81 protein-coding genes, 1 pseudogene and 2 other annotated features are annotated in these 88,856 nt (G+C 42.3%); of the genes and pseudogenes, 70 read left to right on the plus strand and 12 right to left on the minus strand.

What is annotated here, in order from left to right:
- From AX677_RS07615 to AX677_RS09355, 6 genes are all read left to right on the plus strand, one after another.
- Positions 1-5,352 (plus strand): SIALI-17 repeat-containing surface protein (locus tag AX677_RS07615; protein WP_060976706.1); only part of this gene is annotated, 5,352 nt, incomplete at its 5' end.
- 130 nt (positions 5,353-5,482) lie between these two features.
- Positions 5,483-6,064 carry a TetR/AcrR family transcriptional regulator gene (locus AX677_RS07620; RefSeq protein ID WP_060976707.1) on the plus strand — a complete coding sequence of 194 codons (582 nt, stop codon included), beginning with the start codon at positions 5,483-5,485 and terminating at the stop codon, positions 6,062-6,064.
- The gene (locus AX677_RS07625) at positions 6,057-6,737 is read left to right on the plus strand and encodes an ABC transporter ATP-binding protein (protein ID WP_060976708.1); all 681 of its coding nucleotides are present in this window, start codon (positions 6,057-6,059) and stop codon (positions 6,735-6,737) included. The genes AX677_RS07620 and AX677_RS07625 overlap by 8 nt, the downstream gene beginning before the upstream one ends.
- 3 nt (positions 6,738-6,740) lie before the next feature.
- Positions 6,741-7,886 carry an FtsX-like permease family protein gene (locus AX677_RS07630; RefSeq protein ID WP_060976709.1) on the plus strand — a complete coding sequence of 382 codons (1,146 nt, stop codon included), beginning with the start codon at positions 6,741-6,743 and terminating at the stop codon, positions 7,884-7,886.
- A gap of 87 nt (positions 7,887-7,973) precedes the next feature.
- Positions 7,974-9,011: a M42 family metallopeptidase gene (locus AX677_RS07635; protein ID WP_060976710.1), complete on the plus strand. Its 1,038-nt coding sequence runs from the start codon at positions 7,974-7,976 to the stop codon at positions 9,009-9,011.
- A 9-nt stretch (positions 9,012-9,020) separates the two neighbouring features.
- Positions 9,021-9,950, plus strand: coding sequence for a hypothetical protein (locus AX677_RS09355; protein ID WP_156446000.1), 930 nt, complete (start codon positions 9,021-9,023; stop codon positions 9,948-9,950).
- 86 nt (positions 9,951-10,036) lie between these two features.
- Here the strand turns inward: AX677_RS09355 and AX677_RS07645 are convergent, their stop codons facing one another.
- Positions 10,037-11,503: an alpha-amylase gene (locus AX677_RS07645; protein WP_082730271.1), complete on the minus strand. Its 1,467-nt coding sequence runs from the start codon at positions 11,501-11,503 to the stop codon at positions 10,037-10,039.
- A gap of 195 nt (positions 11,504-11,698) precedes the next feature.
- On the opposite strand from AX677_RS07645, the gene AX677_RS07650 reads away from it, so the two are divergent.
- The gene (locus tag AX677_RS07650) at positions 11,699-12,442 is read left to right on the plus strand and encodes an ABC transporter ATP-binding protein (RefSeq protein WP_060976712.1); all 744 of its coding nucleotides are present in this window, start codon (positions 11,699-11,701) and stop codon (positions 12,440-12,442) included.
- Positions 12,432-14,069: a hypothetical protein gene (locus AX677_RS07655; RefSeq protein ID WP_060976713.1), complete on the plus strand. Its 1,638-nt coding sequence runs from the start codon at positions 12,432-12,434 to the stop codon at positions 14,067-14,069. The genes AX677_RS07650 and AX677_RS07655 overlap by 11 nt, the downstream gene beginning before the upstream one ends.
- Positions 14,070-14,144: 75 nt before the next feature.
- On the opposite strand, the gene AX677_RS07660 is transcribed toward AX677_RS07655, so the two are convergent.
- Both AX677_RS07660 and AX677_RS07665 read right to left on the minus strand, forming a co-directional pair.
- Positions 14,145-14,918, minus strand: a complete 774-nt coding sequence (locus AX677_RS07660) for an XRE family transcriptional regulator (RefSeq protein WP_002900492.1) — start codon at positions 14,916-14,918, stop codon at positions 14,145-14,147.
- Positions 14,919-15,021: 103 nt separating this feature from the next.
- The gene (locus AX677_RS07665; RefSeq protein ID WP_060976714.1) at positions 15,022-15,864 is read right to left on the minus strand and encodes a DegV family protein; all 843 of its coding nucleotides are present in this window, start codon (positions 15,862-15,864) and stop codon (positions 15,022-15,024) included.
- 134 nt (positions 15,865-15,998) lie between these two features.
- Between AX677_RS07665 and AX677_RS07670 the strand changes: the two genes are divergently transcribed.
- Complete coding sequence (locus AX677_RS07670; protein WP_060976715.1) at positions 15,999-16,574, plus strand: TetR/AcrR family transcriptional regulator; 576 nt, start codon at positions 15,999-16,001, stop codon at positions 16,572-16,574.
- A gap of 14 nt (positions 16,575-16,588) precedes the next feature.
- Here the strand turns inward: AX677_RS07670 and AX677_RS07675 are convergent, their stop codons facing one another.
- The 3 genes from AX677_RS07675 to coaA form a co-directional block, all read right to left on the minus strand.
- Positions 16,589-17,110, minus strand: coding sequence for a DNA topology modulation protein (locus AX677_RS07675; protein ID WP_060976716.1), 522 nt, complete (start codon positions 17,108-17,110; stop codon positions 16,589-16,591).
- A gap of 57 nt (positions 17,111-17,167) precedes the next feature.
- On the minus strand, positions 17,168-17,404 hold the full coding sequence (rpsT, locus tag AX677_RS07680; RefSeq protein ID WP_002895661.1) for a 30S ribosomal protein S20: 237 nt from the start codon (positions 17,402-17,404) through the stop codon (positions 17,168-17,170).
- 70 nt (positions 17,405-17,474) lie between these two features.
- On the minus strand, positions 17,475-18,395 hold the full coding sequence (gene coaA / locus AX677_RS07685; RefSeq protein WP_060976717.1) for a type I pantothenate kinase: 921 nt from the start codon (positions 18,393-18,395) through the stop codon (positions 17,475-17,477).
- 94 nt (positions 18,396-18,489) lie between these two features.
- Between coaA and AX677_RS07690 the strand changes: the two genes are divergently transcribed.
- From AX677_RS07690 to AX677_RS07725, 8 genes are all read left to right on the plus strand, one after another.
- Complete coding sequence (locus AX677_RS07690; protein WP_060976718.1) at positions 18,490-19,077, plus strand: class I SAM-dependent methyltransferase; 588 nt, start codon at positions 18,490-18,492, stop codon at positions 19,075-19,077.
- 1 nt (position 19,078) lies between these two features.
- A complete protein-coding gene (locus AX677_RS07695) occupies positions 19,079-20,356 on the plus strand; it encodes a pyrimidine-nucleoside phosphorylase (protein WP_060976719.1) in 1,278 nt (425 codons plus the stop codon).
- A 17-nt stretch (positions 20,357-20,373) separates the two neighbouring features.
- A complete protein-coding gene (gene deoC / locus AX677_RS07700; protein WP_060976720.1) occupies positions 20,374-21,036 on the plus strand; it encodes a deoxyribose-phosphate aldolase in 663 nt (220 codons plus the stop codon).
- Positions 21,023-21,412 (plus strand): cytidine deaminase, encoded by a 390-nt coding sequence (locus AX677_RS07705; protein ID WP_060976721.1) that lies wholly within the window; start codon positions 21,023-21,025, stop codon positions 21,410-21,412. Before deoC ends, AX677_RS07705 begins: the two co-directional genes overlap by 14 nt.
- A 71-nt stretch (positions 21,413-21,483) precedes the next feature.
- The gene (locus AX677_RS07710; RefSeq protein WP_060976722.1) at positions 21,484-22,539 is read left to right on the plus strand and encodes a BMP family protein; all 1,056 of its coding nucleotides are present in this window, start codon (positions 21,484-21,486) and stop codon (positions 22,537-22,539) included.
- Between the two features lie 136 nt (positions 22,540-22,675).
- Positions 22,676-24,208: an ABC transporter ATP-binding protein gene (locus AX677_RS07715; RefSeq protein ID WP_002900481.1), complete on the plus strand. Its 1,533-nt coding sequence runs from the start codon at positions 22,676-22,678 to the stop codon at positions 24,206-24,208.
- Positions 24,201-25,256, plus strand: a complete 1,056-nt coding sequence (locus AX677_RS07720; RefSeq protein WP_060976723.1) for an ABC transporter permease — start codon at positions 24,201-24,203, stop codon at positions 25,254-25,256. The genes AX677_RS07715 and AX677_RS07720 overlap by 8 nt, the downstream gene beginning before the upstream one ends.
- A gap of 2 nt (positions 25,257-25,258) precedes the next feature.
- On the plus strand, positions 25,259-26,215 hold the full coding sequence (locus AX677_RS07725) for an ABC transporter permease (protein WP_060976724.1): 957 nt from the start codon (positions 25,259-25,261) through the stop codon (positions 26,213-26,215).
- Positions 26,216-26,317: 102 nt separating this feature from the next.
- Here AX677_RS07725 and AX677_RS07730 read toward each other — a convergent pair whose 3' ends face one another.
- Positions 26,318-27,283, minus strand: coding sequence for a polysaccharide deacetylase family protein (locus tag AX677_RS07730; RefSeq protein WP_060976725.1), 966 nt, complete (start codon positions 27,281-27,283; stop codon positions 26,318-26,320).
- 139 nt (positions 27,284-27,422) lie between these two features.
- Here AX677_RS07730 and AX677_RS07735 point away from each other — a divergent pair, with 139 nt between their 5' ends.
- The 7 genes from AX677_RS07735 to AX677_RS07765 all read left to right on the plus strand — a co-directional run bounded on the left by AX677_RS07735 (position 27,423) and on the right by AX677_RS07765 (position 34,779).
- The gene (locus AX677_RS07735) at positions 27,423-28,709 is read left to right on the plus strand and encodes a homoserine dehydrogenase (protein ID WP_060976726.1); all 1,287 of its coding nucleotides are present in this window, start codon (positions 27,423-27,425) and stop codon (positions 28,707-28,709) included.
- 1 nt (position 28,710) lies between these two features.
- Positions 28,711-29,577, plus strand: coding sequence for a homoserine kinase (thrB, locus tag AX677_RS07740; protein ID WP_060976727.1), 867 nt, complete (start codon positions 28,711-28,713; stop codon positions 29,575-29,577).
- A gap of 334 nt (positions 29,578-29,911) precedes the next feature.
- Positions 29,912-30,817: a UDP-N-acetylmuramate dehydrogenase gene (gene murB / locus AX677_RS07745; RefSeq protein WP_060976728.1), complete on the plus strand. Its 906-nt coding sequence runs from the start codon at positions 29,912-29,914 to the stop codon at positions 30,815-30,817.
- A 180-nt stretch (positions 30,818-30,997) separates the two neighbouring features.
- Positions 30,998-32,155: an ABC transporter ATP-binding protein gene (locus AX677_RS07750; protein ID WP_060976729.1), complete on the plus strand. Its 1,158-nt coding sequence runs from the start codon at positions 30,998-31,000 to the stop codon at positions 32,153-32,155.
- Positions 32,136-32,942 (plus strand): ABC transporter permease, encoded by an 807-nt coding sequence (locus AX677_RS07755; protein WP_002895634.1) that lies wholly within the window; start codon positions 32,136-32,138, stop codon positions 32,940-32,942. Before AX677_RS07750 ends, AX677_RS07755 begins: the two co-directional genes overlap by 20 nt.
- On the plus strand, positions 32,939-33,712 hold the full coding sequence (locus tag AX677_RS07760) for an ABC transporter permease (RefSeq protein WP_060976730.1): 774 nt from the start codon (positions 32,939-32,941) through the stop codon (positions 33,710-33,712). The genes AX677_RS07755 and AX677_RS07760 overlap by 4 nt, the downstream gene beginning before the upstream one ends.
- Positions 33,709-34,779 carry an ABC transporter substrate-binding protein gene (locus AX677_RS07765; protein WP_060976731.1) on the plus strand — a complete coding sequence of 357 codons (1,071 nt, stop codon included), beginning with the start codon at positions 33,709-33,711 and terminating at the stop codon, positions 34,777-34,779. Before AX677_RS07760 ends, AX677_RS07765 begins: the two co-directional genes overlap by 4 nt.
- A 69-nt stretch (positions 34,780-34,848) precedes the next feature.
- On the opposite strand, the gene AX677_RS07770 is transcribed toward AX677_RS07765, so the two are convergent.
- Together AX677_RS07770 and ppdK are read right to left on the minus strand one after the other, a co-directional pair.
- Positions 34,849-35,265 carry a DUF6556 family protein gene (locus AX677_RS07770; protein WP_060976732.1) on the minus strand — a complete coding sequence of 139 codons (417 nt, stop codon included), beginning with the start codon at positions 35,263-35,265 and terminating at the stop codon, positions 34,849-34,851.
- A gap of 185 nt (positions 35,266-35,450) precedes the next feature.
- Entirely contained in the window at positions 35,451-38,072 is a 2,622-nt protein-coding gene (gene ppdK / locus AX677_RS07775; RefSeq protein ID WP_060976733.1) for a pyruvate, phosphate dikinase, read from the minus strand.
- Between the two features lie 243 nt (positions 38,073-38,315).
- Here ppdK and AX677_RS07780 point away from each other — a divergent pair, with 243 nt between their 5' ends.
- The 9 genes from AX677_RS07780 to rpmA all read left to right on the plus strand — a co-directional run bounded on the left by AX677_RS07780 (position 38,316) and on the right by rpmA (position 46,096).
- Positions 38,316-38,945, plus strand: coding sequence for a CBS domain-containing protein (locus tag AX677_RS07780; RefSeq protein ID WP_060976734.1), 630 nt, complete (start codon positions 38,316-38,318; stop codon positions 38,943-38,945).
- 5 nt (positions 38,946-38,950) lie between these two features.
- Positions 38,951-39,769 (plus strand): pyruvate, water dikinase regulatory protein, encoded by an 819-nt coding sequence (locus AX677_RS07785; protein WP_082730273.1) that lies wholly within the window; start codon positions 38,951-38,953, stop codon positions 39,767-39,769.
- Positions 39,770-39,811: 42 nt separating this feature from the next.
- A complete protein-coding gene (locus AX677_RS07790) occupies positions 39,812-41,722 on the plus strand; it encodes a fructose-bisphosphatase class III (RefSeq protein WP_060976736.1) in 1,911 nt (636 codons plus the stop codon).
- Between the two features lie 100 nt (positions 41,723-41,822).
- The gene (locus tag AX677_RS07795; RefSeq protein WP_060976737.1) at positions 41,823-42,965 is read left to right on the plus strand and encodes a cysteine desulfurase family protein; all 1,143 of its coding nucleotides are present in this window, start codon (positions 41,823-41,825) and stop codon (positions 42,963-42,965) included.
- A gap of 3 nt (positions 42,966-42,968) precedes the next feature.
- Positions 42,969-44,183: a tRNA uracil 4-sulfurtransferase ThiI gene (thiI, locus tag AX677_RS07800; protein ID WP_060976738.1), complete on the plus strand. Its 1,215-nt coding sequence runs from the start codon at positions 42,969-42,971 to the stop codon at positions 44,181-44,183.
- Between the two features lie 21 nt (positions 44,184-44,204).
- Positions 44,205-44,726, plus strand: coding sequence for an isoprenylcysteine carboxylmethyltransferase family protein (locus AX677_RS07805; protein WP_060976739.1), 522 nt, complete (start codon positions 44,205-44,207; stop codon positions 44,724-44,726).
- Between the two features lie 170 nt (positions 44,727-44,896).
- Positions 44,897-45,076, plus strand: a sequence feature (ribosomal protein L21 leader region).
- A 34-nt stretch (positions 45,077-45,110) separates the two neighbouring features.
- Positions 45,111-45,425 (plus strand): 50S ribosomal protein L21, encoded by a 315-nt coding sequence (gene rplU, locus AX677_RS07810; RefSeq protein WP_002895621.1) that lies wholly within the window; start codon positions 45,111-45,113, stop codon positions 45,423-45,425.
- Between the two features lie 15 nt (positions 45,426-45,440).
- Positions 45,441-45,785: a ribosomal-processing cysteine protease Prp gene (locus AX677_RS07815; protein WP_002900460.1), complete on the plus strand. Its 345-nt coding sequence runs from the start codon at positions 45,441-45,443 to the stop codon at positions 45,783-45,785.
- Positions 45,786-45,802: 17 nt separating this feature from the next.
- Positions 45,803-46,096 carry a 50S ribosomal protein L27 gene (rpmA, locus tag AX677_RS07820; RefSeq protein WP_002895619.1) on the plus strand — a complete coding sequence of 98 codons (294 nt, stop codon included), beginning with the start codon at positions 45,803-45,805 and terminating at the stop codon, positions 46,094-46,096.
- A gap of 61 nt (positions 46,097-46,157) precedes the next feature.
- Here the strand turns inward: rpmA and AX677_RS07825 are convergent, their stop codons facing one another.
- On the minus strand, positions 46,158-46,898 hold the full coding sequence (locus AX677_RS07825) for a hypothetical protein (protein WP_060976740.1): 741 nt from the start codon (positions 46,896-46,898) through the stop codon (positions 46,158-46,160).
- Between the two features lie 236 nt (positions 46,899-47,134).
- On the opposite strand from AX677_RS07825, the gene AX677_RS07830 reads away from it, so the two are divergent.
- The 36 genes from AX677_RS07830 to rplL all read left to right on the plus strand — a co-directional run bounded on the left by AX677_RS07830 (position 47,135) and on the right by rplL (position 83,476).
- On the plus strand, positions 47,135-49,933 hold the full coding sequence (locus tag AX677_RS07830; RefSeq protein WP_060976741.1) for a glycoside hydrolase family 3 N-terminal domain-containing protein: 2,799 nt from the start codon (positions 47,135-47,137) through the stop codon (positions 49,931-49,933).
- 285 nt (positions 49,934-50,218) lie between these two features.
- The gene (locus AX677_RS07835) at positions 50,219-52,180 is read left to right on the plus strand and encodes a peptide ABC transporter substrate-binding protein (protein WP_060976742.1); all 1,962 of its coding nucleotides are present in this window, start codon (positions 50,219-50,221) and stop codon (positions 52,178-52,180) included.
- A gap of 112 nt (positions 52,181-52,292) precedes the next feature.
- On the plus strand, positions 52,293-53,150 hold the full coding sequence (locus tag AX677_RS07840) for a GNAT family N-acetyltransferase (protein ID WP_060976743.1): 858 nt from the start codon (positions 52,293-52,295) through the stop codon (positions 53,148-53,150).
- Between the two features lie 119 nt (positions 53,151-53,269).
- Complete coding sequence (locus AX677_RS07845) at positions 53,270-54,172, plus strand: LysR family transcriptional regulator (protein WP_060976744.1); 903 nt, start codon at positions 53,270-53,272, stop codon at positions 54,170-54,172.
- Positions 54,173-54,175: 3 nt separating this feature from the next.
- On the plus strand, positions 54,176-54,643 hold the full coding sequence (gene lspA / locus AX677_RS07850) for a signal peptidase II (RefSeq protein WP_060976745.1): 468 nt from the start codon (positions 54,176-54,178) through the stop codon (positions 54,641-54,643).
- The gene (locus AX677_RS07855; RefSeq protein WP_060976746.1) at positions 54,627-55,523 is read left to right on the plus strand and encodes an RluA family pseudouridine synthase; all 897 of its coding nucleotides are present in this window, start codon (positions 54,627-54,629) and stop codon (positions 55,521-55,523) included. Before lspA ends, AX677_RS07855 begins: the two co-directional genes overlap by 17 nt.
- 114 nt (positions 55,524-55,637) lie before the next feature.
- Entirely contained in the window at positions 55,638-56,747 is a 1,110-nt protein-coding gene (proB, locus tag AX677_RS07860; protein ID WP_060976747.1) for a glutamate 5-kinase, read from the plus strand.
- A 21-nt stretch (positions 56,748-56,768) separates the two neighbouring features.
- Complete coding sequence (locus AX677_RS07865; RefSeq protein WP_060976748.1) at positions 56,769-58,031, plus strand: glutamate-5-semialdehyde dehydrogenase; 1,263 nt, start codon at positions 56,769-56,771, stop codon at positions 58,029-58,031.
- A 2-nt stretch (positions 58,032-58,033) separates the two neighbouring features.
- Positions 58,034-58,837 carry a pyrroline-5-carboxylate reductase gene (gene proC, locus AX677_RS07870; RefSeq protein WP_060976749.1) on the plus strand — a complete coding sequence of 268 codons (804 nt, stop codon included), beginning with the start codon at positions 58,034-58,036 and terminating at the stop codon, positions 58,835-58,837.
- Positions 58,838-58,975: 138 nt separating this feature from the next.
- Positions 58,976-60,106: a radical SAM family heme chaperone HemW gene (gene hemW / locus AX677_RS07875; RefSeq protein WP_060976750.1), complete on the plus strand. Its 1,131-nt coding sequence runs from the start codon at positions 58,976-58,978 to the stop codon at positions 60,104-60,106.
- A gap of 3 nt (positions 60,107-60,109) precedes the next feature.
- Entirely contained in the window at positions 60,110-60,850 is a 741-nt protein-coding gene (locus AX677_RS07880; protein ID WP_004191406.1) for an acyl-[acyl-carrier-protein] thioesterase, read from the plus strand.
- Positions 60,851-60,861: 11 nt separating this feature from the next.
- The gene (locus tag AX677_RS07885) at positions 60,862-61,632 is read left to right on the plus strand and encodes a TIGR01457 family HAD-type hydrolase (RefSeq protein ID WP_004191405.1); all 771 of its coding nucleotides are present in this window, start codon (positions 60,862-60,864) and stop codon (positions 61,630-61,632) included.
- The gene (locus AX677_RS07890) at positions 61,625-62,254 is read left to right on the plus strand and encodes a TIGR01906 family membrane protein (RefSeq protein WP_004191402.1); all 630 of its coding nucleotides are present in this window, start codon (positions 61,625-61,627) and stop codon (positions 62,252-62,254) included. Before AX677_RS07885 ends, AX677_RS07890 begins: the two co-directional genes overlap by 8 nt.
- A 13-nt stretch (positions 62,255-62,267) precedes the next feature.
- A complete protein-coding gene (locus tag AX677_RS07895) occupies positions 62,268-63,251 on the plus strand; it encodes a CPBP family intramembrane glutamic endopeptidase (RefSeq protein WP_004191400.1) in 984 nt (327 codons plus the stop codon).
- A 172-nt stretch (positions 63,252-63,423) separates the two neighbouring features.
- Positions 63,424-64,167 (plus strand): DeoR/GlpR family DNA-binding transcription regulator, encoded by a 744-nt coding sequence (locus AX677_RS07900; RefSeq protein ID WP_060976751.1) that lies wholly within the window; start codon positions 63,424-63,426, stop codon positions 64,165-64,167.
- The gene (gene pfkB, locus AX677_RS07905) at positions 64,164-65,075 is read left to right on the plus strand and encodes a 1-phosphofructokinase (protein WP_060976752.1); all 912 of its coding nucleotides are present in this window, start codon (positions 64,164-64,166) and stop codon (positions 65,073-65,075) included. Before AX677_RS07900 ends, pfkB begins: the two co-directional genes overlap by 4 nt.
- On the plus strand, positions 65,072-67,033 hold the full coding sequence (locus AX677_RS07910) for a fructose-specific PTS transporter subunit EIIC (protein WP_060976753.1): 1,962 nt from the start codon (positions 65,072-65,074) through the stop codon (positions 67,031-67,033). Before pfkB ends, AX677_RS07910 begins: the two co-directional genes overlap by 4 nt.
- 126 nt (positions 67,034-67,159) lie before the next feature.
- Positions 67,160-67,534: a DUF1149 family protein gene (locus tag AX677_RS07915; RefSeq protein ID WP_002915309.1), complete on the plus strand. Its 375-nt coding sequence runs from the start codon at positions 67,160-67,162 to the stop codon at positions 67,532-67,534.
- Positions 67,535-67,536: 2 nt separating this feature from the next.
- Positions 67,537-68,385, plus strand: coding sequence for a DegV family protein (locus tag AX677_RS07920; protein ID WP_004191392.1), 849 nt, complete (start codon positions 67,537-67,539; stop codon positions 68,383-68,385).
- A gap of 40 nt (positions 68,386-68,425) precedes the next feature.
- Positions 68,426-69,193, plus strand: coding sequence for a 4-hydroxy-tetrahydrodipicolinate reductase (gene dapB / locus AX677_RS07925; RefSeq protein WP_004191388.1), 768 nt, complete (start codon positions 68,426-68,428; stop codon positions 69,191-69,193).
- A complete protein-coding gene (locus tag AX677_RS07930; protein ID WP_060976754.1) occupies positions 69,190-70,389 on the plus strand; it encodes a CCA tRNA nucleotidyltransferase in 1,200 nt (399 codons plus the stop codon). Before dapB ends, AX677_RS07930 begins: the two co-directional genes overlap by 4 nt.
- A complete protein-coding gene (locus AX677_RS07935; RefSeq protein WP_004191381.1) occupies positions 70,386-72,254 on the plus strand; it encodes an ABC-F family ATP-binding cassette domain-containing protein in 1,869 nt (622 codons plus the stop codon). The genes AX677_RS07930 and AX677_RS07935 overlap by 4 nt, the downstream gene beginning before the upstream one ends.
- The gene (locus AX677_RS07940; protein WP_004191379.1) at positions 72,251-72,838 is read left to right on the plus strand and encodes a hypothetical protein; all 588 of its coding nucleotides are present in this window, start codon (positions 72,251-72,253) and stop codon (positions 72,836-72,838) included. The genes AX677_RS07935 and AX677_RS07940 overlap by 4 nt, the downstream gene beginning before the upstream one ends.
- A gap of 71 nt (positions 72,839-72,909) precedes the next feature.
- Positions 72,910-73,320: a GNAT family N-acetyltransferase gene (locus AX677_RS07945; protein ID WP_060976755.1), complete on the plus strand. Its 411-nt coding sequence runs from the start codon at positions 72,910-72,912 to the stop codon at positions 73,318-73,320.
- A gap of 112 nt (positions 73,321-73,432) precedes the next feature.
- Entirely contained in the window at positions 73,433-74,392 is a 960-nt protein-coding gene (locus AX677_RS07950) for an ROK family glucokinase (protein ID WP_002895587.1), read from the plus strand.
- Positions 74,393-74,496: 104 nt separating this feature from the next.
- Positions 74,497-75,336, plus strand: coding sequence for a thymidylate synthase (locus AX677_RS07955; protein WP_004191373.1), 840 nt, complete (start codon positions 74,497-74,499; stop codon positions 75,334-75,336).
- A 124-nt stretch (positions 75,337-75,460) separates the two neighbouring features.
- Positions 75,461-75,973 (plus strand): dihydrofolate reductase, encoded by a 513-nt coding sequence (locus tag AX677_RS07960; RefSeq protein WP_060976756.1) that lies wholly within the window; start codon positions 75,461-75,463, stop codon positions 75,971-75,973.
- Positions 75,974-75,975: 2 nt separating this feature from the next.
- The gene (locus AX677_RS09550; protein ID WP_002895584.1) at positions 75,976-76,146 is read left to right on the plus strand and encodes a hypothetical protein; all 171 of its coding nucleotides are present in this window, start codon (positions 75,976-75,978) and stop codon (positions 76,144-76,146) included.
- Positions 76,147-76,197: 51 nt separating this feature from the next.
- Positions 76,198-77,427 (plus strand): ATP-dependent Clp protease ATP-binding subunit ClpX, encoded by a 1,230-nt coding sequence (clpX, locus tag AX677_RS07965; protein WP_060976757.1) that lies wholly within the window; start codon positions 76,198-76,200, stop codon positions 77,425-77,427.
- 10 nt (positions 77,428-77,437) lie between these two features.
- Positions 77,438-78,025: a ribosome biogenesis GTP-binding protein YihA/YsxC gene (gene yihA / locus AX677_RS07970; protein WP_060976758.1), complete on the plus strand. Its 588-nt coding sequence runs from the start codon at positions 77,438-77,440 to the stop codon at positions 78,023-78,025.
- Positions 78,026-78,175: 150 nt separating this feature from the next.
- Positions 78,176-78,877 (plus strand): glucosaminidase domain-containing protein, encoded by a 702-nt coding sequence (locus AX677_RS07975; protein ID WP_060976759.1) that lies wholly within the window; start codon positions 78,176-78,178, stop codon positions 78,875-78,877.
- Positions 78,878-79,010: 133 nt separating this feature from the next.
- Complete coding sequence (locus AX677_RS07980) at positions 79,011-80,417, plus strand: amino acid permease (protein ID WP_060976760.1); 1,407 nt, start codon at positions 79,011-79,013, stop codon at positions 80,415-80,417.
- A gap of 9 nt (positions 80,418-80,426) precedes the next feature.
- Complete coding sequence (mmuM, locus tag AX677_RS07985) at positions 80,427-81,374, plus strand: homocysteine S-methyltransferase (RefSeq protein ID WP_060976761.1); 948 nt, start codon at positions 80,427-80,429, stop codon at positions 81,372-81,374.
- A 113-nt stretch (positions 81,375-81,487) separates the two neighbouring features.
- Positions 81,488-82,285, plus strand: coding sequence for a formate/nitrite transporter family protein (locus AX677_RS07990; RefSeq protein WP_060976762.1), 798 nt, complete (start codon positions 81,488-81,490; stop codon positions 82,283-82,285).
- Between the two features lie 76 nt (positions 82,286-82,361).
- Positions 82,362-82,497 (plus strand) — a sequence feature (ribosomal protein L10 leader region).
- Between the two features lie 36 nt (positions 82,498-82,533).
- Positions 82,534-83,034 carry a 50S ribosomal protein L10 gene (rplJ, locus tag AX677_RS07995; protein WP_002897628.1) on the plus strand — a complete coding sequence of 167 codons (501 nt, stop codon included), beginning with the start codon at positions 82,534-82,536 and terminating at the stop codon, positions 83,032-83,034.
- Positions 83,035-83,107: 73 nt separating this feature from the next.
- A complete protein-coding gene (rplL, locus tag AX677_RS08000; RefSeq protein ID WP_002900419.1) occupies positions 83,108-83,476 on the plus strand; it encodes a 50S ribosomal protein L7/L12 in 369 nt (122 codons plus the stop codon).
- Positions 83,477-83,680: 204 nt separating this feature from the next.
- On the opposite strand, the gene AX677_RS08005 is transcribed toward rplL, so the two are convergent.
- A complete protein-coding gene (locus tag AX677_RS08005; protein WP_060976763.1) occupies positions 83,681-83,980 on the minus strand; it encodes a hypothetical protein in 300 nt (99 codons plus the stop codon).
- 481 nt (positions 83,981-84,461) lie between these two features.
- Positions 84,462-84,656, minus strand: a pseudogene (locus AX677_RS09230) (IS30 family transposase); the annotation flags it as partial.
- A gap of 141 nt (positions 84,657-84,797) precedes the next feature.
- Here AX677_RS09230 and AX677_RS08010 point away from each other — a divergent pair.
- Positions 84,798-88,856: YSIRK-type signal peptide-containing protein (locus AX677_RS08010; protein ID WP_060976764.1), on the plus strand; the 4,059-nt coding region annotated here is incomplete at its 3' end.

Raw genomic sequence — 88,856 nt, forward strand, 5'->3', positions numbered from 1 at the left:
ACGGCACCGGTACATGAAGTACTAGAAGCAACTAACTACGGCACTACTCCAGACACGGCACCGGTGCATGAAGTACCAGAATCAACTAACTACGGTACTACTCCAGACACAGCACCAGTGCATGAAGTACCAGAATCAACTAACTACGGCACTACTCCAGACACAGCACCAGTGCATGAAGTACCAGAATCAACTAATTACGGCACTACTCCAGACACGGCACCAGTGCATGAAGTACCAGAATTAGAACTGACTACGGCGAATGAAATAAGAAGGGAAAAAATAGATTTTTCCACCGAAGAACAGTATACAGACGAAATTCCAGAAGGCAACCGTCAAATCGCAACTCCAGGAGTCCAGGGTGAGCGAACAATCAAGACTCGTGTCTATAGTTCCAATGGTCAAGAAATTGACCGCCAAGAGTTGTCCAATGAGGAAACTCTAGCTCCAGTAACGCAAGTCGTCAAAGTTGGTACATCTAAGCCGAACATAGTACCGAACGATGCACCGAAAGCAGACACTTTGCCAGAGTACCCACTGACTTACACCGACGAAACTCGAGTGGAGAAAATCAACTTCACAATTCGAGAAGAAGAAACGGACGAACTTGTTCGAGATGCTCGCCAAATCGCAACACCGGGAGTTCAAGGCGAGCGGACCATCAAGAATCGTGTTTACAGCTCCAATGGTCAAGAAGTTGACCGCCAGGAGTTATCGAATGAGGAGACTCTCGCTCCAGTGACGCAAGTTGTCAAAGTCGGAACAGCTAAGCCGCATATGGTACCGAACGATGCGCCAAAAGCAGAAGCTTTAGAAGAATTCGATTTAATTCCACTGCACAATCTATTAGCAGAAGCAGATCAGATTAAAGCTCAGGCACGTTATTTCAACGATAGTCAGAGCCATCAATCTAGTTATGATACTGCTTTGACGGCGGGGCAAGCGATTCTAAGTCAATCACATGCTAGCCAAGCAGAAGTTAACCAACTGGTGGGACAAATCAATCAAGCCAAGGCTCAGTTAAGTGGTCTTGAGGTTGTCAAAACGGCTCTTCAAAACGAGTACGATTTAAATCCAATTGTTAAAACAAGTGCTAAATATAAAAATGCAGATTCAGATAAGCAGACAGCTTATACTGACGAATTGACCAAGGCAGAAGGAGTTCTGAATAATCAAACTGCAACACAAGTGCAGGTCAACCAAGCATTTGCTAGCCTGACAGCAGCCAAAGAAGCTCTAAATGGAGTGCCTAAAGTCAAGCCGGCAGTTTCTATTCTAAGTTTGACAGAAAATGCGGACGATAAGTCGGTTACAGTCCAATATAGATTAGAAGACCAGACCCAGTCCTTCCGTTCAGCGACTGCTGAATTGTACCAGGGTGATCAGCTTGTCCGCACTCTTCCGATTACCAATTTCGCAGGAAGTCTGAAGATTGGCGACTTAGACTACTATACAGGCTATACCCTGAAAACCAAGCTGACTTATGAACTGGATAATGGCAGCTTCACAGACCTTGAAACAGACAGCCGCAATTTTGAATTAGAATACAAGAAGATTGCCTTCCGAGATATTGATTCGGCCGAGTTTTACAGAAAAGAAAACGACCAGTTTAAGCGCGTCGTGTCCATGAACTCTATGCCTACGGATCTGTCTACCTACTTCGTCAAAGTCAAATCAAGTGAATCTAAGGAAATGCTCCTGCCGGTTCACAGCATAGCGGAAAGTCATAAGGATGGCAGGGATGTCTATAAGGTGACGGTCTCTCTGCCTGAGCTGGTCCAAGAAGGTGAGACAGGCTATAAGTCTGGCTATGATTTCTATATCAGTAAGGCAGTTCCTAGCCAGCAAAATGTCTACACTAGCTTTGCTGGTTTGGTAGACGCTATGAAGCAAAATATGGCTGGCAACTATGTTCTGGGAGCAGATTTGGATGCTAGCGAAGTTAGTCTGGCACCTGCGGACTATGTCTACCTCAAAGGGAACTTCACAGGCAGTCTGACAGGTAACCATAATGGCAAGCAGTACGCTATTTATAATCTAGCCAAGCCTTTATTTGAAAACCTCAAGAGTGGTTCCTCTATTTCTAATCTGGATTTGAAAGAGGTCAATATTGTCGGTACTTACGACTCAGCTGCCCTAGCTCGCAATGCAGAAAATGCTCGAATCACAGATGTTTCAGTCCAAGGTAGAGTAGAAGTAAAAGAAAATGCTTCACAGGTAGCAGGTTTGGTAGTTATTGCTAACAATACCCAAATTACCAATAGCTCCTTTACTGGAACTATCGTGTCAAATGATAAGCAGGGCAAGGAATACAATGTCGGTGGTTTGGTTGCTAATCTTAAGGGAGGAAACTCCTTGATTAGCCAGAGCAGGGCAGATGTGACCATTCTAGCAGGTGCTAGAGCCAACAACCAACGCTTTGGCGGTTTAGTCGGCCGTTTAGAAAACAATGCCCGCATCAGCCGCTCTTATGTAGCTGGAAAGATTCAAAACTCTACTAAGAACGGTCAGATTGGCGGCGTAGTAGGTTCCAATTACTTCAATGGCTTGATTGATAATGTCATCAGCAACGTCAGCGGTACAAATGTTTACAGTATTTCTGGCGATCAGGGATATGAGAACAACCGTATCACAGAAGCTTATGCCGTTGAAGGAAATAAAACACTGGAAAATGACAAGTTTGTCACTTCAACACTGACTCTGAACGAGGCAGAAGAGAAGCTAGCTAGTTTAGACATTACGACCACGCTAGAAGACACGAATCTCAATATTTATTCTGTCAACTATGCTCAGGAAAAGAATGCCCGAGAAGATCGTCTGATAGCTTATGCTAACATGGAAAAACTCCTTCCATTCTACAATAAGGAGACCATCGTTGCTTATGGAAATAAACTTCCAGATAATCACAAGCTCAATACAGAGTACTTGCTGGATGTTGTTCCGATGAAGGGCGACCAGATTATCACTGATATCAATAGCAATAAGACCGGAATTAACCGTCTGATGCTGCACTTTGAGGATAATACGGTTGACTATCTGGATCTGACCTATAAAGGAGATTTCAAATATAAGGCAATTGCAGAGTATAGTGTAAATGGCTTAGACCTTCTTTATACTCCGGAAGCTTTCCTGTCAGACTATAGCAGAGTTCTCAATCAAGTGCTGCCAGAGTTGAACAAGGTTGTCCTTGACTCACCGGCTATGCGAACTGTTTTAGGCGTAAATGCTGACACATCTCTGGATGATCTCTATCTGGACACTGCCTTTGACCAAGTCAAGACCAAGCTGTCAGAAGAGTTACGCAAGGTTCTGGCTATGGACAAGTCCATCAATACTGAAGGCGATGTCGTGGCTGACTATGTAGCTCAGAAGATTACAGCCAATAAGGAAGCCTTCCTGCTTGGTCTGACCTATCTCAACCGCTGGTATAATATCAACTATGACAATATCAATGTCAAGGATTTGTCTGCCTATAAGTTTGATTTCTTTGGAAATCATAATGCTTCAACGCTGGATACCATCATTTCACTTGGTAAGTCAGGCTTTAATAATCTTAAAGCCAAGAATAACTATATGGCTTATGATACCTCGCTCTCTGAAGCGACTGGTAAGCGAGGGCTCTTTAACTACCTGGAAGGCTATCGTCAGCTCTTCCTGCCGGACAAGAGCAATAATGAATGGCTCAAGACCAATACAAAAGCCTACATCGTTGAGGCTAAGTCGGATGTAGCAGAAGCGAGACAGCTTCAGGATGCAGCTGAGGGCAAGAGTAAGTATTCTGTCGGCGTTTATGATAAGATTACTGCCGATAATTGGGAACATAAGGGCATGCTCCTGCCGCTCTTGACCATGACTGAGAAGGGCGTCTATGCTATCTCCAATATGTCTACCATCTCTATGGGGGCTTATGATCGCTATCGCCTTGATGCCAATGGCAGGGTTCGGACAGATGCAGAGCTAGCTGAATATGTCGAAGACCGAGTGAGAAAAACAGCTGAATACCAGCGCGATCACTATGACTTCTGGTATAAGATTCTAAGCGATGAAAGCAAGGACAAGCTCTTCCGTTCTGTTCTGGTTTACGATGGATTCTCATTGGTTGACAAGGATGGTAAAAGATATTGGGCTCCAGCTAATGATAAAAAATCATTGGCTATGCAGGAGTTCTTCGGACCAGCTGGTAAGTGGTATCCAAGTAAGGGCTACAATGCCTATGCTACTGGAAGCGTAACCCATTTTGATGCTGCTCGCTTGTTAGAAGACTATGGTAACTCTGTCTACACGCATGAGATGACCCATAACTCTGACGGTGGCATCTACTTTGAGGGCAATGGCCGCCGCGAAGGTCTGGGAGCTGAGCTCTATGCTCGCGGACTCTTGCAGTCCACTCCAAGTGCAGATGAGGCAACCATTACACTCAATACCCTCTTCAAGGTGGACAAGGACTCTAAGACGCGCCTACACACATATAACTTCAAGGAACGCGTTCAAAATGCAGAAGACCTGCAGCACTATGTCCATGGTATGTTTGACATGATCTACACCCTAGATTACCTAGAAGGTACCTCTATGCTTAAGCAGAGCGATGACGCTAAGCTCCAGTGGTTCAGGAAGATGGAGAATTACTATGTTACAGATAAGTATGGTAAGGAGACTCATGCTGGTAACCAGACGCGAAGCTTTACTGCTGAGGAAATCAAGCAGCTGAAGACCTTTAACTCCCTGATTGAAAATGATGTTATCACTCGTCGGGAGAACAAGGATAGTGGGAAATATGGCCGAAATGGCTACCTCAGTCTCAGCCTCTTCTCACCAATCTACTCAGCCTTGAGCAATCCAAATGGAGCGCCGGGTGATGTCATGTTCCGCCGCACGGCCTACGAGTTACTGGCAGCCAAGGGTTACCATGAAGGATTTATCCCTTATGTTTCTGGTAAGTACTCTAAGGAAGCCTTTGATGAAGGTAAGAAAACGTGGGATGGATGGTCCGGAAGAGATGTTGGTCTCGTAACTGACCAGAAAGTCTTGGAAAATGTATTCAAGGGTGAATATGACTCCTGGGTAGCCTTCAAGAAAGCTATGTATAAGGAGCGGATTGATCAGCTGACCAAGCTTAAACCAATCACCATTGAGTACGAGCTCAGAAACCCAAGCAGTACCAAGAAAGTAACCATTCGCTCTTATGAAGAGATGCAGAAGCTAATGGACGAAGCAGTGGCAGAGGATGTACGCAACATTACTAATGCTACCAGCCGTGTTGATGCTAGCTGGGTCAACCTGCTCAAGAAGAAGATTTACAATGCTTATATTCGTGAGACAGATGACTTCAGACAGTCAATCTTTAATAAGTAAGCATTTTAATACTAGCTAAGGAAACTTAGCTAGTATTTTTTTACTTTTTCCTTGATTTTTGAATTAGGATATGGTTAAATATTTTAAAGAAACAGATGTTGCGCAACAAATGTATCGGAAAGGGATATCAATGCCTCCAAAAAATAAATTCACCAAAGAAGAAATTATTGAAGCTTGTATAGATCTTGTTCGAGAAGAGGGGAAGTCGGCTGTTACAGCTCGAGCAGTTGCTGCTAGATTGAAGTCTTCACCTAAGGTTATTTTTGGTCTCTTTGATAGCATGGAAGAGCTTAACAAGGCCATTGTTATTGCTGCTGAGGAAACCTTTGTCAGACAAGTTGAAATCGCCTTGCAGGAAGAAAAAGCCTTTCGGGCTGTTGGGATCGCTTATATCCGATTTGCTGCTGAGGAGCCACAGCTTTTCCAACTGATTTTTATGAATGAGTCCGAACGTGCTATTCATCAGTTTTCTGAGTTCTTACCAATCAAAGATTATAGTTATGAAAAAATGATTTTGTCCATTCAAGAGGAATATGGACTTTCAAGACAGCTATCTGAGCAACTTTATCAGCATCTATTTATTTATTCGCATGGAATTGCCAGTATGACTGCTGCAGGAATCTATCGCTTTTCACCCGCAGAACTAACTGCCATGCTGACACAAGTATTCACAGCACTTATAAAGGAACTATTAGGAGGAAATCATGATTGAACTAAAGGGAGTAAGAAAGTCCTACGGAGCCAATGAGGTTTTAAAAGGTATCGACTTAGGGATTGAAGAGCAAGATTATTTGGTGATTTTGGGAGCTTCTGGATCGGGTAAGTCAACCTTACTAAACATTCTTTCTGGCCTTGAAAAACCAGATCAGGGTGAAGTTTTATATGATGGGGCAAATATTGCGTCTTTGAGTGAAAATCAACTGACAAAATTTCGCAAAGATAACATCGCTTTTATTTTCCAGCAATATTATTTATTGCAAGAGTTGACGGTAGAGCAGAACGTTAAAATGGGAGCCCATCTTGCAAAGAATCAGGATTACCTTCCAATCATCGAGGCCATGGGTTTAAAAGAAAAACTCCATCAATACCCTAGTGAACTATCGGGTGGAGAGCAACAACGCGTAGCGATTGCCAGAGCCTTGGCTAAGAAGCCAAAGGTACTTTTCCTTGATGAGCCTACAGGAGCTCTTGATGAGGCGACAGGTCGCCAGATTCTCTCCTACATTGCACAAATGAAAAAAGAGCTTGGATTTACCCTAGTGATGGTTACTCATAATGAGCATATTGCCAAGCTGGCAAATACTGTGGTGAGGGTGAATAGTGGACAAATTCAGGACATCGTGGTTAATGAAGAGCCAAAGAGCGTGGAAGAGATTGGGTGGTAGATTATGGTAATCAGTATCAAAGATTTACGGAAATTATCTGTTGTCTCCATTATCAGCTTTTGTGCAGTTTTGGTCTCGACTTTATTTATCAATTTTTACTTTGATCTTCAATCCATTGAGGTTGAGACATTATCTCTACCAGCCAAGGCTTATTACGATGCTCAAGTTCTCATTGCTAAATTTGTCTCCTTGGTTAGTGGAGGAGTGCTTTCTCTCTTAGCTGTTCTTCTCTTATTCTTTTATATCAAGCAGTTTATTGATGATCATAAGGAAGAGTTAGGGATTCTCAAAGCCTTAGGCTATCAAAATTTTGAATTAGCCAAGCATTTCTGGATTTTTAGTTGCTCTGTTTTTATAGGATCTTTGCTCGGGTTTGCTTCTTCATTCTTCTTTATGAAGGACTTTTATGATTTGCGCAATCAAAAAGGTTTCTTGCCCACTATTGAAATTCATTTTCATTGGCAATTGTTCCTCGCTATGGTCATCTTGCCGACTTTTCTATTTGCCTTATTAGGAATTGGCTATGCTTTGATAAAATTGAAGCAGCCAAGCCTTTATTTGCTGAAGAGATTAGAGTTGGCACAAGTAAAGCAAAAACATCGCAAAACTAAAGCAAATAAACTTTTTTTGAAAGAGTTGGGGGCTGTTCATTTTTATAAAAGGAAATTATTGATTTTCTTTGTCGTCTTTGCAGCATTTTCTTTTGCAGCCATGATGCAGCTTTCCCTAGGAATGAAAGACTTTATAGATGGGACGATTCAAGTTATGATGATAGGAATAGGCGTTCTTTTGTCAATTTCTATTTTGCTCCTTTGTCTAGGAACTGTCGTCCAAGAAAACAAAGCTAGTTTGGCTTTTATGAAGGCTTTTGGCTATAGCAAAAAAGAATGTTGTCGCGTTATTTTTGCTCGTTATCGAGTGGTTGCTTACCTTGGTTTTGTCTTAGGGACGGTATATCAGTATGCCCTGATGAAGATACTACTCAAAGTCATTGTAAAGAATGTTCAGGGTGTGCCCGATTATTCATTTGATGTTCAGCTTTGCTTAATCGCCTTCTTAGTCTTTGTAATCTTATATGAATTGCTCCTTGCCTACTATGTCAAAACTATTGAAGGCTTGACCTTAAAAGAAGTCATGCTAGCTGAATAATATAAATAATCTAGCTTTTACACTGATAAACCCATCTGTAAAAGCTATTTTTGTGCTATAATGATAAAAAAATATGAGGAGATTAAAATGAATCAAACTGTTCAATATTTACAAGAATTAACGGCGATTCCTTCCCCAACAGGCTTCACAGCCGAGGTGGCTGACTATCTGGTAAAAACTTTGGAAGGATTAGGATATGAGCCTGTCCGGACAAATAAAGGTGGCGTCCATGTTGTGGTTAAGGGTGAAAATGATTCCCAGCATCGGGTAGTGACTGCTCATGTGGATACACTGGGGGCTATTGTTCGGGCTATTAAGTCTGATGGTCGTCTTAAGCTGGATCGGATTGGCGGTTTCCCTTGGAACATGATTGAAGGAGAAAACTGTCTGGTTCATGTGGCAAGTAGCGGTAAGACTATCAGTGGGACTATTTTGGTTCACCAGACTTCTTGTCATGTCTACAAGGATGCTGGGACGGTTGAGCGTACTCAGGACAATATGGAAGTTCGTTTGGATGAACAGGTGACAAGTGAGAAAGAAACACGTGATTTAGGAATTGAAGTTGGCGATTTTATTTCTTTTGATCCTCGTACCACAGTTACCGAGTCAGGCTTTATCAAGTCTCGCTTTCTAGATGACAAGGTCAGCGCAGCTATTTTGCTCAATCTTTTGCGCATTTATAAAGAGGAAAATGTTCAGCTACCAGTGACGACTCATTTTGCTTTCAGTGTCTTTGAAGAGGTTGGTCATGGGGCCAACTCCAGCCTTCCTGAGCAAGCGGTAGAGTATTTGGCGGTTGATATGGGGGCTATGGGTGACGACCAGCAGACAGATGAGTATACGGTTTCTATCTGTGTCAAGGATGCATCAGGACCTTATCATTATGGCTTCCGCCAGCATTTGGTAAATTTGGCCAAGGAGCAGGACATTCCTTACAAGCTGGACATCTATCCATTTTACGGGTCAGACGCCTCTGCAGCCATGAGTGCAGGAGCAGAAGTCAAGCATGCCCTGCTAGGTGCAGGTATCGAATCCAGCCACTCTTATGAGCGGACTCATATTGACTCGGTTGAAGCGACAGAGCGCATGGTGGATGCATATCTAAGGAGTGGCTTGGTAAAATAGGAGAAAGATATGAATGATTTATTGGAACAGCTAATTACCCCAATTATAATAACAGCTATAGTATCAGGATTATATAGATATTTTCAAAAGAAAAAAGAAGAATATCAAAAGTATGTTTACGAAAATAAACAAAATGATTTTCAAAAGTTAGAAAATTTTTCAAATGAGCTTATAGAAGGTGGGGAAGCTAATCCAGAGTTAAAAACAATACTATTTAAAATCTCTCAGAGAATAAATCCGTACGGGCGTGAAATTAAAACGTTTGGGAAATATCAGTGGATAAAAGATGACGGGCATATATGGAACCAATTAAATCAAATAGAGGGGAAAATTAATTCTCAAGAAATAACAATTGATGATTTAAAAGAACTAGCTTATCGTATCCAAATTTCAAAGCGAATATTAGATGTAAGATTGGAACAAGCTGTCTCACCGATTAGCCCATCAAAGATATGGTTTTATTTTTTACAGTATCTAACATTGGTATTTCAATTGTTTTTGCTATTCTCTTTATATACTATTGGATTTAAGTCCTCTGAGATAAATGAGTCTTCTATTCATTTAGCATTTGCATTGTGGTTAAGTCTAATGATTTTTTTAATATTTCTAATTCCAGAATTAATTATTAATGAAAGTGATGATAGCAAATTTGAAATCTTTATAATAGTCTATACTATGGTGTTTGCCTTAGTAGATGCTTTTACTACATATTATCTGTGGAATAACTTATCTAGTGCGATAATTGTATTTGTAATTATACTCTTTTTTATGATTACACTTACTTTTTTAAAATCTATAATTTTTGGTGATAGTGAGATAGGTAAAATTTCTACGATCTATATTGAAGAGTATAGGGAACTACAAGAATCTAAATCAAATAAAAAACGTTTTAAAGACTACTTCAGAAAATACAAATTCTTTTTCAACAAAGAGAAGTAAAAAAAGAAAATAATGATACATAAAAAATCAAAGTAATCCAAAAACGAGAGGGAAATATTTTTCCTTCTCGCTTTTGAATGTATTGATTACCTGACACTCCAGACACTAACTGATTTTTCCTCCACAGGAAATTCTCCCGAGCCTTGATCGTCAATGGTTACGATTTGGGAGCTATTGCCTAGATAGTCACTGAATTCTCTGCCTGCCCATTCTGGACCGACAAACATAGATTTACTGGCTGCTTGGTCATTACTGATAAGGACAGCGATTGGCTGACCATCGTCCTTTCCTTGGCGGGTCCAGCCGATACAGTTGGCATCGTCGAAGTAGTCGGTTTGCTCACCATAAGCCAGATTGAGACGGATGTCTAGGAGTTTATCCAGTATCTCTTGAAAGCTCTCTTGTGCAAATTCTCCGCTAATGCCATAGTAGTCTCCATAAAAGACGCAGGGCAATCCGGCTTCTCTTAGAAGTATAAGAGCATATGCTGCAGGTTTGAACCATTCTTCGACGGTAGACTCCAAAGCCTGACCTCTCTGAGTATCGTGATTGTCTACAAAGGTCACAGCTGATTCAGGATGATTCTTTGCAAGTGTCTGGTCAAAAATAGTTCGCAGGTCATAGTCTGCTCCTGATTTGCTGGCATCAAATAAATTCTGATGGAGCTTGACATCAACTAGGTCAAAGCGGTAGTCAATGCTTTCTAGATAATCGTTATTGGCTGTCTCGTCACTATTCCAAAATTCCCCAAAGACATAGAAATCATCGCCGTATTTCTCAGTAATATCGCGGATGAAATTTTTCATAAAGAAAGAATCAATGTGCTTGACAGCATCTAATCGAAAGCCATGTACGCCAGTGCTTTCAATGAACCAATGAGCCCAGTCGTAGAGATTTTGGATGACTTCAGGGTGCTTGAAATCAATATCCGCATACATAAGATAGTCGTAGTTGCCGTTCTCATTGTCTACTAGCTCATCATCTGCCCAACCTTTATTGTCCCCTTGAATGAGGAAAATGCCTGACTTGTTGTTTTTTGCATCATAGTCAGTGCCGGTGAAGTGATACCAGTGCCATTCGAAGTCATTGTATGTTTTATTGCGGCCTGGGAAGACAAACTTAGTCCATCCTTTGATCTCGAAAGGTTCTGACAAGACCTTTGTGCGGTCGTTAGGATCAACTTCAACAACAGTAAAACGCTCTTTGTAATCTGCTGCGGCCTTGTGATTGAGGACTACATCTGCAATAGCTTCGATACCGTTCTGGCTAAGTACTTCAATCGCTCGGAGGTATTCTTCTTTCAATCCATATTTAGTACGAACAGTTCCTTTTTGGTCGAATTCTCCTAAATCAAAAAGGTCATAAACGCCATAGCCGACGTCATTAGAGCCTGTTCCTTTGAAGGCTGGCGGCATCCAGACCTTGCGAATTCCTTTCGCTGCTAAGTTTGGTGCATCTTCCGCTAAGCGATTCCAATGCTGACCATCATCTGGCAGATACCATTCAAAATACTGCATTAAGGTTTGGTTTTCCATATAAATTTTCCTCTTCATTCTCACTGATTGGCTTTATTGTACCAAAAGAAGCAGAAAGTCGCAATCGTTTGCGTTTTTCACTATCATAAACACTTAGCTCTTTTATAACTTGAAAAATCTTTTTAAAATTGAACATGAAACATTTTTAGATGAGACAAAAAGCCGCAAAAAGAGTATACTAATCTGTATAGAAATCGGTAAAGGAGCTCTCTTATGATTGAATTTAAAGATGTCACTAAAGTTTATGAAGGAACGGTAGCTCTCAATCAGCTGAATCTGACCTTGCAAAGCGGAGAAATCGTCGGTCTGATTGGTCACAATGGCGCCGGAAAATCTACTACCATTAAGTCATTGGTCAGTGTTATCAATCCTAGCAGTGGTCAGATTTTTGTGGATGGGAAAGAATTATCCGCTAATCGCTTGGAAATCAAGAAAAAAATTGGCTATGTAGCTGATTCACCAGATCTATTTTTGCGTCTAACTGCCAATGAGTTTTGGGAACTGGTAGCGACTTCTTACGATATGACAAATGCTGAAGTAGAAGAGCGATTGGGAAATCTGCTCCATCTTTTCGACTTTGGCTCTCATCGGTATGAGGTCATTGATTCATTCTCTCATGGGATGCGGCAAAAAGTTTTTGTCATAGCTGCGCTTTTGTCTGACCCGGATATTTGGGTGCTGGATGAGCCGCTGACGGGTCTTGATCCGCAGGCAGCTTTTGACCTCAAGCAGATGATGCGCCAGCATGCAGATAAAGGAAATACAGTTCTCTTTTCAACCCACGTCTTGGAAGTTGCAGAGCAGCTCTGTGATAAGGTGGCCATTCTCAAAAAAGGGAAATTGATTTTCTACGGAACGATTGAAGAACTAAAAGGCCAACATCCAGAACAGTCTCTTGAAACCATTTATCTTGGTCTAGCAGGCCGTAGAGAAGAGGTGAGTCCTGATGCGCATTAAAGCTATAAAAAAACTCGTTGATATCAACATCCTCTACGCCATTCAGCCGTCTCAGCTGCAGCAGTACCGCAAGATGCAAGCTAAGAATCCTGAGCGCAAGGTCAATGTATCGCTGAAGGCCATCCGCATGTATCTGATTTTAGGACTGGTCTATCTCTTTCTTTTCGGTTTGATGGGCTCCCTGAACCAACTGGTTGGCAATCCTGGTCTCTTTGCCAATTTGGTTTCCGCTTTTGCTCTCTTTTCTATGTCTCAAGGCTTTCTGGTTTTTTACAATGTCTTTTATGAAAGCAAGGACTTGCAATCTTACCGTCCCTACGCTTTTAGCGAAGCAGAAATCATCGTCGGCAAAAGCATTTCAGTTATTCTGACCTTGCTGATTGCCATTCTGCCTATGTTCAGTTATTTCTTGGTTCTGGCTTTTCAAGGTGGCAATCCTTTCTTGGCCCTGCCCTTGGCTCTGCTTGCTATTCTGATTTTAAGTTCGGTCATCACCTTTCTGATTTTGATTGCCGTCCACTTTATTACCAAGACAGCCTTTTTCAGAAAGTACAAGACCATCCTGTCCAATGTCATTCTGGCTCTTGTTTCCGTCGGCTCCTTTTTCCTCTATTTTATGATTAATCAAATGAATAGCAGAAGCGTTGTAAATCGTACAGAGGTTAAAGCTTTCTTCCCGCCAGTTCAAGCTTTTTATGATTTTATTCTTCATCCTTTTCATACAGCTTCCTTGCTGGGATTTTTGGGATGGGTGGCAGTCGCGGCTCTTCTATTTTTCATCGTAAAGACCAAGGTGATTCCAGAGTTTTATGAGGCAGCCCTGATGACGGGCTCTTCAGTAGGAAAGCGGGAGCGCGTGCATGACATCAATATTGCGGAAGCAAAAAATCTCAAAAAGTTTGTCTGGCATTACAATATCAGGCTCTTGAGTGAGGGCTCTGTCATTATGCAGGCCATCTTTATGTCGGCCTTTCTCCCTTACATTGTCATTTTCAGTATGGGAATGGGTATGATACAAGGCGGCCTGTCTTTGACTTCTTATCTGGGACCGCGCTTTCTCTTGCCAATGATGGCTCTGGCTGTTTTGATTGCAACACTAAACTCAGGCGGCAGCAACCTCACGGCTATTGGGATTTCTCTGGAAAGGGAAAATTTTGATTATCTCAAGGTTCTCCCCTTTGATTTGAAGCAATATATTCATCTGAAGTTTTGGCAACTCTTTGCCGTCCAGTCTATCCTGCCTCTGACCTTGCTTTTCATAACCAGCCTTGTTTCCGGTATGCATCCAGTCACTTTCTTGGGCATGGTGATTGTTTGGGCCTTGATTAGTCTAATGTGGAGTTCTTGGGGTTACTACCGAGACTATAAGCATCTGGTGACCAATTGGTCCAATGTCACAGAATTGATGAGCCGAGATAATAGTATGGTGAAAACTCTCCTAGCTATCGCTCTGATTTTAGGAATGATGATTGTCATTACTCTTCTCTTCTTTATATCCAATGTTCTTGCGCCTTTGGTAATTTATGTGATAGTCGCTCTAGTTTTAGCAGGTTTAGCTGTGTTGTCTTACATAGTCCACAAACACTACATGAAGAAGCTGAATGAAGAATTAGCAGTATTTTATTAAAAGAGCATCAGGAAGTCGAAAGGCTTTCTGATTTTTTGACTGTAAAAATAACAGCTCCGCACATTTGCAGAACTGTTATTTGTTTTTCTTTATTTTTTCTACATCCAGTGGCATGAAAGTCGCCATAACTCGACCGATAAGTTTAGGTTCTTCCTCATGCGGGATAAACTTATCACTGTATTTTTTATTAAGGGAAATTAGACGAATACCGGATGGATCGTTGAAGACTCTTTTTATAATGGTTTGACCGTCATAGTCAATAGCATAGATAGCGCCGGCAAGTTCGAAATGAGTCTGCTTGATTAGGGCTACAGAATCTCTCGGATACTTGGGCTCTAACGAGTCAGTTCGTACCCAAAGGGCAATATCGTAGTCAATTTCTCTGTCCAGCCAGACTAAATCAGCTTGTTCAGGCTTATGCTGAGAGAGATAGTAATTTTCATAGACCAAGTAGGGGAAGTAGTCGTCCTTTAAGCTAGCTTGTGTTTCTTGCTCAGTCAGGCTGGCTTCTAGTAGCTTTAATCCTTTCTCCTGTCTGTCTTGGTCAAGTTGCTGATAAATACGATTTAAATCGGGAAATTGTTGAGGGATATCTGCAATTAGTCGGTAACGAGGGTCGATTTCTTCAACCTCTACGTCGAAAAATCTTGCAATCTTTTCTAGATTGGCTGCGATAGGCAGAGATGTCCCTTTGATATAGCCAGTCAGTGTACTAGCGGGAATGCCTGTTTCACGAGATAGCTCAACTTGTTTTTTACCTGTTTCCTTGAGAAGTTCTTTGAGTTTTTTAGAAATGAGAAGACTTGCTTCCTTATCTTGGGGGCTTGCGGCGCCTCTTCCTCTGGCCATAATATCAACTCCTTTACTTGGTTTTATTATAGCGAATTAAATCGAAAAAGTAAAGGATTAGGTTAATTATTTGAGCCTAATCCTTTACTTTTTAGATACTGTATTAAATTTCGTAGCCCATTAAGATTCCGCCTTCCTCAGCATAGAAGCTGCAGAGACCTGAAGTCGGCACCGTTTCGATTTGAGCTTGGGGATACTTTTCTTGTACCAGTTGGCTAAATTGCTGGCAGAATTTTTCGTTATTGCGGTGAGCGATGATGAGTCGGCCACCCTTGTAACCAGCTTTGAGTAGCTCTTCGATTGCAGAAGCAAGAGCCTTTTTTGGACCGCGTGCCTTTTGCAGAAGCTCTAGCGTGCCAGTCAGGCTAGCTTCACCGACCATACGGATATTGAGCAAGCCTACCACTGTTCCCAGAAGTTTACTCAGTCTACCGTTTTTAACCAAGTTATCCACCTTTGCCAGAACGAAGAGAAGCTTGGTTTTCTCTTGATAGCGACTAATGACTTCAACAACTTCATCAAAGCTGAGATCTTGCTGGATGAGTTCATTGAGTTTTGTCACAAGCAAGTCCACCTCTCCACCAGCAGAAAGACTATCAATGACATGAATCTGGGCATCAGGATGTTCTTCCAAAAAGATTTTCTTAGCAACCTGTGCACTATTATTGCTGCCAGAGAGAGTTCCAGTGATAGTCACCACAAAAATCTTGTCGGCTCCCTCAAAGCTTTTGAGATAGTCATCTGGACTAGGGCAGGCAGACTTTGAAGCAGCAGAAGAAGCATACATCTTCTCCATCATAAGATTGATATCAAGCTGGTTATCATCTACAAAAATCTCATTTTCCACTTGAATGGTCAAGGGAACACTTTCAAACTGGGTGTCTTTGGCCAAGTTTGCCATTTCACGAAAGTCACAGCCAGAGTCAGCTATAATTTTCCAAGTCATATTTTTCTCCTTTTTTGTCAAGTATGTACAATAAAAAAATTGACAAAAAACCTGTCTTTTTTTACAATTATAACATGAAGAATGCTTACTAGAAAGCGGAAACTGTCAGCTGAGACAAGAGGGAAGAAATTGTTATGTCGGAAAAGAAAATATCGGAAAAATCACTCGCGAATTTAAAGAAATACAATCAGGAATCCAATCAAATCACGAGAGAGTCTCTGGAAATTTCTCTCATGCAGTTGCTTGAGAAGAAAGAGCTCAAAAAAATCACGATTTCAGAGCTGGTTGAGCGAGCAGGGGTTTCCCGCGCTGCATTTTACCGCAATTATAGCTCTAAAGAGCAGATTCTGGAAGAGATTTTAAAAAACACTGTTCAAGGTATTACGGATAAATTGGAAGAGTTTAACTTTAAAACGGAGATGTACCAGATTTGGCTTTTTCTTTTTAAGGAAGCTAAGAAAGAGGCTCGGGTTATCAGTCTAGCCATTGACTATAATTTTGAAAAGCTGCTGACCCAGGCTGTATTCGACTTTTTGGAAAAGCGCAATCGCAATGCTAAGAAAATGACTAACTCTTACATGAATTCCTTCTGGAGTTCGGCAGTTGTTTCCGTTCTTTCCAAGTGGATTAAGGACGGCATGAAGGTTCCAGCTGAAAAAATAGCTTCTTTAGGCCTACCTCTTTTCCCACAGAAAAAGAAAATCAAATAAAAACAAGTGAGTCATTAGGGCTCGCTTGTTTTTAGGTTCTGTAAGAAGTCGGTTAGTTCTTTTTGATTTCTTAATTCGTAGAATTTCTGAGGAAAGGTTTGACGGATTCTCTTATATCTTTCCAGTGCTGTCTGACGCCGTCCATTCCAAAGAACCCAGCACATAAACGCCCAATCAAACTTTTCGGGGCAGCCTGGAGCCATGCTTTCTCTAGTCCGATTGTGATATTTTAAATAGCGTTTGAAAGCTCGATAAAGGCAGTTCCAGCGAGAGAAGTTCAGAAAGATGATTTGGTCGGCTTCTGCCATCCGACGTTCATAAAAACACCAAGAGTAGTTGCCATCAATAATCCAGTCGGTATTTTTTGACAAAAAATTATCCATCTGTTCACTCATCCAATCACGGTCGCTATCCTTCCAGCCAGGTTGGAACTGCAATCTATCCATGTGAAGTTTGGGAATGGAGTAGTGGTTGGACAGTTGTCTTGCTAAAGTGGATTTGCCAGAGCCGGAATAACCGATAATTGCTATTTTCATCCCTACCTCCTTTGTGTGAGAAACAAAAAAAGCTCCTGAGAGCTCCCTTTGTATGCATTATTTAGCAAGTTTAGCTGAAAGACGTGCTTTATCGCGGCTTGCTTTGTTTTTGTGGATCAAACCTTTTGTTTCTGCTTTATCGATAGCTGAGCTAGCAGCACGGAAAAGTTCTTCAGATGGGTTTGCTTCAAATGCTTTGATTGCAGTACGCATAGCTGACTTTTGAGCTGAGTTTTTTTCGTTATGTTTCACGTTCAATTCAGCGCGTTTGATAGCTGATTTAATGTTTGCCAAGTTGTTTCACCTCCATTGAAAATACTAACTATCTAATTATATATGAAAAGTTAAGATTTGACAAGCTTTTTTATTTTTTTAAGTAAATTTCATCAATTTCGTGATTTCCAGCTTTATGCAGGATAATTTCTGCCCGATTGCGGGTTGGTTCAATGTAGTCTAGCAGGTTGACAAGGTTAATGCTTTTCCAGACATTATGGGCGAAAGCTACCACTTCCTCTTCTGCTTGAGTGGTGAAGCGGTGGTAGTAGTTTTTGGGGTCGTTTTCAGCCAGCGTCAGCATTTTTTTAAAGCGATCTAGATACCAGTTTTCGATATTTTCGATTTCTGCATCAACATAGATAGAAAAGTCAAAAAAGTCTGTCATATAGAGGCGCTCGTTCTGTGGATTCTGGAAAACATTGATCCCTTCGACGATAACAAAGTCAGCAGCTTTTACCTCTTGCATTTCTTGAGGAACGATATCGTATGTCTCATGCGAGTAGACAGGAATTTGGAAATTCTGCCCGTTTTTTATGCTATCCAGAAAGGAAAGAAGCAGCTCCATATTATAGCTTTCTGGAAAACCCTTGCGGTTTAAAATGCCATGATCTTCCAAGGTTTTGTTCGGAAATAAAAAACCATCTGTGGTAACTAGCTCGACTGTCGCATTTGAAAAAGTTCTAGAAAGCAGAATCTGCAGCAACCGGCTGGTGGTGGATTTCCCAACGGCCACACTGCCAGAAACTCCGATGATAAAGGGCTGTTTCCGGCTCTCTTTTTGTAGAAAAATCCCCTTGGAAAAAGCCAAGTCTTCCTTAGAACGTTTATAAATCTGAATGAGATTGGTCAAGGGGAGGTAAATGTCCGTCACGTCCTGCAGGCTGATCTTATCATTGAAACTCTTGATAGAGTTAAGCTCGGCCTGGGTCAGTGGCGGAGTTGTTTTACGGTGCAGGTTTTGCCAAGTATGGCGGCTGATTTTTTCAAAGTGAAGAAATTCGTTAGTCATAGGTTACTCCTGTATGATGGACTTTAGTATAACATACTTTTTGGAGAAATGAAAACGATTTACAAATCTAGGAAAATTATGATAAAATGGTTGTATGACTAAAATGTATTTTGCAGAAAATCCTGATGCCAAACATGATATTCATGAATTAAATGTAGAACTGTTAGGACAGCGGCTGACTTTTTTGACTGATGCTGGTGTTTTCAGTAAAAAAATGATTGATTATGGCAGTCGGGTTCTTTTGTCTGTCTTGGACTTTGAAGCTGGAGAACGGGTGCTGGATGTTGGCTGTGGCTATGGGCCTCTAGGTTTGACCTTAGCCAAAGCGCAAGGAGTGACTGCGACTATGGTGGATATCAACCAGCGAGCCTTGGACTTGGCTCAGAAGAATGCTGAGAGAAATCAGATTTCAGCTGAGATCTTCCAGTCAAATGTTTATGAAAAGGTCAGTGGCATTTTCGATCATATTATCAGTAATCCACCTATCCGTGCTGGTAAGCAGGTTGTACATGAGGTTATCAGCGGAAGCTATGAGCATTTGACAGAAGGCGGTGATTTGACCCTTGTGATTCAGAAGAAGCAAGGAGCGTCTAGTGCCAAGTCGAAGATGGAAGCTGTCTTCGGTAATTGTGAGATTGTTAAGAAGGACAAAGGCTACTATATACTAAGGAGCGAAAAATAGGATGCGTGCTGTAGATATTATTCAAAAGAAAAGAGATGGTCTTGAGCTGACCAGTCAGGAAATCCAGTGGCTGATTGAGGGGTATGTGGACGGGACTGTGCCAGACTATCAGATGGCAGCCTTTGCGATGGCTGTCTATTTTAAAGGCATGACGACTCGGGAAATTTCTGATTTAACCATGACAATGGTTGGAACCGGTGAACAGTTTGACTTGTCAGAAATCTCGGGAATAAAAGTAGATAAACATTCTACTGGCGGTGTTGGTGATAAGGTAACTCTGGTCTTGGTTCCTTTGGTGGCTAGCTTTGGTGTGCCTGTTGCTAAAATGAGCGGCCGCGGTCTGGGTCATACTGGTGGAACCATTGATAAATTGGAATCCATTAAAGGATTTCAGGTAGAGCGCAGTCAGGAAGACTTTATCAAGCAGGTGCAGAAAATCGGCTTGTCCGTTATCGGTCAGTCTGATCAGTTGGTGCTAGCGGATAAGTTGCTCTATGCCTTGCGAGATGTAACCGCAACTGTTGATACAATTCCGCTGATAGCGAGCTCTGTTATGAGTAAGAAGATTGCGGCTGGTGCCGATAGCATCCTTCTGGATGTGACGGTCGGTGAAGGCGCCTTTATGAAAAATATTGATGACGCTCGTGTACTAGCACGTACTATGGTAGATTTGGGTAAGGCTGTCAGCAGAAAAACAGTAGCTGTTTTGACAGATATGAGTCAGCCTTTGGGAACCAGCATTGGCAATCGTCTTGAAATCATAGAAGCCTTGGAAATCTTGCAGGGCAAGGGACGTGAAGACATCACAACTTTCATTTGTGAGTTGGCTCAGATTATGCTCGGATTGGCAGATGTCGAGAAAACGGTGGAAGAAGTGAGAGAACAGCTGACCAACGGTGCTGCTTTGAAGAAATTTGAAGCTATGGTTGTAGCTCAAGGTGGTGACTTGGAAGATCTCTATCGTCCCTCCAGTGCAGCTCATATTGTAGATGTGAAAGCAGAACAGGCAGGTTATATCACTGAACTGCCTGCTATGGAGTTCGGACTCTTTGCCATGAGACTTGGAGCAGGACGGGCAGTTAAATCTGACGACTTAAATTATGAGACAGGAATTGTTTTCGAAAAGAAAGTCGGAGACAAGGTCGAAATTGGAGAAGTTTTCGCAAAAATTTATTCAAATGAAAAAATTTCTCAAGAACTAGTTACAGATTTTCAAAAAAATGTTAAAATAGGTGATGAAAGCGTTGCAGTAAGCGAGATTATCGAGGTTATTGCTTAATACTAGGAGAAGCCAATATGAAATTAAACAAATACATAGACCATACGCTTTTAAAACCAGAAGCGTCAGAAGAGCAGATTCTGAACTTAATTGAAGAAGCAAAAGTTTATGATTTTGCCAGTATCTGTGTTAATCCAACCTGGATAGAGTTTGCTGCGGAGCAGCTGAAAGGTTCAGATGTCAAGGTTTGTGTACCAATTGGTTTTCCTTTAGGAGCCAACACTTCCGATGTGAAAGCTTTTGAAACAAAGGACGCCATCCAAAAGGGTGCGGGCGAAGTGGATATGGTCATCAATGTCGGTGCTCTGAAATCTAAAAATTATGATTTGGTAGAGCGAGACATCCGTGCGGTTGTAGAAGCTGCTAACGGTACCTTGGTCAAGGTAATTCTGGAAACTTGCCTGCTGACAGATGCGGAAAAGGTTAAGGCCTGCCAATTGGCTCAGAAAGCTGGAGCTGATTTTGTTAAGACTTCTACGGGATTTTCAACTAGCGGTGCGACAGTCGAAGATGTTGCCCTTATGAGAAAAACAGTTGGTCCTGACATGGGCGTCAAGGCTTCTGGCGGTGCTCGTTCTTATGAAGATGCGCTGGCCTTTATTGAAGCAGGTGCGACTCGTATCGGAACTTCGGCTGGAGTGGCGATTATGAAGGGAGAAGAAGCTAGTGGCGACTACTGAGTTGATTGACTTGGCTGTCCAAGCCAGCAAAAATGCTTATGTTCCCTATTCTCATTTCCCTATCGGAGCGGTTTTGGTCGCTAAAGATGGACGGGTTTTTACTGGCGTTAACGTTGAAAATGCCAGTTTTGGCTTGACCAACTGCGGAGAGCGAACAGCTATATTTAAGGCGGTTTCAGAAGGAGTTTTAGACTTCGAAGAACTGATTGTCTATGGTGAGACGGAAAAACCTATATCACCCTGTGGTGCCTGCCGCCAAGTAATGGCAGAATTTTTTGCTGAGGATCTAAAAGTGACCTTGGTCGCTAAAGATAAATCGACGGTCGTGATGACGGTCAAGGAATTACTTCCATATTCTTTTACAGATTTAACATAAGTCTGTTATCGGTCATCTGACCAAACTCAAACTTGCAACTGTGTTGCACATCTTAATTAGGAGGTTCAGAAATGAACAAAAAACAATGGCTAGGTCTTGGTCTAGTAACTGTCGCAGCATTCGGACTTGCTGCATGTGGAAACCGTGCTTCTCGCTCAGATTCTTCAAACGCGAAAACTGATTTGAAGGCTGCTATCGTAACTGATACTGGCGGTGTTGATGATAAGTCATTTAACCAGTCTGCATGGGAAGGCTTGCAAGCTTGGGGTAAAGAAAACGGTCTTTCTAAAGATAACGGCTTTACTTACTACCAGTCTACAAGTGAAGCGGATTTTGCGAATAACTTCAGTCAAGCAGCTACAAATGGCTATAAATTAGTTTATGGCGTTGGTTATAAATTAGCACCTGCTGTTACAGCTGCTGCTGATGAAAATGCTGATATTAATTATGTTATTATTGATTCTGTTATAAAAGACAAGAAGAATGTAGCATCTGCTGTTTTTGCTGATAATGAAGCTGCTTATCTTGCAGGTGTTGCTGCTGCAAAAACTACTAAGACTAACAAAGTTGGTTTTATTGGAGGGGCACGTGGCGAAGTTATCACTCGTTTTGAAAAAGGCTTTGAAGCAGGAGTGAAGTCTGTTAACAAAGATATTTCAGTTGATATTCAATATGCCGAAGACTTTAATAATCCTGAAAAAGGAAGAACTATTGCTGCCACCCAATATGCCGCAGGAGCTGATGTAGTTTATCAAGCTGCAGGTGGGACTGGAGCAGGTGTCTTTAAAGAAGCAAAAGACTTGAATGAGAAGAAAAATGAAGACGAAAAAGTTTGGGTCATCGGTGTCGATCGTGATCAAGCTGAAGAAGGTAAATACAAGTCTAAAGATGGCAAGGAATCTAACTTTGTACTTGCTTCCAGCTTAAAACAAGTTGGCAAAACTGTTCAAGAGATTGCTACTCAAACAGCTGATGGTAAATTCCCGGGTGGGAAAGTAATTACATTTGGTTTGAAAGATGGTGGAGTTGAATTGACAACTTCTAACCTATCTGAAGATGCTAAAAAAGCTGTAGAAGATGCTAAGAAACAGATTATTGATGGTAGTATAAAAGCACCTGAAAAATAATAAAGATCCAGAAGCGACCCAACCTTCTTGGGTTGCTTTTTTAGGGTATTGAGACATTTTGTCTCAATAGAACCTACTAACTTGATTAGCAGGCTCTACTGAAATAAAATATAATTTTCTAGAAAGGAATACTCTAATGGCACATGAAAATGTCATTGAGATGCGTGAGATAACCAAAGTTTTTGGTGAATTTGTCGCAAATGACAAAATCAACCTACAACTGCGTAAAGGTGAGATTCATGCACTTCTTGGTGAAAATGGAGCTGGGAAATCTACCTTGATGAATATGTTGGCTGGTCTTTTAGAGCCAACTAGTGGAGAAATTTTTGTCAACGGAAAATCGGAAAAATTGGATTCTCCTTCTAGGGCTGCAGCTCTCGGAATAGGAATGGTTCATCAGCACTTTATGTTGGTTGAAGCATTTACTGTTGCTGAAAACATTATTCTTGGTAGCGAAATAACGAATAAAGGTGTATTAGATTTGAAAAAAGCTAATGCAGATATCCTTGAATTATCAGAACGCTATGGCTTAGCTGTTGACCCAACAGCTAAGGTTGAAGATATTTCTGTTGGTGCCCAACAACGTGTAGAAATCCTGAAGACCCTCTATCGTGGTGCCGAAATTTTAATCTTTGATGAGCCGACGGCAGTATTGACCCCTGCTGAAATTTTGGAATTAATGGATATTATGAAAACTCTTGTTAAAGAAGGGAAATCTATTATCCTGATTACTCATAAACTAGATGAAATTCGAGCAGTAGCGGATCGTGTCACAGTTATTCGCCGTGGAAAATCAATTGAAACTGTTAGCATTGAGGGAGTTTCAAATAAAGATTTGGCTGAAATGATGGTTGGACGTTCGGTTTCTTTTGTTACTGAAAAGGAAGAAGCTAAACCGAAAGACGTTGTACTTCAAATTTCTGATTTGATAGTGAATGAGAATCGTGGTGTACCAGCTGTTAAAGAGCTTTCTCTTGATGTTCATGCAGGTGAAATCGTAGGAGTTGCAGGGATTGACGGTAACGGTCAGAGTGAGTTGATTCAGGCTATTACAGGACTTCGAAAAGTAAAATCAGGAAGTATTAAAATCAAAGGAAGGGAAGTTGTAGGACTTTCTCCACGAAAGATTACAGAAATGCAAGTAAGTCATGTACCTGAGGATCGTCATCGTGATGGTTTGGTACTTGAAATGATGCTTTCTGAAAATATTGCTCTCCAGACTTACTATAAAGAACCGCTCAGTAACAAAGGTGTTTTGAATTATAATCAAATTAATTCATATGCCCGTAAATTGATGGAAGAATTTGACGTTAGAGCAGCTAGTGAACTTGTTCCAGCAGGTGCTTTGTCAGGGGGAAATCAACAAAAAGCTATTATTGCTCGAGAAGTTGATCGTAATCCAGATCTATTAATTGTCAGTCAACCTACTCGCGGATTGGATGTTGGTGCGATTGAGTATATTCATAAGCGCTTAATTTCTGAACGTGATAAAGGGAAAGCCGTTCTTGTTGTCAGCTTTGAATTAGATGAAATTCTTAATTTATCAGACCGTATTGCTGTTATTCACGATGGAAAGATTCAAGGAATTGTAAAGCCATCTGAAACTAATAAGCAAGAACTTGGTATTCTCATGGCTGGTGGAAAAATCAAGGAGGGTTCTAATGGATAAAAAAACACAGCAAATTGCTATTCCTTTTATTTCAGTTCTTTTAGGAATCTTACTTGGCGCCATCATCATGTGGATTTTTGGTTATGATGCCTTGTGGGGTTATGAAGAGTTGTTCAAAACAGCTTTTGGTTCCATTAAAAATATTGGAGAAATTTTCCGAACCATGGGGCCTCTAATTTTGATCGCTCTTGGGTTTGCAGTGGCTAGCCGTGCTGGTTTTTTCAATGTTGGTTTACCTGGTCAAGCTTTGGCAGGTTGGATTGCAGCTGTTTGGTTTGCCCTATCTTTTCCAACCATTCCTCGTTTTGCAATGTTACCGCTGACTGTCCTTGTAGCAGCAGTTGCTGGTGGTTTAATTGGTTTAATTCCCGGCTTGTTAAGAGCATTTTTAGGTACAAGCGAAGTTATTGTTACCATTATGATGAACTATATTGTTCTTTTTGCTGGAAATGAAATTATTCGGAATTTCCCTAAAAAACTAATGGTTGATTCCGAATCAAGTATTCCTGTTTCGGCAAACGCTAGCTATCGTCTAGACTTTCTTACAGAGCTTACTAAGTCACGCATGAATATTGGAATTTTCATTGCTTTGATTGCTGTCGCTGTAATTTGGTTTATCATAAAGAAAACCACACTTGGATTCGAAATTCGCTCAGTAGGTCTCAATCCAAACGCTTCAGATTATGCAGGGATGTCGGCGAAACGTACTATTATTCTTTCAATGGTGATTTCTGGAGCTATTTGTGGTATTGGAGGAGCAGTTGAGGGTATAGGTACTTTCCAGAACGTTTATGTTCAAGCAGGATCTCTGGCTGTTGGATTTAATGGTATGGCAGTTGCTCTTCTTGCTAGCAACTCTCCTATCGGAATCATTTTTGCTGCGTTTCTACTTGGAACATTGCAAACTGGTGCGCCTGGTATGACAACGGCTACTATTCCTCCTGAACTTGTCAATATTGTAACAGCTTCCATTATCTTCTTTGTAAGTGCTCACTACATTATTGAAAAATATATCAAACCTAAAAAACGAATGAAAGGAGTAGAGTAAAGATGAATATTGTTGCTATTCTAACAATACTTGTATCAAATATGCTGGTCTATGCCGCTCCTCTCATTTTCACCAGTATTGGAGGTGCTTACTCTGAGCATGCTGGTGTTGTTAACGTTGGCTTGGAAGGCATCATGGTCATGGGAGCTTTTACAGGAGTTGTTTTTAACCTGACTTTCGCTGAAAGCTTAGGAGGAATGACTATTTGGCTTTCTCTTCTTGCAGGTGGTTTAGTTGGTCTTATTTTTTCTGCGATTCATGCACTAGCAACCATTAATTTTCGTGCTGATCATGTTGTCAGCGGTACTGTACTGAACTTGCTGGCGCCAGCTTTAGCTGTCTTTCTTGTGAAGGCTATTTATGGAAAAGGACAAACTAATAATATTGATTTGTCCTTTGGTAAATTTGATTTTCCAATTTTGTCCAATATTCCTGTTATTGGAGATATTTTCTTTAAAAATACTAGCTTGATGGGTTACATAGCTGTTGGATTCTCATTTTTAGCTTGGTTCATCATGTTTAAGACGAAATTTGGTCTTCGCTTACGCTCAGTAGGTGAACATCCTCAAGCTGCTGATACATTAGGGATTAACGTTTATCTCATGCGTTACTATGGAGTGTTGATTTCAGGATTTTTGGGAGGAGTAGGTGGAGCTTTGTATGCTCAATCTGCTTCGGTAAATTTCTCTGCTACGACGATTGTCGGTCCTGGATTTATCGCTTTAGCTGCCATGATTTTTGGCAAATGGAATCCAATAGGTGCTATGCTTTCAAGTCTTTTCTTTGGACTTTCCCAGGCTCTAGCTGTTGTTTCTACTCAGATTCCTTTCCTTGCTCATATACCTGCGGTTTATCTTCGTATCGCGCCTTATGCGTTGACAATCATTGTCTTAGCCGCTTTCTTTGGTAAATCAGTTGCTCCGAAAGCGGATGGTATCAACTATATCAAGTCTAAATAAACCTTTACACCAGTTCTTTGGAGCTGGTGTTTTTTGTGATTGGAAGAAGTACAATCATAGGAATAGAAAAAGCCTACTTCAAGTGAAGCGGGCTTTTTAAGATTAGTTGGTTGCAATTTCATTTAGCAGGTCTTCTGCAGTAGTGGTCGGGTTAACGCGAACTCGGTTGAGCGTGAGCAAGCCATTGGATAGGGAAGCTAGTCCGTTATTGGTTGTCAGACCCATCTTGTAGCCAAGGTTTTCAGCAATCTGCAAGGTTGCATCACTGTATCGTCCAGATGGATAGGCAACGGTTGTAGTTGTTTGAGACAGTTCTTTGTCTAAGTAAGACTTAGAATCTTTTAACTCAATTTTTTGTTGGTCTTCTGCAGTTGCTGAGAGGTCAGGATGGTTGACAGTGTGGTCTTCAAAGGACATGCCTTTGTCCTTCATTTCCTTTATCTCATCTAGCGTCAGCATATCTTCACGACCCGCTTGAACAAATCCAGTAATGACATTATTGGTTGCTTTCATGTCATATTTCTGGAGAAGTGGAAAGGCATTAGTATAGAAATCCCTTAAACTATCATCGAAGGTCAGCCAGACGACTTTTTTATTTTCTGGCAAGACATTCTCCGTCAGTACCTTGTATGCTTCTGCCGGTGTTAGTGGATAGTAGCCTGCGTCTTTCAAGGCTTTCAGATGACTTTCAAATGTAGCTGGATCTACAATCAAACCAGCATTAGCTGCTTCTGATGGATCCATGACGTGAATGGCATGATACATCAAGATAGGAACTTGAACTGGCTGGTCTTGCTTAACCCATTTAATCTTCTCCTTACTGTTGTCATCCGAAGTCGTCTTTTTATCCCGAGTCGGTGCTGACGAAGTTTTAGAAGAAGTATTAACCTGGTTTGTTGACACGTTATTAGCTTCTTTTTGGTTGTGCGAGTTTTGCAGCTTGGCTAGTAAAGAAAAGCCACCTACAATCAAGACAAGAAAAAGTAATAAACTCGTTAAAGAAAGCAAAATAGCTCTTTTCCTAGCTTTGCGTTGCTGCATGCGATTTCCTCGGTGTTTTGCTGTCATAATATCTCCTTTTTTAAAAAAATACAATTCCTTGCGGAAATTTACATCTATTATAACAAATAAAGAAGTAGTTTTGTAGGCATTTTTTTATAATTTTGTTATAATATTTTTTATACAAGAAATTTTCAAGGAGTGCTTCATGTCTATTAAAATTGCTTTACTTGGTTTTGGAACAGTGGCCAGCGGTGTGCCTTTTTTGCTGAAAGAAAATAGAGAAAAAATCGTTCAAGCGGCTCATTCAGAGATTGAGGTTGCTAAAGTCTTGGTCAAAGATGATACCGAAAAAGATCGTCTTTTAGCAGCTGGAAATGACTTTAATTTTGTTACAAATGTTGAAGAAATTCTGAACGATTCTGAGATTACTATCGTTGTAGAATTGATGGGACGAATCGAGCCAGCGAAAACGTTCATCACTCGTGCTCTTGAAGCTGGCAAACATGTGGTTACAGCTAATAAGGACTTACTGGCTGTTCACGGAGCAGAGTTGCTGGAAATAGCTCAAAAGCAAAATGTGGCTCTCTACTATGAAGCAGCTGTTGCCGGCGGAATTCCAATCCTCCGTACCTTGGTTAATTCATTGGCTTCTGACAAAATCACTCGTATCTTGGGTGTGGTTAATGGGACCTCTAACTTTATGATGACCAAGATGGTGGAAGAGGGTTGGTCTTATGAAGACGCTCTTGCTGAAGCACAACGCCTTGGCTTTGCTGAAAGCGACCCAACCAATGACGTAGATGGCATTGATGCGGCTTACAAGATGGTGATTCTCAGTCAGTTCGCTTTTGGTATGAATGTTAAATTTGAAGATGTGGGCCATCAGGGAATTCGAAATATCACACCAGAGGATGTGGCTGTTGCTCAAGATCTGGGCTATGTAGTCAAGCTGGTTGGTTCTATCGAAGAAACGGCATCAGGTATTGCAGCAGAAGTAGCTCCAACATTTCTGCCTAAAGCGCATCCTTTGGCTAGTGTCAATGGGGTAATGAACGCCGTCTTTGTCGAATCCATAGGTATCGGAGAATCCATGTACTACGGACCGGGAGCTGGGCAAAAACCAACCGCAACTAGTGTTGTGGCAGATATTGTCCGTATCAGCCGCCGTTTGAATGAAGGAACAGTTGGCAAGGCCTTTAATGAATTCAGCCGTGAGCTTGTGTTGGCTAAGCCAGAAGATGTGAAGAGCAGCTATTACTTCTCTATCTTGGCACCTGATTCTAAAGGTCAAGTTCTGCATTTGGCTGAGATTTTCAATGCTGAGGATATTTCCTTTAAGCAGATTCTGCAGGAAGGTACTGATGGCGAGAAAGCTCGCGTGGTGATTATTACCCATGCTGTCAGCAAGACACAGCTGGAAAATGTCACTGCTAAGCTCAAAGAAGTTGCTGAGTTTGACTTGCTCAATACTTTCAAAGTATTAGGAGATTAAGATGAAAATTATTGTACCAGCGACCAGCGCCAATATCGGTCCTGGCTTTGACTCTGTTGGAGTAGCCCTGTCAAAATATCTGGAAATTGAAGTCTTGGAAGAAAGTCAGGAGTGGGTGATTGAGCACGACCTCAATCTAAGAATTCCTAAGGACCGACGCAATTTACTGGTTAAGATTGCCCTGCAGTTGGCTCCAGATATTCAGCCGCGCCGTTTGAAAATGACCAGTGATATTCCATTGGCTCGCGGACTTGGATCTTCTAGTTCGGTCATTGTGGCTGGGATTGAATTGGCCAACCAGCTAGCTCATCTTAATTTGTCGGATTATCAGAAGCTGAAAATCGCTACAAAGATTGAAGGTCATCCTGACAATGTTGCGCCAGCGATTTATGGTAATTTGGTCGTATCTAGCTCATCTAGAAATCAGGTATCTGCTGTGGTAGCGGACTTTCCGGACGCAGACTTCATCGCCTATATCCCAGACTATGAGCTTCGGACGGTTGAGAGTCGCCAAGTCTTACCAAATCGGCTTTCTTACAAGGAAGCTGTTGCGGCTAGCTCCATTGCCAATGTTGCGATTGCAGCTCTTTTAAAAGGTGATATGAAAATCGCTGGTCGGGCTATTGAGTCAGATTTGTTCCACGAAAAATACCGTCAACCTTTAATCAAGGAATTTTCAGATATTAAGTTCTTAGCCAGAAAAAATGGCTCTTATGCAACCTATATCTCAGGAGCGGGTCCGACCGTTATGGTCTTATCACCTAAGAACAAGACAGAAAAGATTTACCAGCTTTTGCAAAAACAGAATTTCAAGGGGCAAATCTTCCGACTTCAGGTAGACACAGAGGGCGTCCGAGTAGAAAAATAAATCATCAAGAGGTTTTCTATGAGCCTCTTTTTTCTTTTCGTAAGATAAGGATTTGATATCCCTATCTTTTTATACCTAACTGTGCTATAATGGGTCTAGCTTAAAGGAGGATAATTCACTTTATGGAACATTTAGAATTACAGGCTCTAGCGAGTGAGTTAGCTTTCGGTGCCATCAGGAATGCTCTTTCTAGTCAAACACAGCGTTTTACTACTAGACAATTATAAGCGTTAAAAAGCTGACCTTTCTCAGCTTTTTCTTTGTAATCTATCGTAAATGCCATAGATTTTTGATATAATAGAGTGTATTTTGTTTACATAAAAGAGAGAAAATCATGCAAAAACTAGAGAAATTAAAATCTGAATTAGAGGGAATCGACATTCGCTTCAATGAGCCTTTGAGTCAATACACCTACACAAAGGTCGGGGGTGCAGCCGATTTCTTAGTTTTTCCCCGCAATCGTTATGAGCTGGCTCGTATTGTCAATTTTGCTAATCAAGAAGACATCCCTTGGATGGTGCTGGGAAATGCCAGTAATATCATTGTGCGAGATGGCGGTATCCGAGGTTTCGTGATTATGTTTGACAAGCTCAACAATGTAGCGGTGGATGGCTATATGATTGAGGCAGAGGCTGGAGCTAATCTGATTCAGACAACCCATATCGCCCTGCAGAATAGTCTGACTGGCTTTGAGTTTGCCTGTGGTATTCCAGGCAGCGTCGGCGGAGCTGTCTTTATGAACGCTGGGGCTTATGGCGGAGAAATTGCTCATGTTTTGGTATCTTGCAAGGTACTGACTCCTCAGGGGCAAGTCAAAACGCTGGATATTCGGGATATGAAGTTCGGCTATCGTCACTCACTTGTTCAGGAAACAGGAGACATAGTTATTTCTGCTAAGTTTGCTCTTTCTCCTGGTGTTCACAGAACGATTCGTCAGGAAATGGAGCGCTTAACCCATCTGCGGGAGCTCAAGCAGCCTTTGGAATATCCGTCCTGTGGCTCTGTTTTCAAGCGTCCTTTGGGTCACTTTGCTGGTCAACTCATTAGTGAGGCAGGTCTCAAGGGGCATCGTATCGGCGGTGTAGAAGTATCCGAGAAGCATGCTGGCTTTATGATTAACGTCGATAAAGGAACGGCTCAAGATTATGAAAATCTTATTGCCCATGTGATTGAAAGGGTGCGGGAAAATTCAGGTATTACTCTGGAGCGCGAAGTCCGCATCATTGGTGAATCTCTGTAAGACAGATTGATTTCCAGTAGAAGTATGCTGGATCAGGAACTGCAGCTGGCTGCAACTTAGTAAGGGGGTGAAAGCCTATCGACACGGAATTTATAAAGGGCCTTTACAGCCCTCACGAGGTAGCAGCGGTCTGACAGAACCCTTAATCTGTTAATACGAGAAAGAAGGAATTTATGACAATTGAAAAAACCAATCATCGAATTTAAAAACGTTTCAAAAGTTTTTGAAGATAATAATACTGTCGTTCTGAAAGATATTAATTTCGAGCTGGAAGAAGGAAAGTTCTATACTTTGCTGGGCTCTTCCGGCTCTGGAAAATCAACGATTCTGAACATTATTGCCGGTCTTTTGGACGCGACAGACGGGGATATTTTTCTTGATGGCGTCCGCATCAATGATATTCCCACCAATAAAAGAGATGTTCACACGGTTTTTCAGTCCTATGCACTGTTTCCGCATATGAATGTTTTTGAAAATGTTGCCTTTCCGCTGCGTCTGCGCAAGGTTGACAAAAAAGAAATTCAAGAGCGAGTTGCAAAAGTGCTGAAAATGGTTCAGCTGGAAGGTTTTGAGCGCCGTTCTATTCGCAAACTGTCGGGCGGTCAGCGCCAGCGTGTAGCTATCGCGCGAGCAATCATTAATCAGCCGCGGGTCGTTTTGCTGGATGAGCCCCTCTCCGCTCTGGATTTGAAGCTGCGTACAGACATGCAGTATGAGTTGCGCGAATTGCAGCAGCGTCTAGGTATTACCTTTGTATTTGTCACGCACGACCAAGAGGAAGCCCTGGCTATGAGTGACTGGATTTTCGTTATGAATGACGGTGAAATTGTTCAGTCGGGGACGCCTGTCGATATTTATGACGAGCCCATTAACCACTTTGTTGCAACCTTTATTGGCGAGTCCAATATTCTGCCAGGTAAGATGATTGAAGACTATCTGGTTGAGTTTAACGGCAAGCGCTTTGAAGCAGTGGATGGCGGAATGCGACCAAATGAAGCTGTCGAGGTGGTGATTCGGCCAGAGGATTTACGGATTACTCTGCCAGAAGAAGGCAAGTTGCAGGTTAAAGTTGATACCCAGCTTTTCCGTGGTGTTCACTATGAGATTATCGCTTATGATGAGCTGGGCAATGAATGGATGATTCACTCGACTCGTAAGGCCATTGTTGGTGAAGAGATTGGTCTGCATTTCGAGCCTGAAGATATCCACATCATGCGTCTCAATGAAACTGAAGAAGAATTCGATGCCCGTATCGAAGAATATGTAGAAGTAGAAGAGCAAGAAGCGGGTCTGATCAATGCTATTGAGGAGGAACGCGATGAAGAAAACAACCTCTAATCTTTTTCTCTTGCCCTACCTGCTCTGGATTTTCCTCTTTGTCTTGGCACCTGTTGTCATGATTATCTGGAAGTCCTTCTTCAACATTGAAGGCCAGTTTACGCTGGAAAATTACCAGACCTACTTCACATCGCAGAACTGGACCTATCTCAAGATGAGTCTGAATTCGGTTCTTTATGCAGGGATTATTACTGTCGTAACCCTGCTGATTTCCTATCCGACCGCATTCTTTTTGACTCAGCTCAAGCACAAGCAGCTCTGGCTCATGCTGATTGTCCTGCCGACCTGGATCAACCTCCTGCTTAAAGCTTATGCTTTCATTGGTATCTTTGGTCAGAATGGTTCAATCAATCAATTTTTGACTTTTATCGGAGTAGGACCGCAGCAGATTCTCTTTACGGACTTTTCATTTATCTTTGTAGCTAGCTACATTGAGCTACCCTTTATGATTCTGCCCATTTTCAACGTTCTGGATGATTTGGATCCTAATCTTATCAATGCCAGCTACGACTTGGGAGCTAATCGCTGGGAGACTTTCCGTCGGGTAGTTTTCCCTTTGTCCTTGAATGGTGTCAGAAGTGGAGTGCAGTCAGTCTTTATCCCTAGTCTCAGCCTCTTCATGCTGACCCGCTTAATCGGGGGTAATCGGGTAATTACTCTGGGAACTGCCATTGAGCAGCACTTCCTGACCACTCAGAACTGGGGCATGGGCTCTACTATCGGAGTGGTACTGATTGTTGCCATGCTCTTTACCATGTGGGCAACCAAGGAAAGGAGAGGGCGATGAAAAAAATTGCAAATCTCTATTTAGCCTTTGTCTTTTTGGTGCTCTATATCCCCATCTTTTACCTGATTGCTTATGCCTTTAATGCTGGGGAAGACATGAATCGTTTTACAGGATTCAGTCTCAGTCATTTTCAAAATCTCTTTGAGGATTCACGTCTGATTCTGATTTTGGTCCAGACTTTCTTTCTGGCTTTCCTGTCTTCGTTGATTGCGACTTTGATTGGAACTTTTGGAGCCATCTATATCTATCAAGCCCGCAAGAAATATCAGGATGCCTTTCTGTCTATCAACAATATTCTTATGGTGGCACCGGATGTCATGATTGGGGCCAGTTTTCTGATTCTCTTTACTACTGCAAAATTCCAGCTGGGCTTCCTGTCTGTACTGGCTAGCCATGTGGCCTTTTCCATTCCGATTGTGGTGCTGATGATTCTTCCGCGTCTGAAGGAAATGAATGATGATATGATTAAGGCTGCTTATGACCTAGGAGCCAGCCAATTGCAAATGCTCAGGGAAATTATGTTGCCTTATCTGACTCCAGCCATCATCGCTGGCTACTTCATGGCTTTTACCTATTCACTAGATGATTTTGCTGTGACCTTCTTCGTTACTGGCAATGGCTTTTCTACTCTGTCTGTTGAGATTTACTCCCGCGCTCGGCAGGGGATTTCTCTAGAAATTAATGCCCTATCAGCCTTGGTCTTTCTCTTCAGCATTGCTTTGGTAATTGGGTATTACTTTATCACCCATGAGAAGGAGGAGACTGTATGAGAAAGCTCTATTCATTTTTAGCGGGGATTCTGCTGATTATCTTTGTTTTGTGGGGTGTCAGTTACCAGATTGAAAGTCGGACGCAGAGCAAGGAGAGCGATAAGTTAGTCATTTACAACTGGGGTGACTATATTGATCCTGAGCTGCTGACTGAGTTTACTAAGGAAACTGGTGTCCAAATCCAGTACGATACCTTTGACTCCAATGAAGCCATGTATACGAAAGTGAAGCAGGGCGGCACAACCTACGACATTGCTATTCCTAGTGAATATATGATTGCCAAGATGATGAAGGAAGGCTTGGTAGAAAAGCTAGATCATAGCCAGATTAAAGGCTTGGAAAATATCGGCTCTGACTTTTTAGACCAGCCTTTCGATCCAGGAAATCAGTACTCGATTCCTTATTTTTGGGGAACACTGGGCATTGTCTACAATGAAAAAATGGTTGATAAAGCCCCAGAGCATTGGAATGACCTTTGGCGTCCTGAATACAAAAACTCCATCATGATGATTGACGGAGCTCGCGAAGTCATGGGACTTGGTCTGAACTCGGATGGCCATAGTCTAAACTCCAAAGATGCAGATCAGCTGCAGGAGGCTGTTGATAAGCTCTACACTCTGACGCCAAATATCAAGGCCATTGTGGCTGATGAGATGAAGGGATACATGATTCAGAACAATGCTGCTATTGGTGTGACCTTTTCTGGCGAGGCTCGTCAGATGCTGGAGGCTAATGAAGACCTACGCTATGTCGTGCCTACAGAAGCCAGCAACCTTTGGTTTGACAATATTGTCATTCCTAAAACGGTCAAAAATAAAAAAGCAGCCTATCAGTTTATTAACTTTATGCTGAGACCGGAAAATGCTTATAAAAATGCCCTTTATGTTGGTTATGCGACACCAAATCTTCCTGCCAAGGCCATGTTGCCTAAGGAAACTCAGGAAGATGAGGCTTTTTATCCGACTGAGGAAACGATGAAACATCTGGAAGTTTATGAGCAGTTGGGCCCTAAATGGTTGGGAACCTACAATGACCTCTATCTTCAAGTCAAGATGTATCGGAAATGATAGTCAAATAATTACTTGATGAATACAAGAAAAACGCCCGGCTCATTGAGCCGGGCGTTTTCTGCTTTCTTAGTTTGAAGCTTCTGTCTGAGTGTTGGTTGCTGTATCTGCAGCAGAGCTAGAGGCAGTAGTATCGCCTGCTGCTGTATCTGCAGCAGAGCTAGATGCACTAGTCTCAACGGCTGCTGTATCACTGCTGGAAGCTGCTGTATCAGTTGCAGTTGTTGAAGCAGGGTTGCTAGTTTCTTTTTCGATTTCCTTGATGATGGTAGTCGTTGCAGTAGAGCTGCTGGTATCAGTTTTTGATTTTTCATCCTTTTGGCCGGTTAGATTCATGATCGTGATGCTGGCAATGATGATAGACAAGATACTGGCAACAGTTGCAATAGTCTTTTGGAAGGCTGAAAGACCAGTTTTGATATGCTGTTTAGTGGGTTTTTTAGTTGATTTTGTCTTGTTTTTATTGCTGCGAGAATAGTTTTCCATGCTTGCAAGAATCTCCTTTTAAAATTTCAATTGATGTTTCATCTCTCATTATACGTTTTTTATATGAAAATGTCTTAAAAAAATCAAATTTTTCTCTATGAAAACGCACACAGAAGATTGCTGTCAAGAAAAGAGGCTGCTCAAGTTTTGGTTGAGCAGCTTCTTGAGCTAGAATAGCAAAGTAATCACGCTTTCTTATCTTTGAGCGCAGCTTGAGCAACAGCCAGCCTAGCTGCTGGAACCCGATAAGGAGAGCAGGAGACATAGGTGATACCAATTTCTTGGAAGAAGGGGATGGAAGTAGGATCACCACCGACCTCGCCACAGATGCCGATAGGAAGTTCAGGCTTGACTTGACGACCCTTACTGATGGCTATCCGCATCAATTCACCAACACCCGCTTGGTCGACAGTTTGGAAAGGATCAAAAGGAAGGATTTCTTTCTCCTTATAATGGCCGATGAATTTTCCAATATCGTCTCGTGAGAAACCGTAGGTCATCTGGGTCAGGTCATTAGTACCAAAGCTGAAGAAGTCTGCTTCCTGAGCCAGCTGGTCTGCAACCAGACAGGCACGCGGAAGTTCAATCATAGTGCCGATTTCATAAGGGAAAGGCTCTAGACCTTGATGCCTAAAGAGCTTGTTGATATGTTGGATGAGAAAGGCTTTGACAGAGTCCAGCTCAGCCTTGTCCGCAATCAGCGGAATCATGATTTCTGGCTTGACAGTCAATCCTTCTTGACTCAGCTTGATAGCACTCTTGAAGACGGCTTCGACCTGCATCTTGTAAATCTCTGGTTGCGTAATCCCCAGACGGCAGCCGCGGTGGCCCAGCATAGGATTGCTTTCTTGCAGCTGTTCAATGCGGCGAGTCAGCTTTTCTGGTGACTTGTGCAGCTTGTCAGCCAAAGCCTTGATTTCCTGTGAATCTTTAGGTAGAAATTCATGCATCGGCGGATCCAAAAGACGGATAATCATAGGTTTGTCCTGAACTGCTTGGAACATTTGATAGAAGTCATTTTCTTGGAACTCTAGCAGTTTTTTGAGGGCGGACCTGGTTTCCAATTCGTTGTCGGCCAGAATCAGGCGCCGCATTTCCAGAATCCGCTCTTGGCCAAAGAACATGTGTTCGGTACGAGCCAGACCGATGCCCTTTGCCCCAAACTTAATAGCTGTTTTTAGATCTTGAACGGTCTCTGCGTTGGCACGGACTTTGAGCTGTGCGACTTCGTCTGCCCATGAAAGCAGTCGTTGGAGTTCTTGGTCATTTTCGACAAGGACGGTCGGAATCTCACCGCTATAAATGCGCCCAGAGCTGCCATCAACTGAAATGACGTCACCTTCGGTCAAGACAAGATTTCCGCAGGAAACAGTCTTGCTTTCCTCGCTGATGGTCAGCTCACCGCAGCCAACCACACAGCAAGTTCCCATTCCCCGAGCTACGACAGCTGCGTGAGAGGTCATACCGCCCTGACTAGTTACGATGGCCTGGCTGACAACCATGCCCTCAATGTCTTCAGGTGAAGTTTCCTGCCGTACTAAGATGACATTTTTACCCAAGGAGTGGTAGTCTTTGGCGCGCTCAGCTGTAAAGACAATCTCACCAGTTGCAGCACCAGGGCTTGCTGGCAGTCCTTGAGCAAAGAAAGGAGCATCTTGCAGAGCTTTTTCTTCAAATACAGGATGGATGAGCTGGCTAATCGTAGCAGGAGATACGCGCTGGAGAGCTTCTTTTTTGCTGATAATGCCCTCGTCTACCAGATCTAAGGCGATTTTCAAAGATGCCTTGGCGGTCCGTTTACCGTTTCTAGTTTGGAGAATATAGAGTTTACCTTTCTCAATAGTAAATTCTATATCTTGCATGTCTTTATAGTGGTTTTCGAGAATCTTAGCATAGTCTTGGAAGGCTGCATAGGCCTGAGGGAGAGCTGTCTCAAGTGCAGCAATAGGCTCAGGTGTCCGAATGCCGGCTACGACATCCTCTCCTTGTGCATTGAGCAAGAACTCGCCAAATAGCTGCTGCTCACCGCTGGCAGGGTTTCTCGTAAAGACAACTCCTGTACCGCTGGCTTGGTCGCTATTTCCGAAAACCATGGCTTGGACATTTACCGCTGTTCCCAAATCATGAGGAATATCATTCAAGTTGCGGTAAACCTCAGCTCGGGGATTATTCCAAGACTTGAAGACTGCCTTGATAGCAGCATAGAGCTGCTCTTTCGAGCTTTGGGGGAAGGTTTGATGATGCTCACGATAAAGCTGCCTATACTGCTCAATCAAAGCTTGGTGCTCTTCCAGTGTGAAATCCTTGGCCTGTTTGCCAGCATTCTTTTCAAAATATCCCAAGAGGTCATCGAACTCGTCTTTGGAAATGCCATAAACCACATCAGCAAACATTTGCAACAGACGTCGGTAGCAGTTGTAGGCAAAGTCAGCATTGGTCTGCTCAGCCAGAGTCTGGGTTCTTAAATCGTTCAGACCTAGATTGAGAATAGTGTCCATCATGCCCGGCATGGAAAACTTGGCTCCGCTTCGAACAGACACTAAGAGCAAGGCTGAGTCGTTGCCGCTGAAATATTTACCTGTTTTTTCTTCTAATCCAGTAACCGCTTTCAAAACATCTTCTTTTAAAGAAGATTCAAAGAAATAAGGATTTTCTAAATATTCGATACAGCTTTCTGTGGTAATAGTAAAACCTGGAGGGACAGGCAGTCCCAAATTGGTCATTTCAGCTAGGTTGGCTCCTTTTCCGCCAAGCAGGGCTTTGTCTTCTGCACATCCTTCCTCGAAGGAGTAAATCCATTTCGCCATATTTACCTCCAAAATTATGAAATATATGTCATATTGCAGACAAATACATTGTAATATACATCACATATATTTGTCAACAGAAAAAAGCATCCTATTTTATTGACAATTTTTCTTTTTTTGTTATAATGTGTTACAAAATGATGATTATTTAAACGTCTGAAAATGAAATATGAGTAATAATTCCTAAATTTTAAGCGAAATCAGGCCAATCATCTACATAAAGAAAGAAGGAGTCAGACCTATTTGAAATTAAGTGAACGGCAAAAGAAAATTGTAGAAATTGTTAAAGAACACCAGCCACTCAGTGGCGAGAAAATTTCAGAATTACTCGATATTTCTCGAGCGACTCTGCGTTCGGATCTGTCTTTTCTGACCTTGGTTGGGATTTTGAAGGCTACGCCTAAAGTTGGTTACACATACTCGGGCTCGGATTTAGAGACGCTTTTCTTTTTCGATACCTTTCGAAAGGAAGTGGCAGAGATTATGACTTCGCCTGTTTTGGTATCTCATGATTCCTTTATTCAAGATGCCATTATTACCTTATTTATGTATGATGCGGATGTTCTCTATGTCATTGATGAGCATAAGCTGCTCTTGGGGATTTTGTCGCGTAAAGACTTGCTGCGGGCTTCGCTCAATACTAACATTGACGGCACTCCTGTAGCGGTCTGCATGACCCGAATGCCCCATATCAAAACTTGCTACAAGGATATGAACATTTTGGAAGCGGCAGCAGTTTTGCAGGATTTTGCGATTGATTCACTGCCGGTAGTGGATAAGGATAATGAGCGTAAAATTTTAGGAACTGTGACCAAGTCAGCCCTGCTGGATTACATTATTCAAGAGGCTAGAAGCGCTGAGGTTAATAGGTAAGAGGAATGAACATGAAGAAAGAAATTATTGTTTACAGCATTTCAGATTCTTTGGGGGGGACTTCGCAGAAGCTATTGTCTGCGGTGACAGCCCAGTACCCAGATATTATTTTTAATAACAACTATCGTTTTCCATTTATCAACAAAGAAGAAGAATTGCTGGATATTCTGCGCGATGCCATCAAGGACGATGCCCTTGTTATTAGTACTCTGGTTGATGGCAAGCTAGCAGCTGCAGCTAGAGAGTTCAGTCAGGCCAATGGCCTTGCTTATCTGGATTTGATGCATCCATTTTTTGAGATTATCAGAGAAAAGACGGGCACCAGTCCCATAGAGGTGCCGGGTACCTTGCACCGGCTGGACACTGAGTATTTTAATAAAATCTCCGCTATTGAGTTTGCAGTCAAATACGACGATGGCAAGGCACCACAAGGATTTTTAGATTCGGATTTGGTGCTCTTGGGCGTCTCCCGTACATCCAAAACGCCACTCAGTATTTATCTGGCTAATAAAGGCTACAAGGTTTCCAACCTGCCTTTGATTCCAGAAGTCCCTCTGCCTCAGGTCTTGGAGAAGGTTGATCCGGAGCGGATTATCGGCCTCTTATGTGAGCCAGAAAAACTGTCTAAGATACGCAGTAATCGCTTGAATTCTCTGGGATTGACCCAGTCGACCAGCTACACAGATCTGGAAAAGATATACGAAGAACTAGACTACTCAAAAGAAGTCTTTAAAAAGTATCGGGCTCATGTCATCAATATCACGGATAAATCAATTGAGGAGACGGCTTTCTTGATTGAAGACCATTTGAAGAAATTGAGATAAGAGAGAAGATTGCAAAAAGCGGTTATAGAGTGAGGGCATAAGATGGAGCAATATAAGCGTATTTTATTGAAAGAATTTGATAGTCGGCAGAAGGTCATTACAGAGCTGACCAACCTAGAGGCAATTTTGAACCTGCCCAAAGGAACGGAGCTGTATATCAGTGACATTCACGGGGAGTTTGCTGCATTTGACTATATTTTGAGAAGCTGTGCAGGTATCCTCAATGAGAAGATTAAGGACTGTTTTGGGGACAGCTTGTCAGAAGCTCATATGGACCGCCTGTCAGCGCTGGTTTCCTATCCTGAGCTTGTGCTGGGGGAAGAAACTAAAGGCCAAGACTGGTATCAGGAAACCATTCCTCAGCTCTTGAACTTGCTGGCTTTTGCAGGTGCAAAATACAGTCGGTCCAAGGTCAGAAAGGCTTTGCCGCCACAGTATGCCTATATTATCGAGGAGTTGCTCTATAGTGACACGGCTCTAGCTGATAAAAAATCCTATTTTGAGAATATCCTGACTTATGTGATTGAATTGAGGGAAGCTGTGCCTTTTATCCTAGGCTTGTCTCGAAGTATCCGGCGGTTGTTGATTGACCATCTGCATGTAGTTGGAGACATTTTTGACAGAGGAGCTGGTAGTGCTCAGGTCATGGATGAACTGCAGCATTTTCACTCGCTCGATATTCAGTGGGGCAATCACGACATTATCTGGATGGGAGCCTTTTTTGGCTCTAAGGCCTGCTTGCTCAATGTGTTGCGCATCGCAGCTCGCTATGGCTATCTCTGGGATATCGAGAAAGATTATGGTTTAAACCTGCGCTCTTTGACCCTTTTTGCGGACAAGACTTACCAGTCTAATCCTAAGTTTAGGCCTATTCTTGGTGGTAGAGAGCAGGAGTTTTCAGATGAGGAAATTCTGCAGCTGGAAAAGGTTCACCAAGCCTTAGCGATTATCCAGTTCAAGCTGGAAAATCAGCTCATCAAACGACGACCTGAATTCCAGATGCAGGATCATGTTATGCTGGACAAGATTGACTATTGGGAAGAAAGTGTTACGATTGACGATACCAAGCATGCCCTAGTTAATACCTGCTTCCAAACCATCAATCCTGAAAATCCGTCAGCCTTGACACCTGAAGAAAATCAAGCTGTAGACAGTATGCTGGCCTCATTCCAAAGTTCTCTTAAGATGGCTGAGCATATGAGTCTTCTGATGAACAAGGGCTCTATGTATAAGATTTACAACCAGCACTTGCTTTTTCACGGCTGCATTCCTCTGGAGCCGTCAGGAGAATTCCAGCCTTTCATTCTCAATCAAGCCCATTATGCAGGCAAGGAATTGCTGGATTTCTTTGAGTATCATATTCGGCAGGCGGCCAAGGACAAGGAAGTGGGCGATGATTTGTCGACTGATTTGATTTGGTATTGCTGGAAAGGCAAGTTGTCTCCTCTGTTTGGCAAAGAAAAGATGACTACCTTGGAGCGCTATTTCATTGAAGATAAGGATACCCACAAGGAAGTAGAAAATTCATATTTTTCTTATCGTAATTCTGAGAAAGTCTGCCAGCTGATTTTGGAAGAATTTGGCCTCTTTTCTCAAGAGTCTAGGATGGTCAATGGCCATACTCCGGTTAAGACGGGCAAGGGAGAGTCGCCTATCCGTGGGGGCGGTCTGCTCTTTGTCATTGATGGTGGTCTCTGCAAGGCCTATCAGAAGAAGACTGGAACAGCCGGATATTCACTGCTCAATAATTCCTATGGCTTCCAGCTGGTGACCCATCAGCCTTTCCAAAACGCTCAAAAAGTCGTAGAATCGCCGTTTGCTCAGACCTCCCTGAAAAAGGTGATTGAAAATGTAGAGGAACGAACCCTCATCAAATCTACTACCATCGGTCAGAGCTTGTTCGCTCAACAACAGGAACTCTTTGGCTTGCTGCATGAGTTTTATGACCGGTGAAGTTTAGCCCTAAGTTTTAACAGAATTTAGGGCTTTTTCTTTCTTGTTCCAGTTTCTCTTTCGTGTTACAATAGGAGTATTGAAATTTAGAGGAAAGAACATGATTTATTTAGATAATTCAGCGACAACCAAGCCTTATCCTGAGGCTTTGGCCGCTTACACAGAGGTCGCTTCTAAAATCTGGGGAAATCCATCCAGTCTGCACAGTTTAGGCAGTCAGGCAACCCGTCTCTTAGAAGCTTCACGCAGGCAAATAGCAGAGCTTTTAGGAAAGTCTTTGTCGGAGATTTTTTTTACGTCCGGAGGGACAGAAGGGGACAACTGGGTGCTAAAGGGAGTTGCTTTTGAAAAGGCTCCCTTTGGCAAACACATCATCGTATCCAACATTGAGCATCCTGCAGTTAAAGAATCAGCCCTCTGGTTGCAGAGTCAAGGCTTTGAAATAGATTTTGCCCCAGTGGACAAGGCAGGTTTTGTTGATGTAGACAAGCTGGCTGAGTTGATTCGACCAGACACCACTCTAATCTCCATCATGGCTGTCAATAATGAAATCGGCAGTATTCAGCCCATTCAGAAGATATCTGAACTGCTAGCAGACAAGCCGACTATTTCATTTCACGTGGATGCTGTCCAGGCTGTTACGAAGATTCCGACAGCTTCTTATCTGACGGATCGCGTGGATTTTGCGACATTTTCCAGTCATAAATTTCACGGTGTCCGGGGCGTAGGATTTGTCTATATCAAGTCTGGTAAGAAAATCAGCCCCCTCTTGACTGGCGGTGGTCAGGAGTCAGACAAGCGCTCAACGACGGAGAATTTAGCTGGCATTGCAGCGACGGCCAAGGCACTGCGTTTGTCCATGGAAAAGCAAGAAGTATTTGCCCAGCGGACGGCTCAGATGAAGAAGATTCTCCTTGAAGAGCTGCAGAAGTATCCAGATGTGGTGATTTTCTCAGACATGGAAAATTTTGCGCCTCATATACTAACCTTTGGTATCAAGGGAGTGCGGGGTGAAGTTGTCGTCCATGCATTTGAAGACTACGAGATCTATATCTCGACTACTAGTGCTTGCTCTTCTAAGGCCGGTAAGCCAGCAGGAACCCTAATCGCTATGGGCGTCGAAAAGTCTCTCGCTCAAACTGCTGTTCGCATCAGTTTGGATCTTGACAACGATATGAGCCAGATGGAGCAGTTTTTGACGACTTTTAAAATTATTTACGAAAAAACCAGAAAAGTAAGGTAAACAATGCAATATTCAGAAATTATGGTGCGCTACGGCGAGCTCTCAACCAAAGGGAAGAACCGCATGCGCTTTATCAACAAACTCAAACGCAATATCCAAGCTGTCTTGTCAGTCTATCCACAGGTCCATGTCAAGGCTGACCGTGACCGCACTCATATCTATCTGCAAGGGACCGATTATCAGCTGGTCGCTGAATCACTCAAGCAGATTTTTGGGATTCAGAATTTCTCACCATCTTATAGGGTTAAAAAGTCTGTACCAGCCTTGATTGAAGCTGTTCAAACCATCATGAAGCAAGTCTATCAGGAAGGCATGACCTTTAAAATTACCAGCAAGCGCAGTGACCACAGCTTTGAATTGGATAGCCGCGAGCTTAACCAGACGCTTGGTGATGCTGTTTTTGAGGCTATTCCCAATGTTCAGGTCAAGATGAAAGCACCAGATATTGAGCTTCGGGTCGAAATTCGTGAAGAAGCGGCCTATATCTCGTATGAAACGATTCGTGGTGCTGGAGGACTGCCGGTTGGCACTTCAGGAAAAGGTATGCTCATGCTTTCTGGTGGGATTGACTCACCGGTGGCGGGCTATCTGGCTCTTAAGCGTGGTGTGGATATTGAGGCGGTTCACTTTGCCAGTCCGCCTTACACCAGTCCAGGTGCTTTGAAAAAAGCTCAGGATTTGACTCGAAAACTGACCAAGTTTGGCGGCAACATCCAGTTTATCGAAGTGCCTTTTACAGAGATTCAGGAGGAAATCAAGGCCAAGGCTCCAGAAGCCTATCTCATGACACTGACCCGTCGCTTTATGATGCGTATTACGGACCGGATTCGAGAGGAGCGGAGCGCTCAAGTCATTATCAACGGAGAAAGTCTTGGTCAGGTGGCAAGTCAAACGATTGAGAGTATGCAGGCTATCAACGCTGTAACCAATACACCGGTTATACGTCCTGTCGTGACCATGGACAAGCTGGAAATCATTGATATTGCAGAGAAAATTGATACTTTCCAAATCTCTATCCAACCATTTGAAGACTGCTGTACCATTTTTGCTCCAGACCGACCTAAAACTAATCCGAAAATCAAGAATGCTGAGAAGTATGAAACTTACCTAGATGTTGAAGGCTTGGTGGAGCGCGCTGTTGCAGGAATCATGATTACAGAAATCAGACCGCAAGCAGAGGCTGATGAAGTTGATGAGCTGATTGAGGGGCTGTTGTAAAAGCGAGAGAAGGTGACGTTTATGCTTGCTGTTTTTCTCTTAATTCCTTTTCTGCTGATTCGTTTTCCTTTATTAAGTCATTTTGGCAAAAATGCTTTGTCACGCGCAGCTTATTTTGCACCAGTCCAAGGAAAGGAAAAGATAGCTTATATGATTTATCAATTGAGCAATCTAGCTTTGTTCATAACGCCTTTTTTGCTTGAAATTAAGTTTGATTTTTCTGTTTTCTTTTATGCTGGTATAGCTATTTACCTGCTTGGTTTGGCTTTGTGTGCTATCAGTATGAGGGATTTCGCTAGACCAGATGCAAACGGCATGAATACAAAGGGTCTTTATCGCTATTCCCGTAATCCCATGTATGTAGCTTACTTTGTTTGTTTTTTGGGAATAGCTTTTTTGACTAAGTCAATGATTTTCTTTCTGATTTTAGTGATTTTTCAGACTGCGGCCCACTGGATTATCCTATCTGAAGAGCGCTGGTGTCTTGAAAAATTCGGAAAGTCTTATCAAGACTATCAAGATAAGGTTCGGCGTTATATTTAGAAATTTTTTATCTAATCATTATTTAACAAGGCGGTTAGCGGATAACAGAAATAGTCTTTGTTCATTAGTAGACAAAATCTAAAGATAATCCTTGAAAATCCGTTTTCATGAGATAAAAAAACTTGCTAAAGAGCGGCAGAAGTGATATACTTATAGAGTTGACTATGCACATTCCTGTGCAACCGCACGAACATCGTTGCTCGTCGTATAACAAATTTAAACTTCGTCATTATCGCCTTGCCTAACACAAGTTATGCCTTCGGCTCAATTCCTAGTTTATTCTTTGTTATACTTAGAGCTCTTCTCTTAAGTGGTTCGTCCCACGATGCTAGGCGAGTCTTCACAAAATTCGGGGAAACCCTAAAAAATCATAGGAGGTGCATAATGAGCACATACGCAATCATTAAAACTGGCGGAAAACAAGTTAAAGTTGAAGTTGGTCAAGCAATCTACGTTGAAAAGTTGAACGCTGAAGCTGGTCAAGACGTTACTTTTGACGAAGTTGTTCTTGTTGGTGGTGAAAACACTGTTGTAGGAACTCCGCTTGTTGCTGGAGCTACTGTTGTCGGAACTGTTGAAAAACAAGGCAAGCAAAAGAAAGTTGTTACTTACAAGTACAAACCTAAAAAAGGCAGCCATCGTAAACAAGGTCACCGTCAACCATATACAAAAGTTGTCATCAACGCTATCAACGCTTAATTTTAAGGAGATTAAATGATACAAGCAGTCTTTGAAAGAGCCGAAGATGGCGAACTGAGGCGTGCAGAAATCACAGGTCACGCCGCGAGTGGTGAATACGGCTTTGATGTCGTGTGTGCGTCCGTTTCGACGCTCGCCATTAATTTTGTCAATTCAGTTGAGAAATTCGCAGGCTACGAACCAAACTTAGAATTAAACGAAATAGAAGGCGGCTATCTGAAGGTTGAAATTCCTCAGGATATACCGTCACACCAAAGAGAAATGACTCAGCTTTTCTTTGAATCATTTTTCCTAGGAATGGCAAACTTATCGGAGGACTCTTCTGAGTTCGTCCAAACCAGAGTTATCACAGAAAACTAACACGGAGGAAAAACATTATGTTAAAAATGAATCTTGCTAACTTGCAACTATTCGCCCACAAAAAAGGTGGAGGTTCCACATCTAACGGACGTGATTCACAAGCGAAACGTCTGGGAGCTAAAGCAGCTGACGGTCAAACTGTAACAGGTGGCTCTATCCTTTACCGTCAACGCGGCACTCATATCCATGCAGGTGTCAACGTTGGACGCGGCGGAGATGATACTTTGTTTGCAAAAGTTGAAGGCGTAGTACGCTTTGAACGCAAAGGTCGCGATAAGAAACAAGTTTCTGTTTACCCAATCGCTAAATAATTCAGAAATGGATAAAATCCCCTGCTATTAAGCGGGGGATTTTTTATATCGGAACTTTTTACTATGGCGCAACTTCTTCGTCTTTTATATTAACAACGCCATGCCAATTAGTATAATAGGTCTTTCCTTTGTAGTCGAAAGAACCTTGCCTCAAAAGATCGCCATACTCGGTAAAGTAATAATAGTACTTGCCAATCTTATAAAGTCCGTTTTTATAAGGTGTTCCATCTTCTCCAAAGTAATAAGTGTATTCAGAGTAACTAATAAATCTGTTTTTAGCCATTTCTCCGTAAGAATCAAAGAAGTATTGTTTGCCATCTACACTGTAAAGATTGATGACCCTTCGTCCTTTTTCGTCAAAATAATAGACCTTACCTGTTGGGCTGGTATAGAAGGAGTTTTTTAGATTTGTCGGAATTTGTTCTGCTGGGTCATCTTGAATTTTGTATGTATCTCCATATTGGTTTGCGAGATAGTATTTACCCTCGTGAAGTACGATTCTATTTTTAATTATTTCCCCAGACTCATCATAAAAAGCAGCAGGGAACTCACGTTTAGGAGCCTCCGGAACCTTGATAGGTCCTGGATCATCAAAGATAGTAGGGTCGTCCTCAATATCTGGTACACTAGGATCGTAAATACCAACTTCACGTCTAGAAGCCCAGTCAGGGATTGACTTGTTCTCCGCTTGAACTGTTCCGGTGGAAATCAAAGCAGAGGCCAAAGTCGCAGCAGAAGCGAGAGAGAGGCCCAGCCAATAGCGGCGGTTGAACATTGCTTTGGTGTTCTTTTCTTGTCTCATAGCAAATCCTTTCTATGCAACTGTTACTATAAGATTAAAGAATCTCATTTTTAACAGTTAGGTTATGTTATTTCTATAAAATTATACCTCTGTAACATTTCTATAATATTGTAATACTATTTCATTTTTATAGAGATTGTATTACTAATTGGTGATAAAAACAAACAATCATTAGATGATATGTAAACGTTTACAAACATCGTTTTTTGTGCTATTATTATAGGGATGAAAGGAGAATGCCTATGATGAAAAGGTATAAATTGCTATTGGCGCTTGCCTTATCATTACTAGTTTTTTGGCCATTGGGAGCCATAAAAGCAGATTCGGTTAATCAGCCGCCAGAATCTGCTAACCAGTCTGAACAAGCAAGTGCAGCAGTTGTAACGGACTCTTCTGATAGTGTTGCAGGGGCTAGTGGCACGACAAGTCAGGATAGTCAAATTGCCGCAAAAGCCTTGCCAGTCTCTGATGCTTCGGAAGTTGCAGCTACTGAAACGGCTGCTTCAACCCAAGAAGCTAATACTGGTAATTTGGTAGAAGATTCTGCCAAACCAGCGACCGCTCAGTCTGCAGAAGTTTCCTCAGATGCCAATCAGGCGCAAGGTCAAGCGGCGACTGATGCGCCACCAGCTTCTAAGAGAGTACAGGAGCTTGTGGCAGATATGACGCTTCGTCAGAAAATTACCCAGATGCTGATGCCAGACTTCAGAAAATGGCAGCAAGAGGGCCAAGCTGCCCAGTCCGATATGACGGAGCTTAATAAAGAGGTTGCAGAAGCGGTTGATAAATACGATTTTGGCGGAGTTATTCTTTTTGCTGAGAATGTGAAGGGAACTGCTCAAACCTTAGCCTTGACACAGGCCCTGCAACAAGCAGCTATCAGCAACCAAGCTAATAATGGTAAGCTGCCGCTTTTGCTCGCGATTGACCAAGAAGGTGGTATCGTCTATCGTTTGGGCAGCGGGACAGCTCTTCCTGGGAACATGGCAGTTGGCGCGACGCGTGATCCGGAATTGGCTAATCAAGCAGGTCAAATTATCGGACGGGAATTATCGGCTTTAGGTTTGAATGTCAACTTTGCCCCAGTATTTGATACAAATAATAATCCGCAGAATCCCGTTATTGGTTTGCGTTCCTTCTCTTCAGATCCTAAGGTGGTTGCCCGTTTGGGAACGGCTATGATGGAGGGGATTCAGAAATACAATGTCGCAGTAGCGGCTAAGCATTTCCCTGGGCATGGTGATACAGCGGTGGATTCTCACACTGGTCTGCCTCTGGTAGATAAGTCCTATGCGGAGTTAGAAGCACTGGAGTTCTTGCCTTTCAAAGCTGCCATTGACAAAAACGCTGATATGCTGATGACAGCTCATATCCAATATCCTCAGATCGAAAAAGACACGGTTATATCTAAACAAACTGGGGAAACCATCTATATCCCTGCCACCTTGTCTGATGACATTATTACCGGCATTGTTCGCAAGAAGTTTGGCTACAAGGGTGTAGTGGTATCTGATGCCATGGGCATGGATGCGATTGCCAAAAACTTCGGAGAATCTGAAGCGGCTATCATGGCAATCAAATCAGGTGTAGACGTGGTGCTGATGCCAACCGTCTTACGTAGCAAGAGTGATTTAGCTAAAATCGATAAGATTATCAATGATATTGAGCAGGCGGTTCAGAGGGGCGATATTCCAGCCAGCAGATTGGATGAGTCAGTGACCCGTATCTTGAATCTAAAAGAAAAACGAGGTATTTTAGACTTTGACCCATCTGAGCGCACACAAGCTAAGGCTGAAGCAACTGTTGGCTCAGAGTTAAACAGAGATACTGAACGAAAAATCGCTGCTAGCGCAGTGACTGTAGTTAAAAACGATGATACTGTTCTGCCTTTTAAAGTCAAATCTGGCGACAGGATTTTGCTGTTAGCGGCTTATGACGATGAAGTGCCTGGACTAGAGCTGGGTGTCAAGCGTCTGATAGCGGACGGAGTGATTCCAGCAGGTGTCACATATGAAGCGATGAACTACAGCAAGACAACCAAGTTAGAAGATTTGAAAGGGAAGATTGACCAAGCAACTCACCTAGTCTTGATTTCTGAAATTGGACGGCAATCTCAACTAGCCAGCGATTTCTGGCTGACAAGAGTTCCGACAGAAGTTGTGGACTATGCAAATGCAACTGGAAAACAGGCAGCTGTCATGAGCATTTCCAAACCTTATGATGTAGCGAATTATCCTAATGCCAAGGCTATTGTAGCAGTTTATGGAAACAAGGGCATGGATCCAACAGAGTCTCTGAAGCCTGACAATGCCTTCGGCCCTAATATCCCAGCTGGTGTGGAAGTCGTTTTTAATGGTCAAAATCATATTGGGAAGTTACCAGTAAATGTGCCGCTCATCAAGGATGGTATCATGTCCGAGACAGAGGTAGCCTATCCTATCGGGCAAGGTCTCTTTTATACCGATCCAGTTAAGGATATCAAACTCAATATCCCTGCATCTGCTCAGCTAGCTCAGCCTTTTACAGCTACTGTTACCCTGAGTGAATTAAACGGTCTAGAGAAAAATGACTACCGTCTTGCCCTTAAGATTGATAGTCAGCATTTCAACATCCTGCCAAGTCCTGACTATACCATCTCTGGCGATACTGTTCTGATTTCTAAAAAAGCCAATGATTCCAATCCGGTTGAGATCAGCTTGAAAGGTTTAGTAGAGGGTCAGTTCAGTCCGGTACTTTCTCTGACCTTGATTGACAGTCAAGATAGAGAATTCAGCATGGGAGAAGGTTATTATAAGGAGCTTATTCAGATTACTGCAGCTAGGCAGAGCATGGTTCCAGGTCAACAAAATCCTCCGCAGCTGAGTTTGCGTTCTGTTGAACCTGTAAGTTCTCGTCGGCAGCTAAGTCAGCAGGCTGCACAGTTTAGCCAGCTTCCAAAAACAGGAGACAGCAGCAGTTTGTTCTTAGTCTTGCTGGGTGCCTTGTTCTTGTTTGGGGCTGTCTATCTGTATGACTTGTCCTCTCGCAGACTATAAGCAATAAAAGAATGAGCGAGCAGTGTTGAAAAGCTTACAGTTTTACTTATTCTTGATAAAATAACAAAAAGGAAGAATCCAAAGCAAGTTTGCAGTAAAAACGGATTCTTCTTTTTTTATTTGGAAATTAGTAGGAATGCGGTAGCTGAGAGCTTTATGTGTTTCCTAAAAGCATACTGACTTGAATATTTTACTCATCTGTCATCGGTTTACTATTTACTTTTTATACGCTTTTTGGTATAATAGTTCATGTTATAAAATGTAACATCAAAGGAGGTTCTATCCATGAAAGCATCAAAGTGGCTGATTGCGACTGGAGTTGCACTGAGTGCCGGGCTATTGCTGACGGCTTGTAGCCAGTCTTCATCTAGCACAAATAATTATACTTACGTTTATAGTTCAGACCCTGACAGCTTGAACTATCTTACTACAAACCGTGCAACGACAGGTGATGTCATTTCCAACCTGGTCGATGGACTTTTTGAAAATGACAAGTACGGGAATCTGGTTCCCTCAATCGCCAAGTCATGGACAGTTTCTAAGGACGGCCTGACCTATACTTATAAGCTACGCGATGATGCTAAATGGTACACATCCGATGGTGAAGAATATGCAGAAGTAAAGGCCCAGGACTTTGTGACTGGTTTGAAATATGCAGCGGATGAAAATTCTGAAGCTATTTATCTCGTTCAGGACTCTGTGAAGGGCTTGGATGCTTATATCAAGGGTGAAGATAAGAATTTTGACAATGTTGGTGTCAAAGCTATTGATGACCATACCCTGCAATACACTTTGGCCCGTCCGGAGCCTTACTGGAACTCTAAAACGACCAGCACGATTCTTTTCCCAGTCAATGAAGAGTTTCTGAAAGCAGAAGGAAGCAATTTTGGCTCTGTCAAGCCATCTAGCATCCTCTATAATGGTCCTTACTTGCTCAAGTCTCTGACTTCCAAGTCTGTGATGGAATTTGTCAAGAACCAAAACTACTATGACAAAGACAATGTCACTCTGGATAGTATTAAACTGACCTACTACGATGGAAATGATCAGGAAGCGCTGATTCGTAACTTCAGCGATGGCGTTTACAGCACAGCTCGTCTCTATCCGAATAGCTCTGGCTTTGCTTCAGTCAAGAAGAAATATGCGGACAATATCGTATACAGCCCGCAAGATTCTACTTCTTATTACTATAATTTCAACTACAACCGTCAGTCTTACAATCATACTTCTAAAACAACAGATGCTCAAAAATCTGCTACTAACGAAGCAATCATGAACAAAGACTTCCGTCAGGCTATTAACTTTGCATTTGACCGTACATCTTATGGTGCGCAAGGAAATGGTGAAGACGGAGCGACTAAGGTCTTGAGAAATACCTTGGTACCGCCTAGCTTTGTCCAAATTGGCGACAAGGATTTTGGAACTGTTGTTGGAGAAAAATTAGTCAACTATGGCAGCCAATGGCAAGGAATTGACCTCTCTGACGCTCAAGATCCTTACTACAATCCTGAAAAAGCTAAGGCGAAATTTGCAGAAGCGAAGCAAGCCTTGCAGGCTAAGGGTGTTGAATTCCCAATTCACTTAGATATGCCAGTTGATCAGTCTAGCACGATTGGCGTTCAATGGGCTAGCTCAACCAAACAGTCTATCGAATCAGCTCTTGGAGCGGAAAATGTCGTCATTGACCTGCAAAAGATGAGCACAGACGATCTTAATAATATCACTTATTTTGCTAACTCTGCTGCTCAGAAAGACTATGATATGTCTACTGGTGGCTGGACTGGTGACTACCAAGACCCATCTACCTACCTTGATACTCTCAATATCAAGAATGGCGGAAGCTTGCAAAACTTTGGATTTGAACCAGGTCAAGACAATGATAAGATTAAAGAGCTAGGCTTGGATACTTATACCAAGATGCTGGAAGAAGCTAATGCTGAAACCAACGATGTGCAGCTGCGTTACGAAAAGTATGCAGAAGCGGAAGCTTGGTTGCTAGATAGCGGCTTGATTATTCCGACTGTTTCACAAGGAGCAACACCGTCTGTTACTAAATCAGTGCCATTTACAAAAGCCTACTCACCAGTTGGTGTCAAAGGTTCAGGCTACAACTTCAAGCTGACTCAGCTTCAGAAGGATGTTGTAACGACCAAAGAATACGAAGCGGCTAAGAAAAAATGGAAAGAAGAAGCTACTGCGGCAAATAAAAAAGCCCAGGAAGAACTTGCTGACCACGTTGAAAAATAAAAAAAGATTCACTTAGCGACATTGGGGCTGGATTTTTCCAGCCCCTTTTTGAATGGCTTGACTAAGGTTTTTGTAGTAAAATAGAAAGAAATACTTGAAGGAAGTGAGACGGATGCAGATAAGAACTTATAGTGCATTACCTGAGAAAGAAAAGCAGGCATTGTTTGAATTAGTTCAAGAGTGTAATAAGGTAGACGGAGGCTATCGACTGCCCTATCTGGATAATAATTATAATGCAGTTCCTGAAATGCCAGCCTTTTTCTTGGCTGAGATGGATGGCCGAACCATCGGATTTTTATCAGTCTATGCGGATGAACCCGGCCAAGCAGAGGTTTCTCTCTATGTTCTGCCGGCGTATCGCCGTCAGGGTGTAGCTAATCAGCTTCTAGCTGCTTTTGCAAAAGTAGCTGATAAGTATGATTTGACCAAGATTGAATATATAGTGGAGCTGGTCTTTTTGAGCGCTCAACCTGATTTTGCTAGAAGATTTGATTACCAAGCAGATGAAGCGGAAATCTGGCTGGCACAGCCTGCTCAAACTTTTCCTCTGGAAGAAAGAGAAGGGATAGAGGTCATGCAGGGAAGTTTGGACTTGGCAGAAGAGATTGCAGCCTTTCAGTCCCAAGTCTTTGAGACACCGCTAGATGTTGCTTTGAAATATGCCAGAGAAGCCGTCAGCAGCACATCCAGTCTGCTTTATATCTTGAAGAAAGATGGTAGAGGTGTAGCTTCTGTGTCAGTTGATACGGATTTTGGTACCAATTATTTCTTTGGCTTGGCGGTTGATCAAGACTTTCAGGGGCAAGGGTTAGGAAGCTATCTCTTGCTTGCAAGTATGCAGGATTTGAACGAGCGCAATGGACAGGAGTTTCAGATTGTCGTAGAAAAGCAGAATACTCAAGCTTTGAAACTCTATAAAAAGCTAGGCTTCAAAGAGATGACAGAGGTTGTTTATCTAAAAGAAAAATAGCAAATTTGCCTCAGATTGCTCATTAACTTAAAAGGAGAAACCGGCTTCTTACAGCTGGTTTCTTTTGTTCTGCCTTGGTTTATGGTATAATGAGACGATATGTAAAGAAGGAAAATGTTATGAATATTCAACAATTGCGTTATGTGGTCGCCATTGCTAACAGTGGAACCTTTCGAGAAGCCGCGGAAAAAATGTATGTCAGCCAGCCTAGTCTGTCTATCTCTGTCCGTGATCTGGAAAAAGAACTGGGCTTCAAGATTTTTCGTCGGACCAGCAGCGGGACTTTTCTGACTCGCCGAGGAATGGAGTTTTATGAGAAGGCTCAAGATTTGGTCAAGGGTTTTGATGTCTTCCAAAACCAATATGCAAATCCCGAGGAAGAGCGGGATGAGTTCTCAATTGCCAGTCAGCACTATGATTTTTTGCCGCCTTTGATTACTCAATTTTCTCAGACCTATCCAGAATATAAGAACTTCCGGATTTTTGAGTCAACAACTGTGCAGATTCTGGATGAAGTAGCGCAAGGCCACAGTGAAATCGGCATTATCTACCTTAATAATCAAAATACCAAAGGCATTATGCAGCGGGTGGAAAAGTTAGGCTTGGAAGTAATTGAGTTGATTCCTTTTCAGACCCATATTTACCTGCGGGAAGATCACCCTCTGACTCAGAAAAATGAGCTTGTCATGGAAGATTTGGCTGCTTTGCCGACTGTTCGCTTCACTCAGGAAAAGGACGAGTATCTCTATTATTCAGAGAATTTTGTCGATACCAGTGCCAGCTCACAGATGTTTAATGTGACGGACCGTGCGACTTTGAATGGAATTTTGGAGCGTACTGATGCTTATGCGACGGGGTCTGGCTTTTTGGACAGCAATAGTGTAAATGGTATTACTGTCATCAAGCTTTGCGACAACTTGGACAACCATATGGTCTATGTCAAGCGTGAAGATGTGGAGCTGACTCAGGTCGGAGAAGACTTTGTATCGGTTATGAAAGAGTATTTTGCACAGAAAAAATAAAGTATGAAAAGAAAAATTATTATTCCTTTTGCAGTCTTGATTCTTATTGTTGTGGACCAGCTGGTTAAGTTGTATATTGTCAGCGATTTTAAGCTAGGGCAGGTCAAGAGTTTTATTCCGCATCTGGTGAGTCTGACCTATCTCCAGAATACCGGCGCAGCCTTCTCCATGCTGGAAAACCAGCAATGGCTCTTTACTTTGGTGACATTTTTGGTCATCGGCGGAGCTGTTTACTACCTCATCAAGCACCTAAATGCCTCAAAGTGGATGCTGGCCGGGTTGACCTTGGTGATTGCTGGCGGTTTGGGGAACTTTATTGACCGGATACGCCAAGGTTTTGTAGTGGATATGTTTCAGTTAGATTTTATCAATTTTGCTATTTTCAATGTGGCTGATATGTATCTGACCTTTGGTGTAGCTATTTTACTATTGATGATTTTGAAGGAAGAAAAAGATGGAAGTAAAAATTGAGGCCTCAGCAGCTGGTCAGCGATTGGACAAGGCGGTGGCAGAGCTGACGGACCTATCGCGGAGTTTGGCTAATGAGCAGATTAAGGACGGCCAGATTTTGGTCAATGGCCAAACCAAAAAAGCTAAATATGCGGTCAAAGAAGGTGACGTCATCTCCTATGAATTGCCTGAGCCAGAAGTGGTTGAGTATGTGCCTGAGGATATTCCGCTAGAAATCGTCTTTCAAGATGAGGACGTGGCAGTCGTCAATAAACCGCAGGGAATGGTGGTCCATCCTTCTGTAGGCCATAGCAGCGGTACGCTAGTCAACGCCCTTATGTACCACATCAAGGACCTCTCTGGCATCAACGGTGTCCTCCGGCCGGGGATTGTCCATCGGATTGATAAGGACACTTCTGGGCTTCTCATGATTGCTAAAAATGACCAAGCCCATGTGGCTCTGGCTGATGAGCTCAAGGATAAGAAATCCCTACGCAAGTATTGGGCTATTGTTCATGGAAATCTGCCTAACGACCGTGGAGTGATTGAAGCACCGATTGGCCGCAGCGAAAAAGACCGCAAGAAGCAGGCCGTGACGGCCAAAGGCAAGCCAGCTCTGACGCGTTTCCAGGTCTTGGAACGTTTTGGTGACTATAGCTTGGTTGAGCTTCAGCTAGAAACAGGTCGGACTCATCAAATCCGCGTTCACATGGCCTACATTGGACATCCTGTGGCTGGTGATGAGGTCTATGGACCGCGTAAGACCTTAAAAGGACATGGCCAATTTCTGCACGCACGAACACTGGGCTTTACTCATCCTCGAACTGGTGAAGTGCTGGAATTTACAGCTGAAGTGCCAGCTATTTTCCAAGAAACCTTGGAAAAGCTACGACAAGATTAGTCAGGTCCATTCATTATTAAAATACAATTTTTCTCAGACCGCCTCAATCGCGGTCATTTTTATTTTACGTAAATCGTGGTATAATAAGACAATCTAGCAGTGAAGGAAAAGGAAATGAAAGCAAAGCGAATCGTATTTAAGGTGGGGACTTCATCGTTGACAAACGCAGATGGCAGTCTGTCACGCGCCAAGGTAAAGGAAATTACTCGGCAGTTGGCTCTCTTGCACGAGGCGGGGCATGAGTTGATCCTGGTCTCATCAGGAGCTATTGCGGCAGGTTTTTCTTCTCTGGGCTTTAAAAAACGACCAACCAAGGTGGCGGATAAACAGGCATCAGCTGCTGTTGGACAGGGTTTGCTTTTGGAGGAATATACAACCAATCTTCTTTTGAAGCAAATTATTTCTGCTCAGATTCTTTTGACTCAGGATGATTTTACAGATAAGCGGCGTTACAAGAATGCCCATCAAGCCTTATCTGTCTTGCTGAATCGCGGCGCTATTCCTATCATCAATGAAAATGACTCAGTGGCTATCGAGGAGCTCAAGGTTGGGGATAATGATACATTAAGTGCGCAGGTGGCAGCCATGGTTCAGGCGGACCTCTTGGTGCTTTTGACAGATGTAGATGGACTCTACACGGCCAATCCCTCTACTAATCCAGATGCCCGCCGACTTGAAAAAATTGAGAAGATCAGCTCTGAGCTGATTGATATGGCAGGCGGTGCAGGAACGAGCAACGGAACTGGCGGCATGCTGACAAAGATTAAGGCAGCAACGCTTGCGACCATGTCAGGTGTGCCGGTCTATATCTGCTCCTCACTCAAGACTGATGCTCTGCTGGAAGCAGCGGAGGAAACCAAGGATGGCAGTCTCTTTTTGGCTCAGAAAAAAGGTCTAAAAACGCAGAAGCAATGGCTGGCTTTCTATGCTAAAAGTCAAGGTGAAATCTATGTAGACCAAGGAGCAGCCAACGCTCTCAGAAATAAGGGAAAAAGTTTGTTGGTATCCGGTCTTGTATCTGTATCGGGGAACTTTGCCTATCAGGATACGGTGACCGTTTATGAAGAAGGCAGCGGAGCTATTCTTGGTAAAGGGCGCGTGCGTTTTGGCAAGTCAGCTCTTAAAGATATGCTCAAGACTAATAAACCTAAAGGTGTCGTCATTCATCGGGATGACTGGATTTCTCTGACACCGGAGTTAAATAATTTATTTGCAGAATTTTAGAAGACGAGGAAAGGAGAAGAGATGACCTCAACACAAGCGATTTTTAAAAAGGTTCAGAAAGTTAAGAAGACGATCAATACGGCCACAACTGCTGAGAAAAACCATGCTTTGGAAGAAATGGCAAAGCAGCTCTGGCTTTCTCGTGCGGATATTTTAGCAGCCAATGAATTGGATATGAACACGTCTAAAGGTAAGATTTCAGATGTGATGCTGGACCGCCTCTATCTGGACGAGGATCGCATTGCTGCCATGGCTGAGGGCATTCGCCAGCTGATTGACTTGGAGGATCCTGTAGGGCAAGTCTTGGAAAAAACCGAGCTTGAGAACGGTCTTGTCATCAGTAAAAAGCGGGTGGCTATGGGTGTGATTGGTATTATTTACGAGAGCCGGCCTAACGTCACCTCTGACGCTGCAGCTCTTGCCCTAAAGAGTGGCAGTGCAGTCGTCCTCAGAAGCGGCAAGGATGCTTATCAGACAGCGCTAGCTATTGTTACAGCTTTGAAAGAAGGCTTGGCTCAGACGAAGATTTCGCCGGATTGTATCCAGTTGGTTTCTGATACCAGCCGGGCTTCAGCCCAGGCTATGATGAAGGCCAAGGGATATCTGGATTTGCTCATTCCTCGTGGAGGTGCCGGACTGATTCAGGCGGTTGTGGAAAATGCAACTGTGCCGGTTATTGAGACAGGTACTGGAATTGTCCATGTCTATGTAGATAAGGATGCTGATCAAGACAAGGCTTTGGCGATTATTGAGAATGCCAAGACCAGTCGCCCTTCTGTCTGCAATGCCATGGAGGTACTCCTGGTTCATGAAGAGATTGCTGCAGCATTTTTACCACGTTTACAAAAGATTTTGGTAACAGATCGTGATGCTGCGCAAGAAAACCCTGTTGAATTGCGTTTGGATGAGAAAGCAGCTCAGTATATCTCGGGCTCGCAAGCTAGTCCGGAAGATTTTGATATCGAATTTTTGGACTACATCTTAGCGGTCAAGCTGGTTTCTTCGCTGGAAGAAGCGGTGGAGCATATTGAAGCTCACAGCACCCATCATTCGGATGCCATTGTGACGGAGAACGATTCAGCGGCAGCTTACTTCACAGAGCAGGTGGATAGTGCGGCAGTTTATGTCAATGCCTCAACCCGCTTTACAGATGGCGGTCAATTTGGCCTCGGCTGCGAAATGGGGATTTCTACTCAGAAACTGCATGCCAGAGGTCCTATGGGGCTGAAAGAGTTGACCAGCTATAAATACGTCATCCAAGGGACTGGTCAGGTGAGGAAATAATGATGAAAATTGGATTTATCGGTTTGGGAAATATGGGTGGCAGTTTGGCTCGCCTAGTTGCCCAAGAGGAAAGATTTAGAAGTGAATTATTATTAGCCAACCGAAGTAGAAACAAGGCTGAAAAGATTGCTGCGGAAGTTGGTGGACAACCGGTCAGTAATGAAGAAGTTTTTTCTCAGGCAGAGGTGATTTTCCTTGGCATCAAACCAGCTCAATTTGCTGACATGCTGGCTGAGTATCAGGAAATTCTAGAAAAACGGGAGTCTATTTTGTTGGTTTCAATGGCTGCTGGTCTGAGTTTGGAAATATTAGAAAAATTGACACCTAGCCACCATCGTTGGATTCGGATCATGCCTAATACACCAGTAGCTGTTGGCGAGGGTGTTATTAGCTATGCCTTATCCCAGCAGGCGAATCAAGCAGACGAAGATTTGTTGCGTGAGCTACTGTCTTCTGCTGGCCTTTTGGTCAAACTAGAGGAGAAGCAATTGGATGCAGCGACAGCTCTTGCTGGCTGTGGACCAGCCTTCGTCTATCTCTTTATAGAGGCTTTAGCGGATGCTGGTGTCCGAGCAGGACTCAGTCGCGATATATCGCTTGAACTGGCCAATCAAACCCTTTTAGGCGCTGCCAAGCTAAGTCAGGTCAGTGGGCAACATCCGGCTCAACTCAAAGACCAGGTCTGCAGTCCGTCCGGTTCGACCATCGCCGGGGTAGTCAGTTTGGAAGAAAATGCCTTTCGAGGAACGGTCATGGATGCCGTTCAAGCTGCTTACAAGAGGACGCAGGAGTTGGGGAATAATTGATTTAGATCTTCAATTTTTTTAGATTATAGAAAGGGTGTGACATGCGAGGACAATTTTTGTCTTTACAGGATCACTCTTTTTTTCTTTGTTTGATAATCAAATAAGTCCTCTCTTTAAAACTGTGGTATAATAAGTACTATGCAAACCAAACCGACTTCTGCTTATGTGCACATTCCTTTTTGTACTCAGATTTGTTATTACTGCGATTTTTCCAAGGTTTTTATCAAAAATCAGCCAGTAGATAGTTATCTGGAGCATTTGATTGAGGAGTATGATTCTTACGACATCAAAAAGCTCCGTACCCTCTATATCGGTGGCGGAACTCCGACCGCTCTATCGGCGCGTCAGTTGGCTTTTTTGTTGGAAAAACTGACGGACAAGCTGGACTTGTCTTATCTAGAAGAGTTGACCATCGAAGCCAATCCCGGGGACTTGGACCAGGAAAAGATTGCTGTTCTTAAAGACTCGCCTGTCAATCGAGTTTCGCTGGGTGTACAGACTTTCAATGATCGCATGCTCAAGCAGATTGGTCGCAGTCACTCAGAAAAGGACATCTATGAGAATATTGCCAATCTCAAAAAAGCGGGTTTTGATAATATCTCGATTGACCTGATTTATGCCCTGCCCAAGCAGACTATGGAAGATGTGAAAATCAATGTAGCCAAGGCTATTGCCCTAGACATTCCCCACATGAGTCTGTACAGCTTGATTTTGGAAAATCATACGGTCTTCATGAATCGGATGCGGCGAGGGAAGCTGCCTCTGCCCAAGGAAGATTTGGAAGCGGAGATGTTTGAATACATTATAGCTGAGCTGGAAAAGGCCGGCTTCGAGCATTATGAGATTTCAAACTTTTCCAAGCCAGGCTTTGAGAGCCGCCACAATCTCATGTACTGGGACAATGCGGAATATTATGGTGTTGGAGCGGGAGCGTCTGGCTATGTCGATGGTGTTCGCTATAAAAACCATGGACCGATTCGTCATTATCTGCAGGCAGTAGAAGCGGGCAATGCCCGTGTGCAGGAAGAAGTGCTGACATTGAATGAAAAGATGGAAGAAGAGATGTTTCTAGGACTGCGCAAGAAGTCAGGTGTTTCTAAAAAGCGCTTCGAGGAAAAATTCGGTCTTTCCTTTGAAGACCAGTACGGAGCTGTTGTGGCTGAACTGACTGAGAAGGGCTTGTTAGTGCCGGACAGAGACATCGTGCGCATGACCAAACAAGGTCTCTTTTTGGGCGATACGGTTGCTGAGAAATTTATATTGGAGTAAATCATGGGCTTAACTTATCAAATGAAAATGAAAATTCCTTTTGATATGGCAGATATGAATGGCCATATCAAGTTGCCGGATGTTATCCTGCTGTCCTTGCAGGTATCGGGGATGCAGTCGATCGAGCTTGGTGTCAGTGACAAGGATATGCTGGAGCAGTATAACCTAGTCTGGATTATCACTGACTATGATATTGATGTGACACGATTGCCGCGATTTGCAGAGGAGATTACCATTGAGACAGAAGCTTTGACCTACAATCGGCTCTTTTGCTACCGTCGCTTCACGATTTTTGATGAAGCGGGTGAGGCCATTATCCAGATGATGGCAACCTTTGTTCTTATGGATCGGGATAGCCGAAAGGTTCGTGCCGTTGATCCGGAGATTGTCGCTCCTTACCAGTCTGATTTTTCCAAGAAATTACTGCGCGGTCCTAAGTATCCAGACTTGGAAAATCCTGTCAGCAAGGACTACCATGTGCGCTTTTACGACTTGGATATGAACGGCCATGTAAATAATAGCAAGTATCTGGACTGGATCTTTGAGGTAATGGGTGCAGACTTCCTGATGAAACACATTCCCAAGAAAGTCCAACTCAAGTATGTCAAGGAAGTCCGTCCGGGCGGTATGATTGCTTCTAGCTATGACCTAGAAGGTCTGCAGAGCAATCATCAGATTTCCAGTGACGGGGAAGTCAATGCCCAGGCTTTAGTAACCTGGCAAGAGTTTAAACAAGAGAATTAGGAAGAGCAGAAATGACTTATAAAGGATATTTGATTGATTTAGACGGGACGATTTATAAGGGAAAGAGTCGGATTCCGGCTGGTGAAGCTTTTGTACATGAGCTGCAGAAGCGCAAGATTCCCTATCTTTTCGTGACTAATAATACCACGCGTACGCCAGAAGCAGTGCAGACCATGCTGGCTGCAAATTTCAATATTGAGACGCCACTTGAAACTATTTACACAGCTACTTTAGCTACCATTGATTATATGCAGGAGAAAAATCTGGGCAAGAAAGTCTATGTTATCGGTGATGTCGGGCTTAAACATGCCATTGAAGAAGCTGGATACATAGAGGATACAGAAAATCCTGACTATGTAGTAGTGGGTCTGGACTGGGAAGTGGATTATGAGAAGCTGACAATAGCGACTCTGGCTATTCAAAAGGGTGCTCACTTTATCGGAACCAATCCAGATCTCAATATTCCGACTGAGCGAGGTTTGCAGCCGGGAGCTGGTGCAATCAACGCCCTCTTGGAAGCAGCCACTCGGGTTGAACCGACCTTTATCGGCAAGCCCAATGCCATCATCATGGAAAAAGCCATAGAGCATCTAGGGTTGGCGCGTGAAGAAGTGGTCATGGTGGGTGATAACTACCTGACAGATATTCGAGCGGGAATCGACAATGGGATTCCGACCCTTCTGGTTACGACAGGTTTTACCCTACCAGAAGAAGTGCCAAATCTGCCGATCCAACCGACGCATGTCTTGTCCAGTCTAGCGGAGTGGGACTTCGATGTGTGATAAGTTGAGATTTTTAGCCAGCATCTTGTGCTTGCTGGCAGCAGCGATATTACTAACCATTTATCTGGCTTGGCTCTTATATCCGATGGAGATTTCTTATTTCAACTTGCCAGATAAGGTGTATTTGAAAGCAGAGACCATCCAGTATAATTTTAATATTCTGATGAATTACCTGACCAATCCTTTTAGTCAGAAACTGGCGATGCCAGATTTTCGCTCGTCAGCTGCAGGGCTACATCATTTTCAGGCGGTCAAGTATCTTTTTCATTTGGCGCAAGCTATTTTTCTAGTTACTCTGCCTGCTTTGATTTTCTTTATCAAAAAAGTAGTCAAAAAGGGATTTTTAGGTCTCTACAGGCGGGCTTTTCTGGTGATTAGTCTCTTGCCATTTGTCTTTGCTGGACTGGCTTTTATGATTGGTTTTAATAATTTTTTTACACTCTTTCATCAAGTTCTCTTTGCCGGAGACAATACCTGGATGTTTGATCCAACTAAGGATCCAGTCATTTGGATTCTACCAGAAGAATTTTTCATGCACGCCTTTATTCTTTTTGCTTTACTTTATGAGGGAATCTTTTTAACCTTGTATTTTCTAAGCCGAAAGGGTAAAGAGAAAATTTAATATAGGAGATTTTATGTATTATATGCCCGAACCTTTAAATCCTAAAAAAGATCTAGGCCGATTTTCAGCAACTTGCTTTACTTATTTATGGGTTATGCTTGCTTCTGTTTTCGTTTATGCATTTGTAGCTTTTTTCGTTATTATGCCAGGGCAAGATATGGATATCCAAAAGACCCAGGAAGTTCTCACTAAATTTATTGAAAAGGACGGTGGAGCTTATATTTTAGCTTCTTGTCTCGGTGTTCTTACTTTCACGGTGTCTCGGGGTAAGCAGCTCTTTAAATACGACCTTCGTCGCAAGGGGCGGAAGATGACTCCTAAAGTTTTCTTTTATATGATTTGCTTCCTTTTATTCGCCCAATTGTTTACAGCCGTTGTCAATCAGATGATGCAGGCTATCATGCAACTCTTCAATCTAGATCTATCTAGTATGGAATCGGGAGGCGGCGGTTCTGAAACGCTGACCATGTTGATTTATTCATCCTTGATGGCTCCGGTTACGGAGGAAATCATTTTTAGAGGTGCTGGATTGAGAGCGTTAGAGAAGCATGGAAAGATTTTTGCCATTCTTCTGACTGCGATTTTGTTTGGTCTCTTTCATGAAAATCTTTATCAGTTTTATTTTGCTAGTTTGATTGGTTTAGGTTTTGGCTATATCGCTTTTGAGTATTCGATTATCTGGTCTATCATTTTTCATGCTCTCAATAACTTTGTCATAGCAGAAGGTATAGCTTTTCTTTCAAAAAAGGCTCCAGAGTCTATTGTTAACATCGTTTTTTACGGCCTATTAATCGCTGGCAGCACGGTATTTCTTTTGCTTTTAATTTTGAAATGGCCAAAATTTAAAGAATACATTGCTTCCAATCGTTCGCTCCCAGGGACCTACAAACAGGCTTTTAAATCAGTCTGGTTCTGGGTTCTGGTTGTGTTTACTTTTCTTGGAACTTTTCTGCCTGTCATGGCAGCCTATATTGTATCCTTAATCAATAATAGCTAATTGCCTTTTATTTGGCAGTTATGCAACGATATGTAAGGAGTTGGATATAGTCCAGCTCTTTTTTTTTGTTCGGTAAAAAGATAGAAATTGAAGGTTTTTGATAGAAAATGCTTGACATTGAAAAATAAAGAGGTATAATAATAATCGTAAACGATTCCAAAGGAGGTGCTTTATGCTGAAGTCGGAAAGAAAGCAAGTTATTCTAGAGACAGTCATAAGAGAAAAATTTGTCTCTTTAGACTATCTAGTACATGCTTTAAACACTTCAGAATCAACTATCAGAAGAGATTTGGATGAACTGGAGAGCGAGCATAAACTGCGACGAGTTCATGGTGGAGCCGAGAGCCTTCATTTTCTACAAGAAGAGGAGAGTAATCAGGAAAAATCTATCAAAAGCATTCAAGAAAAGACAGCTATTGCCAAGATGGCAGCAAGCTTGATTCAAGAGCATGATGTGATTTTTATTGATGCGGGGACAACCAATGAGCTTTTAGTCAATGAGCTGCATGACCCTAGAGTAACTGTTGTCACCAACTCCATTCACCATGCGACCAAGTTGGTAGAGCGCAATATCCCGACGGTCATTATCGGCGGAAAGGTCAAGCGCTCAACGGATGCCAGCATTGGCGGTGTTGCCCTAAATCAAATCGGTCAGTTGAATTTCGATAAGGCCTTTATTGGAATGAATGGCATTGACGATGGCTTCTTTACCACTCCAGATATGGAGGAAGGAGCTGTCAAAAGAGCAATTTTAGAGAACGCTAAGAAAACTTATGTCTTGGCTGATCTTTCTAAACTAGGACAGACGTCCTTTGTCAAGGTTGCTCCTCTTGCCAAAGCAAGCATTATTACTATTCAAAATGAATCAGAAATGATTCAAGCACTCAAAGAAAAAACGGAGGTGATTGAAGTATGATTTATACTGTCACACTAAACCCTTCCATCGACTATATTGTCCGTCTGGACAAGGTCCTTATAGGAAGCGTCAATCGGATGGACAGTGACGACAAATTCGCTGGCGGAAAGGGTATCAACGTTAGCCGAGTTCTAAAACGTCTAGGTATTGAGAATACAGCAACTGGCTTTATCGGTGGTTTTACTGGTAAGTTCATCACAGATACTCTGGAAGAAGAAGGAATTTGCAGCCATTTTGTAGAAGTTGAGCAGGATACTCGTATCAATGTCAAGATTAAAGCAGATGCTGAGACAGAAATTAACGGACCTGGTCCAGAAATTTCCAGTCAGAAACTAGAAGAACTTGAGAAGTTCCTTTCTTCTCTGACTTCAGAAGATACGGTAGTCTTCGCAGGCAGCAGTCCTAAAAATCTAGGAAATGTTGTCTACAAGGAGCTGATTGGCTTAACCAGAAAGACGGGAGCACAAGTTGTCTGTGACTTTGAAGGCCAGACGCTGCTGGATTCTTTAGAATTTGAGCCGCTCTTGGTCAAACCTAACAACCACGAACTAGGTGATATTTTCGGAGTCAAGCTCGAAAGCTTGGATCAGATTGAGAGTTATGCCCGTCAAATCTTAGCCAAGGGTGCCCAGCATGTCATCATTTCCATGGCTGGTGACGGTGCTTTACTGGTAACTCGAGACGGTGCCTATTTCGCTAAACCTATCAAGGGCAATGTGAAAAATTCTGTTGGTGCTGGCGACTCTATGGTGGCTGGATTTACCGGAGAGTTTGTCCGCTCTGGCGATGTTATTCAAGCTTTCAAATGGGGAGTGGCCTGTGGAACGGCGACCACCTTCTCAGATGATTTGGCGACAGCTGATTATATAAAAGAAATCTATGAAAAAGTAGAGGTAGAAAAAATATGAAAATTCAAGACTTACTAAGAAAAGATGTGATGTTGCTGGACTTGCAGGCAACCGAGAAAAAAGCTGTTATCGAAGAAATGATTCAAAGCCTAGTGGATCATGGCTATGTGACAGACTTCGAGACTTTCAAAGAAGGGATTTTGGCTCGTGAAGCCTTGACTTCTACAGGTCTGGGTGATGGAATCGCTATGCCTCACAGCAAAAATGCCGCAGTGAAAGAAGCGACTGTCCTTTTTGCCAAGTCAAATAAAGGTGTCGATTATGAAAGTTTGGATGGACAACCAACTGATCTTTTCTTCATGATTGCAGCTCCAGAAGGTGCTAACGACACTCACTTGGCAGCCTTGGCTGAATTGTCCCAATACCTGATGAAAGATGGCTTTGCGGATAAACTGCGCCAAGTTACTTCGCCTGATCAGGTGATTGAGCTTTTTGACCAAGCTTCGGAAAAAGCGGAAGAACCTGCTGTCGTTGAACCTGCCAATGAAGGTGGAGATTTCCTAGTAGCTGTAACAGCTTGTACGACAGGGATTGCACACACCTACATGGCTCAAGAGGCTTTGCAAAAGGTCGCAGCTGAAATGGGTGTCGGCATCAAGGTTGAAACCAATGGTGCCAGCGGTGTTGGAAATAAGTTGACAGCAGAAGATATTAAAAAAGCAAAAGCTGTTATCATCGCGGCAGATAAGGCCGTAGAGATGAATCGCTTTGACGGCAAGCCGTTGATCAATCGTCCAGTTGCAGATGGTATTCGTAAGACAGAAGAACTCATCAATCTGGCCCTTTCTGGAAATGCTGAGGTTTACAAGGCAGCTAACGGTGGTGGTGCTGCAGAATCCAGCAATGAGAAACTTAGTCTGGGTGGCGCTTTTTACAAGCACTTGATGAGCGGTGTTTCCCAAATGTTGCCATTCGTTATTGGTGGTGGTATTATGATTGCCATTGCATTCTTGCTGGATCAGATCTTAGGTGTACCAAAAGATCAGCTTTCTAATCTGGGAAGTTATCATGAGATTGCAGCGCAGTTTAAAGCAATTGGTGGAGCGGCCTTTGGCTTCATGTTGCCAGTATTAGCTGGTTATATCGCATACTCAATCGCTGAAAAGCCAGGTCTGGTTTCTGGTTTCGTAGCTGGTGCAATTGCGAGCAGCGGTGCATCATTTGGCGCTGTTGCCTATGCTGAAGGCGGTCAGAAAACTATTGATTTAGTTGGTGTGTCATCTGGTTTCCTTGGAGCTTTGGTAGGCGGCTTCTTAGCTGGTGGTATCATCCTTCTCCTTCGTAAGCTTCTTGCAGGTCTGCCTCGCTCACTTGAAGGTATCCGTTCAATCTTGCTCTTGCCTCTTCTGGGCGTTCTTGTGACTGGATTTGTGATGTTGGCGGTCAATATTCCAATGTCAGCAATCAATACAGCCCTGAATGATTTCTTGGCAAGTCTGAGCGGAAGCTCTGCTGTCCTTCTTGGTCTCTTAGTCGGTGGTATGATGGCTGTCGATATGGGTGGACCGGTCAATAAGGCTGCTTATGTATTTGGTACTAGTACACTGGCAAGCACTGTTTCAACTGGTGGTTCGCCTGTTATGGCAGCAGTTATGGCAGCTGGTATGGTTCCGCCTTTGGCAGTATTTATTGCAACTCTTTTGTTCAAACATAAATTCACTGAAGAAGAACGCGATTCAGGTTTAACAAACATCATCATGGGACTATCTTTCATTACAGAAGGAGCGATTCCATTTGGAGCTGCTGACCCAGCTCGTGCTATTCCAAGCTTTATCGTAGGCTCAGCTCTTACAGGTGCTCTTGTAGGCTTGTCTGGTATCAAGCTCATGGCTCCTCATGGAGGAATCTTCGTTATCGGATTGACAAATAATCCAATCCTTTACTTGGTATATGTATTGATTGGTGCAGTAGTCAGCGGCGTTATCTTTGGTTACCTGCGCAAACCACTTGAAAAATAATATTTAAAAGAATCTCGCTTGTCAGTGAGATTCTTTTTTGTGTTTTCCGGCCTGCAAATTTTAGCATGGAAACTTCACTCGATATATGGTATAATGGGCCTATCGCATATTTTTAGGAGAATAAAAATGAACATACAGCGCGAAAAAGAATTTGTTAGTCAGTACCATTTTGACGCCCGAAATTTTGAGTGGGAAAAAGAAAATGGAACACCTGAAACCAAGGTTGATGTGAATTTCCAATTGGTCAAAAGAGATGTCGAAGCCCACACAACTTCATTGATTGTGATTTTGACCTTTATGATTGTTTTTGAAAATTTTGTTATCAGCGGAACTATTTCGCAAGCCAACCACATTCACGGTCGTCTTATTGAGGAACCGAGTGAATTTGACCACGATGAAGTAGAAGAGCTAGCTCGGCCTTGCTTAACTATGCTCAACCGCTTGACTTATGAAGTGACAGAAATTGCTCTGGATTTGCCAGGTATTAATTTGGAGTTTTAATCATGAAGTTAGCGGTTATCACAGATTCATCGGCCTATCTGCCGGCTTCGCTGCTGGAGAATGAAAATCTTTTCGTCTTGGACATCCCGGTCGTGATTGACGGTGAGTCTTATGTCGAAGGCAGAAACTTAACAGCTAGTGAATTTTATGAAAAAATGGCTCAGTCAGATGAACTACCCAAGACCAGTCAGCCTAGCATTGCGGACCTAGAAGAGATTCTCACCATTCTAGACGGCAAAGACTATACCCATGTTCTGGGACTCTTTCTATCTCGCGGAATTTCTGGTTTTTATCAAAACATTCAGTATCTGAAAGATGAATTTCATGGTTTGCAAATTGCCTTTCCAGATTCCAAGATTACCAGCGCTCCGCTCGGTATCATGGCCCAATCAGTTCTAGAATGGGCAGAAGAAGGCCTAGATTTTGAAACAATTTTAGCTAATGTCCAGAAGCAGATTGATGGCACCGGCGCCTTTATCATGGTGGACGACTTGGACCACTTGGTCAAAGGAGGACGCCTGTCTAACGGTGCGGCTATTCTGGGAAATCTGCTCAGTATCAAGCCTATTCTGTATTTTAACAATCATGGTGTGATAGAGGTTTTTGAAAAAATTCGGACGGAGAAGAAGGCTACCAAGCGTATGCTGGAACTTGTCCAAGAAAGAACGGCGGGCGGTGCTTATCAGGTTATGGTTATCCATGGCAATGCGCCAGAAAAAGCAGCTGAGCTTCAGAAAAATCTGCTAGACAGTGGTATTGTTGGCGAAGTTCCTATCGCAACCTTTGGCAGCGTCATTGGAACGCATCTAGGCAAGGGGAGCGTTGCACTTGCTTATATTCCTGTGATCTGATTGCTTGAAAATCTGAGCTTGTCTCTGTAAGGAGGAAAACATGAGTATCAAAGTTATTATTGCTGGTTTTAAAGGAAAAATGGGCCAAGCAGCCTATAAAATGGTGACAGAAGATCCTGAATTAGAATTAGTTGGGCTGCTGGATCCTTTTACGGATGAAAAAGAAGTGGCTGGTGTTCCAGTCTTCAATGCCAAGGAAGAATTGGCTGAACTGGAAGCCCATGTCTGGGTTGATTTTACAACCCCTAAAGTAGCTTATGACAATACTAGCTTCGCCCTAGAACAGGGATTTTGCCCAGTTGTCGGAACGACAGGTTTTACTCCTGAGCAGTTGGAAGAGTTAATCACACTGTCTAGGGAAAAGGAGCTGGGTGGATTGATTGCTCCAAATTTTGCTTTGGGAGCTGTTTTGCTGATGCAGTTTGCGGCTCAGGCAGCCAAGTATTTCCCTAATGTAGAAATTATCGAACTGCATCATGACCAGAAAAAGGATGCACCCAGTGGGACAGCTATTAAGACGGCTGAGCTCATTAGTCAGGTTAGACCAAGCAAACGGCAGGGAGCTGCTGATGAGGAAGAGTCTATAGCCGGCGCCCGCGGAGCTGATTTCGATGGCATGCGTATTCATTCAGTTCGCTTGCCTGGTCTGGTTGCTCACCAAGAAGTAATCTTTGGCAGTCAGGGAGAGGGATTGACCCTGCGACATGATTCCTATGACCGAGCTTCCTTTATGACAGGGGTTAATCTGGCCATTAAAGAAGTTGTCAAACGCTCAGAATTAGTCTATGGATTGGAACATTTACTATGAGATTAGAAACTCTGCCTTCTGAATTTCAGGAGGCTTTGCCAGTATTAGAGAAGATAAAAGTGGCTGGCTTTGAAGCTTATTTTGTTGGGGGCTCTGTTCGAGATGCCCTTTTGCAGCGACCTATTCACGATGTGGATATCGCTAGCTCCAGCTATCCTGAGGAAACCAAGCGTATCTTTGACCGGACAGTTGATGTGGGGATTGAGCATGGAACCGTCTTGGTTCTGGAAAATAACCGTGAATATGAAGTGACGACTTTCCGGACAGAGGATGTCTATGTGGACTACCGCAGGCCCAGCAAGGTTTCTTTTGTGCGTTCTTTGGAGGAAGACCTCAAGCGACGCGATTTTACCATCAACGCTCTAGCTTTGGATGAAAACGGTCAAGTTATTGATCTTTTTCAGGGTCTAAATGACTTGGAAAATCAGATTTTGCGGGCAGTTGGAACTGCTGCAGAGCGCTTTAATGAAGATGCTCTCCGTATCATGCGGGGCTTTCGTTTTCAGGCCGCCTTGGATTTTGACCTGGAGCAAGATACTTTTGCAGCTATGAAAGATTGTGCTCCCTTGCTGGAAAAAATTTCAGTTGAACGAATTTTTATCGAGTTTGACAAGCTCTTGCTGGCTCCGTTTTGGCGCAAGGGTTTAGAGGCACTCTTGACAAGCGGTGCCATAGAATTTTTGCCAGATTTGAAGGGAAGCAGAGCTAAGTTAGAAAGGCTCTTTGACTTGGCTTCAGATTTTCGCTTTTCAGCATCTGAACAGGCTTGGGCAGCCCTTTTACTGGCTTTAGATGTGCAAAATGTTAAAGGTTTTCTAAAAAAATGGAAGACCTCTCGTGAATTTGCCAAGAAAGTAGAAGATTTGGTTGAGATTGCGGCCATTCGCTCAGAACGAGACTTGACCAAGCGCGACTGCTATGACTATGATATTGACTTATTGCTACAAGCAGAAGAACTGCGGCAGGCGCAAGGTTTACCAGTGGATTTCTCCGCAATTCAGAATCTTGATGCTAGTCTAACTATTCATAACAAACAGGAAATGGTGGTCAATGGCGGCATGCTGATGCGGGAGTTTGATTTTGAGCCAGGACCAAAACTGGGTCAAATTCTGAAAGAGTTGGAATACGCTATTGTAGATGGCCGCTTGCCTAATGATCTAGAGGCCATTTACGCCTATATCAAGGAGAAAAAATGAGCGATTTTATCGTTGACAAGCTAACCAAATCAGTAGGTGATAAGACTGTTTTTCGGGATATTTTCTTTATCATTCATGACCTGGATCGGATTGGTCTGATTGGTGTCAATGGAACAGGAAAGACAACGCTGCTGGATGTCTTGTCAGGCAAGTCGGGCTTTGACGGAGATGTCAGCCCTTTTTCTGCTAAGACAGGCTATAAGATTGCATATCTGACTCAGGAGCCTGATTTCGATGAAGAGCAGACGGTGCTTGATACTGTTTTGTCCAGTGATTTACGGGAAATGCAGTTGATTCGAGAATATGAGCTGCTCCTGACGGCTTATGATGAAAGACAACAGTCAAGACTAGAAGCGGTTATGGCCGAGATGGACTCGCTCCATGCTTGGGAAATCGAAAGTCAGGTCAAGACGGTCCTGTCCAAGCTTGGTCTGACTAATCTGTCACTTAAGGTTGGTCAGTTATCAGGAGGCCTTCGTCGCCGAGTTCAGCTGGCTCAGGTTCTCTTAGGCGATGCAGATTTACTCTTACTTGATGAGCCGACCAACCACTTAGATATTGATACTATTGAATGGCTGACCCATTTCTTGAAAAATTCCAAAAAGACTGTCCTTTTCATCACCCACGACCGATATTTCTTGGATAATATTTCAACACGGATTTTTGAGCTGGATGGCGGTCGCTTGATTGAATACCAAGGAAATTATCAAGACTATGTCCGTCTTAAGGCAGAGCAGGATGAGCGGGATGCGGCCTTGCTTCATAAGAAGCAGCAGTTATACAAGCAGGAGCTTTCTTGGATGCGACGGCAGCCTCAGGCTCGGGCAACCAAGCAACAGGCTCGTATCAATCGTTTCCATGACCTCAAGAAAGATTTGGCAGGCCAGACGACTGAGAGCAATCTAGAAATGAATTTTGAAACCAGCCGTATTGGTAAGAAGGTTATCGAGTTTCAAAATGTAGACTTTGCTTATGACCAGAAGCCTATTCTCTCTCAGTTTAGCCTTTTAATCCAGAACAAGGACCGCATTGGGATTGTTGGAGATAACGGTGTCGGCAAGTCAACCTTGCTCAATCTGATTGCCGGTAAACTTCAGCCTCAGGCTGGTCAGCTCATTATCGGAGAGACAGTGCGAGTGGCCTATTTCTCTCAGCAGATTGAGGGCTTGGATGAGTCTAAGCGGGTCATTAATTACCTGCAAGAAGTGGCTGAGGAGGTCAAGATAGGCAGTGGAACGACTTCCATTGCAGAACTCTTGGAGCAGTTTCTTTTTCCTCGTTCTACTCATGGAACTTTAATCGAAAAGCTTTCTGGTGGAGAGAAAAAGCGCCTTTATCTGCTCAAGCTTCTTTTGGAAAAGCCGAATGTCTTGCTTCTTGACGAGCCGACCAATGATTTGGATATTGCGACTCTGACAGTCTTGGAGAATTTTCTGCAAGGCTTTGCCGGGCCAGTCATTACAGTCAGCCACGACCGCTATTTCCTAGACAAGGTAGCCAGCAAGATTTTGGCTTTTGAGGATGGGGTGATCAGAGAATTTTTCGGAAATTACACGGATTACTTAGATGAAAAAGCCTTTCTAGCAGAGAGCTCTGCTATTTCCCAAAAGTCTGAAAAGGAAAAATCGGCCAAGGTGCGCGAGGAGAAAAAGCGCATGACCTACTTTGAAAAGCAGGAGTGGGAGTCTATTGAGGCTGATATCGAGGCGCTGGAAGAGCGGATTTCTGAGATTGAAGCGGCTATGCAGGAGAATGGATCTGACTTTGCTCGCCTGTCTGAACTCCAGCAAGAACTGGATGAACAGAACGAGAAACTGCTGGAAAAATACGAGCGCTATGAATACCTGAGTGGGTTAAACGAATGAAAGAAGTAGTGTTTAGTCAGAGCTGGTTGAAGATATTCATCTTAGCTATATCGGCGAGCGCTCTTGCTGTCTTTATGACTACAGTTCTTGTATTACCATCTAAAAACGGATACCTATTATTCGATTCCAATATTTCTGTGATTGAAAAAATGTTTTTAGTGATAGGTACAATTGTTTTTGATTTTCTCTCTATTTTGGTATGGATTTGTTTGTTTAGGGATAAACGTTTTCTTCGTCTAACGGAACAGGGCTTTTACTTTAAACCCCTTCTTTTTAGAGAAGTTTCGTTTTATAGTTGGGAAGAAATCCAGAGAATAGACTATAGAATTGAACGTATTCGACATTATGCAAAATATCAATTATTCAATAAGAGTCATATTTTGACGATTTGTTTTCATTCATTGGATCCTGTAGTTTTGAAGAGAAGCAGGCTTGCTTCTAGAAAGAGCAAAAAATATAAGTTTGGTATTCCTGAACCGTTAGAAATTACTCTAATATTATTGAAAAAAGAGAAACCAAAATATATTTATGAAACGATGATGGATTACCATAATCAATGGCGAGCAAATCAGAAGGATATTTAAAGTGAAGATATAGTCCGAACAGTTTCATAAACTGTAAATCTAAAACCTTTAGAGATGGAACGGAGGCATCTATGAAACTAAGATTGGAAAATACCGACTCAAAGAAAACACAAGAACTGGGAAACTTAATCAGGGCCTATAATCGCTCTAAGAGGGAGCCCTCCAAAAGTGAGCCTCTTAACATCTATGTAGAAGACGAACAAGGAAATCTGCTGGCTGGTATGGCGGCCGAAACTTTTGGTAATTGGCTGGAGATTGAATATTTGTATGTGAGTGAGGATTTACGAGGGCAAGGCATAGGCTCAAAAATACTGTGTAGGGCTGAACAAGAAGCCAGAGAAAGAAAATGCAAATATTCATTTGTGGATACGTATCGGTTTCAAGCCCCAGATTTTTATAAACAGCACGGCTATACAAAAGTATTTTCGTTGAAAGAATACCCCTATACTGGTGAAAGGTATTATTATACAAAAGAATTGTGATTTTATTTTGGGAAAAAAGATGGATTTGATTTTCACTTTTCTTTATGCAAACCTTTTCCTTACTGAAAAAATCTGATATAATGATGATAAATAAAACACAGAGGAGAACATCATGTCGAAAAAAATAATCGGAATTGACCTTGGTGGAACATCTATTAAGTTTGCTATTTTGACTTCAGAGGGTGAAATTCAGGAAAAATGGTCCATCAAAACCAATGTTTTGGACGAAGGAAGCCACATCGTAGAGGATATGATTGAGTCAATCCTGCATCGTTTGGACTTGCTTCAGCTTTCTGCAGAGGATTTTATCGGGATTGGTATGGGCTCGCCAGGAGTAGTTGACCGAAAAAAGGGCACTGTTATTGGTGCTTACAACCTCAATTGGAAGACGCTGCAGCCAGTCAAGGATAAGATTGAAAAAGCGACTGGGATTCCTTTCTATATTGACAACGATGCTAACGTTGCCGCTTTGGGTGAACGCTGGATGGGGGCTGGAGAAAACCAGCCTGATGTAGTCTTCATGACACTAGGTACAGGTGTTGGCGGAGGAATTGTTGCCGAAGGTAAGCTCTTGCATGGACTTGCTGGAGCAGCAGGAGAGTTGGGCCATATCACTGTTGACTTTGATCAGCCGATTCAATGTACCTGTGGCAAGAAAGGCTGCCTAGAGACTGTTGCATCTGCGACTGGTATTGTTAATTTGACTCGTCGCTATGCTGATGAGTATGCTGGTGATGCTGAGCTGAAAAAACTGATTGACAATGGTGAAGATGTCAATGCAAAGGTTGTCTTCGACTTGGCGAAAGAGGGCGATGAGCTGGCTCTGATTGTCTATCGCAATTTCGCGCGCTATCTAGGAATTGCCTGTGCCAATATCGGTTCTATTCTCAACCCATCTACAATCGTTATTGGTGGTGGCGTATCAGCTGCGGGTGACTTCTTACTTGATGGTGTGCGCAAGGTTTATGAAGAGAATAGCTTCCCGCAGGTTCGTACTTCAACCAAGTTGGCCTTGGCTACTCTTGGAAATGATGCTGGCGTTATCGGGGCAGCATCATTGGTCTTACAATAATTCAACAAGTATGCTTTATTTGTTCTCCTGCAGAAAGGTCTGTAGGAGAATTTTTATGGAAAATTTGCTATACTAGAAAAAGCTCACTGAATGAAGGAGAAATCATGACGCTAGCAGATACGATTTTCAAAGAGAATATTAAAAAAATTATGGAGCAGGGTGTTTTTTCTGAAAATGCTCGTCCGCGCTACAAGAATGGAAATGTGGCCAATTCCAAATATATCACTGGTTCTTTTGCGGAATACGATTTGAGCAAGGGCGAGTTTCCAATCACAACTCTACGCCCTATCGCTATCAAGTCTGCCATCAAGGAAGTCCTTTGGATCTATCAAGACCAGTCTAATAGCTTGGAATTGCTCAATGACAAATACAATGTACACTATTGGAATGACTGGGAAGTTGGCGATACAGGTACTATCGGGCAGCGCTACGGAGCTGTTGTCAAGAAGCACAATATTATCAATAAAATTCTCCAACAGTTGGAAGCCAATCCTTGGAACCGTCGCAATATCATCTCTCTCTGGGATTATGAAGCTTTTGAAGAAACAGACGGCCTGCTTCCATGTGCTTTTCAAACCATGTTTGACGTTCGTCGTGTGGATGGAGACATTTATCTGGATGCAACTCTGACTCAGCGCTCAAATGATATGTTGGTTGCTCACCACATTAATGCTATGCAGTATGTGGCTCTGCAGATGATGATTGCCAAGCATTTTGGCTGGAAAGTCGGCAAGTTCTTTTACTTTATCAACAACTTGCACATCTATGACAATCAGTTCGAGCAGGCGGAGGAGCTATTGCGTCGGGAACCTAGCGACTGTCAACCTCGACTCGTGTTAAATGTGCCGGATGGAACCAATTTCTTTGATATCAAAGCAGAAGATTTTGAGTTATTAGACTATAATCCTGTTAAACCTCAGCTGAAGTTTGATTTGGCTATTTAATGTTTTTGATAAGTGTATGCGAAAACCGCCAACCTCTGCAAAAGTTCTGCTTGAATCATACTTTAAACATGCCTTTTTACAGCAAATTTGATAGAATAGAGTTACTAATACAAAGGATAAAAGGATGACAAAGAAGATTATTGCCATTTGGGCTCAGGCAGAGGATGGTCTGATTGGAAAAGACAAGGTCATGCCTTGGCATCTACCGGCAGAATTGCAGCATTTTAAGGCAACAACCACTGGACATGCTATTTTGATGGGGCGTGTGACCTTTGATGGTCTGCAGCGTCGCGTTTTGCCAAATCGAATCAGCCTGATTTTGAGCAAGGATAAGAACTATCAAGTTGACAATGAGAATGTCCTGTTGTTCAGCAATGTGGAAGATGTCTTGGATTGGTACCACAAGCAGGATAGAAACTTGTATATTATTGGCGGAGCGCAGATTATCAGAGCTTTTGAACCGTATTTGGAAGAATTGATTCGGACTGAGATTGCTGCTAAGTTGGAAGGAGATACCTATTTCCCTGAGACATTTGACTGGGCTCCTTATCAGGAAGTTAGCAGTGAATTTCATGCCAAAGATGAAAAAAATCCTTATGATTTCACTATAAAAAGATACCAAAGGAAGGACTCGTAAGAATGGAACGTAGTATTTTTGGTTTTTTTACGGCCTTTTTATGTGTCATTTGTCTTATTTGTGCCGTTCAAACCTTTCGGAAAAAGCGGTTTGGACTGGCAGCTTTATTTTTGCTGAATGCTTTTACAAACTTGGTAAATTCCATTCATGCTTTTTATATGACACTTTTTTAACATGTGCGAAAGAAAATAAATAGATTTAGAATTTTAGAATTGGAGTAAACAATGCCTACAAGTCGTAATGATGATATGATGGTTTTTTGTTCTTTCTGTGGGAAGAACCAAGATGAGGTGCAGAAGATTATTGCTGGTAACAACGCCTTTATCTGTAATGAATGTGTGGAGTTGGCACAGGAGATTATCCGTGAAGAGCTGGCCGAGGAAGTGCTGGCAGATCTGTCTGAGGTGCCAAAACCTCAGGAGCTGCTGAATATCTTGAACCACTATGTTATCGGGCAAGACCGAGCTAAGCGTGCCTTGGCAGTAGCAGTCTATAATCACTATAAACGTATTAACTACCACGACAGCTGTGAAGAAGAAGATGTGGAACTGCAAAAGTCAAATATTTTGATGATCGGCCCGACCGGGTCAGGTAAGACCTTCCTGGCGCAGACTCTGGCTCGCAGTCTCAATGTGCCTTTCGCTATTGCGGACGCAACTGCTCTGACTGAAGCTGGTTATGTTGGTGAAGATGTGGAAAATATCCTCCTCAAGCTTTTGCAGGCGGCTGACTTTAATATTGAGCGTGCAGAACGCGGCATTATCTATGTCGATGAGATTGACAAGATCGCTAAAAAAGGCGAAAATGTCTCTATCACCCGTGATGTTTCAGGTGAAGGAGTTCAGCAAGCTCTGCTGAAGATTATCGAAGGTACAGTAGCGAGTGTACCGCCGCAAGGTGGACGCAAGCATCCGCAGCAGGAAATGATTCAGGTTGATACCAAGAATATTCTCTTCATTGTTGGCGGTGCTTTTGACGGTATCGAAGAAATCGTAAAACAGCGTCTGGGTGAGAAAATCATTGGTTTCGGTCAGAACAACCGAGCAATCGACGAAGATAGTTCCTATATGCAGGAAATTATCTCAGAAGACGTTCAAAAGTTTGGAATTATCCCTGAGTTGATTGGCCGTTTGCCTGTTTTTGCTGCTCTGGAGCAACTGACAGTTGATGATTTGGTCCGTATTCTGAAAGAGCCTAGAAACGCCCTTATTAAGCAGTATCAGGCACTTCTGTCTTATGATGATGTTAAGCTTGAATTTGACGAGGATGCTCTGCAGGAGATTGCAAATAAAGCGATTGAACGTAAAACAGGTGCACGTGGACTTCGCTCTATCATTGAAGAAACTATGATGGATGTCATGTTTGAAGTTCCAAGTCAGGAAAATGTCAAACTTGTCCGTATTACCAAAGAAGCAGTAGATGGAACAGATAAGCCTATTCTAGAAACTGCCTAACGAGGTGCTTATGGAAATCAATACACACAATGCAGAGATTTTGCTGAGTGCAGCCAATAAATCGCATTACCCTCAAGATAATATTCCAGAAATTGCCTTGGCTGGCCGCTCCAACGTTGGAAAGTCCAGCTTCATCAATACACTGCTTAATCGTAAGAATTTAGCGCGAACTTCAGGAAAACCTGGAAAAACTCAGCTGCTAAACTTTTTCAACATTGATGACAAGTTGCGTTTTGTTGATGTGCCAGGTTATGGCTATGCCCGTGTTTCCAAAAAAGAGCGTGAAAAATGGGGCCGGATGATTGAGGAATATCTGACCAGTCGTGAAAATCTCAGAGCGGTTGTCAGCCTTGTTGATCTTCGTCATGACCCGAGCGCAGATGATGTGCAAATGTATGAATTTCTGAAATATTATGACATTCCGGTTGTTCTAGTAGCGACCAAAGCAGATAAAATCCCTCGCGGAAAATGGAATAAGCACGAGTCAGCTATTAAGAAAAAGCTGGACTTTGACAAAAATGATGATTTCATTCTTTTTTCCTCAGTCACCAAGGATGGCTTAGATGCTGCTTGGGATGCAATTTTGTCAAAAATTTAATATTACGAATTAAATCCAACTTATCTTTGAGTTGGATTTTTTGAAATAAAACGAAAAATGTTACATACTTGTAATTTATTAGTAGTGTTATTTAGTTATTTATTATGATAGAATGAATGAAAATAACGAAATAAACTTAGGAGAATAATGATGAAGAAGAGAATATCAAAAAGAGGTAAAAGAACCCTTTCGATTTTATTCATAATGATTTCAACTGTTATTGTTGGTTTTTATTTAGCTAATCGAACTGATACAGCTAGTGCCAATAATAGCGACCAACAACCTATGAACCCAACTGACTATTTTATTTCACAGATTGGTGAACCGGCTCGTCAGTTGGGACAGGATAATGATCTTTATGCTTCTGTAATGATTGCACAGGCTATTTTAGAGAGTGGCTCTGGACAATCTGGTTTGTCAAGTGATCCTCACTATAATTTATTTGGTATTAAAGGACATTATGAGGGGCAATCTGCTAACATGGAAACATGGGAAGATGATGGAGAAGGTAACTCTTATACTATCAATGATAGTTTCCGTTCTTATCCTAGCTATGTGGAATCTCTGCAAGACTATGTTGCTGTACTCAAGCAAGGGCATTTTGCAGGCGCATGGAAGAGTAATGCACCAACTTTCCAGGATGCGACTGCTGCCCTGACTGGTGTCTATGCAACAGATACTAGTTATAATGCTAAATTGAATTATATTATTGAAAAATACGATTTGACTCGCTTTGATTCACCACTCTATGAGTCTGGAGCTGGTTATATCGTTTACAATCCTTATCGTCAGCAATATACTACTCAAGATGTCTTGGATGTTGATGTTGCTTGGGCAAATAGATTTTTATAGTACAACTAAAAAGAGGGAGACCTCTTTTTTAGTATATATAGATTTTCTTTATGATTTAAATAAAAAATATATATGATTCCTTACTTTCCTTTATGATACAATAGGTAAATAGCAAAAAAATAAAGGAAGTATTATGGCTAAAAAAGATTCAAAACATGAACATTCTCAAAACCACAACTTTGAGAATGAAGGTGAATTTCATCGTAAGATGACGAGCAGGCATCTCTTTATGCTGTCACTTGGTGGTGTTATTGGGACAGGTCTTTTTCTCAGTTCTGGTTATACGATTGCTCAGGCAGGGCCTTTGGGAGCAGTTTTATCTTATCTAATTGGTGCAGTGGTGGTTTATTTGGTTATGCTCTCTTTAGGAGAGCTTGCTGTTGCCATGCCAGTGACTGGTTCCTTCCACACTTATGCAACAAAGTTTATTAGTCCAGGCACAGGTTTTGCTGTTGCTTGGCTCTATTGGCTTTGTTGGACGGTGGCTTTAGGAACAGAGTTCTTGGGCGCAGGTATGCTGATGCAACGATGGTTTCCTAGTGTTCCAGCTTGGTTTTTTGCGGCTTTTTTTGCAGCTGTAATCTTTGGAATGAACGCTCTTAGTGTTAGATTGTTTGCAGAAGCAGAATTCTACTTTTCAAGTATCAAGGTTATTACGATTATTGTCTTTATTATCTTGGGAATTGGTGCGATATTTGGTCTGATTCCTATGAGTCACCATCAAAACGCGCCTTTCTTCAGTAACTTGACAGCTCATGGAGCTTTTCCTAAAAACTGGACAGCGCTTTTGTCTATTATGCTGGCAGTGAACTACGCCTTTTCAGGTACAGAACTCATTGGTATTGCAGCAGGAGAAACGGATAATCCGACAGAAGCTGTACCTAAAGCTATTAAAACAACGATTGGTCGTTTGGTAATCTTCTTTGTGTTGACAATCATTGTTCTAGCTGCTTTGTTACCAGTCAAGGAAGCAGGAGTGACACAGGCTCCTTTCGTAACTGTTTTTGATAAGATTGGCTTACCTTATGCAGCGGATATCATGAATTTTGTTATCTTAACAGCTATTCTATCAGCGGGAAATTCTGGGCTATATGCTTCTAGTCGTATGCTATGGTCTTTGGCAAATGAAGGAATGATTAGCAGAAAGGTTGTAAAAATTAATCGTCATGGCGTACCAATGAGAGCTCTCTTATTATCTATGTTAGGAGCTGCATTATCGCTTTTTGCAAGTTTTTATGCAGCAGACACTGTTTTCCTAGCTTTGGTTTCGATTGCAGGTTTTGCAGTGGTAGTTGTTTGGTTGTCTATTCCCATTGCTCAAATTCGTTTCCGCCAAGAATGGCTGAAAGAACATCAAGAGGATGAACTAGCTTTCAAAACTCCCTTTAGTCCTTTCTTGCCTTACATTACGATAGTTCTTTTGGTTTTATCTGTCATTGGGATTGCTTGGGATAAGTCGCAAAGAGCAGGGCTTTATTTTGGTCTACCTTTTGTTGGTCTTTGCTATCTATATTATTACCTTCGTCATCGTAGATCTTAGGAGTATGTCATGGGAAAATTTAAAAATTTGCTTGACAAGCAAGAAATCATTATTTTAGATGGAGCCTTAGGTACAGAGTTGGAAAGTCGGGGTTATGATGTATCTGGTAAGCTTTGGTCCGCTCAATACCTATTAGACCAGCCTCAGATTATTCAAGATGTGCATGAAAGCTATGTGAGAGCTGGCAGTGACATCATCACTACGTCCAGTTATCAGGCCAGCATTCCAGCATTTATAGAGGCAGGACTAACTCCTGAAAAGGGTTACGATCTTTTAAAAGAGACAGTCTTCTTAGCACAAAAGGCAATCGAAAATGTCTGGCAAGAATTATCTCCAGAAGAGCAAAAGCAGCGCTCTTATCCATTAGTTGCTGGGTCAGTAGGACCTTATGCTGCCTATCTGGCCGACGGTTCAGAATATACGGGAAATTATCAGCTGAGCGAGGCAGAATTTCGAGAGTTTCACTGCCCGCGTATTCAAGCTTTACTGGAAGCTGGGAGTGACTTGTTGGCTATTGAAACGATTCCAAATGGAGCAGAAGCGGCAGCAATCCTCCGACTTTTAGCTGAGGAATTTCCGCAGGCTGAGGCTTATTTGTCCTTTGTTGCCCAGTCGGAGAATGCTATATCAGATGGCACTAAGATTGAGGAATTAGGAAACTTGGCTCAAGAAAGTTCACAAGTCTTGGCAGTTGGTTTTAACTGTACAGCTCCACATTTAATTGCTCCGCTATTAGATGGGCTTGGACAAGTGTGCAACAAACCTTTTCTGACCTATCCAAACTCTGGCGAAACTTATAATGGCTTGACCAAGACTTGGCACGACAATCCAGAGCAGGAGCGGAGCTTGCTGGAAAATAGTAAACTTTGGCAAGAGCAAGGAGTGCAACTTTTTGGTGGTTGCTGCCGAACACGGCCAGAAGATATTGCTCAGTTAGCAAAAGGATTTAAGGATTGAAAATAAATTTTCAATCCTTTTTTAGAAAATTTAAAAAGGTTCTCGAAAACGCTATCAAAAGCAAGAACTTTGTGATATACTATACATAGTTTAAATTAATAGGAGAAATTTTTATGCCTGAATCGACATTTATCCCTAAAATTGAAGCAGCTTGCCGCAAGAAAGAAGCTTTGTTTGATACAAGCAAGGCCAAGTATGCTGTTCGTTCCATCTTTGCTGGAGCTTTCCTAACCTTTAGCACTGGTGCTGGAGCCATTGCGGCAGATTTGACGAATAAGATCGTTCCAGGAACTGGGCGCTTTCTCTTTCCTTTCATCTTTGCTTGGGGATTGGCTTACATTGTCTTTCTAAATGCAGAATTGGTGACTTCTAATATGATGTTTCTGACTGCTGGTACCTTTTTGAAAAAGATTGACTGGAAAAAAGCCTTGACGATTTTGCTTTATTGTACCTTTTTCAATCTGATTGGCGCCTTGATTGCCGGCTGGCTCTTTGCTAACTCGGCTGCTTATGTAGGGCTTAGCAAAGATAGTTTCATTTCTGGTGTTGTGCAGATGAAGCTCGCTCGATCTAATGAGCTGATTCTGCTTGAGGGAGTCTTGGCCAATATCTTTGTTAATATCGCTATTCTTTCCTTTGTTTTGGTCAAGGATAGTACGGCTAAACTCTTCTTAGTTATATCAGCCATTTATATGTTTGTATTCCTGACTAACGAACACTTGGCAGCCAACTTTGCTTCCTTCGCTATCGTGAAATTCAGCTCAGCAGCAGCGGAAGTGCAAAATTTTGGTATTGGAAATATCCTACGCCACTGGGGCGTAACCTTTATCGGTAATCTCATCGGTGGTGGTCTACTCATAGGTTTGCCATACGCTTGGTTTAATAAAAACGAAAAAGATTACGTGGATTAATGCGGTGTAATTTCAATAAAATAAAAAAGATTGCTTAAAAGACTTGCAATCTTTTTTCTCTTTTGCTATAATTATCAATGGTTTGAAAAAACTGCCTAAGACAGTAGGGGAGCTCGACTCATAAAGATCCTACCGAGGACAAAACGTATCATGTAAAAAGAAGCGTATTGTACTTTCGTGTCTAGGTTTGGGCGCGTTTTTCTTTTGGAAAATTCCCAAGCAAAATAATTACGGAGGTGAAACACTAAATGAGTGAAGCTATTATTGCTAAAAAAGCGGAACTGGTTGACGCAGTTGCTGAGAAAATGAAAGCTGCTGCTTCTATCGTCGTTGTGGACGCTCGTGGTTTAACTGTTGAGCAAGATACCGTTCTTCGTCGTGAGCTTCGTGGAAGCGAAGTTGAGTACAAAGTTATCAAAAACTCAATCTTGCGTCGTGCAGCTGAAAAAGCTGGACTTGAAGACCTGGCATCTGTTTTTGTTGGACCATCTGCAGTAGCATTTTCTAACGAAGATGTTGTTGCTCCAGCGAAAATCTTAAACGACTTTGCTAAGAACGCTGATGCACTTGAAATCAAAGGTGGTGCAATCGAAGGCGCTGTCGCATCAAAAGAAGAGATTCTTGCACTTGCAACTCTTCCAAACCGCGAAGGACTTCTTTCTATGCTCCTTTCTGTACTTCAAGCACCAGTTCGCAACGTTGCACTTGCTGTCAAAGCAGTTGCAGACAACAAAGAAGACGCAGCTTAATCTTAAGCTACGCAGCGTAGCCTAGCTACGAAAAAAATATTATAAATTTAAAAATTATTTGGAGGAAATAACAATGGCATTGAACATTGAAAACATTATTGCTGAAATTAAAGAAGCTTCAATCCTTGAATTGAACGACCTTGTAAAAGCTATCGAGGAAGAATTTGGTGTAACTGCAGCTGCTCCTGTAGCTGTAGCTGCTGCTGGTGCTGGTGAAGCTGCCGCTGCTAAGGATTCATTCGATATCGAATTGACTGCTGCTGGCGACAAGAAAGTCGGCGTTATCAAAGTTGTACGTGAAATCACTGGTCTTGGCCTTAAAGAAGCTAAAGAACTTGTTGATGGTGCACCAAACGTTATCAAAGAAGGCGTTGCTGCAGCAGAAGCCGAAGAACTTAAAGCTAAATTGGAAGAAGCAGGCGCTTCAGTTACTCTTAAATAATAGAGTAACGCAAATTGAATGCGAAAGCCTAGTATATTAAGGTTAAGAATTGCTTAAGGTGATTTAAATCTTAAATTGGGGTGTTATTCCCCACCAAATCCCCGCCAAGTTAGATCTTGGCGGGGATTTTTTTTTACAACAAAATAGACTATATAATTCCTTTGTCAGTTTTATCCCTATGCAGAAATTATAGTGCTCTCTTTTCTAAATACAATCATCGCCTTCATCTGGCGCATATGCCAACCACACCCAGGCTAAACCAAGATCGGTAGCTTGGATAATATTATTTTGCATAGTAATTAAATTATGATGAAGTGCAAAATCAATGTATTCATCTAACTGATTTCTTTTATCAGCATAGCCTTCTTCAATTAATTTAGAGATTGATTCAGGTAAACTCACGTAATCTAAAAAGCTAGTGAAGTAGGTATCTGTTATTAGTGTTTCACAAATTTCAAAATTTGAACCTTTGAATTCTCTTTGTAAATGATTTTTAATTGACATTCTTTTACTTCTTTGAAATTTATAGTATGTCAGAAAAATGTGTTAAAACTGTTAGCTATACAACAGCCTATATTTTGAGTATGCCATAAAAACGCAGAAAAACTGTTTTTTCCGTTGATTTCATGAGTAATCGTGAGTGATGTCTACCTAATAAGACGAGCAATCTCTGTAGATTTCTCACCTATCTTGAGATAGCGCTCATTTTACCACATTCAGAGTCTGATAATTAAGAATAGTTTGATTTTTTGTTGGAATGATTAGTGGGTATGTTCATCTACTTTTATACTGAATTGGAGAATTCTTATATTTCAGAAGAATATGACTTTTGTGTTATACTTCATCTTACAACCGCACTTGAATAAAAGTTTAAAAATGCTATAATAGGTATGTTGAGAGTGGTTAGATCACTTTTTGAAATAAATAATTGGCACATTGTCAAGTCAAGTGCAACAAGTTCATGGATAGACTGGGATTCCATTGTTTAAGCTGTTTGGGCTAGCCCAAACAGAAATTTTGAAGTTTTGTACTGATGAAGTCGCCTAGGTCTTTCGTTAATAGCTGAGAGATATTGAGCGAGTTCTTCGTCAGTCAGCGGATTGAGAGATTTGCCTTTAGGGAAAAACTCTCTGAGGAGCCCGTTGAAGTTCTCATTTGAACCTCTTTCATGTGATGAATGACGAACATGTCTTTTCTGTTGCACTTCATTTTACAACACGGGAAATAAATAATTCCTTGAAAACGATTTTCTGTGAGTGCAGGAGACTCTGTTTTCCTGTGTATTTCATATCGACATTTAAAAAAATAAGGAGGTTGTCTCTTGAAGAGAAAACAACAGGATTTTAGAAACGAGAAGTACCTTCGTTATAGTATTCGGAAGTACAGCTTTGGGGCAGCATCGGTTGCAATTGCAGCCGGTTTGATGTTCCTAGGTAATGGTGCAGTATCTGCTACGGAGGTACAAGGTTCTGATACTACGGTAACAGTAACTAAATCACCAGCAACACCAGCACCGACAGATAAGTTGGAGTCAGATTTAGCAACAGTGAGATCTGAAGTTGTGACACCACCAACAACAGTATTAGCAGAAAAACCGGAGTCGCCTTCAACAGCGGTGAAACCTGAAGTTGCAACACCAGCAACTGCAGAGAAGGAAGATAAGATAGTAGAAGCTAAAAAAGCTGATAAGGCTGCTCTGACTAAAAAAGTAGTTGAGTTAGAAGCAAAAGTTGCATCTGCAAAGAAAGCTGATGCAACAGCGATAGTTACAGCAAATGAAGTATTGACTGCTGCAAAGGCAGTTCTTGCAAACGAAACTGCAAAACAGGCTGATATCGATGCAGAACTTGCTAAAGTTGAAGCTTTGATCACGGTTGTAGTTGAGTCAGACGAAGCTGGGAAACAAGTTGAGGAAACAGCAACAACTACAGCAGTCAAACCAGTGGCGACCACTGCTACAGAAAAAGCTGTAGAAGAATCTAAAAAGGTTTTGGAACAGGTCACGTCAGAAGCGGAAGTGACAAATGTTCTTGCAGATGAAGCAGTTCGTAGAAATAAGGTTGAAGGCGCAAGCAAAGCAGCCATCGAAGCGGCAGTAGTCAACAATAAAGCAGCTATTGCGGAAGCTAAGAAAGTTTTAGCAGCTGATAACGTTACCGCACAGCAAATTAACACCCAACTATCACGCTTAAATGATTCCATTCTTGCTGTCTACAATGATCTGAAAAAAGCAGGAGTTGGAAAAGACGTAAACTTTGGAGTAGCTTTGGCTGCTCAAGATTTCTATGCTGAAGAAGGGACAAATGTCTCTCGTGTCTCAGAAATAAATGCTTCAAATCACACAGGTAAGGATACCTATACGATTCCAGTACAAGAAATTAAATTAATTACGGGTACTGATGCTGCAGGGTTAGAGATAGAAGTCTATTCTAATCAGCGAGTTGGCAATGATACAAATGCTGGAAATGGGATGCATACAGAACAAGGTGGAAAGACTGGTCATAACAACAAAGGACGTGTAGACTATCCATTAACCCCTGATGCCGCTAAAAAATTAGCAGAAGAAGCACCTCTTTGGAGAAACAAACTTCGTGCGGATGGGTCAAGAATTTTAAACGCTGCAACATCGATTTACTCTGCTAATGGTGGTTATGAATACCTAGCTACAGAAATTTATGGATTGGGTTACGAACAAGGAATTGATCGTGTACTAATTAAAGGCTTGAAAGATCGTATCGCTGTTTCTGAAAATGCCAAGCAAGCTGGTTGGAGTTTAACTTCTGTAACTCCAACTAACCTTGTCCCGGGATTGACATACGATTCAGAAACAGACACAATTCAAGGAAAAGTTATAGCGGATATTGAAAATGGAGTTTATGATTTACGATTTAATATTACTGCGACCAATACAGATGGTCGTACGGTAACTTTCCAAATTCAGAATCTTCGTGCTGGTTGGGTCGGGTGGCAAGATAGTACGCCTCCTAAAATAAAATCAGATTCTGAGCGTTATGATCGTAAAGTAGGTGATGATGCTAATGTAAACATTCAATTCTATGACGAATCAGGTGCCAGTGCAACACCAGCAAATAGTCGAGGAACTTATAACTACACGACGGTTGAAGGAAAAGTTGTAAGAGTGCCTCAAAGATTTTCTAGAGCAGTGACAGGAGTTTCAGGATATAACACCATTGGTGAACAATTAGATGATTCTAAAGTCCTAATTCCAGGTACTAGCTATAGTGTTGCAAACAGTACTTCTGATGAGCAAGCTGCTGATCAAACGAATATGGGGAGAGGAATCATTTCTGGAAAATTAACTGAAGCAGGAATTTACACAGTCTCCGTATTTGCAAAAGATTATGATAAATTGGCTAATAATAATGTCTGGAACCAATCTGGACAAGAAGCACATGCTACTGTAACATTAGTCGTGAAACCAAAGGTTGAGGTTCAAAACGTTGAAACTTACTCAACGGTTGTACCAGTTAAAATTTCTAAAGGTGCATCAAGTGCTAAGATAACAATGCCGGATGGTACTGTAACCAATCTAAAAGCAGTTAACGGCAAATGGCTCGTAGACAGTGGTTCAACCAACACAGCTGTTTCTGAGAATCAAGAATTAGGTACTGTTGATTCAGATACAGTATTTAATATTCCTGTGACATCAGAGGCAACTGCCCAAGTTGGTGTGAACAATATTAAAGTGGAAGCATCTGTTGAAAATGTTAAGGGAACTTTCTTACGTGAACAAGTTGAGTTAAATGGAACGGATGGGCAAAAACATACTGCGACTTTTAATAAGGCTACCGGACACTGGGAGTTACCTGGCGACTATGCTGAAAGTAAAACACTGAATGGTGATGGTACGACAAGATGGACTAAACGTCAAGTGTACACAGAAGCTCAGCAAGACGGTGGTATGAAATTTTATATCTATGAGTACATTCGACAGCTTGATAGCACTGGGAAAGTGACAAGTGTAGAAACGCCAACTCGTCCAGAAACGATTTATGTTTCTAGGAATACTAATCAGGTAGGAGATGGAATGTCAGTAACTGTCACTTACGATAAACATTCAAATACCTGGGCGTCATCTGATGGAACTGAAGTGACTGCTACTAAGCTTGAAAATGACTCTTGGGAAGTTCATACTAAGTCAGGATTTGGTGGTATTATTAGAGGGACGATTGCAACAAATACTGATGTGGCAACTGTAGTAAATACAAAACCAACAGCAACTTCACAAGATTATACTTCAACAAAAGGTACAGTTGTTGACCTTCGTAATGAAGCAAAAGCTGCAGTAAGCATCTCAGACTCTGAAGATACTAAATATGGAAAAACTACCTATATCACTCGAATCACAGTAACATCGCCTTCAGGAGTTCAAAAAGTATTTGATACCAAACAAGATGCAAATAACTATAATATTGCTAGTGGATATAGCTTAAATGAAGTAGGAGTATATACAGTTAAAATTGATGTTATTGATAGTAATGGAAATTATACTACTGAAGCAACAATCGGTGGAACTGAGTCGGGAGTTGATCATGGAGTTGATTCATCAACCGCTACAACAACCTACCATATTACAGTAACTGATACGATTGAAGGACATAATGTGACTTCGACTGATATTCAAGGTGCTACTCAAAAAGAAACTCCAACCTTTACATCTGTTGGAGATGGATCACCAGTAAAACCAAGTGCTTTTTCGCCTGCTAAGTTAGTAGATCCAAAAACAGGTGGATTTGTTGACACTCTAACAATTGATGGTCAGGGTACCTACTCAATTAATAATGAAACAGGTGAAGTAACTTTTGTTCCATTGAAGACATTTACCGGTACAGCTACACCTGTCACAGTTTCACTTACTGCCAAATTAGGAAAAGATGCAAATGATACTGATATTACAGCAACTGCTACAGCAACGTATTCTCCAACTGTAATACCTGTTAAACCAACTTCTACAGATGATGAATCTGAAGGACCTAAAGGGCAAAAACAAAACGGTACACCAACTTTTACTGGTGGTAAAGTTGAAGTAAACGGTGTAGAGAAGACTGTTGAAATTGATGAAAATGTTAAACCAACCTTTGATGATGGCACAACTAAGAAAGTTGTTCCGGGAGAAGGAACTTATACCATTGATGAAAATGGTGTGGTAACTTTCACACCAGAAAAAGACTTTGTTGGGAAGGCTTCAGGAGTTACGGTCAAACGAGTTGATAAGAACGGAACAGAAATAACTGCAAAATACACTCCAACTGTACGTCCAATTACTTCATTTGTAGATACTAAGGGGAATACATTAGTTCCAACCGAAGACGGCGAACAACCTAAGAAAGATATTCCAGGTTACCGCTTCGTAGAGACT

It is taken from the genome of Streptococcus sp. CCH8-C6, assembly GCF_001557225.1.
In the GTDB taxonomy this organism is placed as follows: Bacteria; Bacillota; Bacilli; order Lactobacillales; family Streptococcaceae; genus Streptococcus; species Streptococcus sanguinis_C.

Coding starts and splice junctions, on each gene's coding strand:
- AX677_RS07670 (WP_060976715.1), top strand. CDS start 15,999: ATGTCGGAAAAGAAAATATCGGAAAAATCACTCGCGAATTTAAAGAAA.
- AX677_RS07760 (WP_060976730.1), top strand. CDS start 32,939: ATGAAAAAAATTGCAAATCTCTATTTAGCCTTTGTCTTTTTGGTGCTC.
- hemW (WP_060976750.1), top strand. CDS start 58,976: ATGCAAACCAAACCGACTTCTGCTTATGTGCACATTCCTTTTTGTACT.
- AX677_RS07890 (WP_004191402.1), top strand. CDS start 61,625: ATGTGTGATAAGTTGAGATTTTTAGCCAGCATCTTGTGCTTGCTGGCA.
- AX677_RS07660 (WP_002900492.1), bottom strand. CDS start 14,918: ATGGCCAGAGGAAGAGGCGCCGCAAGCCCCCAAGATAAGGAAGCAAGT.
- thiI (WP_060976738.1), top strand. CDS start 42,969: ATGCAATATTCAGAAATTATGGTGCGCTACGGCGAGCTCTCAACCAAA.
- rplJ (WP_002897628.1), top strand. CDS start 82,534: ATGAGTGAAGCTATTATTGCTAAAAAAGCGGAACTGGTTGACGCAGTT.
- AX677_RS07945 (WP_060976755.1), top strand. CDS start 72,910: ATGAAACTAAGATTGGAAAATACCGACTCAAAGAAAACACAAGAACTG.
- pfkB (WP_060976752.1), top strand. CDS start 64,164: ATGATTTATACTGTCACACTAAACCCTTCCATCGACTATATTGTCCGT.
- AX677_RS07950 (WP_002895587.1), top strand. CDS start 73,433: ATGTCGAAAAAAATAATCGGAATTGACCTTGGTGGAACATCTATTAAG.
- mmuM (WP_060976761.1), top strand. CDS start 80,427: ATGGGAAAATTTAAAAATTTGCTTGACAAGCAAGAAATCATTATTTTA.
- AX677_RS07910 (WP_060976753.1), top strand. CDS start 65,072: ATGAAAATTCAAGACTTACTAAGAAAAGATGTGATGTTGCTGGACTTG.
- AX677_RS07880 (WP_004191406.1), top strand. CDS start 60,110: ATGGGCTTAACTTATCAAATGAAAATGAAAATTCCTTTTGATATGGCA.
- rpmA (WP_002895619.1), top strand. CDS start 45,803: ATGTTAAAAATGAATCTTGCTAACTTGCAACTATTCGCCCACAAAAAA.
- AX677_RS07795 (WP_060976737.1), top strand. CDS start 41,823: ATGATTTATTTAGATAATTCAGCGACAACCAAGCCTTATCCTGAGGCT.
- AX677_RS07645 (WP_082730271.1), bottom strand. CDS start 11,503: ATGAAGAGGAAAATTTATATGGAAAACCAAACCTTAATGCAGTATTTT.
- AX677_RS07650 (WP_060976712.1), top strand. CDS start 11,699: ATGATTGAATTTAAAGATGTCACTAAAGTTTATGAAGGAACGGTAGCT.
- AX677_RS07840 (WP_060976743.1), top strand. CDS start 52,293: ATGCAGATAAGAACTTATAGTGCATTACCTGAGAAAGAAAAGCAGGCA.
- AX677_RS07895 (WP_004191400.1), top strand. CDS start 62,268: ATGTATTATATGCCCGAACCTTTAAATCCTAAAAAAGATCTAGGCCGA.
- AX677_RS07715 (WP_002900481.1), top strand. CDS start 22,676: ATGGCACATGAAAATGTCATTGAGATGCGTGAGATAACCAAAGTTTTT.
- AX677_RS07785 (WP_082730273.1), top strand. CDS start 38,951: ATGAACATGAAGAAAGAAATTATTGTTTACAGCATTTCAGATTCTTTG.
- AX677_RS07765 (WP_060976731.1), top strand. CDS start 33,709: ATGAGAAAGCTCTATTCATTTTTAGCGGGGATTCTGCTGATTATCTTT.
- AX677_RS07825 (WP_060976740.1), bottom strand. CDS start 46,898: ATGAGACAAGAAAAGAACACCAAAGCAATGTTCAACCGCCGCTATTGG.
- AX677_RS07730 (WP_060976725.1), bottom strand. CDS start 27,283: ATGACAGCAAAACACCGAGGAAATCGCATGCAGCAACGCAAAGCTAGG.
- deoC (WP_060976720.1), top strand. CDS start 20,374: ATGAAATTAAACAAATACATAGACCATACGCTTTTAAAACCAGAAGCG.
- rplU (WP_002895621.1), top strand. CDS start 45,111: ATGAGCACATACGCAATCATTAAAACTGGCGGAAAACAAGTTAAAGTT.
- proB (WP_060976747.1), top strand. CDS start 55,638: ATGAAAGCAAAGCGAATCGTATTTAAGGTGGGGACTTCATCGTTGACA.
- AX677_RS07830 (WP_060976741.1), top strand. CDS start 47,135: ATGCCTATGATGAAAAGGTATAAATTGCTATTGGCGCTTGCCTTATCA.
- AX677_RS07725 (WP_060976724.1), top strand. CDS start 25,259: ATGAATATTGTTGCTATTCTAACAATACTTGTATCAAATATGCTGGTC.
- dapB (WP_004191388.1), top strand. CDS start 68,426: ATGAGTATCAAAGTTATTATTGCTGGTTTTAAAGGAAAAATGGGCCAA.
- AX677_RS07625 (WP_060976708.1), top strand. CDS start 6,057: ATGATTGAACTAAAGGGAGTAAGAAAGTCCTACGGAGCCAATGAGGTT.
- AX677_RS07955 (WP_004191373.1), top strand. CDS start 74,497: ATGACGCTAGCAGATACGATTTTCAAAGAGAATATTAAAAAAATTATG.
- AX677_RS07960 (WP_060976756.1), top strand. CDS start 75,461: ATGACAAAGAAGATTATTGCCATTTGGGCTCAGGCAGAGGATGGTCTG.
- AX677_RS07695 (WP_060976719.1), top strand. CDS start 19,079: ATGCGTGCTGTAGATATTATTCAAAAGAAAAGAGATGGTCTTGAGCTG.
- AX677_RS07620 (WP_060976707.1), top strand. CDS start 5,483: ATGCCTCCAAAAAATAAATTCACCAAAGAAGAAATTATTGAAGCTTGT.
- AX677_RS07790 (WP_060976736.1), top strand. CDS start 39,812: ATGGAGCAATATAAGCGTATTTTATTGAAAGAATTTGATAGTCGGCAG.
- AX677_RS07675 (WP_060976716.1), bottom strand. CDS start 17,110: ATGAAAATAGCAATTATCGGTTATTCCGGCTCTGGCAAATCCACTTTA.
- AX677_RS07900 (WP_060976751.1), top strand. CDS start 63,424: ATGCTGAAGTCGGAAAGAAAGCAAGTTATTCTAGAGACAGTCATAAGA.
- coaA (WP_060976717.1), bottom strand. CDS start 18,395: ATGACTAACGAATTTCTTCACTTTGAAAAAATCAGCCGCCATACTTGG.
- AX677_RS07935 (WP_004191381.1), top strand. CDS start 70,386: ATGAGCGATTTTATCGTTGACAAGCTAACCAAATCAGTAGGTGATAAG.
- AX677_RS07835 (WP_060976742.1), top strand. CDS start 50,219: ATGAAAGCATCAAAGTGGCTGATTGCGACTGGAGTTGCACTGAGTGCC.
- murB (WP_060976728.1), top strand. CDS start 29,912: ATGCAAAAACTAGAGAAATTAAAATCTGAATTAGAGGGAATCGACATT.
- AX677_RS07710 (WP_060976722.1), top strand. CDS start 21,484: ATGAACAAAAAACAATGGCTAGGTCTTGGTCTAGTAACTGTCGCAGCA.
- AX677_RS07915 (WP_002915309.1), top strand. CDS start 67,160: ATGAACATACAGCGCGAAAAAGAATTTGTTAGTCAGTACCATTTTGAC.
- AX677_RS07845 (WP_060976744.1), top strand. CDS start 53,270: ATGAATATTCAACAATTGCGTTATGTGGTCGCCATTGCTAACAGTGGA.
- AX677_RS07865 (WP_060976748.1), top strand. CDS start 56,769: ATGACCTCAACACAAGCGATTTTTAAAAAGGTTCAGAAAGTTAAGAAG.
- AX677_RS07655 (WP_060976713.1), top strand. CDS start 12,432: ATGCGCATTAAAGCTATAAAAAAACTCGTTGATATCAACATCCTCTAC.
- AX677_RS07885 (WP_004191405.1), top strand. CDS start 60,862: ATGACTTATAAAGGATATTTGATTGATTTAGACGGGACGATTTATAAG.
- rplL (WP_002900419.1), top strand. CDS start 83,108: ATGGCATTGAACATTGAAAACATTATTGCTGAAATTAAAGAAGCTTCA.
- AX677_RS07855 (WP_060976746.1), top strand. CDS start 54,627: ATGGAAGTAAAAATTGAGGCCTCAGCAGCTGGTCAGCGATTGGACAAG.
- AX677_RS07920 (WP_004191392.1), top strand. CDS start 67,537: ATGAAGTTAGCGGTTATCACAGATTCATCGGCCTATCTGCCGGCTTCG.
- AX677_RS07690 (WP_060976718.1), top strand. CDS start 18,490: ATGACTAAAATGTATTTTGCAGAAAATCCTGATGCCAAACATGATATT.
- AX677_RS07720 (WP_060976723.1), top strand. CDS start 24,201: ATGGATAAAAAAACACAGCAAATTGCTATTCCTTTTATTTCAGTTCTT.
- ppdK (WP_060976733.1), bottom strand. CDS start 38,072: ATGGCGAAATGGATTTACTCCTTCGAGGAAGGATGTGCAGAAGACAAA.
- AX677_RS07665 (WP_060976714.1), bottom strand. CDS start 15,864: ATGACTTGGAAAATTATAGCTGACTCTGGCTGTGACTTTCGTGAAATG.
- AX677_RS07975 (WP_060976759.1), top strand. CDS start 78,176: ATGAAGAAGAGAATATCAAAAAGAGGTAAAAGAACCCTTTCGATTTTA.
- AX677_RS07980 (WP_060976760.1), top strand. CDS start 79,011: ATGGCTAAAAAAGATTCAAAACATGAACATTCTCAAAACCACAACTTT.
- AX677_RS09355 (WP_156446000.1), top strand. CDS start 9,021: ATGAATGATTTATTGGAACAGCTAATTACCCCAATTATAATAACAGCT.
- proC (WP_060976749.1), top strand. CDS start 58,034: ATGAAAATTGGATTTATCGGTTTGGGAAATATGGGTGGCAGTTTGGCT.
- AX677_RS08005 (WP_060976763.1), bottom strand. CDS start 83,980: ATGTCAATTAAAAATCATTTACAAAGAGAATTCAAAGGTTCAAATTTT.
- yihA (WP_060976758.1), top strand. CDS start 77,438: ATGGAAATCAATACACACAATGCAGAGATTTTGCTGAGTGCAGCCAAT.
- AX677_RS07755 (WP_002895634.1), top strand. CDS start 32,136: ATGAAGAAAACAACCTCTAATCTTTTTCTCTTGCCCTACCTGCTCTGG.
- AX677_RS07815 (WP_002900460.1), top strand. CDS start 45,441: ATGATACAAGCAGTCTTTGAAAGAGCCGAAGATGGCGAACTGAGGCGT.
- AX677_RS07770 (WP_060976732.1), bottom strand. CDS start 35,265: ATGGAAAACTATTCTCGCAGCAATAAAAACAAGACAAAATCAACTAAA.
- clpX (WP_060976757.1), top strand. CDS start 76,198: ATGCCTACAAGTCGTAATGATGATATGATGGTTTTTTGTTCTTTCTGT.
- AX677_RS07735 (WP_060976726.1), top strand. CDS start 27,423: ATGTCTATTAAAATTGCTTTACTTGGTTTTGGAACAGTGGCCAGCGGT.
- AX677_RS07990 (WP_060976762.1), top strand. CDS start 81,488: ATGCCTGAATCGACATTTATCCCTAAAATTGAAGCAGCTTGCCGCAAG.
- AX677_RS09550 (WP_002895584.1), top strand. CDS start 75,976: ATGGAACGTAGTATTTTTGGTTTTTTTACGGCCTTTTTATGTGTCATT.
- AX677_RS07805 (WP_060976739.1), top strand. CDS start 44,205: ATGCTTGCTGTTTTTCTCTTAATTCCTTTTCTGCTGATTCGTTTTCCT.
- AX677_RS07635 (WP_060976710.1), top strand. CDS start 7,974: ATGAATCAAACTGTTCAATATTTACAAGAATTAACGGCGATTCCTTCC.
- thrB (WP_060976727.1), top strand. CDS start 28,711: ATGAAAATTATTGTACCAGCGACCAGCGCCAATATCGGTCCTGGCTTT.
- AX677_RS07630 (WP_060976709.1), top strand. CDS start 6,741: ATGGTAATCAGTATCAAAGATTTACGGAAATTATCTGTTGTCTCCATT.
- lspA (WP_060976745.1), top strand. CDS start 54,176: ATGAAAAGAAAAATTATTATTCCTTTTGCAGTCTTGATTCTTATTGTT.
- AX677_RS07940 (WP_004191379.1), top strand. CDS start 72,251: ATGAAAGAAGTAGTGTTTAGTCAGAGCTGGTTGAAGATATTCATCTTA.
- AX677_RS07930 (WP_060976754.1), top strand. CDS start 69,190: ATGAGATTAGAAACTCTGCCTTCTGAATTTCAGGAGGCTTTGCCAGTA.